At 71.5% G+C, this 113,058-nt stretch carries 101 protein-coding genes and 3 pseudogenes (1 of these 104 only partly in view); 55 read left to right on the top strand and 49 right to left on the bottom strand.

The genetic code is table 11. From position 1 onward, the window contains the following. Positions 1 to 267: 267 nt before the first annotated feature. The 3 genes from ACWCSV_RS19680 to ACWCSV_RS19690 form a co-directional block, all read right to left on the bottom strand. Complete coding sequence (locus ACWCSV_RS19680) at positions 268 to 774, bottom strand: DinB family protein (RefSeq protein WP_451143849.1); 507 nt, start codon at positions 772 to 774, stop codon at positions 268 to 270. A 126-nt stretch (positions 775 to 900) separates the two neighbouring features. Next, on the bottom strand, positions 901 to 1,782 hold the full coding sequence (locus tag ACWCSV_RS19685) for a cation diffusion facilitator family transporter (RefSeq protein WP_451144052.1): 882 nt from the start codon (positions 1,780 to 1,782) through the stop codon (positions 901 to 903). A gap of 103 nt (positions 1,783 to 1,885) precedes the next feature. Then, complete coding sequence (locus ACWCSV_RS19690) at positions 1,886 to 2,215, bottom strand: DUF6479 family protein (RefSeq protein ID WP_327173936.1); 330 nt, start codon at positions 2,213 to 2,215, stop codon at positions 1,886 to 1,888. An 88-nt stretch (positions 2,216 to 2,303) separates the two neighbouring features. Here ACWCSV_RS19690 and ACWCSV_RS19695 point away from each other — a divergent pair, with 88 nt between their 5' ends. The 9 genes from ACWCSV_RS19695 (at position 2,304) to ACWCSV_RS19735 (ending at position 13,464) form a co-directional block, all read left to right on the top strand. Then, positions 2,304 to 3,269, top strand: coding sequence for an LLM class F420-dependent oxidoreductase (locus tag ACWCSV_RS19695; RefSeq protein WP_451143851.1), 966 nt, complete (start codon positions 2,304 to 2,306; stop codon positions 3,267 to 3,269). 164 nt (positions 3,270 to 3,433) lie between these two features. Further along, a complete protein-coding gene (locus ACWCSV_RS19700; RefSeq protein ID WP_451143853.1) occupies positions 3,434 to 3,823 on the top strand; it encodes a hypothetical protein in 390 nt (129 codons plus the stop codon). Positions 3,824 to 3,877: 54 nt separating this feature from the next. Beyond that, complete coding sequence (locus tag ACWCSV_RS19705; protein WP_451143855.1) at positions 3,878 to 4,486, top strand: 2Fe-2S iron-sulfur cluster-binding protein; 609 nt, start codon at positions 3,878 to 3,880, stop codon at positions 4,484 to 4,486. Further along, positions 4,483 to 5,484 carry an FAD binding domain-containing protein gene (locus ACWCSV_RS19710; RefSeq protein WP_451143857.1) on the top strand — a complete coding sequence of 334 codons (1,002 nt, stop codon included), beginning with the start codon at positions 4,483 to 4,485 and terminating at the stop codon, positions 5,482 to 5,484. The genes ACWCSV_RS19705 and ACWCSV_RS19710 overlap by 4 nt, the downstream gene beginning before the upstream one ends. Before the next feature lie 30 nt (positions 5,485 to 5,514). Further along, a complete protein-coding gene (locus ACWCSV_RS19715; RefSeq protein ID WP_451143859.1) occupies positions 5,515 to 7,611 on the top strand; it encodes a xanthine dehydrogenase family protein molybdopterin-binding subunit in 2,097 nt (698 codons plus the stop codon). A 194-nt stretch (positions 7,612 to 7,805) separates the two neighbouring features. Next, positions 7,806 to 8,264 (top strand): ATP-binding protein, encoded by a 459-nt coding sequence (locus ACWCSV_RS19720; RefSeq protein WP_451143861.1) that lies wholly within the window; start codon positions 7,806 to 7,808, stop codon positions 8,262 to 8,264. A 151-nt stretch (positions 8,265 to 8,415) separates the two neighbouring features. After that, positions 8,416 to 9,837, top strand: coding sequence for an NADP-dependent succinic semialdehyde dehydrogenase (locus ACWCSV_RS19725; RefSeq protein ID WP_451143863.1), 1,422 nt, complete (start codon positions 8,416 to 8,418; stop codon positions 9,835 to 9,837). Positions 9,838 to 9,950: 113 nt separating this feature from the next. Beyond that, entirely contained in the window at positions 9,951 to 12,344 is a 2,394-nt protein-coding gene (locus tag ACWCSV_RS19730) for a phosphoketolase family protein (RefSeq protein WP_451143865.1), read from the top strand. Positions 12,345 to 12,501: 157 nt separating this feature from the next. After that, positions 12,502 to 13,464, top strand: coding sequence for a D-2-hydroxyacid dehydrogenase family protein (locus ACWCSV_RS19735; RefSeq protein ID WP_451143867.1), 963 nt, complete (start codon positions 12,502 to 12,504; stop codon positions 13,462 to 13,464). 31 nt (positions 13,465 to 13,495) lie between these two features. On the opposite strand, the gene ACWCSV_RS19740 is transcribed toward ACWCSV_RS19735, so the two are convergent. After that, entirely contained in the window at positions 13,496 to 14,611 is a 1,116-nt protein-coding gene (locus ACWCSV_RS19740; RefSeq protein ID WP_451143869.1) for a baeRF3 domain-containing protein, read from the bottom strand. 172 nt (positions 14,612 to 14,783) lie between these two features. On the opposite strand from ACWCSV_RS19740, the gene ACWCSV_RS19745 reads away from it, so the two are divergent. Beyond that, positions 14,784 to 15,323, top strand: coding sequence for a DUF1269 domain-containing protein (locus ACWCSV_RS19745; protein ID WP_451143871.1), 540 nt, complete (start codon positions 14,784 to 14,786; stop codon positions 15,321 to 15,323). A gap of 32 nt (positions 15,324 to 15,355) precedes the next feature. Continuing rightward, a complete protein-coding gene (glsA, locus tag ACWCSV_RS19750) occupies positions 15,356 to 16,774 on the top strand; it encodes a glutaminase A (protein WP_451144054.1) in 1,419 nt (472 codons plus the stop codon). A gap of 86 nt (positions 16,775 to 16,860) precedes the next feature. On the opposite strand, the gene ACWCSV_RS19755 is transcribed toward glsA, so the two are convergent. Further along, the gene (locus tag ACWCSV_RS19755; protein WP_451143873.1) at positions 16,861 to 17,685 is read right to left on the bottom strand and encodes an endonuclease I family protein; all 825 of its coding nucleotides are present in this window, start codon (positions 17,683 to 17,685) and stop codon (positions 16,861 to 16,863) included. A 291-nt stretch (positions 17,686 to 17,976) separates the two neighbouring features. Here ACWCSV_RS19755 and ACWCSV_RS19760 point away from each other — a divergent pair, with 291 nt between their 5' ends. Both ACWCSV_RS19760 and ACWCSV_RS19765 read left to right on the top strand, forming a co-directional pair. Continuing rightward, positions 17,977 to 18,201: a hypothetical protein gene (locus ACWCSV_RS19760; RefSeq protein WP_327173923.1), complete on the top strand. Its 225-nt coding sequence runs from the start codon at positions 17,977 to 17,979 to the stop codon at positions 18,199 to 18,201. Between the two features lie 71 nt (positions 18,202 to 18,272). Continuing rightward, positions 18,273 to 19,448 carry a methyltransferase gene (locus ACWCSV_RS19765; protein WP_451143876.1) on the top strand — a complete coding sequence of 392 codons (1,176 nt, stop codon included), beginning with the start codon at positions 18,273 to 18,275 and terminating at the stop codon, positions 19,446 to 19,448. A gap of 72 nt (positions 19,449 to 19,520) precedes the next feature. Here the strand turns inward: ACWCSV_RS19765 and ACWCSV_RS19770 are convergent, their stop codons facing one another. From ACWCSV_RS19770 to ACWCSV_RS19790, 5 genes are all read right to left on the bottom strand, one after another. Beyond that, positions 19,521 to 20,189 carry a response regulator gene (locus ACWCSV_RS19770; RefSeq protein ID WP_451143878.1) on the bottom strand — a complete coding sequence of 223 codons (669 nt, stop codon included), beginning with the start codon at positions 20,187 to 20,189 and terminating at the stop codon, positions 19,521 to 19,523. Continuing rightward, positions 20,186 to 21,445, bottom strand: a complete 1,260-nt coding sequence (locus ACWCSV_RS19775) for a sensor histidine kinase (protein WP_451143880.1) — start codon at positions 21,443 to 21,445, stop codon at positions 20,186 to 20,188. The genes ACWCSV_RS19770 and ACWCSV_RS19775 overlap by 4 nt, the downstream gene beginning before the upstream one ends. Before the next feature lie 118 nt (positions 21,446 to 21,563). Continuing rightward, complete coding sequence (locus ACWCSV_RS19780; protein ID WP_451143882.1) at positions 21,564 to 23,891, bottom strand: MMPL family transporter; 2,328 nt, start codon at positions 23,889 to 23,891, stop codon at positions 21,564 to 21,566. A gap of 639 nt (positions 23,892 to 24,530) precedes the next feature. Beyond that, positions 24,531 to 24,857, bottom strand: a complete 327-nt coding sequence (locus ACWCSV_RS19785) for a DUF6221 family protein (RefSeq protein ID WP_451143884.1) — start codon at positions 24,855 to 24,857, stop codon at positions 24,531 to 24,533. Then, entirely contained in the window at positions 24,854 to 24,994 is a 141-nt protein-coding gene (locus ACWCSV_RS19790) for a hypothetical protein (protein WP_451143886.1), read from the bottom strand. The genes ACWCSV_RS19785 and ACWCSV_RS19790 overlap by 4 nt, the downstream gene beginning before the upstream one ends. Before the next feature lie 327 nt (positions 24,995 to 25,321). On the opposite strand from ACWCSV_RS19790, the gene ACWCSV_RS19795 reads away from it, so the two are divergent. The 3 genes from ACWCSV_RS19795 to ACWCSV_RS19805 all read left to right on the top strand — a co-directional run bounded on the left by ACWCSV_RS19795 (position 25,322) and on the right by ACWCSV_RS19805 (position 29,197). Continuing rightward, positions 25,322 to 27,628, top strand: coding sequence for a tetratricopeptide repeat protein (locus tag ACWCSV_RS19795; protein ID WP_451143888.1), 2,307 nt, complete (start codon positions 25,322 to 25,324; stop codon positions 27,626 to 27,628). A gap of 171 nt (positions 27,629 to 27,799) precedes the next feature. Next, positions 27,800 to 28,231 (top strand): DUF6083 domain-containing protein, encoded by a 432-nt coding sequence (locus ACWCSV_RS19800; protein ID WP_451143890.1) that lies wholly within the window; start codon positions 27,800 to 27,802, stop codon positions 28,229 to 28,231. A gap of 345 nt (positions 28,232 to 28,576) precedes the next feature. Beyond that, complete coding sequence (locus tag ACWCSV_RS19805) at positions 28,577 to 29,197, top strand: TetR/AcrR family transcriptional regulator (RefSeq protein WP_451143892.1); 621 nt, start codon at positions 28,577 to 28,579, stop codon at positions 29,195 to 29,197. Here the strand turns inward: ACWCSV_RS19805 and ACWCSV_RS19810 are convergent. Beyond that, on the bottom strand, positions 29,178 to 30,527 hold the full coding sequence (locus tag ACWCSV_RS19810; RefSeq protein WP_451143894.1) for an MATE family efflux transporter: 1,350 nt from the start codon (positions 30,525 to 30,527) through the stop codon (positions 29,178 to 29,180). The two genes, ACWCSV_RS19805 and ACWCSV_RS19810, sit on opposite strands and share 20 nt — an antisense overlap. A gap of 5 nt (positions 30,528 to 30,532) precedes the next feature. Continuing rightward, a complete protein-coding gene (locus ACWCSV_RS19815; protein WP_451143896.1) occupies positions 30,533 to 31,519 on the bottom strand; it encodes a phosphotransferase family protein in 987 nt (328 codons plus the stop codon). 474 nt (positions 31,520 to 31,993) lie between these two features. On the opposite strand from ACWCSV_RS19815, the gene ACWCSV_RS19820 reads away from it, so the two are divergent. After that, positions 31,994 to 33,562 carry a phytoene desaturase family protein gene (locus tag ACWCSV_RS19820; RefSeq protein WP_451143900.1) on the top strand — a complete coding sequence of 523 codons (1,569 nt, stop codon included), beginning with the start codon at positions 31,994 to 31,996 and terminating at the stop codon, positions 33,560 to 33,562. Positions 33,563 to 33,649: 87 nt separating this feature from the next. Here the strand turns inward: ACWCSV_RS19820 and ACWCSV_RS19825 are convergent, their stop codons facing one another. Then, positions 33,650 to 35,515: a serine hydrolase gene (locus tag ACWCSV_RS19825; RefSeq protein WP_451143902.1), complete on the bottom strand. Its 1,866-nt coding sequence runs from the start codon at positions 35,513 to 35,515 to the stop codon at positions 33,650 to 33,652. Between the two features lie 226 nt (positions 35,516 to 35,741). Here ACWCSV_RS19825 and ACWCSV_RS19830 point away from each other — a divergent pair, with 226 nt between their 5' ends. The 4 genes from ACWCSV_RS19830 to ACWCSV_RS19845 all read left to right on the top strand — a co-directional run bounded on the left by ACWCSV_RS19830 (position 35,742) and on the right by ACWCSV_RS19845 (position 38,974). After that, a complete protein-coding gene (locus ACWCSV_RS19830) occupies positions 35,742 to 37,268 on the top strand; it encodes a fatty acyl-CoA synthetase (RefSeq protein ID WP_451143904.1) in 1,527 nt (508 codons plus the stop codon). 228 nt (positions 37,269 to 37,496) lie between these two features. After that, complete coding sequence (locus ACWCSV_RS19835; protein WP_451143906.1) at positions 37,497 to 37,844, top strand: DUF805 domain-containing protein; 348 nt, start codon at positions 37,497 to 37,499, stop codon at positions 37,842 to 37,844. 128 nt (positions 37,845 to 37,972) lie between these two features. Beyond that, complete coding sequence (locus ACWCSV_RS19840) at positions 37,973 to 38,368, top strand: ACT domain-containing protein (RefSeq protein ID WP_451143908.1); 396 nt, start codon at positions 37,973 to 37,975, stop codon at positions 38,366 to 38,368. A 105-nt stretch (positions 38,369 to 38,473) separates the two neighbouring features. After that, positions 38,474 to 38,974, top strand: a complete 501-nt coding sequence (locus tag ACWCSV_RS19845) for a hypothetical protein (protein ID WP_451143910.1) — start codon at positions 38,474 to 38,476, stop codon at positions 38,972 to 38,974. Positions 38,975 to 39,107: 133 nt separating this feature from the next. Here ACWCSV_RS19845 and ACWCSV_RS19850 read toward each other — a convergent pair whose 3' ends face one another. Next, a complete protein-coding gene (locus ACWCSV_RS19850; protein WP_451143912.1) occupies positions 39,108 to 39,758 on the bottom strand; it encodes a TetR/AcrR family transcriptional regulator in 651 nt (216 codons plus the stop codon). Between the two features lie 116 nt (positions 39,759 to 39,874). Here ACWCSV_RS19850 and ACWCSV_RS19855 point away from each other — a divergent pair, with 116 nt between their 5' ends. Beyond that, a complete protein-coding gene (locus ACWCSV_RS19855) occupies positions 39,875 to 40,570 on the top strand; it encodes a hypothetical protein (RefSeq protein ID WP_451143914.1) in 696 nt (231 codons plus the stop codon). A 13-nt stretch (positions 40,571 to 40,583) separates the two neighbouring features. On the opposite strand, the gene ACWCSV_RS19860 is transcribed toward ACWCSV_RS19855, so the two are convergent. From ACWCSV_RS19860 to ACWCSV_RS19870, 3 genes are all read right to left on the bottom strand, one after another. Then, positions 40,584 to 41,663, bottom strand: a complete 1,080-nt coding sequence (locus tag ACWCSV_RS19860; protein ID WP_451143916.1) for a WxL protein peptidoglycan domain-containing protein — start codon at positions 41,661 to 41,663, stop codon at positions 40,584 to 40,586. A 78-nt stretch (positions 41,664 to 41,741) separates the two neighbouring features. Then, positions 41,742 to 43,718 carry a fibronectin type III domain-containing protein gene (locus ACWCSV_RS19865; RefSeq protein WP_451143918.1) on the bottom strand — a complete coding sequence of 659 codons (1,977 nt, stop codon included), beginning with the start codon at positions 43,716 to 43,718 and terminating at the stop codon, positions 41,742 to 41,744. A gap of 127 nt (positions 43,719 to 43,845) precedes the next feature. Then, positions 43,846 to 45,060 (bottom strand): HupE/UreJ family protein, encoded by a 1,215-nt coding sequence (locus ACWCSV_RS19870; protein WP_451143920.1) that lies wholly within the window; start codon positions 45,058 to 45,060, stop codon positions 43,846 to 43,848. 244 nt (positions 45,061 to 45,304) lie between these two features. Here ACWCSV_RS19870 and ACWCSV_RS19875 point away from each other — a divergent pair, with 244 nt between their 5' ends. Both ACWCSV_RS19875 and ACWCSV_RS19880 read left to right on the top strand, forming a co-directional pair. Continuing rightward, entirely contained in the window at positions 45,305 to 45,979 is a 675-nt protein-coding gene (locus ACWCSV_RS19875) for a hypothetical protein (RefSeq protein WP_451143922.1), read from the top strand. Between the two features lie 287 nt (positions 45,980 to 46,266). Next, positions 46,267 to 46,449: pseudogene (locus tag ACWCSV_RS19880) on the top strand (GNAT family N-acetyltransferase); the annotation flags it as partial. 332 nt (positions 46,450 to 46,781) lie between these two features. Here ACWCSV_RS19880 and ACWCSV_RS19885 read toward each other — a convergent pair. The 3 genes from ACWCSV_RS19885 to ACWCSV_RS19895 form a co-directional block, all read right to left on the bottom strand. Continuing rightward, the gene (locus ACWCSV_RS19885) at positions 46,782 to 46,970 is read right to left on the bottom strand and encodes a hypothetical protein (RefSeq protein ID WP_451143924.1); all 189 of its coding nucleotides are present in this window, start codon (positions 46,968 to 46,970) and stop codon (positions 46,782 to 46,784) included. Between the two features lie 50 nt (positions 46,971 to 47,020). Further along, positions 47,021 to 47,209, bottom strand: a complete 189-nt coding sequence (locus ACWCSV_RS19890; RefSeq protein WP_451143926.1) for a hypothetical protein — start codon at positions 47,207 to 47,209, stop codon at positions 47,021 to 47,023. Positions 47,210 to 47,328: 119 nt separating this feature from the next. Further along, positions 47,329 to 47,724 carry a hypothetical protein gene (locus tag ACWCSV_RS19895; RefSeq protein WP_451143928.1) on the bottom strand — a complete coding sequence of 132 codons (396 nt, stop codon included), beginning with the start codon at positions 47,722 to 47,724 and terminating at the stop codon, positions 47,329 to 47,331. Between the two features lie 629 nt (positions 47,725 to 48,353). Between ACWCSV_RS19895 and ACWCSV_RS19900 the strand changes: the two genes are divergently transcribed. From ACWCSV_RS19900 to ACWCSV_RS19915, 4 genes are all read left to right on the top strand, one after another. Beyond that, positions 48,354 to 49,112 (top strand): hypothetical protein, encoded by a 759-nt coding sequence (locus ACWCSV_RS19900; RefSeq protein WP_451143930.1) that lies wholly within the window; start codon positions 48,354 to 48,356, stop codon positions 49,110 to 49,112. A gap of 1,173 nt (positions 49,113 to 50,285) precedes the next feature. Beyond that, the gene (locus ACWCSV_RS19905) at positions 50,286 to 50,750 is read left to right on the top strand and encodes an ISL3 family transposase (protein WP_451143932.1); all 465 of its coding nucleotides are present in this window, start codon (positions 50,286 to 50,288) and stop codon (positions 50,748 to 50,750) included. 59 nt (positions 50,751 to 50,809) lie between these two features. Then, a complete protein-coding gene (locus tag ACWCSV_RS19910) occupies positions 50,810 to 51,139 on the top strand; it encodes a hypothetical protein (protein ID WP_451143934.1) in 330 nt (109 codons plus the stop codon). Positions 51,140 to 51,268: 129 nt separating this feature from the next. Further along, positions 51,269 to 51,511, top strand: a complete 243-nt coding sequence (locus tag ACWCSV_RS19915) for a hypothetical protein (RefSeq protein WP_451143936.1) — start codon at positions 51,269 to 51,271, stop codon at positions 51,509 to 51,511. On the opposite strand, the pseudogene ACWCSV_RS19920 reads toward ACWCSV_RS19915, so the two are convergent. Together ACWCSV_RS19920 and ACWCSV_RS19925 are read right to left on the bottom strand one after the other, a co-directional pair. After that, positions 51,512 to 52,631 (bottom strand): annotated as a pseudogene (locus ACWCSV_RS19920) (IS630 family transposase). It abuts the gene before it with no gap. A gap of 364 nt (positions 52,632 to 52,995) precedes the next feature. Further along, a complete protein-coding gene (locus ACWCSV_RS19925) occupies positions 52,996 to 55,242 on the bottom strand; it encodes a terpene synthase family protein (RefSeq protein WP_451143938.1) in 2,247 nt (748 codons plus the stop codon). 351 nt (positions 55,243 to 55,593) lie between these two features. Between ACWCSV_RS19925 and ACWCSV_RS19930 the strand changes: the two genes are divergently transcribed. Then, entirely contained in the window at positions 55,594 to 56,916 is a 1,323-nt protein-coding gene (locus ACWCSV_RS19930) for an N-acetylmuramoyl-L-alanine amidase (RefSeq protein WP_451143940.1), read from the top strand. Positions 56,917 to 57,066: 150 nt separating this feature from the next. Here ACWCSV_RS19930 and ACWCSV_RS19935 read toward each other — a convergent pair whose 3' ends face one another. After that, entirely contained in the window at positions 57,067 to 58,206 is a 1,140-nt protein-coding gene (locus ACWCSV_RS19935) for an aminoglycoside phosphotransferase family protein (RefSeq protein WP_451143942.1), read from the bottom strand. A 233-nt stretch (positions 58,207 to 58,439) separates the two neighbouring features. On the opposite strand from ACWCSV_RS19935, the gene ACWCSV_RS19940 reads away from it, so the two are divergent. Then, complete coding sequence (locus ACWCSV_RS19940) at positions 58,440 to 59,930, top strand: DNA-binding protein NsdB (protein ID WP_451143944.1); 1,491 nt, start codon at positions 58,440 to 58,442, stop codon at positions 59,928 to 59,930. A gap of 102 nt (positions 59,931 to 60,032) precedes the next feature. On the opposite strand, the gene ACWCSV_RS19945 is transcribed toward ACWCSV_RS19940, so the two are convergent. Beyond that, positions 60,033 to 61,445: a PP2C family protein-serine/threonine phosphatase gene (locus tag ACWCSV_RS19945; RefSeq protein ID WP_451143946.1), complete on the bottom strand. Its 1,413-nt coding sequence runs from the start codon at positions 61,443 to 61,445 to the stop codon at positions 60,033 to 60,035. Positions 61,446 to 61,826: 381 nt separating this feature from the next. Between ACWCSV_RS19945 and rpmG the strand changes: the two genes are divergently transcribed. Further along, a complete protein-coding gene (rpmG, locus tag ACWCSV_RS19950) occupies positions 61,827 to 61,991 on the top strand; it encodes a 50S ribosomal protein L33 (protein WP_266712731.1) in 165 nt (54 codons plus the stop codon). Between the two features lie 107 nt (positions 61,992 to 62,098). Next, on the top strand, positions 62,099 to 62,356 hold the full coding sequence (locus tag ACWCSV_RS19955; protein ID WP_451143948.1) for a type B 50S ribosomal protein L31: 258 nt from the start codon (positions 62,099 to 62,101) through the stop codon (positions 62,354 to 62,356). 325 nt (positions 62,357 to 62,681) lie between these two features. On the opposite strand, the gene ACWCSV_RS19960 is transcribed toward ACWCSV_RS19955, so the two are convergent. The 3 genes from ACWCSV_RS19960 to ACWCSV_RS19970 form a co-directional block, all read right to left on the bottom strand. Beyond that, positions 62,682 to 63,359 carry a YoaK family protein gene (locus ACWCSV_RS19960; RefSeq protein ID WP_451143950.1) on the bottom strand — a complete coding sequence of 226 codons (678 nt, stop codon included), beginning with the start codon at positions 63,357 to 63,359 and terminating at the stop codon, positions 62,682 to 62,684. Positions 63,360 to 63,497: 138 nt separating this feature from the next. Beyond that, positions 63,498 to 64,547 carry a phosphatidylinositol-specific phospholipase C domain-containing protein gene (locus ACWCSV_RS19965; protein ID WP_451143952.1) on the bottom strand — a complete coding sequence of 350 codons (1,050 nt, stop codon included), beginning with the start codon at positions 64,545 to 64,547 and terminating at the stop codon, positions 63,498 to 63,500. Positions 64,548 to 64,738: 191 nt separating this feature from the next. Then, positions 64,739 to 65,239, bottom strand: a complete 501-nt coding sequence (locus ACWCSV_RS19970) for a tetratricopeptide repeat protein (protein ID WP_451143954.1) — start codon at positions 65,237 to 65,239, stop codon at positions 64,739 to 64,741. Between the two features lie 180 nt (positions 65,240 to 65,419). Between ACWCSV_RS19970 and ACWCSV_RS19975 the strand changes: the two genes are divergently transcribed. Beyond that, positions 65,420 to 66,241: a VanZ family protein gene (locus ACWCSV_RS19975; protein ID WP_451143956.1), complete on the top strand. Its 822-nt coding sequence runs from the start codon at positions 65,420 to 65,422 to the stop codon at positions 66,239 to 66,241. 185 nt (positions 66,242 to 66,426) lie between these two features. On the opposite strand, the pseudogene ACWCSV_RS19980 reads toward ACWCSV_RS19975, so the two are convergent. Beyond that, positions 66,427 to 66,839: pseudogene (locus ACWCSV_RS19980) on the bottom strand (glycoside hydrolase family 6 protein); the annotation flags it as partial. A 1,127-nt stretch (positions 66,840 to 67,966) separates the two neighbouring features. On the opposite strand from ACWCSV_RS19980, the gene ACWCSV_RS19985 reads away from it, so the two are divergent. The 6 genes from ACWCSV_RS19985 (at position 67,967) to lepB (ending at position 72,047) form a co-directional block, all read left to right on the top strand. Further along, positions 67,967 to 68,752, top strand: a complete 786-nt coding sequence (locus tag ACWCSV_RS19985) for a DUF4389 domain-containing protein (protein WP_451143958.1) — start codon at positions 67,967 to 67,969, stop codon at positions 68,750 to 68,752. Positions 68,753 to 68,969: 217 nt separating this feature from the next. Beyond that, positions 68,970 to 69,299, top strand: a complete 330-nt coding sequence (locus ACWCSV_RS19990; RefSeq protein WP_451143960.1) for a mycothiol transferase — start codon at positions 68,970 to 68,972, stop codon at positions 69,297 to 69,299. Next, a complete protein-coding gene (locus tag ACWCSV_RS19995) occupies positions 69,296 to 70,012 on the top strand; it encodes a DUF4230 domain-containing protein (protein WP_451143962.1) in 717 nt (238 codons plus the stop codon). The genes ACWCSV_RS19990 and ACWCSV_RS19995 overlap by 4 nt, the downstream gene beginning before the upstream one ends. A 108-nt stretch (positions 70,013 to 70,120) precedes the next feature. Further along, on the top strand, positions 70,121 to 70,639 hold the full coding sequence (locus ACWCSV_RS20000) for a mycothiol transferase (protein ID WP_451143964.1): 519 nt from the start codon (positions 70,121 to 70,123) through the stop codon (positions 70,637 to 70,639). A 139-nt stretch (positions 70,640 to 70,778) separates the two neighbouring features. Beyond that, positions 70,779 to 71,087 carry a hypothetical protein gene (locus ACWCSV_RS20005; RefSeq protein ID WP_451143966.1) on the top strand — a complete coding sequence of 103 codons (309 nt, stop codon included), beginning with the start codon at positions 70,779 to 70,781 and terminating at the stop codon, positions 71,085 to 71,087. A gap of 120 nt (positions 71,088 to 71,207) precedes the next feature. Beyond that, positions 71,208 to 72,047 (top strand): signal peptidase I, encoded by an 840-nt coding sequence (gene lepB, locus ACWCSV_RS20010; protein WP_451143968.1) that lies wholly within the window; start codon positions 71,208 to 71,210, stop codon positions 72,045 to 72,047. Here the strand turns inward: lepB and ACWCSV_RS20015 are convergent. Further along, entirely contained in the window at positions 72,014 to 72,454 is a 441-nt protein-coding gene (locus tag ACWCSV_RS20015; protein ID WP_451143970.1) for a protein-tyrosine phosphatase family protein, read from the bottom strand. The genes lepB and ACWCSV_RS20015 overlap by 34 nt on opposite strands. 21 nt (positions 72,455 to 72,475) lie before the next feature. After that, positions 72,476 to 72,724, bottom strand: coding sequence for a DUF6296 family protein (locus tag ACWCSV_RS20020; RefSeq protein ID WP_386891044.1), 249 nt, complete (start codon positions 72,722 to 72,724; stop codon positions 72,476 to 72,478). 259 nt (positions 72,725 to 72,983) lie between these two features. Here ACWCSV_RS20020 and ACWCSV_RS20025 point away from each other — a divergent pair, with 259 nt between their 5' ends. Further along, positions 72,984 to 73,808 carry a PepSY domain-containing protein gene (locus tag ACWCSV_RS20025; RefSeq protein WP_451143972.1) on the top strand — a complete coding sequence of 275 codons (825 nt, stop codon included), beginning with the start codon at positions 72,984 to 72,986 and terminating at the stop codon, positions 73,806 to 73,808. 109 nt (positions 73,809 to 73,917) lie between these two features. Here the strand turns inward: ACWCSV_RS20025 and ACWCSV_RS20030 are convergent, their stop codons facing one another. From ACWCSV_RS20030 to ACWCSV_RS20040, 3 genes are all read right to left on the bottom strand, one after another. Further along, a complete protein-coding gene (locus ACWCSV_RS20030) occupies positions 73,918 to 75,945 on the bottom strand; it encodes an ATP-binding protein (protein ID WP_451143974.1) in 2,028 nt (675 codons plus the stop codon). A 223-nt stretch (positions 75,946 to 76,168) separates the two neighbouring features. Further along, entirely contained in the window at positions 76,169 to 77,077 is a 909-nt protein-coding gene (locus ACWCSV_RS20035) for a quinone oxidoreductase family protein (RefSeq protein WP_451143976.1), read from the bottom strand. Positions 77,078 to 77,082: 5 nt separating this feature from the next. Next, positions 77,083 to 77,808, bottom strand: a complete 726-nt coding sequence (locus ACWCSV_RS20040) for a ScbR family autoregulator-binding transcription factor (protein ID WP_451143978.1) — start codon at positions 77,806 to 77,808, stop codon at positions 77,083 to 77,085. A 303-nt stretch (positions 77,809 to 78,111) separates the two neighbouring features. Between ACWCSV_RS20040 and ACWCSV_RS20045 the strand changes: the two genes are divergently transcribed. After that, a complete protein-coding gene (locus ACWCSV_RS20045) occupies positions 78,112 to 78,876 on the top strand; it encodes an SDR family oxidoreductase (RefSeq protein WP_451143980.1) in 765 nt (254 codons plus the stop codon). Positions 78,877 to 79,023: 147 nt separating this feature from the next. Here the strand turns inward: ACWCSV_RS20045 and ACWCSV_RS20050 are convergent, their stop codons facing one another. The 3 genes from ACWCSV_RS20050 to ACWCSV_RS20060 all read right to left on the bottom strand — a co-directional run bounded on the left by ACWCSV_RS20050 (position 79,024) and on the right by ACWCSV_RS20060 (position 82,671). Beyond that, on the bottom strand, positions 79,024 to 79,815 hold the full coding sequence (locus tag ACWCSV_RS20050; RefSeq protein ID WP_451143982.1) for a DeoR/GlpR family DNA-binding transcription regulator: 792 nt from the start codon (positions 79,813 to 79,815) through the stop codon (positions 79,024 to 79,026). A gap of 88 nt (positions 79,816 to 79,903) precedes the next feature. Continuing rightward, complete coding sequence (locus ACWCSV_RS20055; protein ID WP_451143984.1) at positions 79,904 to 81,262, bottom strand: GntT/GntP/DsdX family permease; 1,359 nt, start codon at positions 81,260 to 81,262, stop codon at positions 79,904 to 79,906. Further along, positions 81,262 to 82,671, bottom strand: coding sequence for a homoserine dehydrogenase (locus ACWCSV_RS20060; protein ID WP_451143986.1), 1,410 nt, complete (start codon positions 82,669 to 82,671; stop codon positions 81,262 to 81,264). The genes ACWCSV_RS20055 and ACWCSV_RS20060 overlap by 1 nt, the downstream gene beginning before the upstream one ends. 204 nt (positions 82,672 to 82,875) lie before the next feature. Here ACWCSV_RS20060 and otnK point away from each other — a divergent pair, with 204 nt between their 5' ends. Continuing rightward, a complete protein-coding gene (otnK, locus tag ACWCSV_RS20065) occupies positions 82,876 to 84,165 on the top strand; it encodes a 3-oxo-tetronate kinase (RefSeq protein ID WP_451143988.1) in 1,290 nt (429 codons plus the stop codon). Continuing rightward, positions 84,162 to 84,812, top strand: coding sequence for a class II aldolase/adducin family protein (locus ACWCSV_RS20070; protein ID WP_451143990.1), 651 nt, complete (start codon positions 84,162 to 84,164; stop codon positions 84,810 to 84,812). The genes otnK and ACWCSV_RS20070 overlap by 4 nt, the downstream gene beginning before the upstream one ends. A 33-nt stretch (positions 84,813 to 84,845) precedes the next feature. Here the strand turns inward: ACWCSV_RS20070 and ACWCSV_RS20075 are convergent, their stop codons facing one another. Together ACWCSV_RS20075 and ACWCSV_RS20080 are read right to left on the bottom strand one after the other, a co-directional pair. Further along, positions 84,846 to 85,340, bottom strand: coding sequence for a PaaI family thioesterase (locus tag ACWCSV_RS20075; RefSeq protein WP_451143992.1), 495 nt, complete (start codon positions 85,338 to 85,340; stop codon positions 84,846 to 84,848). Positions 85,341 to 86,236: 896 nt separating this feature from the next. After that, entirely contained in the window at positions 86,237 to 86,656 is a 420-nt protein-coding gene (locus tag ACWCSV_RS20080; protein ID WP_451143994.1) for a winged helix-turn-helix transcriptional regulator, read from the bottom strand. A gap of 100 nt (positions 86,657 to 86,756) precedes the next feature. Between ACWCSV_RS20080 and ACWCSV_RS20085 the strand changes: the two genes are divergently transcribed. Continuing rightward, entirely contained in the window at positions 86,757 to 87,614 is an 858-nt protein-coding gene (locus ACWCSV_RS20085; RefSeq protein ID WP_451143996.1) for an alpha/beta fold hydrolase, read from the top strand. A gap of 188 nt (positions 87,615 to 87,802) precedes the next feature. Here the strand turns inward: ACWCSV_RS20085 and ACWCSV_RS20090 are convergent, their stop codons facing one another. Further along, positions 87,803 to 89,026, bottom strand: a complete 1,224-nt coding sequence (locus ACWCSV_RS20090; protein ID WP_451144056.1) for a hypothetical protein — start codon at positions 89,024 to 89,026, stop codon at positions 87,803 to 87,805. Positions 89,027 to 89,708: 682 nt separating this feature from the next. On the opposite strand from ACWCSV_RS20090, the gene ACWCSV_RS20095 reads away from it, so the two are divergent. Then, on the top strand, positions 89,709 to 90,893 hold the full coding sequence (locus ACWCSV_RS20095; RefSeq protein ID WP_451144058.1) for an epoxide hydrolase family protein: 1,185 nt from the start codon (positions 89,709 to 89,711) through the stop codon (positions 90,891 to 90,893). A 73-nt stretch (positions 90,894 to 90,966) separates the two neighbouring features. Here the strand turns inward: ACWCSV_RS20095 and ACWCSV_RS20100 are convergent, their stop codons facing one another. The 5 genes from ACWCSV_RS20100 to ACWCSV_RS20120 form a co-directional block, all read right to left on the bottom strand. Then, positions 90,967 to 91,944: a bile acid:sodium symporter family protein gene (locus ACWCSV_RS20100; RefSeq protein WP_451144060.1), complete on the bottom strand. Its 978-nt coding sequence runs from the start codon at positions 91,942 to 91,944 to the stop codon at positions 90,967 to 90,969. Positions 91,945 to 92,045: 101 nt separating this feature from the next. Next, on the bottom strand, positions 92,046 to 92,390 hold the full coding sequence (locus ACWCSV_RS20105; RefSeq protein WP_451143998.1) for a hypothetical protein: 345 nt from the start codon (positions 92,388 to 92,390) through the stop codon (positions 92,046 to 92,048). After that, positions 92,387 to 93,253: an isocitrate lyase/PEP mutase family protein gene (locus ACWCSV_RS20110; protein WP_451144000.1), complete on the bottom strand. Its 867-nt coding sequence runs from the start codon at positions 93,251 to 93,253 to the stop codon at positions 92,387 to 92,389. Before ACWCSV_RS20110 ends, ACWCSV_RS20105 begins: the two co-directional genes overlap by 4 nt. Positions 93,254 to 93,912: 659 nt before the next feature. After that, on the bottom strand, positions 93,913 to 94,461 hold the full coding sequence (locus ACWCSV_RS20115) for a TetR/AcrR family transcriptional regulator (protein ID WP_451144002.1): 549 nt from the start codon (positions 94,459 to 94,461) through the stop codon (positions 93,913 to 93,915). Further along, entirely contained in the window at positions 94,461 to 95,045 is a 585-nt protein-coding gene (locus ACWCSV_RS20120) for a sugar O-acetyltransferase (RefSeq protein WP_451144004.1), read from the bottom strand. The genes ACWCSV_RS20115 and ACWCSV_RS20120 overlap by 1 nt, the downstream gene beginning before the upstream one ends. Positions 95,046 to 95,169: 124 nt before the next feature. Here ACWCSV_RS20120 and ACWCSV_RS20125 point away from each other — a divergent pair, with 124 nt between their 5' ends. Continuing rightward, positions 95,170 to 96,147, top strand: coding sequence for an MFS transporter (locus tag ACWCSV_RS20125; RefSeq protein ID WP_451144006.1), 978 nt, complete (start codon positions 95,170 to 95,172; stop codon positions 96,145 to 96,147). 29 nt (positions 96,148 to 96,176) lie between these two features. Here ACWCSV_RS20125 and ACWCSV_RS20130 read toward each other — a convergent pair whose 3' ends face one another. From ACWCSV_RS20130 to ACWCSV_RS20145, 4 genes are all read right to left on the bottom strand, one after another. After that, positions 96,177 to 96,302, bottom strand: a complete 126-nt coding sequence (locus tag ACWCSV_RS20130; RefSeq protein ID WP_451144008.1) for a hypothetical protein — start codon at positions 96,300 to 96,302, stop codon at positions 96,177 to 96,179. A gap of 196 nt (positions 96,303 to 96,498) precedes the next feature. Beyond that, the gene (gap, locus tag ACWCSV_RS20135) at positions 96,499 to 97,497 is read right to left on the bottom strand and encodes a type I glyceraldehyde-3-phosphate dehydrogenase (protein WP_451144010.1); all 999 of its coding nucleotides are present in this window, start codon (positions 97,495 to 97,497) and stop codon (positions 96,499 to 96,501) included. 192 nt (positions 97,498 to 97,689) lie between these two features. Then, on the bottom strand, positions 97,690 to 98,646 hold the full coding sequence (locus ACWCSV_RS20140; RefSeq protein ID WP_451144012.1) for a GlxA family transcriptional regulator: 957 nt from the start codon (positions 98,644 to 98,646) through the stop codon (positions 97,690 to 97,692). A 581-nt stretch (positions 98,647 to 99,227) separates the two neighbouring features. Further along, on the bottom strand, positions 99,228 to 100,139 hold the full coding sequence (locus ACWCSV_RS20145) for a LysR substrate-binding domain-containing protein (RefSeq protein WP_451144014.1): 912 nt from the start codon (positions 100,137 to 100,139) through the stop codon (positions 99,228 to 99,230). A 157-nt stretch (positions 100,140 to 100,296) separates the two neighbouring features. Here ACWCSV_RS20145 and ACWCSV_RS20150 point away from each other — a divergent pair, with 157 nt between their 5' ends. Further along, positions 100,297 to 101,307 carry an aldo/keto reductase gene (locus tag ACWCSV_RS20150; protein WP_451144016.1) on the top strand — a complete coding sequence of 337 codons (1,011 nt, stop codon included), beginning with the start codon at positions 100,297 to 100,299 and terminating at the stop codon, positions 101,305 to 101,307. 168 nt (positions 101,308 to 101,475) lie between these two features. Further along, the gene (locus ACWCSV_RS20155) at positions 101,476 to 101,892 is read left to right on the top strand and encodes an SRPBCC family protein (RefSeq protein WP_451144018.1); all 417 of its coding nucleotides are present in this window, start codon (positions 101,476 to 101,478) and stop codon (positions 101,890 to 101,892) included. Between the two features lie 85 nt (positions 101,893 to 101,977). Here ACWCSV_RS20155 and ACWCSV_RS20160 read toward each other — a convergent pair whose 3' ends face one another. Continuing rightward, entirely contained in the window at positions 101,978 to 102,925 is a 948-nt protein-coding gene (locus tag ACWCSV_RS20160; RefSeq protein ID WP_451144020.1) for a methionyl-tRNA formyltransferase, read from the bottom strand. Between the two features lie 232 nt (positions 102,926 to 103,157). On the opposite strand from ACWCSV_RS20160, the gene ACWCSV_RS20165 reads away from it, so the two are divergent. From ACWCSV_RS20165 to ACWCSV_RS20195, 7 genes are all read left to right on the top strand, one after another. Next, the gene (locus ACWCSV_RS20165; RefSeq protein ID WP_451144022.1) at positions 103,158 to 104,507 is read left to right on the top strand and encodes a lysine N(6)-hydroxylase/L-ornithine N(5)-oxygenase family protein; all 1,350 of its coding nucleotides are present in this window, start codon (positions 103,158 to 103,160) and stop codon (positions 104,505 to 104,507) included. Positions 104,508 to 104,677: 170 nt separating this feature from the next. Beyond that, positions 104,678 to 105,736: a FecCD family ABC transporter permease gene (locus tag ACWCSV_RS20170; protein WP_451144024.1), complete on the top strand. Its 1,059-nt coding sequence runs from the start codon at positions 104,678 to 104,680 to the stop codon at positions 105,734 to 105,736. A 115-nt stretch (positions 105,737 to 105,851) separates the two neighbouring features. Then, on the top strand, positions 105,852 to 106,874 hold the full coding sequence (locus ACWCSV_RS20175; RefSeq protein ID WP_451144062.1) for a FecCD family ABC transporter permease: 1,023 nt from the start codon (positions 105,852 to 105,854) through the stop codon (positions 106,872 to 106,874). A gap of 42 nt (positions 106,875 to 106,916) precedes the next feature. Then, positions 106,917 to 107,777: an ABC transporter ATP-binding protein gene (locus ACWCSV_RS20180; RefSeq protein ID WP_451144064.1), complete on the top strand. Its 861-nt coding sequence runs from the start codon at positions 106,917 to 106,919 to the stop codon at positions 107,775 to 107,777. Positions 107,778 to 107,895: 118 nt separating this feature from the next. Then, positions 107,896 to 108,954: an iron-siderophore ABC transporter substrate-binding protein gene (locus ACWCSV_RS20185; RefSeq protein WP_451144026.1), complete on the top strand. Its 1,059-nt coding sequence runs from the start codon at positions 107,896 to 107,898 to the stop codon at positions 108,952 to 108,954. A 46-nt stretch (positions 108,955 to 109,000) separates the two neighbouring features. Further along, entirely contained in the window at positions 109,001 to 110,788 is a 1,788-nt protein-coding gene (locus ACWCSV_RS20190) for an ABC transporter ATP-binding protein (RefSeq protein ID WP_451144028.1), read from the top strand. A gap of 426 nt (positions 110,789 to 111,214) precedes the next feature. Beyond that, positions 111,215 to 113,058 carry the start of an amino acid adenylation domain-containing protein gene (locus ACWCSV_RS20195; protein ID WP_451144030.1) on the top strand. The gene runs 9,118 nt beyond the window's last position, so the window shows 1,844 of its 10,962 coding nt (coding positions 1-1,844); it begins with the start codon at positions 111,215 to 111,217; its stop codon lies beyond the right edge, outside the window.

Raw genomic sequence — 113,058 nt, forward strand, 5'->3', positions numbered from 1 at the left:
TGAAGTTCTGTGTGGATTCCTGGGCCGGGTTCTTCTGGTTGCCCATGGAGGGGGCCGCCGCGCCGGTCAGCGGCGCGGCGGCGGGGGGCGTACGGGGATCGCTTCCGGTCATCTTCACACTGCCTTCGTCCGGTCGGGCGGGCCCGCGTGCCGACTGCCGCCGGGCCAGAACCAGCGTCGGCCGACCGGGGCGGTCCCGCAACACGCGAGCGCGACACCATCCGGCCGACGGGGCCGGCCATGGCCGGCCATTCCCGCTGGCGGCCTTCAGACTCCGGTCGTGCCGTCGAGCATCTCGCGCAGGATGTCCAGGTGGCCGTTGTGCCGGGCCGTCTCCTCGGTGAGGTGGAGAAGGATCCAGCGCAGGTCGACGCGCAGCCCGTCGCGGATCGTTCTCTCGGCCCGCTCGTCCAAATCGTTCCCGGCGACCAGTTCGCGGTAGCGGGCGCTCTGCTCGGCGTACTCGTCGAGCAGTTGTGCGAGCGGGAAGTCGACGGCGATGCGCATCTCGCGGTCGGGGTCCTCGTCCGTCATGGGGGCCAGGTCCTCCTCGCCGAGGAAGACCACCTGGAACCAGTAGTACTCGACCCAGCGGAGGTGGTTGATCAGCCCACTCATGGTCATCAGCGCTGAGCCCGGCAGGAGCGCCTTGCGGGCGTTCTCCTGGGAGACTCCGTCGCACTTGGCGCGGGCGGTCTCCCGCGCGTAGTCGAGGAACGTGGTGAGCTGGGTGCGCTCGTCCCACGCGGGAGGCGTGTCATCGATTCTCGTCATCGCGCGAAGGATTCCCGACCACCGTGCCCGCTGTCGAGGCATTTGCCGGCGGCGCGGCCTGCTCCGACACCCGGCGTCTCCTCCAGCTGCCGCCGCTGGAGGAGACGCGGCACGAATGACCCTGGGCTAGACCCCACCGCGGGGAGGTGCGTTGGTGATGTCGAGGTAGACATGGTCGGCCTGGGGCCAGGTCCGGTTGATCGTCCCCCGGATACGGACGGAGACCCGCTCGACCTCCTCGCTGTCGATGCCCGGCGACAGGTCGACCCGGGCGGCCACCAGGACCGAGTCGAGCCCCAGCCGCATGGTGAGGAGGGACTCGACGTTGTCGATCTCCTCCTGGCTGCCGAGGAAGTCCTCGATGTCCTTCTGCAGCGCGGGGTCGGCGGACTCACCGATCAGCTGGTCGCGGGCGTCCCGGCCGAGCCGGAAGGCCACGTAGACGAGGAGCAGCCCGATGGCCAGCGAGGCGGACCCCTCCCAGACCACGTTCCCGGTGACCAGGTGCAGCGCCATCCCGGCCATGGCCAGGACCACTCCGAGTACGGCGGTGGCGTCCTCCGCGACCACCGTGCGCAGTGCGGGGTCCTTCGCGCCGCCCTCCTCGCCCCGCACCTGGTGCAGGGCCCGGACGAGCGACGTGCCCTCGGCCACCAGCGCCACACCGAGGACGGCCAGGCCGACCGCGTAACCGGACGGGGACTCCTGGTCGTGGCTGCGCAGTGCCTCGAAGCCCTGGAAGAAGGAGAAGCAGCCGCCCATGACGAAGATCCCCACCGCCGCCAGCAGGGACCAGAAGTACCGTTCCTTGCCGTAGCCGAACGGGTGACGCGCGTCGGGCGGGCGGCGGCTGCGCCGCAGCGCGGCGAGGAGGAAGACCTCGTTCATGCTGTCCGCGACCGAGTGCGCCGCCTCCGACAGCAGGGCCGGGGAGCCGGACAGGAGGCCGCCCACGGTCTTGGCGGCGGCGATCACCAGATTCGCCGCGAGGGCGACGAGCACGGTGATCCGGGTCCGCCGGTCGGCGTCCTTCCCGCTCTCCGCGCCCGCCGCCCCCGCGCCGGGTGCGTCCGGGGGAGCACCGGAGGACCGGCGCTCGGTGCGTATCGCCTCAGTCACGGGGCCGGTCGCCCTCCGGCGGAGTGGTTCCGCCGTCGTGCTCCCCGAGCTCGTACGGGGAGAGGGCGTGACCGTCGTCGGGGAAGCGGTCCTCACCGTGCACGTTCTCCTGCTGGATGTGCGAGCGATGGTCCGGCGGGATGGGCTGTTCGTCGGCGCGCGGGGGCGGCAGCTCCTTGTCGCGGCGGCGCATGCCGAACCAGAAGGCGCCGATGAGCAGGGCCACGACAGCGACCGCGGCGATGATGAGGCCGGTCCCCAGCGCTCCGGATACGGCGAGCGTGGAGGATGCGGCGGCCTGGGCTCCGTTCGATACGTCCATGCATGCCGGATACCCCGGATACGAACCGTCAGACAGCCATTCATTTGAATTCATGTTTTGTAGCGATATGACCGGATAAGTGTTTTGTATGGTGAAAATTGGCTACACGATGATGACCGAGCAGACCGGCCCCCGGGAGCTGGTGGCGGACGTCGTCGCCGCCGAGCGTGCGGGATTCGACTTCTCCGTCACCTCCGACCACTACTTCCCCTGGCTGTCCGAGCAGGGGCACGCCCCGTACGCGTGGACCGTGCTCGGCGCCGCCGCGCAGGCCACCACCACCATCCCGCTCATGACGTACGTGACCTGCCCGACCGTGCGCTACCACCCGGCCGTCGTCGCCCAGAAGGCCGCGACCCTCCAGATCCTGTCCGGGGGACGCTTCCGGCTGGGGCTCGGATCGGGCGAGAACCTCAACGAGCACGTCACAGGCGCCGGGTGGCCGCGCGCCAGGGTCCGGCTCGACATGCTGGAGGAAGCGGCTCGCATCATCGGGGCCCTCTTCGACGGAGGCGTGGTGAACCATGCCGGTACCCACTTCCAGGTGGAGAACGCCCGTCTGTGGGATCTTCCGGAAACCCGGGTCCCGATCGGGATCGCCGTCTCCGGACCGAAGTCCTGCGCCATCGCGGGCGAACTGGCGGACCTCGTCGTCGCCACCGAGCCGAAGGCGGAGCTGCTGGACGCCTTCGCCCGCCACGGCGGCGCGGGCAAGCCCTCGGTCGGCCAGCTCCCCGTCTGCTACGACCCCGACCGGAGTGCCGCCGTGGCCCGGGCGCACGAGCAGTTCCGCTGGTCGGTGAACGGCTGGAAGGTCAACTCCGAGCTGCCGGGGCCGGACGGCTTCGACCAGGCGACCGCGTACGTGCGCCCCGAGGACGTCGCCGGGGCGATCCCCTGCGGGAGCGACGTGGACGAGTTCACCGAAGCGGTCCGCGCCTACCGGGACGCGGGCTTCACGGAGATCGCCCTCATCCAGGTCGGCGGGGCGCACCAGCAGTCCTTCATTTCCTGGGCGGAGAAGAAGCTGCTGCCCGCGCTCCGCACCCTGTAGGCCCCGTTCCCGCGTTCGATCTCCACGCGTACGCGGTGTCTTCCCGGGCAGGACCCCGGGACAGGCACTCCGCCGACTGCCGTATCCGTGTCGCCGACTTCCGGCCGCCGGGCGAGCCTGGGAGCGGGCCGGCTCCGCCGCGTCCGGCTCCCGAGAAAGGAACCATGGTGAACACCAGCGACAAGACCGCTTCCGGGCATCAGGAGAACTACGACGTCCTGGTCTCGCTGAGCGAGTGCACGACCGACGACGCGAGCACCGTGTTCGAGGTGCTCCGCCGCTCCTTCACCTCCGACCGGTCGGCCGCCGACTCGCCCTCCGACACGAACGGGCCCCGCCCGACCGTGTGGTCCGCGACCGTCGACGTCTCCACGAAGAAGGAGGCCGCCGGACCCGTCCCGCTCGCCGGGCCGGTCACCCTCGACGCCCAGGGCGGCTACTGGGCGGTGGACCGGCTGCGAGGACATCTCGGGGAGGTCTTCTCGGTGGAGGAGGTCGGTACCGCGGCGGGGGACCAGGAACAGGAACTCAGGCTGCGGCTCTCCAGCCGCTGACCCAACCGCCCCGCACCGCCACCGTCCCGACGGGCAGAACGGAAGGCCCCGCGCATGGAACCCCACCGGCCGGCCGAGGACGCGGAGACCGTCCTCCGGATCACCCCGGGAGAACCCGGGGACGGCGGCCCGCCCGGCGGCCTCCCCGGAAGTTCCGCCGTCACCCTCCACGTCAACGGCGCGGCCAGGACGGTGACGCTCGACCACCGCACCACGCTCCTCGACGCCCTGCGTGAACACCTCGGGCTCACCGGGGCCAAGAAGGGCTGCGACCACGGGCAGTGCGGGGCCTGCACCGTCCTCGTCGACGGCCGCCGCGCCAACAGCTGCCTGCTGCCGGCCGTCGCCCAGGACGGCGCCCACGTCACCACGGTCGAAGGGCTGGCCGAGAACGGGCGGCTCCACCCCGTGCAGGAGGCGTTCGTGGACCGCGACGCCCTCCAGTGCGGCTACTGCACCCCCGGCCAGATCTGCTCCGCCGTCGGCATGCTCGCCGAGGCCGAGGACGGTTTCCCCTCCCACGCGACCGGGCCCGCAGCCCTCGCCGCGGGCGGGCCCGTCGCCCTCGGGCCCGACGAGATCCGGGAGCGGATGAGCGGCAATCTCTGCCGGTGCGGCGCCTATCCGCACATCGTCGAAGCGATCGAGGACGTGGCCCGTTGAGACCTTTCGGCTATCTGCGGCCCACCTCCGTCGCCGAGGCGGTACGAGCGGTGGCGGGGCACCCCGGCGCCCGCTTCCTCGGCGGCGGGACCAACCTCGTCGACCTGATGAAGCTCGGCGTCGAGACGCCGGGCGTCCTCGTCGACGTCACCCGGCTGCCTCTCGACCGCACCGAACCCACCCCCGAGGGCGGGCTGCGCATCGGGGCGACCGTCCGCAACAGCGATCTCGCCGCGCACCCCCTCGTACGCGAGCGGTACCCGGTCCTCGCCCAAGCGGTGCTCGCCGGGGCATCGGGCCAGCTGCGCAACGTCGCCACCACCGGCGGCAACCTCCTCCAGCGCACCCGCTGTCCGTACTTCCAGGACGTGTCCAAACCGTGCAACAAGCGCACCCCCGGCACCGGTTGCCCCGCACGCGAGGGCGCTCACCGCGATCTCGCCGTCCTCGGCCACTCCGAGAGCTGCGTCGCCACCCACCCCTCGGACCTCTCCGCCGCCCTCGCGGCCCTCGACGCCACCGTCGTGCTCCACGGGCCGGAGGGCGAACGGACCGTGCCCGTCACCGGGTTCCACCGGCTGCCGGGGGAGAACCCCGACCAGGACACGGTGATCCGCCCCGGCGAACTCATCACCGAGGTAATCCTGCCCCCGGCCCCCGACGGCTCGGCGCAGCTCTACCGCAAGGTCCGCGACCGGGCCTCGTACGCCTTCGCGCTCGTCTCCGTGGCCGCCGTCCTCACCGTGCGCGAGGGCCGCGTCCAGCACGCCGCCCTCGCCTTCGGCGGTCTCGCCCACCGCCCCTGGCGGGCGACCGCGGCCGAGGCCGTGCTGCTCGGCGCGCCCGCCACCGCCGAGACCTTCGCCCGCGCCGCCGACACCGAACTCGCCGCCGCCCGGCCGCTGCGCGACAACGCCTTCAAGGTGGACCTCGCCCGCAGGCTGACCGTCGACGCGCTCACCGAACTCACCGGACGGACCGACCCCCGTTCCGCCTGAACCGCACCCCACCCCGCCCGAGGACCCGTCATGAGCCACGCCCCCCAGCCGCTCGGTGCCCCCGTCGTCCGCCGCGAGGCCCGGGAGAAGGTCACCGGGGCGGCCCGTTACGCGGCGGAGCACACCCCGCCCGGCTGCCTGTACGCATGGCCCGTCCCGGCCACCGTGCCCAGCGGGCGGGTGACCGCGGTCCGCACCGCCGACGCGCTCGCCCTCCCCGGCGTCCACACCGTGCTCACCCACGTCGACGCGCCCCGTCTGCACACCCCCGACGATCCGATCCTCGCGGTGCTCCAGGACGACCGGGTCCCGCACCGGGGCTGGTACGTCGCGCTGGTGGTGGCCGACAGCCTCGAAGCGGCCCGGGCCGGAGCCGACGCCGTGGTCGCCGAGTACGCGCGCGAACCGCACGACGTCGTCCTCACCGACGACCACCCCGGGCTGTACACCCCCGAGAAGGCCAACGGCGGCTTCCCGGCCGTCCGCGAACGCGGCGACTTCACGCGGGCCTACGAGGACGCGGAGAACCGGATCGACACGACGTACCGGATCAGCCCCCTGCACAACCACCCCATGGAGCCGCACGCCAGCACCGCCCAGTGGGCGGACGGCCGGCTGACCGTCCACGACTCGAGCCAGGGCTCCAGCACGGTCCGCGACACCCTGGCCGCCGTCTTCGGCATCGACCCCGGCCGGGTGACCGCGATCTCCGAACACGTCGGCGGCGGCTTCGGCTCGAAGGGCACCCCGCGCCCCCAGGTGGTGCTCGCCGCCATGGCGGCGCTGCACACCGGCCGGCCCGTGAAACTCGCCCTGCCGAGGAAGCACCTGCCCGCCGTCGTCGGCCACCGCGCACCCACCGTGCACCGCGTCCGGATCGGCGCCGACGACGACGGCGTGATCACCGCCCTCAGCCACGAGGTCGCCACCCACACCTCCACGGTCAAGGAGTTCGTGGAGCAGGCCGCCGTACCGGCCCGGATCATGTACGCCTCCCCGCACAGCCGCACGGTGCACCGGGTGGCCGCCCTCGACGTCCCGAGCCCGTCCTGGATGCGCGCCCCCGGCGAGGCGTCCGGGATGTACGCCCTGGAGTCCGCGATGGACGAACTGGCCTGCGCGCTCGGCATCGACCCCGTCGAGCTGCGGGTACGCAACGATCCCGCCACCGAGCCCGACTCGGGGAAACCGTTCAGCAGCCGCAACCTCGTCGCCTGCCTGCGCGAGGGCGCCGAGCGCTTCGGCTGGCACGACCGCGACCGCCGCCCCGCCACCCGCCAGGACGGGCGCTGGCTGCTCGGTACGGGCGTGGCCTCGGCGACCTACCCCTTTCTCGTCGGGCCCTCCTCGGCCTCCGCGCACGCCGCGGCCGACGGCAGTTTCCTCGTCGAGGTGAACGCCACGGACATCGGCACCGGAGCCCGTACCGTCCTCGCCCAGATCGCGGCCTCGGCGCTCTCCACCGGCGTCGACCGGGTCCGGGTCGCCCTCGGCGACAGTGACCTGCCCACCGCCCCGCTCGCCGGCGGCTCCTCCGGCACCTCCTCCTGGGGGTGGGCGGTGCACAAGGCCGCGGCCGCCCTCGCCGCCCGGCTCGCAGAGCACTCCGGCCCGCTGCCCGCCGAGGGCATCACGGAGCGCGCCGACACCGGGGAGGAGACCGGCGCTGAGTCCCCGTACGCCCGGCACGCCTTCGGCGCCCACTTCGCCGAGACCGCCGTCGACTCGCTCACCGGGGAGATCCGGGTGCGCCGGCTGCTCGGCGTCTACGCCGCCGGACGCATCCTCAACGCCCGTACCGCACGCTCCCAGTTCATCGGCGGCATGGTCATGGGCATCGGAATGGCGCTCACCGAGGGCAGCACCCTGGACCCGGTGTACGGCGACTTCACCGAGAGCGACCTCGCCGCCTACCACGTACCGGCCTGCGCCGACGTGCCGGCCATCGAGGCGCACTGGATCGACGAGGACGACCCCCACCTCAACCCGATGGGCAGCAAGGGGATCGGCGAGATCGGCATCGTCGGCACCGCCGCCGCCATCGGCAACGCCGTGCGCCACGCCACCGGGGCGCGGCTGACCGAACTCCCGCTCACCCCGGACAAGGTCCTGCCGTACCTGCTGTAGGCCTCTCGTCGAGGGCGCTCCGTACCCTGTGGGAGCCGCCTCCACCAGCGGCGACGGGCCAACTGTTGCGCACCCGGCTCAACGGCGTCACCCTGAGGAGTGACACAGAAGTGATGGCCGCTCACGCTTCGTGCTCAGGGGTCGTCGGTTCACGACGGACACGCACGTGGGCCTCGCGGTGAGGAGCCCCGACGATGACCGTTCCACTCGACCGGCACTATCTGGTCGAACTGCAGGTGTCGGCAGAACGCGTATCCCAGCTGCGGCGCATCGTCGCGGCGCACCTGCGCCACTGGAGTCTCGAACTGCACGTCCGCCCGGTCTGCCGGGCGCTGGAGGAACTCCTGACCAACGTCCACCGGCATGTCGGCGGCGACAACGAGTGCGTCATCGAACTCCGCTGGACCGGCCGCCATCTGACGGTGGCCGTGACCGACAACGGCGCGGGGATGCCGAAACTGCTCGCCGTCGGCGGCGGACTGAGCCGGGTCATGGCACTCAGCGACAGCTGGGGCACCTGCCGGACCGATGACGGCAAAGTCGTCTGGTTCACCCGGTACGCCGAGGTGGCGCGCCCGACCGGCCTGCTGCCCCGTACGCCGCTGGATACCGTCCCCGAGTCCCGGCCGCTGCCCTCCGCGGCTCTGGCCTGACCGTTCCCGGCCCCCTGCCCGGCCGGTCCGGATCGCGTGCCCCGGGCGCGCATGATCCGCGTCGGCCGGGTAGGCGCTGCCACGGAGCCCGCGTTGCGCCGGGCGCGAAGGCGCGGGACGGTCGAAGAACCCAGGCAAGGAGGCAACAGCCATGCCCATCGCGACGGTCAACCCCGCGAACGGCGAAACGCTGAAGACGTACGACGCGATCGGCGAGGCGGAGATCGAGCGGCGGATCGCCACCGCGTACGACACCTTCCGCACCTATCGCACCACGGGCTTCGCCGAGCGGGCCGCCCTGCTGGAGAAGGCCGCCGACCTCCTGGACGCCGAGCGCGACGCCATCGCCCGCACGATGACCCTCGAAATGGGCAAACCACTGGCCGCCGCACGTGCCGAGGCCGCCAAGTGCGCCAAGGCCATGCGCTGGTACGCGGCCCACGCCGAACGGCTGCTGGCCGACGAGCATCCCGCGGACGAGGACGTGAAGGACTCCGGGGCCACCCGCGCCCGGGTCCACTACCGGCCGCTCGGCGTCGTCCTCGCCGTGATGCCGTGGAACTTCCCGCTCTGGCAGGTGGTCCGCTTCGCGGCGCCCGCGCTGATGGCGGGCAACACCGGGCTCCTCAAGCACGCGTCGAACGTCCCGCAGACCGCCCTCTACCTGGGCGACCTGTTCCGCCGGGCCGGCTTCCCCGCCGGGGCCTTCCAGACGCTCCTGATCGGCTCCGGCGCCGTCGAGGCGGTCCTGCGCGACGACCGGGTCGCCGCGGCCACCCTCACCGGCAGCGAGCCCGCCGGCCGCTCCGTCGCCGCGACCGCCGGGGACACCGTGAAGAAGACCGTCCTCGAACTCGGCGGCAGCGACCCCTACCTCGTGCTGCCCTCAGCCGACGTCGAACGGGCCGCGAAGACTGCCGTCACCGCCCGGGTCCAGAACAACGGGCAGTCCTGCATCGCCGCCAAACGGTTCATCGTCCACACCGACGTGTACGACGCCTTCGCCGAACGTTTCACCGCCGCCATGGACGCCCTCACGGTCGGCGACCCGCTCCAGGAGTCCACCGACGTCGGCCCCCTCTCCACCGAACAGGGCCGCGCCGACCTGGAGGAACTCGTCGACGATGCCCTCGGCAAGGGGGCGGAGGCCCTCTGCGGCGGGGGACGGCCCCAGGGGCTCGGCGGAGAACTCGAACATGGCTGGTTCTACGCGCCCACCGTCCTCGCGGGGATCACCCCGGAGATGCGGATCCACCGCGAGGAGACCTTCGGCCCGGTGGCGACCCTCTACCGGGTCTCCGGGCTCGACGAGGCCCTGGAGATCGCCAACGACACCCCCTTCGGCCTCAGTTCCAACGTATGGACCCGCGACCCGGACGAGATGGAGGCGTGCGTCCGCGACCTGGAGGCCGGCGGCGTCTTCTTCAACGGCATGACCGCCTCCCACCCCGCGCTGCCCTTCGGCGGGGTGAAGCGCTCCGGCTACGGCAGGGAGCTCGCCGGCCACGGCATCCGGGAGTTCTGCAACGCGACCACCGTCTGGTACGGCCCCACGGAGGACGGCGGGGCATGATCCGGCCGCCGTACCGGTCACCGTCCGGCCGCCGCGGCCGGGCCCGAGCAGCGTCCACTTCCGCCGTGTCCACCCCTGTCGCGTCCACACCCCCCCCAGGAGGAGACTCCCTCGTGACCAGCACCGCCGGGCAGCCGGCACCTTCATCCGCCCCGCTCGACGACGACGAACTCGCCGCCCTCGACGCCCACTGGCGGGCCGCCAACTACCTCGCGGCGGGCCAGATCTACCTCATGGCGAACCCGCTGCTGGAGCAGCCCCTCGCCCGCGAGCACATCAAGCCGAGGCTGCTGGGGCACTGGGGCACCTCACCCGGGCTCAACCTCGTCCACACCCACCTCAACCGGGTGATCAAGGCGCGGAGCCGGCCGACGCTCTGCGTCTGGGGACCCGGACACGGCGGCCCCGCCGTACTCGCCAACTCCTGGCTGGAAGGCAGCTACTCGGAGACGTACCCCGACATCAGCCGGGACGCCGAGGGGATGGGGGCGCTGTTCAAGCAGTTCTCCTTCCCCGGCGGAGTACCGAGCCACGTGGCACCCGAGACCCCCGGCTCCATCCACGAGGGCGGCGAACTGGGGTACGCGCTCACCCACGCCTACGGCGCCGCCTTCGACCACCCCGACCTGCTCGTCGCCTGCGTCATCGGGGACGGGGAGGCCGAGACCGGACCGCTCGCGGCCTCCTGGCACTCCAACAAGTTCCTCGACCCGGTGCACGACGGGGCCGTCCTGCCGATCCTCCACCTCAACGGGTACAAGATCGCCAACCCGACGGTGCTGGCCCGCCTCCCCGAGGACGAACTCGACCAACTGCTCCGCGGATACGGCCACGACCCGATCCACGTCAGCGGCGACGATCCCGCGGAGGTCCACCGCGCACTGGCCGCCGCGCTGGACGTCGCGCTGGACCGGATCGGCGAGCACCAGCGGGCGGCCCGGGGCGGCCGGTCCACCGAACGTCCCCGCTGGCCCATGATCGTCCTGCGTACGCCCAAGGGCTGGACCGGGCCCGAAGAGGTCGACGGACTGCCCGTCGAAGGAACCTGGCGCGCCCACCAGGTCCCGCTCTCCGGAGTCCGCGACAACCGCGACCACCTGCGGCAACTGGAAGCGTGGCTGCGCTCCTACCGGCCCGAAGAACTCTTCGACGACGCCGGCCGCCCCACCGCGCAGGTGCTCTCCATGATCCCCGAGGGCGACCTCCGGCTCGGCGCGACCCCGTACGCCAACGGCGGACTGCTCCTGCGCGACCTGCCGGTGCCGCCGCTGGACGACCACGCCGTCACCGTCGACGAGCCCGGCGCGGCGTCCCACGAACCCACCCGGGTGCTCGGCCAACTCCTCGAAGGCGTCATGGCCGCCACCGCCGGACGCCGGGACTTCCGGCTCGTCGGCCCGGACGAGACCGCGTCCAACCGGCTCGACGCCGTGTACGGGGCGAGCGGCAAGGCATGGCAGGAGAAGATCCTGCCGACCGACGAGAACCTCGCCCGCGACGGCCGGGTCATGGAGATCCTCTCCGAACACCTCTGCCAGGGCTGGCTGGAGGGCTACCTGCTCACCGGTCGCCACGGGCTCTTCTCCAGCTACGAGGCGTTCGCCCACATCGTGGACTCGATGGTCAACCAGCACATCAAGTGGCTGCGCACCTCGCGCCGGCTTCCCTGGCGCCGCCCCATCGCCTCGCTCAACTACCTGCTCAGCTCACACGTCTGGCGCCAGGACCACAATGGCTTCTCGCACCAGGACCCCGGCTTCGTCGACCACATCCTCAACAAGAGCCCCGAAGTCGTCCGCGTGTACCTGCCGCCGGACACCAACACCCTGCTCTCCACCGCCGACCACGTACTGCGCAGCCGCGACTACGTCAACGTGATCGTCTCCGGGAAGCAGCCGACCTTCGACTGGCTGACGATGGACCAGGCCCGCGCCCACTGCGCCCGGGGCGCCGGGGTGTGGGAGTGGGCGGGCACCGAGGACGGCAGCCGCGAACCCGACGTGGTGCTCGCCTGCGCGGGAGACGTCCCCACCCTGGAGACGCTGGCCGCCGCCGACCTGCTCCGCCGCCACCTGCCCGACCTCGCCGTACGCGTGGTGAACGTCGTGGACATGACCCGGCTGCTCCCGCACGGCGAACACCCGCACGGCATGCCCGACTCCGAGTACGACGCCCTCTTCACCCGCGACAAGCCGGTCATCTTCGCCTACCACGGCTACCCGTGGCTGATCCACCGCCTCGCCTACAGCCGGACCGGCCACGCCAACCTCCACGTACGCGGCTACAAGGAGGAGGGAACGACCACCACCCCCTTCGACATGCTGGTCCGCAACGACCTCGACCGGTACCGGCTCGTCATGGACGTGGTCGACCGGGTGCCCGGACTCGGCGTCCGCGCCGTCGCCGTACGCCAGGCCATGGCCGACGCACGGACCCGCCACCACGCCTACATCCGCGAGTTCGGCGAGGACATGCCGGAGGTGGCCGACTGGACCTGGACCGGCTGAGCCGGCGGTTCTTCCGGGACCGCCCCCGCACCGGGACCGCCCCCGCACCGGGGCGGTCCCGGTCCGGAGCGGGGGCGGTCCCGGTCCGGTCTCCGCACGCTCTTCGCGGTGAGCGATCATGGTCGGGTCGAACGCCCGCCCGAGGAGAGCCGAACCGATGACACTGCGCTGCGCCGTACTCGACGACTTCCAGTCCGTCGCGACCACCGCCGCCGACTGGTCCCCGCTCACGGGCCGGGTCGACGTGGTCTGCTTCCCGGAGCACTTCGCCACCGAGGACGAGACCGCCGAGGCGCTCGCGTCCTACGACGTCGTGGTGACCCTGCGCGAGCGGGTCCCCTTCCCCGCCACCCTGCTCGACCGGCTGCCGCGTCTGCGCCTCCTCGTCGCCTCCGGCATGCGGAACTCCGTCATCGACTACGCGGCCGCCGCGCGCAACGGGGTCACCGTGTGCGGGACCGCCAGCGCCGGCACCCCGCCGGTGGAACTCACCTGGGCCCTGCTCCTCGGTCTCGCCCGCAACATCGTCCCGGAGGCCACCGCGCTGCGCGCCGGGGGACCCTGGCAGTCGACGGTCGGCGCCGACCTGCACGGGCGGCGCCTCGGCCTGCTCGGGCTCGGCAGGATCGGCAGCCGGGTCGCCGCGGTCGGCCTCGCCTTCGGCATGGACGTGGTCGCCTGGAGTCCCAACCTCACCGCCGAGCGGGCCGCAGAGGTGGGCACCCGGCTCGCCGCCTCCAAGGAGGAACTCCTCGCCACCAGTGACTTCGTCTCCGTCCACCTGGCTCTCGGCGACCGCAGCCGGGGCCTGATCGGCGCCCCGGAACTGGCGCTGATGGGCCCGGACGCCTACCTCGTCAACACGTCGAGGGCCGCCATCGTCGACCAGGACGCCCTGCTCGCCGCACTCCACGCCGGGACCATCGCGGGCGCGGCCGTCGACGTCTTCGACACCGAGCCCCTTCCGGCGGACCACCCGATGCGCACCGCGCCGCGCCTGCTGGCCACCCCGCACCTCGGGTACGTCTCCCGCGCCAACTACGCGGCCTACTACGGCGACGCGGTCGAGGACATCGAGGCGTACCTCGCGGGCTCACCGGTCCGGCTCCTGGGAGCGTGAGCCGGACCGGGCGGTCTTCGTACGGCACCGCTCAGTAGCGCAGCACCGCCGCGATCCGGTGGTGCTCGTTCAGGGTGTCGTCCGGGAGGAACACGACCTCGGCGCCGCTGTCCAGGGCCGCCTCGACCAGTTCGTCCACCACGTCCTCGCGCACCGTCGCGTCGCCCGGCGCCACCTCCTCGTCGCCCACCGGCACGAGGTGGCCTTCGGCCGTGCGCGCCGTCTCCTGATAGTGCTCCTCCACCACGACCAGCCCGGCACGGCCCTCCCGCACGGCGGTCCACACCTCGTCGAGCCCGCCCGCGAAGGTCTTGGCCCCGCGAGCGCCGTCCAGCCGGCCGCGTACCTCGGCGGCGCGGCGCTCCGCGTGCTCCGCCATCGCCGCACCGAGCTCCGCCAGCAGGGCGGAGGGCGAGATGTCGGCCGGGGCACCCTTGGCGACCCGGCCGACCGCCGCGTGGGCGCCCTCGCCGGCACCGTCCAGCAGTGCGAGCGCGGGCGGCAGCCCCACCAGGTACAGGGGCCGGGGGTCCGCGGCGAGTACGGCCCGCAGCTTCTCGTCGACCGTACGGAGGAACTGGCGGGTCTCCTCGTCGGTGTACGTGCTCGGAGTGTCGCCGATCCGCTCCATCCGCTGCGGATTCGGCGCCTCGCTCGGAGCGGTCAGCGGGAACCCGCCCTTCTCCTCCAGGTGCACGGAGTCCGCGGTGCCGCCCCAGAGGGCCGCGTGGTCGGCGGCGACGGTCAGCGCCCAGTACGGCTGGGACTGCGCCTTGGCCGCCACCAGGTTGCGGGTCAGGTACGTGTCGCTCAGCACCACCCGCTCGGGAGCTGTACGCGGCAACTGCCAGATCTGGTACTCCTCCGTGCTCACGAGGAGCACCAGCGACTCCAGCGCCCCGCGCGCGTCCACCTCGGCGACCGCGCGGTCCAGCTGCGCCCGCAGCGCGGCGGCGGTCTCGCGCGACACCCGCGGATCGGCCTCCAGCCGGTTCGTGGCCTCCGCGACCATATTGCGCAGCCGTACGGCGTCCTGGGCGTTGTCCGGGGCGCGGCGGTGGGTGGGCATCGTCAGGGACAGGACCGGATAGGCGCGGGTCGCCCGCAATTCCTTGAGCACTCCGGTGGTCAGGGCGTCCGTGTCCATCGTTCCCTCCCAGGGGTTCGATTCCGGTGGAGGGCCCGGCGCGGTGTCCCGCGGGGCCCGGGCCGTTCCCCGTACCTGGGGACGGATGGCCCGACGAGTCAATTCATACCTTTTGATCCTAATATGAGCCAATTAGCCGGTGTCGTGCTCGGGGGGTTCGGGAGGTAGCGGTATGTCCACCCTCACCGTGTGGAAGTTCCGGACCGCGGACGCGGCGGAGAACGTCGAGGCGGCGCTCACGTCCCTGCAGAAGGAGGGACTGATCAAAATCATCGACGCGGCGGTGGTCAGCTGGCCCGCCGGACGCACCAAACCCCGCACCCGGCAACTCCGCAGCCTGGTCGGCGCAGGGGCCCTCGGCGGCACGTTCTGGGGACTGCTCTTCGGGCTGCTCTTCCTGATGCCGCTGCTCGGCGCGGCCATCGGTGCCGCCGCCGGTGCGCTCGGCGGAAGACTCGCCGACGTCGGGATCGACGACGACTTCATCAACGAGGTCAAGGAGCAGGTCACGCCGGGGACTTCGGCGCTCTTCCTGCTCACCAGGGACGAGATCACCGACCGCATCGGCGCGGCGCTTCCCGGCGGAGGCGCCGAACTGCTCCACAGCAACCTGGATGCCGCGAGTGAGGAGAGGCTCCGCAGCGTCTTCGCCGAGGACGCCGAGGACGCCGAGGACGCCGAGGGTGACGGTCCCGGTGGCGGCGGCCGGTGAGTCCCGCAGATGCCGGGCCGCCCGGGGTGCCGTTGCCCTCCGACGGTGCCGGAGCGGGGGCGGCCGGAGCGGTCACCGCCGCGCTCGGTGAGCTGCGCGCACGGTTCGCCGGGATCCGGCATGGCGAAGTGGCCTCGTACATACCCGAGTTGACCCGGGCCGACCCGGATGCCTTCGGTCTCGCGCTGGTCAGCATGGACGGGCATCTCTACAGTGCCGGCGAGGCGCGCACGCCGTTCACCGTGCAGTCCGTCTCCAAGCCCTTCGTCTACGCCCTGGCCCTGGCCGAACGGGGACTGGACGAGGTGTCCGCCTGGGTCGGCGCGGAGCCCAGCGGCGAGGCGTTCAACGCCATCAACCTGGAGCACGGGACCGGCCGGCCCGCCAACGCCATGGTCAACGCGGGCGCCCTGGTGACCTCTTCGCTGGTCCCCGACACCCCGGACCGTCCGCGGTTCGAGCGCATCCTGGCGTTCCTGGGCCGGTTCGCCGGACGGGCCCTGGACGTGGACGAAGCGGTGTACCGCTCCGAGTCCGAGACGGGCGACCGCAACCGGGCGCTCGCCTACCTCATCCGCAGCGCCGGCCGGCTCCCCGTCGACCCCGTCACCGCCACCGAGACGTACTTCCGTCAGTGCGCGGTTCGGGTGACCGCCGTGGACCTCGCGGTCATGGCGGCCACCCTGGTCCACGGCGGCGTCAACCCCGTCACCGGCGACCGGGTGGTGACCGATGAGGTCGCGGCCCGGGTGCTGGCCGTCATGGCGACCTGCGGGATGTACGACGCGTCGGGGGAGTGGCTGCTACGGGTGGGGCTGCCGGCCAAGAGCGGGGTGTCGGGCGGCCTGATCGCCGCCGGGCCCGCGCGGTTCGGACTCGCCTCGTACAGCCCGCCGCTCGACGCCGCCGGGACCTCCGTGCGCGGGCGGTCCGCCTTCGCCGCCCTCTCGGAACGCCTCGGGCTCCACCTGATGCTCAACCCCGCGCTGCCCGGCTCCACCGTCACGCTCGTCACCACGGGGGAGGACCCGCCGCCCGGCAGCGGTCCGGGGGAGAGGGGGCGGGTGGCGGTCGTGGCCGCGCAGGGGGCGCTGGACTTCACCGCTGCTGAACGCGTGCTGTACGGACTCGACGAGGCCGCCTCCGGGGGTGCCCCGTCCGTGGTCCTGGACCTGCGTCAGGTGAACGGGATCGAGCCGGTGGCGTACGCGATGCTCCGTCAGGGGCTGGCCCGGCTGGAGCGGGCCGGCCACCACGTGGCCCTCGCCGACCCGGCCGGCAGGCTGGGCGCCCCGCCCGGTGGCGAAGGCGCCCCGGCCGCTGGTGACGGTCCGTCCGGCGGCGACGCCCCGCCGGACGGCGGTCCGCCGCTCGTGGATCCGCCGAGCTTCCCCTCGCGCGCCGAGGCCGTCGCGCGGTGCGCGAGGGAGGGCGACGGGCGGCGGTCCTGAACGACGACGGCCCGCCGCCCGGCCGTGCTCCGGCCATCCGGGATCGACGGATTCACCGGACGGACAGGCCTACCGGACGGACAGGCCTACCAGATCGACTCGACCCACTCCGGGTGATCGATGAACGGGTTCCGGTTGTGCTGGTACTGGGAGTAGATGACCTCGTTGCGGTTCTTCTCGAAGGCGCTCGGGGGGTCCTCCTGGCTCCACGCCTTCAGTACGGAGAGCTTGCCGATGTACGGTGCCGAGCCGTTGTTCACCTTCTCGTTGGGCTCCAGGTCGGCCCACGCGTCGTCGCCCTCGTAGCGCACCGCCATGTAGAGGATCATCCGGGCGACGTCGCCCTTGTCCGCGTCGCGGGGTTCGAAGGAGTCGGTGTCGGTGTAGTTGCCCGGAGCACCCGACACCTGGCCGCCGCCGTTGTCGAAGTCCTTGTTGTCCCGGATGGAGTTGACCTGGACGTCGGCCGGCCGCAGGTGGTGCAGATCGGTGCCGGGTCCTGTCGCCGTGCCGAAGTCGCCGTGGGACTTGGCCCAGACGTGCTCGCGGTTCCACTGGCCGACGTTTCCGCCGTTGTCGTCCTCGGGCCGGGACTCGCCGGTGTACAGCAGGATGACGTTGCCGGGGTTGGCGGGGTCCTCGTCGGTGTCCTTGAGCGCTTCCCAGACCTGGCTGTACGAGACCTTGGTCTGGCTCTTGATGATCGTGTGCAGCGCCGCCTTGAGGGCGGTGCCGGACTTGCCGAGGGCGCTCGCGTAGTAGGTGTCGTCGAGGGTGGCGGACGCGGTGGCCGAGGCGGCGGGCGCCGGGGTGTCCTTGCCGGGGGTGGCCGCGGCGGTGCCGGTGAGAACGGTGACGGCGGCGAGGGCCGCCACGAGTGGACGCGCGTAGATTATGGGGCGACGGGACATGTGGGGTGTCCTCTCCGGGACGCGAAAGGACTGCGGCCACCCTCTGGTTCGTGGGGGAGGGAGGGGGCATGGCAGCCATACGAAGGGCGATCTGCCCGGCAGCCTTCCATACGCGCCGTACCTCATGCATGAACAGAAAGTGATGGCCATGTGCAGGTCAAGTGGGGGTCGGTCCCACCGGTCACTTCCGCATCAGGCGTACCGGCGAATTCCCCAACCCTCCCGGTGAGGGTCTCGGATGCGCGTGCCGCGTCGCGGCGCGAGAATTGCCGGAAAGGACGAGGAGGCGGCATGAGCCAAGATCCCGAATCCATATACCTCACGCGTGACGCGCAGGCGATCACGCCGGAAGAGGTCACGCCGGACCGGCTGCTCCATACCGGAGCGAGCGACCGTCCCAGCGCCGAGGACCTGGTCCTCGCCTCGGGCCGGGACGTGACACCGGAGAGTCTCGAGTGGGCCCGGCGCAAAATCGCCGAGGAAGGGCGATCGGCCATCGACAAGCGACTTCCCTGAGACCACCGGGCTCCGGGGCGGGAAGCGCTCGGCGCGGCGGGTGCTCCCGCCCGGGTTAGCCTGAACGCACAATGAACTGTTTGACGACGTCACAGGGCCCCGTCGACCTGGCCCGTTTTCCTGAGCACCCGCGCGACCCCTTCCGCGCCTGGGACGCGGCCGACGAGTACCTCCTCTCCAGGCTGGAGGGACCGGCGGAGCCCGGTGCCGCCGGACCCGCCGGGCCGGTGGACCTCTCCGGCACCGTCGTGGTGGTGGGCGACCGCTGGGGCGCTCTCTCCACGGTGCTGGCCGGGGACCGGCCCGTACAGATCGCCGACTCCTATCTGGCGCAGTGCGCCACCCGCGCGAACCTCGCCCGCAACGGCATCGACCCCGAAGCGGTGCGCCTGCTGTCGTCGCGCGACACCCCGCCGGACCGGATCGACGTCCTGCTCGTACGCGTACCCAAGAGCCTCGCGTTCCTGGAGGACCAGCTCCACCGCCTCGCGCCCTCCCTCCACGAGGGCACCGTGGTCATCGGCGCGGGCATGGTCAAGGAGATCCACACCTCCACGCTCAAGCTCTTCGAGCGCATCGTCGGCCCGACCCGCACCTCGCTCGCGGTCCGCAAGGCCCGGCTGATCTTCTCGACCCCCGACCCGGCCCTGTCCCGCACGCCCAGCCCCTGGCCGCTGCGGTACGAGCTCCCCACCGACATCGGGACCGCCGCCGGCCGGACGGTCGTCAACCACGCCGGCATCTTCTGCGCCGAACGGCTCGACATCGGCACCCGCTTCTTCCTGAAGCACCTGCCCACGCGCTCCGGCCCCGACCGGGTCGTCGACCTCGGCTGCGGCAACGGAGTCGTCGGCCTCGCAGCGGCACTCGCCAACCCGGACGCCTCCGTCGTCTTCACCGACGAGTCGTACCAGGCCGTCGCCTCCGCCGAGGAGACCTTCCGGGCGGGTACGGAACCGGGCCGCGAGGCCTCGTTCCTCGTCGGAGACACGCTGGCGGACATCGAACCCGGCAGCGTGGACCTGGTCCTCACCAACCCGCCCTTCCACTCCCACCTGGCCACCACCGACGCCACCGCCCGGAACATGTTCCACGGGGCGCGCACCGCACTGCGGCAGGGCGGCGAGCTGTGGGTCGTCGGCAACCGGCACCTCGGGTACCACACGCAGCTGCGCCGGATCTTCGGCAACTGCACCACCGTCGCCGGCGACCCGAAGTTCGTGGTCCTGCGCGCCGTGAAGCGCTGACCCCCGGGCCGTGCCGGACACCGCCCGCCGGCGACGGGCATGGCCGGACACGGCCCGGGGCCCGGCGCCGGGTCACGTGGGCGGCCGGACCAGCCCCGTGCGGTAGGCCAGGGCGACGAGTTGCGCCCGGTCGCGGGAGTGCGTCTTCGCGAGCGTGCGGTGCACGTGGGTGCGTACGGTCAGTGGGCTCAGGACGAGACGGTCGGCGATCTCGTGGTTCGAGAGCCCCTCGGCGACCAGTACCGCCACCTCCCGCTCCCGGGGAGTGAGCCCCGCCAGCGCGTCCGCGTCGGCGGGCGGCGAGGGCGGCGGCGTACCGACGAACGAGGCGATCAGTGAGCGGGTCGCCGTCGGTGACAGGAGTGCCTCCCCCGCGGCCACGGTCCTGATCGCGTCGAGCAGGGTGTCGGGGTCCGCGTCCTTCCCGAGAAACCCGCTCGCCCCGGCGCGCAGTGCCCGGGCCACGTACTCGTCGGTCTCGAAGGTGGTCAGGATCAGGACCCGGGTCGGGGCCAGATCGGGGTCCGAGCAGATGACCTCGGTGGCCGCCAGTCCGTCGGTTCCCGGCATGCGGATGTCCATCAGGACCACGTCGGGGCGGTGGGCGCGCACCGCCGCGGCGGCCGCCGCGCCGTCCGACGCCTCGGCGACGACCACGAGGTCGTCCGTGGAGTCGATGAGCATGCGGAACGTCGCGCGCAGCAGGCCTTGATCGTCCGCCAGCAGTACGGTGCAGGTCACGTGGTGGGTTCCTGTTCGGGAGAAGGGCCGTTCGCGCTCAGCTCGCCCGGCAGCAGCGGGAGTTCCGCCACCACCGAGAAGCCGGTTCCCCGGCGTCCCGCGGTCAGGGTGCCGCCGACGAGCTGGGCGCGCTCGTGCATGCCGAGCAGTCCGAACCCCGAGGGTGCCCCGGCCGGTTCTTCCGGGCCCGCCGCTTCGAAGGCCCCGGCGGGGCCGTCGTCGGTGACGGTCACGACGATGCGGTCGCGGTGGTAGCGCAAGGTCACGGTAGCCGCGTCGGTGTGCGCGTGTTTGGCCGCGTTCGTCAGCGCTTCCTGGACGATCCGGTACGCGGTGAGGCCGACCCCGGACGAGACCGGGAGCGGCTGCCCCTCGGCGCGCAGGGTCACCCGGACCCCCGTGGCCGCGAACGACTCCGCGAGTGCGGGCAGGTCCGCCAGACCCGGGGCCGGTTCGAGGGGTGAATCGGTGTCACCGGCCTCCCTGAGCACCGCCACCGTCGCCTTGAGCTCCCGCAGCGCGGCCGACGTGGTTCCCGCGAGATCTTCGAGAACGCGGGTGACCCGCGGGTCCGGGTTGCGGCGGGCGAGATACGCGGCGGTGCCCGCCTGCGCGTTCGCCAGCGTCATGTGGTGGGCGACGACGTCGTGCAGATCGCGGGCGATGCGGATGCGTTCCTCGTCCACCCGGTGCCTGGCCTCCTCCTCGCGGGTCCGTTCGGCGAACACGGCTCGCGCCTCCACCGCTTCGAGGTACGCCCGGCGCAACTGGACGGCGCCTCCCATGTACGGCATCAGCAGCAGCCATGCGACCGGATTGACGGTCTGGAGCACGAAGGAGTAGTTCGCCGTGTCCTCCAGCAGCGACACGGCCACCAGCAGCACGGTGACTCCGGCCGCCCACCGGAAGGCCTCGTGCCGGTCCCCGTCCCGCGCGAAGAAGTACAGCGACACCATCAGCTGACCGAGGACCAGCGGCGTCAGCAGGAACCCCAGGGACGTGGCCACGGCCGCGGACACGGCGGTGACCACGACCGTGCCGCGCGGGTGCCGGCGGTGGGCCGGCAGGGCCAGACTTCCCACGCCGCCGAGCACCGCGCCCCAGATCCACTGGCTGCCGTCCTCCGGATGCGTGCTGGTGGCGACGCCGGCGGTGACCGTCACCGCGAACAGGCAGAGGGCGAGAACGGCATCGGCTACCGGGGTGCGCCGCCGTACGAACTTCTCCCAGCGCGTGACGAGGGGCCGAGCCTTCATCAGCGGCCTCCTTCAGATGTCCATCTCATGATGATCTCCCTCGTGAGCGGTCGCGAGCGGGCTGCCCGTATCGCGGGGACACGGGCAGCCCGCAGCCGCTACGGCCTTTCCGTCCGCCTCAGACTCCGGCGGGTTCCCGCTCCGAGGACGTTCCGGACCCGGCTTCCGCCGCCTCGGCCGGTCCGGCGAGCTTCTCGCCTTCCACGTCGACCTTCGGCAGGATCCTGGCCAGCGGCTCCGGCAGCCACCAGGCCCAGCGTCCGAGGAGGGCGAGGACCGCGGGTACGAAGGCCATCCGGACGACGAGGGCGTCGAAGAGCACGGCGATCGCCAGTCCGAACCCGATCGTCTTGACCATCGACTCGTCGGCGGTCACGAAGCCCGCGAAGACCGACATCATGATCAGCGCGGCGGCGACGACCACGCGCCCGCTGGTGCGGAAACCACTGACGACGGCCTGCTTCGGGCTCTCGCCGCGTACGTGTGACTCGCGGATACGGGAGACGAGGAAGACCTCGTAGTCCATCGCCAGGCCGAAGACGATGCCCACCAGGAAGATCGGCATCATGCTCATGATCGGTCCGGCCTGCTCCACGCCGAGCAGACCGGCGGCCCAGCCCCACTGGAAGACGGCCACCACGGCACCCAGCGCGGCCAGTACCGAGAGGAGGAAGCCGAGCGTGGCCTTCAGGGGGACGAGCACCGAGCGGAAGACCATCATCAGCAGGAGCAGGGCGAGACCCACGATGAGGATCAGATAGGGAACGAGGGCGTCCTGGATCTTCTGGGCGACGTCGATGTTGAGCGCGGTCGTCCCGGTCACCTCGAAGGTGGCTCCGGTGCCGTCCTCGATCGCGCCCCGGTCGCCGCGGATGGTGTCGACCAGCTCGACGGTGGCCTTGTCGGTGGGGCTGGTGGAGGGCACCGCCGACAGGACGGCGGTGTCACCGGCGGCGTTGAAGCGGGGCGCGGACACCGATTCCACGCCCTGCGTCCCGGCCAGGCGGTCGTGGATGCCCGCCACCGCGTTCCGCGGATCGGACGCGCCCTGGGCGTCCACGACGATGGTGAGCGGACCGTTGAAGCCGGGGCCGAAGCCCTCGGCCAGCGCGTCGTACGCCCGGCGTTCCGTGGTCGCCACGGACTTCGACTCGGCACCCGGCATGCCCAGCTGCAGATCCAGCACGGGCAGGGCGATGACGCCCAGGCCGATCACCGACGCGATCAGGACCGGCAGCGGGCGGCGGGTGACGAAGCGGGCCCAGCGGCTGCCACCGTTCTCCGCCGGCTTCGCGTGGACGGTTTCGGCGGACGCGGCGGCGACGGCGGCATCGGCCGCCCGGGCGGCGGCGCGCCGGCGGGCACGGCGCCCCTCACCCGGCGCGGCGGTACGCAGTGCCGCCTTCCTCGCCCGCCGTGCGGCCTTGCGCAGCCGGCGCGACAGCACGGTGTCCGGCCAGAAACCGAGCAGGGCGGGGACCAGGGTGAGCGCGATCAGGATGCCGACGGCGACCGCTCCCGCCGCGGCGAAGCCCATGGTGGTCAGGGTGGGAATGCCGACGACGAACAGGCCCGCGAGGGCGATGATCACGGTGAGGCCGGCGAAGACGACCGCGGAGCCGGCCGTTCCGACCGCCGTGCCGGTGGCTTCCCGGGCACCGCGGCCCTTGCCGCGCTCCTCGCGGTAGCGGGAGACGACGAACAGGGCGTAGTCGATACCGACCGCGAGGCCGAGCATGGACGCCAGCGAGCTGGTCGACGAGGAGAGGCCGAAGGTACTGGCCAGGGCGCCGATCGCCAGCACGGACACGCCGACGCCGACGACGGCGGTCAGCAGCGGCAGCCCGGCCGCCACCAGCGAACCGAACGTGATCAGCAGGACCACGGCGGCGACCAGAATGCCGATGCCTTCGGCGGGACCACCCGACTCCACCTGGCCGGCCAGTGCGTCGCCGCCCACCTCGACGGTCATCCCGCTCGCGCGGGCATCGTCGATCGCGTCCTGGACGGGGGCCTTCTCCGCGTCGGTGAGCTCGTTCGCGGTCTCCTTGAACGTCACCGTCGCGTAGGCGGTGGAGCCGTCCTCGCTGACCGCGTCCGCGGCGAACGGGCCCACGGCCGAGGCGACCGCCTCGGCACCGGCGGCTTCGGCCACCGTGTCGTCGACGACCGCCCGGTTCTCGGCGGTGGTGACGCGTTCCCCGTCCGGTGCGACGAACACGATGCGCGCGGTGGCCCCGTCCGAGGCCGCGCCGGGGAAGCGCTTCGCCATCAGGTCGTAGGCCTGCTGGGACTCGATCCCCGGCATGGTGGTGGCGGAGTCCTTGGCCTCCGGCGCGACGGCGGAACCGACGGCGGCGCCGACCAGGACCAGCCCCCACAGGGCGATCACGAGCAGCCGCCTGTGGAAGGCTCCGAGGCCAAGGCGGTGAAGGAAGCGAGCCACGGTTGCGGGCCTTCCGGTCGATGAGGTGCGGACTCCTCCACTCTCTCCGGGCTGCCGCCGACGGGCGTCGTGCGCCTGCCGTCATCCGCCCTACTGCGCTGGTGGTACGTGCCGGCCCGGTGTCGTACGGATGTACGGGCCCAGGCGTGTGATGCCGGGCCCCCGGAACCGCTCCCGGTCTCGACCAGCTCCCCGCCGTGCCCGAGGCTCACCGCGGCTGAGGCGCGGGCGGAGAGACCCCGCAGGAGTGGTTCGTCACCGTGGCGGGCCGCGGCGGCGCTTGGTGGCACTACGCAGGCGGGGCGGTGCGGTTCCTGGCGGAACTGTGCGACGGCACGGTCGAACCCTGGGGCCTGCGCACATTCGACACGGAGGTGACTCCCTGCTGAGCCACCTGCTGGGAACGTCATCACCAGGGCCCGGACGACCGCGCCTTTCGCGCCGGCCGGAGCGTGGAGCCGGGTGAGGATCCCCAGGCGGGTACCGTTCCGTTGCCACCGTTGGAACAGGCCGTGGGCGCGGCCCCACGGGCCCTCACCCGACGGCCCACGGGCCCTCACCCGACGCGTGCGTCCCACCACGGAACACCGGTCCGACCCCGGAACCGTAAGCCTGGAAGAGGGGCCAGCAGCCCCTCGGTCATGCGGAGCTCTCGGGCCGGCCGGCGGGTTCCTGGTCGTGCGGGTAGTCGCGGTGCTCGATGTAGGGCGCGGCGAGGAGCCGGAGCTGGTACTCGGCATTCCGGCCGGCCGGCCCAGCGGTCCCCAGGTACGGCACCACGGTGTCCTCCAGCAGCGCGAGACGGACCTCGGCCGTGGCGGCGGTGAAGCGAGCGTGCTTCGCGGCGTCCTCGGGTTCGACGCCGAAGCGATCGGGCTGCTTGGTCACCACATCGCCGGCGTAGCGGGCTTTCTCCAGCTCCTCGGCGAAGCGGGCGCGGACGAAGGCCGTCAGGGCGTCGGTCATGAGATGCCTCCGGCCGCGTTCTCGACGCTCACGACGGTTCCTTCGTGCAGCGGCGGGATGCCGGCCGCCTCGTGGACGGCTCCGAGCTCGGCGAGTTCCGCGCGCGCCGCTTGGCACTTCTTCTCGGTCGTGGCCATGCTCCGATGATGTCACGACCAGCCGCGTCCCTCGCGAGTGGCCGTGGGATGCGTCCCTGGGACGCCGCATCATGATGCACCCCGGTCATACGATTTCGTGGTTGCCGCCGAAGAGCCCGGCAGAGGAGACCCGTGAACGCCGTGAGCCCGTGCCCCACCGCCCACGCTGCGGGCCGGCAACCGCCGCATTGCCGCACCGTGACGGCGATCTCCAGACTCGACCCCGGGAGCGGCCCCGACCCGCACCCTCTTCCGTGACGGGCCGCCATACTGGAACGGCCGGGGGAGGGCGCGGATGCAGCGGAGCGACGGGGGCGACGGCGGACCATGGCGGAGACCAGGCTGATCCAGGGCCGGTACCAGCTGCTCGACTTGATCGGGCGCGGCGGAATGGGCGAGGTGTGGCGGGCCCGCGACGAGTCGTTGGGCCGCCAGGTCGCCGTCAAGTGCCTCAAGCCCTCCGGCCCTCCCCACGACCGCTCCTTCGCCCGTGTCCTGCGGGAGCGGTTCCGCCGCGAAGCCCGGGTGGCCGCCGCCCTCCAGCACCGGGGCGTCACCGTCGTCCACGACTTCGGTGAACACGAGGGCGTCCTCTACCTGGTGATGGAGCTCCTCGAAGGGCGCAACCTCGGTCAGCTCCTGGAGGACAACGGCCGGCGGGCCCTGCCCGTCGACGACGTGATCGACATCGCCGAACAGATGGCCGACGCCCTCGGCTACACCCACCGGCAGGGCATCGTGCACCGCGACCTCAAACCCGCCAACATCATGCGGCTCACCGACGGCACGGTGAAGATCTGCGACTTCGGCATCGCGCGCCTCGCCCAGGACACCGCCTTCACCTCCAAGCTGACCGGTACCGGCATCTCCATGGGCACCCCCCACTACATGTCGCCCGAGCAGATCGGCGGAGTCGGCGTCGACCACCGCAGCGACCTCTACTCGCTCGGCTGCGTGCTCTACGAAATCGCCACCGGAGTACCGCCGTTCGACCTGGACGACGCCTGGGGCATCCTCGTCGCCCACCGCGACACACCACCCCGTCCCCTGCGCGCCCACCGCGCCGAACTCCCCGAGTCGTTCGAGCGGACGGTGCTCGACCTGCTCGCCAAATCCCCCGAACAGCGCCCGGAGGACGCCGGCTCGCTGCGGCGGCGGATCGCCCTCGCGCGGACCGGGAACGTACGGGAGACCGGGCCCGCCGGACACCCGTACCCCGACCCGGCCCCACGCCCTGAGCTGCCACCCGCCCGCCGTGAGCCGCACCCGTCCGCCGGCTACGTACTGCCCCCGCCCGCCCTGCCCACGCCACCCCCGGACGCCGGTACGCGCCAACTGCCCGACTGGACACGCTCGATGACCACCGGCCGCAGCGCCACCGGCACGCAGCGCCGGGCCGCCGGACCGGGCGACCACGCCGCAGCCCTCACCGGCGCGTGGACGACCGGCTTCCGCCCCGCAACCCACCAGCCCGCCCCCGGAGTTCCGGCCGCCGACGCGCTGCGGTCCCTGACCGGACGCCACGAGTCCGGTCTCGCCCTCTCGCGCCTCGGACGCTGGGCCGAGGCGGAGGAGATCCACCGCGCGGTCGCGGCCGAGCGCGCCCGGCTGCTCGGGGCCGCCCACCCGGAGGTGCTCGCCAGCCGGTACGAGCGAGGCGTCTGCCTCAGCCGCACCGGGTACGACACCGAGGCGCTGGCGGAGTTCGGCCACGTCTCCGAGGGCCGGTCCAGGGCCTTCGGTCCCGACCACCCGGAGACCCTGGCGGCCCGCCAGGGGACGGCGTACGTACTGGGACGGCTCGGGCGGCACGCCGAAGCGCACCGGGCGTACGCGGCTGTGCTCGCCGCGCGCGAGCGCACGGTCGGCCCCGACCACCCGGACACCCTGAGCTGCCGCCACGACATGGCCTTCAACCTCGGCCGGCTGGGCCGCGCGGAGGAGTCGTACCGGATGTCCCGCGAGGTCGCCGACGCACGCGCCCGGGTGCTCGGCGCCGACCACCCGGACACCCTGGTGTCCCTCTTCGAAGTGGGACACGCCCTCGGCCGGACGGGGCGGTGGCAGGAGGCGCTGGACACCTGCACGCGGGTCGCCCGGGGCCGGGTCCTCGCACTGGGGGCCACCCATCCGGACACCCTCTCCACCCGCCACGAGATCGGCATCTGCCTCGGGCGCCTCGGACGGGGCGCGGAAGCGGCGGAGCTCTACCGCGCCCTCGTCCACGACCGGACGGGCGTGAGCGGGCCCGACGATCCGGAGACGCTGCGGGCCCGGCACGGGCTGGGCGTCAACCTCGGCCGTCTCGGCCACTGGGAAGAGGCGCTCGCCGAGGCGCGCACGGTGTGCGCCGCGCGGGAACGCACCCTGGGGCCCGACCACCCCGACACCCTCGTCAGCTGCCGCGAGATCGCGGTCTCGCTCGGATGGCTCGGCCGCTGGGCGGAGGCGCTCGTCCTCTACCGGAGGGTCGCCGAGGCCAGGACCCGGGTGCTCGGACCCGTCCACCCCGACGCGGTGGCAAGCCGCGACGACGAGGCCCGCTGCCGCCAGCAGCTGGACGCCGGAGCCCAGCTAGCCGAGCCCCACCGGCCCCCTGCCCCTCCCGCGACACCCCACCCCGGAGCGCCGTAGCCCCGGTGAGGGGGTGCCTCCGGGGGTACGGGTTCGGCCCGTGCCGGTGAAACGGGTGAGCAGCGGTGCGACCCGTGGGGCGATTCGCGTCCCACCCGTGCCCTCCTTGCCCCTCCGGCACGGCCGGATCGCGTCCTACCGCAGCCGACGGCGCGTCCGGACCCTGGATACATGGGGGATACCGGAAATACCGCGCCAGGACCGGACAGTGCCGACCACATCTACCAGGCCCTCCTCGAAGGTGCCACCGCCCCGCGCCCGCCCTACCCGCCCGACTGTCCCTTCTGCGACCTCCCTCAGGACCGCTACCCCACGCACTACGACGGCCACTGGGTTCTCCTCGAACCGCGCGTGATCGTCCCCGCCCACACGGTCCCTCCGCACGACCGCTGGACCATCACGCCGGGCGGCGTCGCCATGAACCTCTGGGACGCCGAGCCCCTCCCGGGCGCCCAGTGCCACATCCCGCACCGCCTCGTCTGCCCCTGCCTCCGGCCGGGGGACTTCGGGCCCTGGATCACCCTGCACCGGCAGAGGAACAGGGACAGGACGGGCCGGCTCTTCGACCTCCCGGAGGACGGGCCCGCGGCGGCCGGTCACTGACGAAGCGTCATGACGGCCCGGGCGTGGCGACCGGGTCCCGGCAGGCGGTGGTTCCCGTCGGGGCCGTGCTGTTCGGGTCCGCGCGGCCAGGGCGCGCCGCACGGCCTCCGCCGGGTGCGGTGCGCGGCGCGGACGGTGTGGCCTCGTCCGTGAAGCTGTCCCTGGTGGTCGTCTGCCGCTCCCTCGTCCTCACCGGCCCGAGCACCTTCGTCTCCCTCCAAGACCAGCGGCGCGGCCGCGGAGGCGCTGGTGGATGCGCCGAGGACGGCGGCTCGCATCGCCCTGTAGCTCGCCGGGGCACCCTGTGCACGGCCTTTCGATCACTGCCGCTGCGATGATGGGGGTATGTCTGATGCGGAAGTCGAGGTGCCCGCGTCTTCGCGTGGGTATGCAAAAGGGCGGGCACGCCGTGAGCAGATCGTGACGACGGCTGCCGAGGTGTACGCGGACGTGGGCTACCACGGTGCTTCGCTGCGGGAGATCGCCAAGCGCGCGGGCATCAGCCACGTCGGTCTCCACTACTACTTTCCCAGCCGTGAAGCGCTCCTGGCGGCGGTGCTGGAGCGTCGGGACGACGAGGACACCGCCCGGCTCGGACCGAAGGAGTACTCTCCCACGGCGGCGGTGCGGCACTTGGTCGACCTGGCCGATCACAACGCCCGGCATCCGGGCATCGTGGAGTTGTACACGCGTGTCGCGGCGGAGGCGTTCTCCGAGGATCATCCCGCCCACCAGTACTTCACGGATCACTACCGGACGACGCGGGAGTATGTGCACCGTGCGTTGCGGGAGCTGGCGGAGCAGGGGGCGTTGCGGGAGGGGGTCGACCCCCGGGTGGCGGCGGCCGGTTTCGTGGCGCTGATGGACGGGTTGCAGGTGCAGTGGCTGACCAGTCCGGATGAGGTGGACATGGCGGGGGTGCTGCGTTCCCACGTTGAGCTGCTCCTCAAGGAGCCTTCGGCGTAGGGGTGCGCAGGCGCCACAGCAGCAGGAGGGCTACAGCGGCGGTGGCCACTTCGCCGGCTGCCAGAGCGGCCCAGACGCCTGTGGTGCCCAGTCGGCCCAGGGCGGCGATCAGAGGAACCTTGATCAGGAGCAGGCTGCCGATGGAGATGAGGTACGCGGGTGCCGGGCGGCCCAGTGACTGGGCGTAGGCCACTACCAGCGGGCCGATTCCGGCGACGGTGAGCCCGATCGCGATCACCGGCAGCGCCTGTCCGGCGGCGGTGGTGGTGTCGGCATCACTGAGGAACAGGCCGGCCAGGGGCCTGGCCAGCGCCGCGAGGGCGGCGGCGGTGATCAGCCCGTACAGCACGGAGGCGATCAGCGAGTAGTCGCGGGCCTTGAGCGCGCGGCCGGGGAGGCCGCGTCCGGTGTTGTAGCCGACGATGGGCTGCAGCCCCTGGCTGATGCCGGTGTGCGGCATCATGACGAAGGTCTGCAGGCGGGCGCAGACGGCGTAGGCGGCGAGCGCGGTGGCCGACCCGGTGGCCGCGAGGGTGGCGTTGACGAGAACGGCCAGGAGTGTGACACCCGTGCCGGCCAGGAACGAGGGCAGGCCGACGCCCAGCAGGGCGCGCAGCGTCGAGCCGTGGGGCAGCAGGTCCCGCAGGCCGATGCGGTAGGGGCGGCCTTTCTGTACGGAGAAGAACCACAGGCTCATCGCCGCGGACACGGCCTGGCCGCCGACGGTGCCGAGCGCGGCGCCCCGTACACCCATGTCGAAGCCGAAGATGAGCAGCGGGTCCAGGGTGATCTGTACGGCGACGGGCACGAGCCACAGCAGGGTGGAGAACCCCATGCGGCCTTCGGCTCGCACGAGGCTGGAGAAGCCGGTGGACACCAGGGCCCCGCACAGCAGCACCACGGCATAGGGGCGGGCGGTCGCACCCAGTTCGCCAGTGGCGCCGAGCAGGGTGAGCAGCGGGCTCAGGAACGCCAGGCCGAGCAGGGTGGTGGCCGCGGCGCAGGCCCAGAAGAGGGCGAAGGAGTTGCCCGCCGCGCGGGCGGCGGCCCGGTGGTCTCCCGCGCCCAGGGCCCGGGAGACCAGGGAGGCGCCGCCCGCGCCGACGGTGGTGGACACCGCGCCCAGGAGCAGCAGCAGGGGGGCGACCAGGTTGACCGCGGCCATGGCGGTGTCCCCCGCGCCGCGGCCGACGAACCAGGCGTTGGTGAGGGCGTAGATGCCGTACACGCCCACAGCGGCGGTCGTCTGGGTGCAGGAGCGCCACAACAGCCGGGCTATCGGATCGGTGCCGAGCCGGGTCGTGTGGTCGGTGGCGGGAACCGCCTGCACGGAAGTCACTGGCGGGTGCGGCCGAGCAGAGCCATGGCCTCGTCGACGCGAGGGCGTGCCCAGTCGTACTGGTGGGTGTCGGTGTGCCCGCGGTACACGGTTTCGATGACCATGATCAGTGCCAGGTAGAGGCAGTACAGGCGGCGGCGGGTCCGCTCGGTTCCGGTCAGCTCGCCACGACCGTAGCCGCGCATGAAGGGGCCCGAGTCGCCGAAGGCGGCCATCTGGTCGCCGGTGAAGCCGGCCTCGATCAAGGGGTCGCCGTAGAAGGCGCGTTCGTGGTCGATGACGCAGACGATCCTGTCGTCGCGGACCATGACGTTGCTCGCCCACAGATCCCACTCCACCAGGCGGGCTTCGGTGACCTCGTCGAGGCTGCCGGCCTGTTCGGCCACGACCGCACGCACGGTGTCGTACTCCCAGCCGATGTCGACGCCCCGGCGCTCGCCGTCGACGAGCACGTTCTCGATCATCGTGGTGAACGCCTGCCGCCAGGTGGCATGTCCCGGCCCGGCCAGCGGGCCGAAGTGCTGACCTCGGACGGAGTTGATCTCCCGGTTGAACGCGCCGAGCTGCTCCATCAAGGCGTCCCGCTCGGCCGTGGGAAGCGACTCGGCGATGATGCCGAGGTTGTCGGCGTCGACGTACGGCATGAAGAAGTAGTCGGCGTCGCACAGCTCGCGGCTCTGGTCGGCGAAGTCGACGGCGGGCACGGGGACGGTGGTCCGGGTGCGCAGCAGGTCCAGCGTGGTCAGTTCGATCGACATGGCGCCGTGCTCGTAGGTCATCACCTCCACACCGGAGGGCGGGGCGATCTTCAGCACGACCTCGGCGCCATCGCGCAGACGGATGCGGTAGGCGACGTTGAACCAGCCGTGCCCCAGCTCGCTCGCCCATCCGTCCCCGGCCGGGACCTGCCCGGCCCCGTAGGCGCGCTCGATCATGGCGCACAGCACCTCGGGAGACTGCCTGTTCTTGGTAATGCTCTCCACAATCGTTCCTTCGTCATCGGCGTGTCGGTGGTGTCTCCGCAGGGGAAGGGGCGAGGCCCCCATGCGCGGCCGGCCGCAGCGTCCTCGGCAGGCGTCCCAAATACTTACCACGTGTTAGAAATTCTCCACCAGGGGGTGAGGGCGGATTTCTGGGCACCCGGATCCGCGAGCCGAACGACGGGTCACGGTCGGACCCATGGCCGCTGCCGTCCCGGTGCGCCGAGACGGCAGCGGGACCGCCCAGTGACCGGGCGGGGCGGACGGGATGGCGCGGGGTCGAGCAGGCCGCGGGGTGCGGGCGCGGGCCGCCCCGCCGCCTTGCGGGGGAGCCGGACGCTCCCGCGGATCACCTCGGTCACGGCGGGTGTGCGGTGAGGGGCGTGCTGCCGGAGCCGGCCCGCCCGGGGAGCCCGCGAGCCGCGCCCGCCTCGCGCACATCTGGCCGGGCGCGGCCGTCCCGTGCTACCAAGACGGATGACCGCACCCCGGAACCCGACGCAGAAGAGTTACGACGCCGTGATCGTGGGCGGCGGCCACAACGGCCTGGTGGCCGCGGCGTATCTCGCCGGGGCAGGGCAGTCCGTCCTCGTGCTGGAGCGGCTGGGGACGACCGGCGGCGCGGCCGTCTCCACCCGCCCGTTCGCCGGGGTCGACGCCCGGCTCTCCCGGTACTCCTACCTGGTGTCCCTGCTGCCGGACAAGGTCGTCCGCGACCTCGGGCTCCGCTTCACCACCCGGCGGCGCACCGTCTCCTCGTACACCCCCACCGTGCGCGGCGGGGCGGCCACCGGGCTGCTCGTCGGCGACGGCCGCACCAGGGAGAGCTTCGCCGCGCTCACCGGCGGCGACCGCGAGTACGACGCCTGGCGGCGGTTCTACGGCATGACGCGGCGGGTGGCCGAACGCGTCTTCCCCACCCTCACCGAACCCCTGCCCGAACGGGCCGGGTTGCGGAAGCGGGTGGGGGACGACGAAGCCTGGCGGGCGCTGTTCGAGGAACCGCTCGGCATCGCCGTGGAGGAGCGGTTCGCCGACGACCTGGTGCGCGGAGTCGTGCTGACCGACGCGCTGATCGGGACGTTCGCCGACGCCCACGACCCGGAGCTGCGCCAGAATCGCTGCTTCCTCTACCACGTCATCGGCAACGGTACGGGCGACTGGGACGTCCCCGTCGGCGGCATGGGCGCCCTCACCGACGCACTCGCCGACGCGGCGCGGTCGGCCGGTGCCGAGATCCGCACCCGGCACGAGGCGGTGCGGATCGAGACGGACGGCACGGCCGCCGAGGTCACCGTCCGCGACGACCGGGGCGAGTACACCGTCGCCGCCCGCCGGGTCCTCGTCAACGCCTCGCCCCAGGCGCTCGCCGCCCTCACCGGGGAACCCGGCGACGGCCCGCCCGCCCCGGCCGAGGGCGCCCAGCTCAAGGTGAACATGCTGCTCACCCGGCTGCCCCGGCTGCGCGACCGGTCCGTCGACCCCCGTGCGGCCTTCGGCGGCACCTTCCACATCGCCGAGGGATACGACGCGTTGGCCCTCGCCCACCGCGAGGCGGCGGAAGGACGGCTGCCGAGCGCGCCGCCGTCCGAGATCTACTGCCACTCCCTGACCGATCCGTCGATCCTGGGCCCCGGACTCGCGGAGCGCGGCTTCCACACCCTCACCCTCTTCGGGCTGCACACCCCCGCCCGGCTGTTCGCCGCCGACAACGCGGGTGCCCGCGAGGCCCTCCTCGCCGCCACCCTGGCGCAGCTGGACGCCCACCTGGAGGAGCCGATCGCGGACTGCCTCGCCCGCGACGGGAACGGCGCCCCCTGCATCGAGGCGAAGACCCCGCTCGACCTGGAGCGCGAACTGGGCCTGCCCGGCGGCCACATCTTCCACCGGGACCTCTCGTTCCCGTACGCCACCGGGCGGACCGGCCGCTGGGGCGTCGAGACGGCGCACGCCAACGTCCTGCTGTGCGGCGCGGGTGCGGTGCGCGGCGGCGGGGTCTCCGGGGTCCCCGGCCACAACGCGGCGATGGCCGCGCTGGGGCGCTGACGGGGGACCACCGGGAGCGCCGGTCACCGCGCACGCGCACCATGGCGCCGCTCGGTGAGCTGCTCGGTGCGTTGCGCGGTCCGCTGCTCAGCCGGCCGAGGGGGCCCAGCCGATCGCCGCGATGCGGGCCGCGTCGGCCGGGCGGGTCTCGTCGAAGAGCACCCGGCCCGTATCGGTCACCCGGATCGCGTCGGCGTACACCCCGCGCCCCACGTAGAGCTTGTCCGTCGCGTACCGCCAGCGCAGCAGGATCTCCTGACCGCGCCAGGCACCGAGACCGGCGGTCAGGGTGTGCCAGACCCGCCCGGACCAGCCCGTCACCGTCCCCGTTGGGTGTGTGGCCGGTGTCCCGTGCGCCCCGGGGGAGGCGGGCACGGTGGAGAACGGAAGCGGCTGCCATCCGGCGCCCGCGTCGGCCGACACCTCCAGGTACAGCGCGTCCGAGTCCGGCTCGGTGTCCCACCAGAGCGAGCACTCCAGCCGGGCCCGGCCGGAGACGGGGCGCAGGGCGGGAAGCGTCAGCAGGGCGCTGGAGGAACTCGCCATCCCGGAGAACCACGCGGTGCGCCCGTGCGCCGGGCGGACCGCGACGGCCCGCGCCATCCGGTCGGCGGTGGCGACGCGCGGAGCGCTGCCCGAACGCCAACTGCGCACAGGATGGACGGAGTTGCCGAGCACGATCAGGAAGGAGTCGGTCGTCGGGTCGATCACCAGGCTGGTTCCGGTGAACCCGGTGTGCCCCGCCGTGCGGGGAGTGGCCATGGCGCCCATGTACCAGTGCTGGTGGAGTTCGAACCCCAGCCCGTGCGCGTCCCCGGGGAACGCGGTGTTGAAGTCGGTGAACATCAGCTCGACCGACTCCTCGGACAGGATGCGGGCCCGCCCGTAGATTCCGCCGTTGAGCAGCGTACGGGCGAGAATCGCCAGGTCCCAGGCGCGGGAGAAGACCCCCGCGTGCCCGGCGACCCCGCCCAGGGAGTACGCGTTCTCGTCGTGCACCTCTCCCCGGACGAGTCCCCGGTCCAGCCCGGACCACGGCAGCCGGGCGTCCTCCGTGGCCGCGATGTCCGGGAGCCAGGACGCGGGCGGGTTGTAGCGGGTGCGGCGCATCCCGAGGGGTCCGGTGATCTCGTCCCGGAGCAGGACGTCGAGCGTGCGGCCGGTGACCTTCTCCAGGATCAGCTGGAGCGAGATCAGGTTGAGGTCGGAGTAGAGGTACGCCGTGCCCGGGGCGTCGAGGAGCGTCTCGTCCCAGAGGAGCTGGAGCTTCCCCTCCCGGGTCGGCGCCTTGTAGAGCGGGATCCAGGACCGGAAACCCGAGGTGTGGGTGAGTAGTTGACGAACCGTCACCTCACTCTTGCCGCCGCCGGCGAACTCGGGCAGGTACGAGGCGACCGTGGCCTCCAGCGTGAGCCGGCCGCGCTCGATCTGCTGCACCGCGAGGATCGAGGTGAAGAGCTTGGACACGGAGGCCAGGTCGAAGACGGTGTCCTCGGTCATCGGCACCTGCTGGTCGGCGGGGAACTCCACGCCGGAGTCGGTCTTCTCGTCGTACGACGCGTACCGGACCGCCATCCCGATCGGCGTGTGCAGGGCGACCGTACCGCCGCGCGCCGCGAGCAGAACCGCCCCGGCGTACCACGGGTGGCTGGGGGAGTCCTCCAGAAAGGTTCTGGCCACGTCGACGAGCGCGTCCAGCTGCTCCTCGATCAGCCCGGCCCGCCCGGCCGAGCCCCGGCGCAGGGTGTGCCGCTCCGTCGCTGCCGCCATACCGGCTCCCGTTCCCGCCCGTGGGTCCTGGGCCTCCGCCCCGGAGGCCCCCGTGGCGGGCTCGGCGCCCGCCGCCACGCCCGCGAGGGGGAGCGGCGCCAGGGCGAGCGCCCCGCCGAGTGCGAGTATCCCGCCGCCCAGCCTCCGCCGGCCGATCCCGAAACCCTTCGTGTCCCCGGTCATCCATGACCCCTCTCGGTCCGTGTCCGACACTCGCGTGAAAGTAACTTTCGAAAGCCCGTCCGATGGTGAAACTTGTTGCCGAGGGAGAGGGTACTGTCGCCGCCGTTCCGTACGGGGTTGCGCAAGGCCATAGTTGACGCGTCGTCAGCAAAAGGTCCGCGAAAGTCCTGTCCCGGTATCCGCGCCGCCCTTGACCGGCGGCCCCCGCACGCACAGGATTCCGGCCATGACAGGTGTTCGCAGCAGTACGGTCGACGGCGTCCTGGCCCGCAGCGCCCGGCGCACCCCCGGTCGCACCGCGCTCCGGTACGCGGACCGGTCATGGACCTACGCCGAACTGGACGCGGCCGTCAGTACCGCCGCCGCGGTCCTGACCGGCGAGCACGGACTGCGGCACGGCGACCGGGTCGCCACCTACGCGCACAACTCCGACGTCTACCCGATCGCCTACCTCGCCTGCGCCCGCGCCGGTCTCGTCCACGTACCGGTCAACCAGAACCTCAAGGGCGACGACCTGGGCCACCTGCTCGGCGACTGCGCCAGCTCCCTCGTCCTCACCGACCCGGACCTCGCGGACCGCGTACCCGCCGGACACGAGGTGCGAGCGCTGCGCGACGCCCCGGGGTCCCTGCTCGAAGCGCTCGCCGTGCCCCGCCCGTTCACGCCCGAGCGCGCCGTGGGCGCCGACGACCTCGTGCAGCTGCTCTACACCTCGGGGACCACCGCCCTGCCGAAGGGCGCGATGATGACGCACGGGGCCCTCGTGCACGAGTACGTCAGCGCCGTCACCGCACTCGGCCTCGGAGCGGCCGACCGGCCCGTGCACTCGCTGCCGCTCTACCACTCGGCGCAGATGCACGTCTTCCTGCTGCCCTACCTCGCGGTCGGAGCGGAGAACACCGTCCTGGACGCTCCCGACCCGGGCCGGATCTTCGACCTCGTGGAGGCGGGCCGGGCCGACAGCCTCTTCGCCCCGCCCACCGTGTGGATCTCCCTCGCCAACCACCCGGAGTTCGCCACCCGCGACCTAGGTGCCCTGCGCAAGGCGTTCTACGGGGCGTCGATCATGCCGGTGCCCGTACTGGAGCGGCTGCGCGCCCGGCTGCCCGGCCTCGCCTTCCACAACTGCTTCGGCCAGAGCGAGATCGGGCCGCTCGCCCTCGTCCTCGGTCCCGACGAGCACGAGGGCCGGATGGACTCCTGCGGCCGGCCCGTCCTCTTCGTCGAGGCGCGGGTGGTGGACGAGGACGATGCGGAGGTCCCGGACGGCACGGCCGGTGAAGTCGTCTACCGCTCGCCACAGTTGTGCCAGGGCTACTGGGGGCGGCCCGAGGAGACCGAAGAGGCGTTCCGGGGCGGCTGGTTCCACTCCGGCGACCTCGCGGTGCGCGACACGGACGGCTACTTCACCGTCGTCGACCGGGTGAAGGACGTCATCAACTCCGGCGGAGTCCTCATCGCCTCCCGTCAGGTGGAGGACGCCCTCTACACCCACCCCGAGGTGGCCGAGACCGCCGTCGTCGGACTGCCCGACGAACGCTGGATCGAGGCCGTCACCGCCGTGGTCGTGCTGCACGACGGGGCCGCCGCCTCCGACGCGACCGCCGCCGGACTGATCGCCCACGTCCGCGAAAAGCTCGCTTCCTTCAAGGCCCCGAAGAGAATCGTCTTCGTGAAGGACCTGCCGCGCAACGCCAGTGGCAAGATCCTCAAGCGGGAGCTCCGCGAGCGGTACGCGCATGGGGCGGAATGAGCCTTTCGGTAGGGCCTGCCTGGTTCGCTCGGGAACAGGTCATCTGACACCAAATATCGCTTGTACGGGGCCGGTTAGGCCTCGAACGGGCCACGGTCCGGCGTCAGGTGTGTGTACCTTTTGGCTGAGCCCCGAACTGCCTTGACCCGCACCTCGCCCGTCGCCTACTTTTCGGCCTGCTCGGCTGAAAAGTAGGGGCCTCCACGGGGGGCCAGGGGAGGGATCGTTGTGAACTGGTACCTGGACGTACTCAAGAACTACGTGGGCTTCAGCGGACGTGCGCGCCGCAAGGAGTTCTGGATGTTCGCGCTCTTCAACTTCATCGTCGCCATCGTGCTGTTCGCCATCGGCGCGGCCATCGGCTCGCAGTTCCTGTACTACATCTACGCGCTCGCGGTGCTCCTGCCGGGCCTGGCGGCCACCGTGCGCCGCCTGCACGACACCGGCCGCTCGGGCTGGTGGATCCTCATATCCTTCGTCCCGTTCGTCGGCGGGATCATCCTGCTCGTCTTCCTCGCGTCCGAGGGCAAGGCCGAGGCGAACGAGCACGGTCCGAACCCGAAGTACGCGGCCTGACCGCGCGCTCCGCACGCCGGAGCGGCACCCACATCCCGGAGGCCGGGACGGCATGCGCTGCCGTCCCGGCCTCCGGCCGTGTCCCGTGCGGACCGGCAGCCCCGCGGCCACCGACCTACCATGACCCCATGACCGGCGAGCGAGACCTCCGTACCCTCCTGCGATCCCTGCGGCCCGAGCTGAACGAAGGCCGGTACGTCTTCACCAGTGTGCGCGGGGACGCCGTGCCGGAGGGCGTCTCGCCCGTCGTCACGGTCACCGAGCGCGAGGGCCTGACCCTCGTCCTCTCCGAGTACGAGGCGAAGGAGGCCGGTCTCAGCCACGCCTTCGTCGCCGGCTGGATCACCCTGCGGGTGCACTCCGCCCTGGACGCGGTGGGGCTCACCGCCGCCGTCTCCCTGGCGCTGACCGACGCGGGCATCAGCTGCAACGTGATCGCCGGATACCACCACGATCACCTCTTCGTCCCGTATGAGCGGGCCGCCGAAGCCGTCGCCGTACTGGAGTCGCTCACGGCCGAGTAGCCGTCCAGGGCCCTTCGGGGCCCGGCCGGCGGCGCCCCGGTCGCGGTGCCCGCGCCCGCCCGGGCCCGGCTCCGCGACGTGAGCCGGGCCACGTAACATGGCCGCATGTCCTTCCTCCGCCGTCGCAGCGCCGCCACTCCCGCCGGCCCGGACTTCGATGTCCTCGCCATGGACCCGGGGGACTGGCCCGGGAACCTCGGAGCCGGTCTGCTGCCCGCGCCCGACGGCACCTGCCAGGGCGTCTTCCTCCGGTACGACCTCTACGGTGGCCGCGGTCCGGCCATGATCATCGGGAATCTCCCGGAGGGCTCACCCGCCCGCGAGACCGAGGAGGGCCAGGTCCCCTTCGAGGTCGCGCAGCTGCTCGTCGCCCTGGAGAACGACGAGCCGGTGGAGGTCACCTCCACCGAGGACGTCCCCGTGATGCAGGGTGACAACCTGCTGATCGTGCGCCGCGTCAAGCTCTCCGAGACCCGCATCGCCTGCGTGCAGTTCGACCGCAGCGACGGCGTCCTCGTCACGATCGCCAGCTGGGACCGCCCGATCACCGACGACCTCTACGCGCTGCTCAAGCCGCTGCCCGCAGAGCTCTTCCAGCAGGGCTGACCGCATTTTCCGAAGCAGGGCTGAAACGTCCCTGCGGCCCACGGAGGATTCCGTGGGCCGCAGGGACGTTTCGGTGTTTTCCGGAGGGTTCCGCCGCGGGACGGCGTGAGAGCCGTGCGGCGGCGCGTCGGGCTCAGGCCTCGGCGTCGCGGTGCCGGCCGGGAGTGAGGAGGTAGGCCACCGCCATGTCGCCGAGTTCGTCGGCGTACCGGCGTGTGGCCGCTTCGCCGGTGGCGGCATCGGGGCGCACGGAGTTGTGGAAGCAGGCGCCGAGGACGGCGCGGGCCGCGGTGTCGAGTGCCTGCCGGGGCCGAGCGCGGCGGATCTGACCGGTGTAGGGGTCTGCCGCTTCGAGCAGGAGGCGGTGGAGTTCGGTGATGGTGCGGGCCCCGCGCTCCAGTGATCCGGTGCCACGCCTGCGCAGCAGCTCGGGGAAGAGGCTGCTGTTGTCGGCGAACGACTGCAGCAAGGCGTGCGCGTAGGCGTTCATGACACCGGAGAGGGAGGGTTCCGCCGCGCGCAGCCGCTCTGCCACGTACTCCTCGCGGCGTTCCAGCATCCGCTCGGTCAGGGCGGTGATCAGCTGCTCCTTGTCCTCGAAGCGCCGGTAGATCGTCCCGACGGCGACGCCGGCGCGTTGCGCGACACCGGCGATCGTCATCTCCTCGAGGCCGGAGGCGGAGGCGAGCTCCTCGGCAGCCCGCAGCACACGGGTCAGGGTCGCGGCGCTACGGGCCTGCTGGGGCTCCCGGTAGGACGCTGGGCGCTCCGGCTCTTCGGTCATGTCCCGCATGGTATCGGCACCGCTCTCAGCAGGACCTTTTGACAACTGGCGCGCTTCCCGGCGTACTCTGATGATGCGAACGCGAATTCACATTCACATTTTTCGGAGGCCAGGCCATGACTGACAACCAGACTCCCCGGCCCGTCACCGTGACGGTCGAAGCCGGACCCGCCGGCGCCGCGAGCATCGACGACTTCGAGCTCTTCTACGCCCGCCGCGCCGTGGACCGCTTCCGCACGCTGCTGGGCCGCCAGGGGCTCCTCGACCTCCTGGCCGAGGAGATCGAGGAGGGCAACGCCGCCCTGCGCGAGTGCGCCCGCGCCTCCGGCGGCGCCTTCAAGGGGGGCACCACCGTGCTCGCGGCGAAGGGACTGACCTCGGCCGCGTTCCTGGCCTGGATGGACAAGGCGTTCGCGGGGGACGAGCGTGCGCTCCTCGCGGCGCACCCCGAGCACTACGTGATGGGCACCGACGAGGCCGGCGCGCGCGTGGTGGAGAACATCGGGCCCCACGTCGCCGACTTCTCCATGGGCGGCTGGGGCACCGACGCGCTGGCCTGGGCCAAGGACGCGGACGAGCTCCTCCCGGAGTCGGAGTTTCCGCGCAAGATGTCCTCGAACCTCTTCCTGGCCGACGGCACGGTTGTCGGGAGGGCGCTGATCCAGTTCGGCGACACGGCCGACGGCTTCACCGCGAACCTGACGGTCTACTTCCCCGTCACGTGCCCCGACGAGCTCCTCGACCACCACCTGCGGCACTACGCCGTCGAGTTCCGGAACTGGATCGTCGCCGCCGCGGCCGCGCGCGCCTGACACGCCGGGCCGGTCAGGCCCGATGTCCGGCCTTCTCGTGCAGGGCGCGGTCCACCGCCTCGCGCACCCGCTCGTCCTCCAGTCGCTTGCGCCGGGCCCGCCCGCGCCGGGTCAGGACCACCGCCGCGACGATTCCGGCCACGACCAGGACCACGAGCAGGGTCAGCGTCCACGGGACCGCGAGGCCATGGGCCGTGGCCCGGACCGGCTTGAGGGCGGTCTTCGAGCCGGCCGCGTCGGTGAGGACCGGGGTGACGGTGACGGTGGCGGCGATCCGGTACGCCGGAGTGACACCGTGGACCGGGACCGTCACCTTCCAGCGCTCGCCCGGCAGCAGCTCCGGCGGCGCGGCGACGGAGCCGGCGTCAGTGCTGAACATGCCGAACGGACCCGTGACGGCGACTTTCTGGGTCCCGGAGAGTACCGCGTTGCCCGTGTTGTGGAGGCTGTAGGTCACCGTCGCGTCGCCCTGGGCGAACCCGGCGGAGCCGTCGTACGACACGTGCACGTCCTCGACGGCGAGGGCCGGCCGCAGAGCCCCGCTGACCCGCAGCTTGATACGGATGCCCAGACGCCGGTCGACCGCGATGCCCTCAGCCCCGTCGGGCTGCTTCAGCGAGGTGAGGATGCCGCCCACGTAGTCGCCCGGGGTGGCGCCGGCCGGGACCGCGACCGTGAACGGGACCTCGGCGCTCCTGCCCGGAGCCACCGTGACGGTCTCGTGCGCGGCCCGCACCCAGGCGCCGACCGAGCGGGACTTCTTGTCCCGGGTCAGCAGGTCCAGCTGCCCTTTTCCGGTGGTGAAGCCGTCGGCGGTGTACACCGCGAGCGTCAGCGCGGTGGTGCCGTGGTTGGCGACGACCATCGCGTCCTTCGTCTTCCCGCCCGGGTTCACGCTGTAGCCGAAGCTCGACCGGTCGGCCCCGAAGTCGTTGGCGGCCGTCCGGACCGTCCAGGTGACGTCGCCGTCGCCGGCCGCCCGGGCCGGAGCGGTGCAGACACCCGCCAGAGCCAGCACCGTGAACAGGACGAGGGCGCCGGCACGGACGAGGCCGGCGGGGAGGGTACGGCGGGATGGTGCCACTGCGTGCATCTCGGGGTCTCTCTCGGATGAGGAGGTGGGGCAGGATCCGGCGGACCGGAGCCTGCCCCACCGGTGGAGCGGGATCGGTCAGCTGCTCAGCGCGGTGATCGTGAGGGTCGCGCGGTAGCCGCCCTTCTGCACGCTGTCCGGGATCTTGAGATCCAGGTCGGCGCCCAGCTTGGAGGTGCCACGCGCGTGACCCTGCTCCGCGGAGCCGAGACCGCGGGAGACGGCCAGACCGTCACCCCGGTCGTCGTACCCGGAGGCGACCGGCGAGCCGGCCTGGGCGCCCGCGCCCTGGTCGAGCACGTACGGCGTCCAGCCGAGGTAGGAGCCGGCGAACGTCTTGTCGGCGTCCTTGAACGCGCTCACGTTGGCCGAGACGGACCACGGCGAGAGCGAACGGCGGGTGTCCGACACGAGGATCGGGTTGATCCTGCCGGAGGCGGTGAAGTGGTCACCGTTCTCCTCCTTGGCCGTACCCAGGTCCACCAGGCCGTTGTAGCCGTCGATGGTCCAGCCGAACTCGCCCGGAGCCGCGTTGGGCACGTTGACCTGGAGCGACTGGCCGTCACCGTTGTACGGGTGGACACTCACCTTGTCGACGACCGAGCCGACCGGCTGCGCGGCGTCGGTGTTGTTGCACCAGTCGCCGTGCGAGACCTCGGAGTTGGGAGCGGCGCAGGTGCTGCTGCGGATGTTCTCCACCACGAGCTTCTCGTCCCGCACCTGGACCTTGACGTAGCTGCGGACGTGCTCCTGGTTCTGCACCGAGTTGTACCAGTAGTTGTCCGGGTTCAGCGGGTCGGCGCCGTTGCCCGCGCCGCTGGTGCCGCTGTTGTCGGGCGCCGTGATGTCGTAGTACTTCGACCCCGAGGCGGAGTTGGCGGTGACATACAGGACGCCGCCGGGACCCGGGTAGACGTCGGCCGCACCCGGCTGCTCCTCCGGATCGGCCTTCTGGCCGTTCTTGATGAGGTAGCTGCGGGAGTAGCTGTGGTCGTGGCCCTGGAGGACCAGGTCGACGCCGAGCTTGGAGAAGGTGGTCGGGAAGTCGACCCGACGCGCCTTGTTGTCCCCGTCCTTGGCGTGCGAGGCCGGCGAGTAGATCGAGTGGTGGTAGACGAGCACCTTCCACTTGGCCTCGGAGCCGTGCTGGTTGATGACGTCGGTGACGTACTTGGTGTGCGCCTCGTCGCCGCCGCCCCCCTGCGAGGTGGCGTAGCTGTTGCTGTTCAGGTCGATGAACAGCACGTCCTTGTAGACGTACCAGTAGTCACCGCCCGAGGTGTTGGACGCCGGGTTGCCGTTGGCGTACTTCGAAGCCGAGTTGTCCGTGTTGGGCGTCGAGAAGTGCTGCTCGTACGCCTTGCCGCCGACGTCGTGGTTGCCGATGGTGGCGGCGTACGGGACCTGGCGCAGCTGGTCGGGGGCGAGGAAGGACTTCCACTGGTCCTCGTTGTTGGCGCTCTCGATCTGGTCGCCGCCGGAGACGAGGAGTTCGGCGTTCGGGTTGGCCTTGGTGGCCACGTCCAGCGTGTCCGCCCATCCGGCCTGGTCCTGCGCCAGGTCGCCGGAGGAGCCGATCTGCGGGTCGCCGAGGAAGAGGAAGTCGTACGCGCCCTCGAAGTCCTGCGTCCTGAAGGAGTACGCCGTCGACCAGTTGCCCTCGCTGCCGACCCGGTAGGAGTAAGTGGTGTTCTCCTTCAGGCCGGTGATGGTGGCGTGGCGGTTGTAGCCGCCGCTGGTGGCGATGTTCGCCGCGCCCAGCGCGTCGAAGGTGACCGCACCGTCGGGGAACTCGCCACCGGTGAGCTGCGCCGTGGGGGCGAGCTGCACCTTCTGGGCGGTATCGCCGGAGGAGTACCAGCTGACCGTGCGCTGGGTCTCGTTGGCGCCGACACCCAGCACGATGCCGGTGAGGGTGGAGGCGCCGGCCGCGGAGGCGGGCGAGCCCACCCCGCCCGCGAGGGCCACGGTCAGGCCGAGGAAGGCAGCGGTGGCGCCGGTGGCCACACGGGTCCGCACGGGCCCCCGGGCCTGGTGGGAAGCGTTCGATCTCATGAAGTGTCGTTTCTTCTGTGTGCATACGGTGCGTATGCAAGGGCGATCGACAAGTTGTCCGTGCGAGATGAACGAGATCTGAATGCGATCTTGGCGAGGGTTGAACATCGCCACTGACGTGCGGTTTTCACCCACCGGCCACACGCTGGACGAACCAGATGAGCCCCATGGCCGCCACGCACGCGGAGAGCGCGCCGGTGGTCCACACGGCGGCCCGCGGCGAGCGGCGCACGAGCAGCAGGAGCAGCGGGAACACCACGGCGATGATGCCGAGTTGCACTGCCTCGATGCCGACGTTGAACACCAGCAGCGACCACAGCAGGGTCCACGACCAGGCGGCTTCGATACCGAGCGCGCCCGCGAACCCCAGGCCGTGCACCAGGCCGAAACAGAACACGACACCGAGACGGGTCCACCCCGCCCGGTCCAAGGCGAACCTGCCCCCGGCGGGCGCCCGGAGCTCCGCCGCATGGGTGCCGCGCCCCCTGATCCGCCACAGGTGCCACCCGGCGACCACCGCGATGGAGAGCGCGATGACGGGCTCCACCAGACCGGCCGGCACGTCGACCAGCCCCAGTGCGGCCAGCAGGAACGTCACCGAGTGCGCCAGCGTGAAACTGGTGGCGGCCAGGACGACTTCGCGCGGACGCCGGGACCCGGCGATGAGCGCCAGCAGGAACAGGATGTGGTCGGTACCGGTCAGCAGGTGCTCGGCGCCGAGCCGGAAGAACTCCCAGAAGCGCTGCGTCCAGGACTGGCCGATGGAGAAGGACGGGTGCCCGTCGTCGAGCGCGGCGCTCCCGGAACGGCCGCCGACGTCGTAGGTGACGATCGTCTTGGTGCCCTTGACGTACCCCTCGGAGTCGGGGAAGAGCGTGCCGCGCACCACGTGGTCGCCGCCCGCGCCGTGTCCGGCGCAGCTCCAGTCGAGATCCAGCAGGGCGTACGGCACGCCCTCCTCGGTGCCCATCCGGAACGCCCCGTCCGGCGTGGGCGTACAGGCCTTCCCTCCGGCGCTGACGGAGAGGTGCCGGGCGACGTAGCCGAGCACGGTTTTGCGGTGGGCTTCCAGTGCGGCGGCCTCGGCTACGGGGTCTCCCGCCTCGAACGCGTCGGTGCCCGCCCGGAAGAGGGGGTCGTCGTGACCGGTGTCGGCGGCCGAGACGACGAGCAGGTCGTACTCCAGTTTCAGGTCGGTGCGCAGCGGTCCGTCGCCGTCGGCGGTGACATGCGCGTACACGGTCGACGAGAAGCCGTGGGCGGCTGCGGGCCGGGCCAGGCAGAGCAGGAAGAGAACCGCCGCGGCGAGAGCGAGCAGCGGGCGGCGTACACGGTGAGGCATGGGGCTCCTTGAGGTTGCCCGTGCACCGTGCAGGCCGTGCATGAACCGAAAGCGGCTGGTCGGCGAAGCATGAGAAAACAAACGTTCGACGACGGTCGGTTTTATGGAGATCGGGTGCGCCGGCGGCGCAGGATGTGGGAAAGCCGCCCCGAACCGGCCTGCCCCGCACTCGCGGGGCCGCGCGGGCACGCCGTCGTGTCTCCGTCGCGTCGCCGGGGGAGGCCCCTACCGGAGGACGATCGTCTTGCACCGCCCGCTCCAGGCCGCCGCTGTCACCACCGCGGCCGCCCTCGCCCTGCTCGCCGGATGCGCCTCGGAAGCCGACTGGTCGCAGCCGCACCCGCGCCCCTCCGCGGTCGGCGCGCTCGGCGCGGGATTCATCGGCCCGGACGAGTCGCCCGCCCCGGAATCCACCGTCACGCCCGATCCCGGCTCGTGGTCCGGGGTGCGCCCGTCGGACGGCGCCCGGGTCGTCCTGCTCACCGCGGGCCACGACCGCCCCACCAAGACCCTGGTGGCCGCCGTGAAGAAGTGGGCGAAGGACGAGGACGTCGACCTGCGGACCGTGACCGCGGCCGGCACCGCCGACCTCCTCCCCGCCGTCCTCAGGGCGATGGACCTCCACCCCGACCTCGTCATCAGCGCGGGCAACAGCCTCGTCGACCCGCTCGCCACGGTCACCCCGAGCCACCTCGATCAGGAGTTCCTGGTCGTGGGCGCCGAACTCGCCGAACCCACCCACAACGTGACGGCGGTCGACTGGACGGGCGCGTCCTTCCGGGGCGAGGGCCTCGGCATGTCCTCGGAGTACGACGCCACTTCCTTCACCGCCGCCCGGTGCGCGGCGGCCGTCCGCGCGGGAACGGCGGCGGTGCTCTCGGGGCACACCGGCATCGTGGTGTGGCTCGACAGGTTCTGAGCGAACGCCCGCCGCCCCGCAGTGCATGTGGCACCAGCCGGGCCCACCCTTCGCGGGCTTCTCGCGGCCGTCCACCGAGCACTTCGGCTCGGAGACCTTGGAGCGCTCCAGGAGGTCCGTACTGCCGCACTTCTTCCCTGGCTGCCAGTGCATCGAGCACAGATCTCGGCCTGCTACCGGCCGTTCGCACGAGCAACGCTCGTGACCTGTGGATCGGCCTCGGGACGGACACGAAGGGCGTACTTTCCCGAGTGATCGACTTCTGGTCATCGAGCAGGCCGACGTTGCACCGCCGGTCGGGAAGGCACGGATCAGCCATGCTGCGCTGGGCCGAAGAGCGGATCCCCCGACTCGTCGAAAAACATGGCACGGCGCGGACTGCAGTGATCGGTGCGAACGCCATGATCTCCGAGCCGGACGCCACGGTGCTCCTGCTCGCGGCCGGCTACCGACGTGTCTTCAGTCTGGTCCACAGATCTGACAGTTCCTCACGGCCGTTTCAGGGCTCCTGATGACGGGCATCGGCTGTTCCACCGCAGGGCGGACACGGCGCTGAAGCACATGGAGTCGCCGACCCGGTCTCTCCGCCAGGACATGAAGGTCGAGAGGATGTCAGCCAGGCGATTCGGCTGCTGGAGAAGGTTGACGAGCCGGTCCTCAAGGCTCAGCTGCAAGCCGCACCGCTCCGGAAGTTCTCCGCCGTGAGGCTTCTCGAGTTGGACGGAGAGCTCAAGCCGGCCGTCCCCCGGCAGAGCCCCGGGCCGATGGAGCACTGCCCCATCAGCAGGCGGAGGATCCCGCGTCATGAGCTCCGAGGGCGGTTCTTCAGGTACCAGTTGAGGAAGCGTTCGCTGATGCCCTTGTCGCCACCGAAGTCCTCTTTCAGGACCCGCCACATGTACGTGCTGTCGTGTCCGGTCGCGAACGTGCTGCCATCGCCGATCTCGGTGTCGCAACCGCAGAGGCAAAGGGTGGGACCAGCGGAACTCATCATGTGCTCCTGGGCTCTTACGACGGGACCGGAACCGCATTCTCCCGTCATCAGGCGACGATCCGGAAGCCCCACCGGGGCTGGCGTGCCAGGGTGGCCCTCTCGGTCCTCGCCACGTCCATGTGCCGGAAGAGCTTCTGGCCTCGGTGATCGAGGCCCTCGACTTTCAGGTGACCACGACGGACCCACGAGTAGACCGTCACGATGCTGACGCCCGTCAGCTCAGAAGTGGCGGACACTGGCAGCCCTGAAGTTCCGCCGACGGGACCAACCCCAGTGAGGTTGGTCCCGTCATTCTCTCGGGGGCGGCCCGCCGTTACGCCCGCTGAGGGTCTCAGCAAGCCGGATACTCCGCGTGTCATCCGAACGGGTTGCCGCTCCGACCTTGGACCCCAGCCGTAACCGCTGCCAGACAGGCGGAGTAGGTCTTCCGCTGGTTCCACGTGAAGAGGACGGTGTGGGAGTTGTTCGCGATGGCCTTCTGCGCCTCGGCGGCCGCCAGCCGGAGCTGCCCCCGATCATCTTCGGTGGCGAGCTGTACGTATCCGTTCACCAGCCGGGTCGGCTCCTTGGACTGCACCTTGATGACGTCGCTGAAGTGGATGACGCAGTCCTTGGCGCCGGTCATCTTCCCCATGAGCTTGCGCTTGATCTCAGCGTGGCCCGCGTAGAGCGTCACGGTCGCGACGTAGCCCTTGAAGCTCTGCGTTTCGAACTCGGGCGCAGATACACCCTTCGAGAGGTCATATGCCATCGGATCAGTGTGCCGCTCCGTCAGCCGTGTTGTGGACGATATGCCAAGAGGCAGTGCGCTTACCGGTCGCTCGTCCCGCTCTGGTAAGGACGGCCGCTGACCCACCATCCGTGGGCGGCGCAGTAGGTGTTGGCGATCTGGAGGACCCTTCTCAGCGTGGCCATGCTCTCGGACAGGGACTGTCGGTACCTCGGGACGTTGCTCACCGGATCCCCTTGGCGATCTCGACGTGAGTCGCGCGGAGTTCTGGAGGTCCGGCGTGAACAGCGTGGAGGCCCCCTCCCTCAGGTCGCGGCGGTAGGGGGACGTAACCGTGGCTTCCCTGACCTGCGGAGCTACGGGGCCGGGAGAGGGGGCCGAAGTGGCGGGGAGAGGGCCCTGATGATGTCCCGCCGGTGGACTCCCACGGCCACTCCCCGGCCGGCACACGGACGCTGTGGCGGCTAGTGCTGTGACCCCTATGGTTCGCAGGGTTGACTACGAAGGTCTCTTCGGAGAGCGTTTATCGCTCGCATTGGAGAGTGCAGGCTGCCCCGTGGCGGACCAAATGTTCGTCAGAAGCAGCAGCATCTGTAGGGGTGCAGGGGGCCTGGTGTAGGGCTCTCGGAGGTAGCTGGCAACCTGGGGTGGTGCTGATCGACGGATATGAGGACGCCCCGCTCGTTGCCGGGGAAGAGCTGCTATCCCTCACGGGGTTCTGGGCCGCCTACCTGATGTGGCTATGTGAAACGGAGGAGGGCGAGCCTGCCCCAGCATGGTTCGGTGCGGACGAGGCTGACGCCGATGCGGCGTATGAGGCCCTGGCCGACGCGGAGCGATGGCCGGTCTTCCGGATTCCGTTCGGCGAAGGTCACACCGCCGTCGTGCTGGCGCGTAATCTCGCCGACGACGCGGGGACCGAGTACCTGGTGACGCATCCCTCTTGGAGCCGTCTGGGACACCTGGCCACGCTTGACGGACACCAAGCCGGCCCCGGCCTGTCGTGGCGCGAGCTGATCCACATTGCCAGTACGCCCGATCGAACTGCCGCAGGAGTCCACGACCCGAACGCTCGCCTGCTCCTCCTCCTGCCTGCCCTGGGTGACCGCGATCTCCCCACCGACGCACCCGATGTCCTCCGCAGTGCCCTCGTGTGGGCGGGAGTACCAGTGGCAGAAACCCACCGAGTGACCGAATCCCTGCTTCTGGACCATCCATACTGGGAGCCTGCCGGATGGTCACTGCCGTCCGTGTCGCCGCTCTCCGGCAGCAGCAAGGAATCGTTCATCGGCATCCTCTACTGCGACGATCCCGGAAGCCCTCGGTGCGGAATACGCATAGCTCAGGGCATCACTCGGGAGCAGAGCGACCGGCTGGCCCATGCGCTCGGCACCTGGGCAGCCCCCTGAATCCAGCCCGATCGCGTGCGAGGCGGCCAAGTGCAAGTACCGAGGTGCTTCCGGAACTCGGGCTCTGGCTCAAATTCCGTGACCTGCGCACGCTGAGTGACGGTTCGCGGCTGTGTCAGTCTCCGAAAGGTTGCCTGAAATTGATCAGTGGCGATCTTAGGTGGCTGACAGTTCGGGGCTGCGGGAGAGCTGGTCCTCCGACTGGAGGAGGTGCTGTTCCCGTCGATCGCGGATGCGGCGGTGGTGTCGGTGGACGTGGACAACCAGACGGTGCGGGTCCAGGCCCGCAGTAGAGCGCCCGGTTCGGCGTGTCCGGGGTGCGGGAGCTGGTGACTCGGGTTCATAGCTCTTACCTGCGGTTTCCGGCGGATGTGCCCAGTGGAGGGCTGCGGGTGGTGCTTAGTCTGCGGGTCTGCCGCTTCGCCTGCCGGCTCGCTTCGTGCCTGCGGCGGACGTTCGTTGGGCAGGTGCCGGGACTGACACGGAGGTACGGCCGGTGGACGGAGCGTCTGCGCTCGACACTGGCGGCGGTCGGACTCGCCCTGGCTGGTCGGGCAGGCGCTCGGATGGCCAGTGTTTTCGGGGTGTCCGTCAGCCGCAGCACGGTGCTGCGGCTGGTCGAGGCGCTGCCCGAACTACGCGGGTCGTCGGCGTCGACGAGTACGCCACGCGCAAGGGCAGCCACCTACGGCACGGTGCTGGTCGACATCGAGACGCGACGGCCGGTTGACCTGCTGCCGGACCGGGAGGCATCGAGCCTGGCTGGCCGAGAGGCCAGGTATCGAGATTGTCTGCCGGGACCGAGCCCCGTTCTTTGCCGAAGGCGCCACTGTTGGCGCACCTCAAGCGGTGCAGGTCGCAGACCGATGGCACCTCTGGCACAACCTCAGCGAAGCCGCCGAACGGTGTGTCGCTGACATCGGAGCTGCCTGCGTGGCACCGCGCCTCACCCGCTCAACAGGTCAAGGAACCAGAAGAACTGGCTGACCCTACTGGCTCGCCGTGGCCGGCAGGCCACCGGTTCGCCGACCGAACCCGCGTCAACCATGCCGCCGTTCACGCACTGCTGGCCGCTGGCCACAGCCGCCGCGCGATCCAACGCCAGCTCAGCATGACCTACCGCACGGTCAAATTCCTCGCCGCCACCACCCCGGAGGACCTCTTCCACGGCCAATGGCAGGGTCGCCCATCCGTCCCTACTTCCGCACCAAACGCCTCGCGGCCGACCCGGCCACCGCACCTCCGCCCTCGCCCCGCACTGTCGTCGGCTGGATCCTCCGCCACCCCGACTCCCTCTCCGAGGGGGAACAGCTTCGCCCAAAGGCCGTCCTGGCCGACTGTCCCGAACTGGAAGCCCTCACCGGACATGTCCGGTCCTTCGCTCAGATCTTCACCGAGCGACAGGGCCAACGGCTGCCCGAGTGGTTCGACGCAGTCCGCAGAGACGACCTGCCGGACCTCCACACCCTCGCCGCCGGCATCGACCGCGACCGGGCCGCGGTCATCGCCGGGCTCACCCTGCCCTGGGACTCGGGCGTCGTGGAAGGACACGTCAACGGCATCAAGATGCTCAAACGCCAGATGTTCGGCCGAGCCGGCTTCGCACTCCTGAGGAAACGAGTCCTCCTCGCTCCATGACCGGTGCCAACACGTTGAACGCGAGTGACACAAGGAAACCTTGGTGGAAGGCTGGGCGGATGGAGTCCTTCCCCGCCAACCCTGACAGCCTGCACGACCCTGTGACGCTCCTCGACGAGCAGGGCACCGCTTGGGTGCTCCACCGTAGGCGTGCGGACCTCCGCATCGTGCGCCGACTCATCAAGGACGCAGCCACATCAGTGGTCTGGGCGGACATGGGCGGTATCAGACCACGTCCCACGACCGGAACCGAACGCTCCGTGCTCTGGGAACGGATCAAGAACGACTACAGGGGACCAGGTGGAAGCGGATCGACCGGGCGCTGCCTGGCTCACGAATTCCGCACCGAATCGGGGCGCCGCATGCTCTACGTGGCGGAGGACTGCTGACGCCACAGAAATTGCGCCAGAGCCGGAACTCGGCGACATCCCTTTCGCTGGACGCAGACCGCTCTCTGCACTGACCAGCAATCGCTGCTGGATCCCGGGGACAAAGCCACCGGGTTGAGACGGAGGACCGTGGTGTTTGTGGAGATCGTCTTTGTGGGGCTGCCGATCGACCGTGATGAGGTCGAGGAGGCGTTGGCAGTGGCGTTCGAGCTCGACGGTGAGATCACGGGCGCGGGCAGCGGCATGGGTCGTTGCCATCTTGACCTTGAGATCGCGGAGGGCTCTCACGCGACCGCGGTCCTGGAGCGGCTCCGGGCTGTGCTGTCCGAACTGGGCGTCGCGGACCACGCGACCTTGAATGTCAGCGAGTGATCAGGCTGCCATCCGTGCTCGTCCGCCCCAGCGGACGCCCTTCCCGCTGCGGACACGGGCGCGTTCGCGGCGTTCGGCCGCCAGGATATCTAGATGGCGGGCTTTGGCGTTGCGCCAGCGAACGTAGGCGTGCAGAGCCCGGTTCTGGACCGCGTGGTTGGGGTGGTGCGAGTTGGCGATGGTGGACCGCCGCAGCGGCCCGAAGTGCGCCTCGATCGGATTCGCCCAGGACGCGTACGTCGGTGTGAAGCACATTTCGACCCGGCGCCATTCGGCCCAGGCGCGGATCTTCTCACCCTTGTGCGCGGACAGGTTGTCCAAGATCACGTAGACCAGGGTGCCATCCGGGCGGGCCGCCCGGATCGACCTGAGGGCGGCCAGCGTGTTACCGGCGCCCTTCTTTCGCCGGTTGACGCCCCAGAGCGTGTCGTCACCGACCGAGTAGCAGTCAAGTACCGGACCCCGTGGGTGCGGTGATAGATCGCGGGGTGCCGTTCCGGGTGACCAGCAGCGGCCCACCCCGAGCCGCCGGTCGGCCGGATTCCCAGCGGACCGAACTCGTCGAACGCGAAAACGCGGTCGGGGAAGCGGTCCAGGACGGGACGTGCTCGATCCGGTCGAGCTTGGCGTAACGGTCTGGGTCGGGCGACTCTTTCCAGGTCTTCGTGCGCTGGAAGGTGACGCCACGGCGGGCCAGCAGGCACCGCAACGCCTCGGCGCCGATCCGGATGACGCGGCCGTGGACCCGGCGCAGGTAGATGACGAGCTTGCGGATGGACCAGCGGGTGAAGGGCTGGCCGAGCTTGGTCGGGCGGGTGGGGGCCATCGCGACGACGAAGTCCTCGTCGTCGGGAGTGAGCTGGCGGGGACGGCCTCCCGCCCATCAAGGGTCCAGACAGGCCAGGCCGATCTCGCTGAACCGGTGGAACACATCGCGGACGGTGTCCTCGTCGGCCTGCACCAACTGGGCGATGACCGGGACCCGGTTCCCGCCGGCCGAGGCCAGCAGCATCATCGCCCGCCGGTAGCGCACCGAACTGGTGCTACCGCGACGCACGATCTGCTGCAACTTCTGCCCTTCCTGGCCGGTCAGTCTGCGCACACGGACAGGCTCGGTCACCACACCTCGACGGGTCGGATCGGACGTCACCGCACATCCAACCGCCCCGACCACCAACCCGGCGAACCAATCCGGTCACAGCACTAAGGATGCCCGCGGCTTCCAGGAGGGCCTTGACGTCCTTGGTTGGGCTGTTCGGCGCGTGGGCGCTGCTCTTGGGAGCGTTCTGCGTCACCCAGCCGCGACGGGCTGACGCGCTCCGCCGCGGCCGGCGCCCGTGGCCTGCTGCTCGTCTCCGCGGCGGCGCTCCCGCTCGGGCTCCGGAGAGCCTCGGGCCGGTAGCGAAAGGCGGACATCGGATCGGGGTGCCCCCTCCGGACGGAGGGAGCACCCCGCCGCGTTCCAAGTGCGGTCCGGGCAGCCGCTATCCTCGCGCGCCCACCGCCCCCGCCATCAGCGAGGCCAGCCGCGCCGCCGAGGTGCCGAAACCGGTCGGACCCGTGAGCCGGCCCCGCGGCGGGCGGGCGGCGCTCTCCCGGCGCAGGTCCTCCTCGCGGTAGCGGCGGCAGCCCCGGTGCCAGATCAGGATGCCCGCCAGCCAGTGCCGCAGCTCCCGCACGTAGCCGGCGAGCACCTCACGGGACTCGGCGTCCAGCCCGAAGTCGTCGTACAGGAGCGGCAGTTCCACCTCGGCGACATGCTCGAACTGCCGCAGACGCCCGTTCATCAGGTCGTGGACGACCGCCACCCCGGTCGGGTAGTCGACGCCGAAGAAGTTCTGCACGACCAGGACGCCGTTGTGCACCTCGCCCTCGTACTCGATCTCCTTCTGGTACGAGAACAGGTCGTTGAGAAGGGCCGCGTAGTCAGCCGCCGCGTTCTCCAGCGACCGCATCGGACCGCTCCGGTAGATCTCCGGCGGCACCTTCTTCCCGTGCGCCAGCCGGCACAGGGCCATCGTGAGGTCCGACCCGAAGGTCATGCGACGCATCTCGATGTAGTCCACCGGATCGGGGATACGGTTCTGCGCCTGGTTCGCCAGCTCCCACAGCCAGCTCTCCGTCATCGACTCGATCGCGTACCGGAAGCCCCGCCGCCCCTCCTCGTCCATCGGACCCGCGGTCCGCTCCCACAGGTCCCCGAGCCCGCGCTCCAGCGCGTTCACCGGTTCCGGCACACCCGCGCCGGAACCGTCCAGCGGCATGAAGAGCGACAGCCGCTCGTTGGCCAGCCGCGCCCCGGCCAGGTCGCGGGTGCGCCCGTGCACCACCGGGAACCAGTCGTCGCCGTACGTGCCCCAGGCCAGCCACGCCGAGGAGAGGTCCAACTCCTCGGGTGACGCGTCCGGATGGATGCCGGCCGCGCAGAGCGGGAGATCGACCGCCGTGATCCGGTCCTCGTCCCAGATGTGCGAGCCGGGCACCCCCGGTTGCTCCTCCAGGATCCCCATGCGGCGCGCCCAGTCGACGATCCGCACCCGCGCCCCGTCCAGATGGGGGCTGAGCGTCGTCCCGAACGGCAGTCGGATGTCGGGCAGCAGGGAGGGGCCCACCCGCTGGTGCGGTACATGGCTGTGCCCCCGCAGCCTGGCGGCCTCCGAGCGGGGGGTGAAGCGGATCGACGCGGCCGCCATGCCGAACGTGTCCGCCATCCCCAGACGGCCCGAAGCCGCTTCCGCGCCACCGTCGTTCATATAGCGGCTGGAGCGCAGATGCCACTCGTGGCCGCCGGACTGCCAGTCCTGGAGCCCCTTCACGTACGCGAGGACGGCGGCGGTCTCCGCCGGACCCAGTCCCTCGCTCGCACAGAGCGGGCCGAGTTCGGTCAGGACCGTGTTCTCGAACTGCTGGAGCCGGGAGGTGAGCAGGTCGTTGACGGCCTCGGCCGCCTCCTGCGTCGAGCAGCCGAGGAACTTCTCCAGTACCAGCACGCCGTTGCTGTTCTCGCCCTCGTCCTCCACCTCGCGCTGGTAGGAGAAGAGGTCGTTGCGCAGGTGGACGCCGTCGGAGAAGGCGTCGCGCAGGACCCGCAGGGCCCGGGCGCCGGCCACCGCCTCGGGGACCTCGGCGTTCGCCGCGTACTCCACCAGCCCGGCCGACCAGGGCGCTCCTCCGACCTTGCGGCGCATCTCGATGTACTCGACCGGGTTGGCGATCCGGCCCTCGTTGATGTTCGCGAGCTCCCACAGTGACTCGTTGAGCAGGTTCTCCGTCGCCTCGGCGAACCGTGCCCGCCACGCGTCCGACATGCTCGGCACCGTCCGCGCCCAGAGATCCGCGAGCCCCGCCTCGACCGGGTTGACCGGCTCCGGAGTCGGGGCGCCCCGCTCCATCGGCATGAAGGCGGGCAGCCGTTCGAGGTAACGTTTCGCGCCCTCCCGGTCCGGGGTGCGCTTGAACAGCTCCAGGAAGTGGTCGTCGAAGAAGAAGACCCACACGTACCAGTCGGTGACCAGCGACAGAGCCTCGGACGAGCAGTCGGGGTGGGTGTACGCGCACAGCAGCGCGTAGTCGTGCGCGTCGAGGTCCTTCTCGTCCCAGATGCCCGATCCCTCCAGCATCCCCATGCCGCGCGCCCACTCCCTGGTGTGGCGCCGCGCCTCCTCCAGGTGTGGGCTGAGCCGTGCCGGATACGGGACGTAGAAGTCCGGCAACGAGAAGGGCTGTGCCATGTGCGTCGGGCCTTTCCAGGAGACTCCGCGCGCCGTTCGCGCGGACCCGTCTTGCGCGCCAGCACTACCCCTCGGCCATCCGGGTTACGCAGAGCGGTAATAAGTCGCATAATCACCACGGACTTTCCCCGGTGGAGTAAAACTCCGGTAACGGAACCCGTCACCCGCCCCGGACGTTCCTGCCCGCCGCAGGTCACACCGGCTGCCAGTGGTCTGCACCACTGGCTCATCTGCCTTTCCCAACAACGCTCTTGACGTGCCGTCATCCCGGGTCGGAGAGTGTGCCGCCACGACGGTACGAGAGATCGACTCGCCCCCGGCACAGGAAGTCCCGCTCCCAGAAGGGTTGTCATGACGTCGAAGAAGAGGTCCAGGCTCGCGCTCGCGCTGGTCGCGGCCGGTGCGCTGTGCACCGCCCTGCTCACCCCGGCCGCCCACGCCGACGGCGTGCGCCCCGAGTGCCCCCGCAGCCTCGCCTGCGACTGGGTCCCGGCGGCCTACCAGCAGACCGGCGACCCGGCCGACAAGGCCAGTTACGGCAACTACGACACCGCGGACCGGCCGAAGAGCAACGCGATCAAGTTCATCGTGCTGCACGACACCGAGGTCGACTTCGACGGCACCCTCAGGACCTTCCAGAACCCGCTCAACAAGACCTCCGCCCACTATGTCGTCCGCTCCTCGGACGGGCACGTCACCCAGATGGTCAAGACCAAGGACATCGCCTGGCAGGCCGGAAACTGGTACGTCAACACCCACTCCATCGGTATCGAACAGGAGGGCTTCGCCGCCGACGGGGCCGCCTGGTACACCGACGCGATGTACCGCTCCACCGCCAAGCTGGTCGCCCACCTCGCCAAGCAGTACGACATCCCGCTCGACCGGCAGCACATCCTCGGCCACGACGGCGTCCCGCCCACCAGCGCCGCCGGAACCAAGAGCATGCACTGGGACCCGGGCCCCTACTGGGACTGGAACCGCTTCATGGCCCTCCTCGGCAAGGGCAGCCGGCCCTCCGGCCCGAAGAAGAGCGAACTCGTCACCGTCGCCCCGGACTTCGCGCAGAACAAGCAGGAGTTCCGGGACTGCGAGAAGGGCGTGGACCTGCCGCTCCAGGGCAGCAGCGCCGTGCCTCTGCGCACCGCGCCCTCCGCCGACGCACCGCTCTTCTCCGACCCCGGACTGCACCCGGACGGGTCGGCGGGCACCGACTGCGCCGCCGACTGGGGCAGCAAGATCAGCGCCAGCCAGCAGGCCGTCGTCGCCGAGCGGGTACCCGGCTGGACGGCGATCTGGTGGTACGGCCAGAAGGCCTGGCTCAGCACTCCCGCCGGTACACGTGTCACCGTCCCCACGAAGGGCACCGTGGTCCGGCCGAAGGCGGGCCGGACCGAGGTCCCCGTGTACGGCGTCGCCTACCCGGACGCAGCCGAATACCCGGCCGGCTTCACGCCCCGCACCGGCTCCCCGCTCGTCTACACCATCAAGGCGGGGCAGGCGTTCCCCGGCGGCGGCGAGGCTCCGACGGGCTACTACTACGCGCCGACCATCGACGCGTCGACCCCGTACGACCACACGTACTTCGCCGGCGGACAGAAGTACCTGACCGTCCAGATCGGGCACCGGGTCGGGTTCGTGAAGGCGACCGACGTGGACGTGGTCCGCGCCGGCTGACGGCGCGCTCCGGTCCGGGCGGGCGGACCTCCCGCGCCCGCCCGGACATGACCGCGCGCCCGCGGGCCGGTGTGTCGGCACCTCCCGCGAGCGCGCTCCCCCCGAGGGCGGGGCGGGCGCCGGGCGTTTGCCCCTGGCCCGCCCGCGGTCTCAGCGTGTGCCGACGGCCGCTCGTACGGCCCGGCGGGCCATGGCGCAGTCGTCGTGCAACCGGCGCAGCAGCAGCCGCTGTTCCTCGCCGGACGACAGGGCGCCCGGCCGGTCGTGCGACGCCCCCGCCGGGCCGGGCTCCCGCATGGTCCGCTGGATGGCGGTCTCGTAGGTACGGATCTCTCGTGTCAGCACCAGCATCAGGTTGACGAGGAACGCGTCCCTGGCATCCGCGCCGCGCGCCTGCGCCAGTTTGCTGATCTCACGGCGCGCCACCACCGCGTCCTGGCCCAGGACCGTCCAGAGCGTCGCCAGGTCGTACCCCGGCAGGTACCAGCCCGCGTGCTCCCAGTCCAGGAGGACCGGACCGGTGGGCGACAGCAGGATGTTGGAGAGCAGCGCGTCTCCGTGGCAGAACTGGCCCATGCCCTGCCGGCCGCCCGCGACCGCGAGCCCGTGCAACAGCTTCTGCAGGTCACCCAGGTCGCGATCGGTGAACAGCCCCAGCTCGTGGTAGCGGGAGATCCGCGAGGCGTAGTCCAGCGGGGCGTCGAAGAGGCCGGCCGGAGGCCGCCATTCGTTGACCCGGCGGATCGCACCGAGCACCTGGCGCACATCCGTGCGGGGGGGTGCCTCCAGGGGGTGGCGCGTCAGCGCCGCCACCCGTCCGGGCATCCGCTCGATCACCAGCGTGCAGTTCTCCGGGTCGGCCGCGATCAGCCGGGGCACCCTGACGGGAGGGCGGTGCCGGACGAACGAGCGGTACGTCGCTATCTCGTGGCGGAATCGTTCGGTCCAGGCCGGCGAGTGGTCGAGTAAACACTTCGCCACCGCGGTCGTCCGTCCGGTCATGCCCACGATCAGGACGGAGCGGCCGCTGCGGCGGAGGACCTGGACCGGGTTGAACTCGGGGCAGATGCGCTGCACGGAGGCGATGGCCATACGCACCTGTGCACCCTGGGGACCCGACAAGTCGATTCTCCCGCTGAGCGGTTGGGTGCCGGGGCCCGCCGTCCGCCGAGCCCGGCCCAGACCCGGTGCCGGGGTGCCGGAGAGGGGGGCGAGGTACGGTCCGCCTCCGGATCCCCTCGGACGGAGCGGCCGGGGCGGAGCGGACACGGAGGACGATGCTGTGTACATGGGCGAGACAGATCCCTTCGTGCGCCGACAAGTTGCGTGCGCCACCCCGGCCGGCGGCCGTCCGGCACCCTGGGGAGTACCGAGGGCTGCCGGGCGGGGTGGCGCACTCCTACCTGACACCGTGGGGCCGGTGGCAGTGCAGATAGCGTGCCCTGGCGAACGGGTGGCGAATATGCGCGACGCATCTGACTCGGGGTTAGTGTGCAACTCAGCCGAGAACCTGGGGGCTTGACGTGACCGGAGAACCCAACACCCGTCTTTCCGATCTGTTCGGCATGGCCGGATGGTCGAAGGGCGAGCTCGCGAGGATGGTGAACCGGAAGGCAGCGGCCATGGGCCACTCCCAACTGGCGACCGACACCTCGCGCGTCAGGCGCTGGATCGACATGGGGGAGTCCCCGCGCGATCCCGTGCCGGAGGTGCTGGCGGCTCTGTTCACCGAGCGGCTCGGCCGTGTCGTGACCATCGAGGACCTCGGGTTCGGCCGACGCGGGCGCACGGGAAAACGGCGGGTCGCCGGGAAGGACGAGCATCCCGACGACGTTCCGTGGGCGCCCGAACGGACGGCGGCGGTCCTCACCGAATTCACGGGAATGGACCTCATGCTCAACCGACGCGGCCTGGTGAGCGCGGGCGTCGCGCTCGCCGCCGGCCCCAGCCTCACCAGCGCCCTCAGCGACTGGCTGCACTCCGATCCGACTCCGGCGGCCGACGCGCCCCGGACCGACACCCCCCTCCACGCGGACCCCGCGGGGTTCGACCGGTACGACACCGCCCCCATCGGCTCCGCCGAGGTCACCGCCCTGGAGAACGCGGTCGACATCTTCCGCAAGTGGGACGCCCAGCGTGGTGGCGGACTCCAGCGCAAGGCGGTGGTGGGCCAACTCAACGAGGTGGGGGGCCTGCTGGCGTACCGCCACCCCGCCGACCTCCAGCAGCGCCTGTGGGGCGTCGCGGCCAACCTCGCCGTACTCGCCGGCTGGATGTCCCACGACGTCGGCCTCGAACCCACCGCCCAGAAGTACTTCGTCATCGCCGCGCACGCGGCGCGCGAGGGCGGCGACCGGCCGCGCGCCGGGGAGGCCCTGTCGCGTGCGGCACGCCAGATGGTCCACCTGGGACGTCCGGACGAGGCACTCGATCTGATGAAGCTCGCCCACTCCGGGGCGGGCGAGGAGGCGCTGCCGCGCACCCGCGCCATGCTCCACACCATCGACGCCTGGGCGTACGCGTCGATGGGCCGCGGGCAGGCGATGCGCCGCTCCCTCGGCGAGGCGGAGGAGCTGTTCGTCTCCGACCGGAACGACGAGGAGGCGCCGGGCTGGATGCAGATGTTCGACGAGGCCGATCTCTACGGCATGCAGGCGCTCGCGTTCCGTACGCTGGCCGACCACGACCCCTCGGCGGCCGCGCTCGCGCAGCAGCACGCCAAGAAGGCCCTCGGGATGCGGAACGACGGGCGTCAGCGTTCCAGGCTCTTCGACTACATCTCGCTCGCTTCGGCGTGCTTCATCGCCGGTGACCCGGAGCAGGGGAACACCTACGCCCGGCGGGCCATGGTGTCGATGGGGGAGACCTCCTCGCACCGCACCTGGGACCGGCTGCAGCAGATGTACCAGCTCACCGCGGTGTACGCCGACGACCCCGCGATCCGCGAACTCCGCAAGGAACTCGAACTCGTGATGCCCCGCCCGCCCAAGGAGGAGAAGGGGGCCGAGGCCTGAAGTCGCGCCGACCGGACCGAACGCTTCGAAACGCGTCGTCCCGTGCGTCGTGACGGTGTCCCGCCGGCCGCCGGGTGTCAGGTGCGTGCCGGGTGTCCGGTGTCAGCCGGCGATCCGGGCGACCAGCACGCATCCCTCGACCGGGCGATCGTCCCCACCGAACTCCTCGGCGACGGCCGTCACGCATTCGGCTGCCGTACGGGACCGGGAGAAGCGCGGCGCCAGCCCGAGCAGCTTCTCCGGCGCGGCGCCACGGTCAGCGGCAGGGGCCAGTCCGCCGGTGCGCAGCAGGAGCACGTCGCCGGGAAGCAACCGCGCGGTTTCCTGCCCGTAGGCGATTCCCGGCGCGGCGCCCAGGAGCACCCCGTCGGGAGGAGGCAGCGGGGCACCGGAGCTCCCACGGAACAGCAGGGGGGCGGGGTGTCCCGCCTGCGCCCAGGTCAGGAGGCCGGCGGAGGGATCGAAGAGCCCGCACAGGGCGCTGCCCAGGGCCGGCTGGACCGATGCCTGGAGCAGCTGGTTCAGATGGGTCAGCAGCGCCCGGGGCTCGATGCCCGCCACCGCCATGCCCCGCAGCGCACCCAGCACCATTGCCATGGAGGAAGCCGCCGGAATGCCGCGCCCGGTGAGGCTGCCGATGGTGAGCAGGGTCCTGCCGTCCGGCAGGGCCATGGCGTCGTACCAGTCCGTGCCGGTCGGGCCGTGCGCCCGTGACGGCAGGAGACGGGCGGCGATGTCCATGACGGCGCCGGATCCGCCGCACACCGGCCCCAGCGAGCCGTGCGGGGAGGGCAGTACGGCCTGGTGCAGCTCGACCTCGATGCGGCGCTCGGTCCTCGCGATGTCGTCCTGCCGGTGCAGGGAGTCGCGGGTGCGGACTTCGAGCTGCCGGCGGTCGCTCAGCGCGCTGACGTCGCGCAGGACCGCCCACAGGGAGACAGTGCGGCCCTCGGGGTCCAGCACCGGCTCACCCATGGCGTGGAGGGTCCGCGTCCTGCCGTCCGGACGGCGGATGCGGAACTCGCCGTCCATCGGCTTTCCATCGATCAGGCAGTTGGTCACCATGGAGGTGAGCAGGGGCTGGTCCTCGGGGACGAGGACGGTGGGCAGCTCGTCCAGGGAGAGCGGACCCGCGTCGACGTCCCGGCCGAAGATCTCGTAGAGCTCGGCGGACCATACGACGCCGTCGTCGAGGAGGTTCCACTCGGCACTGCCCGCCCTGCCCGACAGCGGGCCCAGCTCCTCGTCGGCGGGAACGGTGTCCGGAGCCGGCGCGGGCGGTCCCTCCCTGAGCTGTCCGAGGCGGGCGCCGAGGTCGTCGAGGTGGTGGGCGGCGAGCTCGCAGAGTGCGCGCTGCCAGCGCTGGTGAGGGTCGTCCTCGTCGATGACCGCGGCGGCCCGGCACACCGAGTCCAGGTCTCCGCGCAGTCGGCGTGCGCGGTTGATCATCGCGTCGACGGCGTCCCGCTCGGACGGTCGTACCGCCGGGCGGTCCGCGAAGAGGGGGGACGGCATCTCGAACTCCGATACGGACGCTGCTGCCGGTTCTCGGGGAGGAACGGGAGAGGAACCGAGGATGACTGTGACACAGGGGAGTGGAGCTCGTAAGAGGTTTGGCAACACTCGTGGCGTTCTTGCGTGCGGCATATGTCAGCGGCTGACGCGAAGGAGTGTGACTCGAACGTCCTTTCGTGGATGGGGAGTTGGTCTGGGATGAAATGGTCCGTCGGGAGGCATCGGGGAGGATGTGGGCCCGAGGGCGGCGGGATGTGTGCGCTCCGGGGCGTGTCCGGAGAGTGGGAATGTCTCCCGGGTCGCTCGTGTTACGTGACCAGAATGAAAACGACACCCATTCCGGAGAAGGGGAGAAGGTGTCGTCCAGCGGAGGAGGTATTCATGGCACGCAGTGAACTCAGGCCGGTCGTCACCCTCCGGTCCACGGCGGGGACCGGACAGAGCTACGTCACGCGGAAGAACCGCCGCAACGACCCGGACCGGCTGGAGCTGCGCAAGTTCGACCCGGTGGCCGGTCACCACGTGGTCTTCCGGGAAGCCCGCTGAGCCGCGGGGTCCGCTGGATCCCGCACCACCTCGAACGGCATGGCCCGCCGAACAGCGGGGCCCGCGAACCGCACTCTCCGCCCTACCGCACGGGAAGGAACACCTCCATGCAGCAGCACATCCACCCCACCACCCGTTCTGTCGTCTTCCGTGACCGCGCGGCAGGGGTCGCCTTTCTGACCCGCTCGACCGCCGACGCGACCGAGCGCGTGGAGTGGGAGGACGGCCGGAGCTATCCGGTGATCGACGTCGAGACCTCGTCGGCGAGTCACCCGTTCTACACGGGCACGCGGCGGGTGCTGGACACGGCGGGGCGGATCGACCGCTTCCGTCGCCGCTACGGTGACGTCGCGGCGGGACGCTGACGAGCCGGCCGGGACTGCCGGTTCCGGCCGCTCCGGGCCTGTCGCGGCCGGCTGTCCGCCCGTCCCGTGCCCCGGATCACACCGGGGAGGCCGGAGTCCGGGAACACCCGCGAGTGGTTTATCGTTCATCTATACGTGGTGCGAGGGGGACAGTGTCCCCGGGCCTCACCTTTCGCCCATGGGGAAGATCGTTCGGCTGAAGCCCCATGGAGCAACCCGCCGAGAGGCGACCGCCCCTCGTACCCCATGAACGGCCCCGGCCGGATTCCCCCGATCCGGCCGGGGCTTTTCCCTGTCCGGAGGAGCCCGAGTCGGCGCGAGGCGCTCAGCCGCGCGAGGGGACGGGCCGCCCGGCCGCCTCCAGGACCAGTGCCCCCAGGGCCGGGAACACCGCCACCGAGGCGGCACCCGGCGGCCACCACCGTGTCGCCGCGGCGGCCAGCGCGGCACCGGCCACCACGGCGGCCAGCCGCCCGAACACCCGGACGTCGTCCCGGGCCGGCCGGCCGAGCACCAGCCGTCCTGCCAGCGAGGTCAGCGTGCCGGTGAAGTAGTTGGTCGGGGTCACCCGGACCGTCCCCTGGATTCCCATGGCCACCGCGACGGCGGCGAGCAGCCCCGTCCGGTCCGTCCCCGACGTGACGAGCCCCAGCCCCCACGCCGTCGCCGCAGCGCCCAGCAGGATCACCTCGACCAGCAGCAGGGCCGCCACCGGCCACCCCCACCGCCGCCCCATCAGCGCGCCGCACCCGGCCCCGGCCACGTACGACACCAGCGCGGCGCCCACGTGCGCCGCTGAGCCCTCCTCGCCCGCTCCCGTCGCCGAAGCGCCCAGCAGTACGAGATTTCCGGTCATCACGCCCGCGAAGACCTGCCCCGCGCAGAGGAAGACGAACGCGTCGGCCGCCCCGGAGGCTCCCGAGAGCAGCCACAGGGCCCAGGCGACACGACCGGCCGGGGCGTCCCCGGCCGGAGGGGGTGGGGGAGGGGAGGAAGAGGACACCCGGGCATTCTCGGCGCGCCGGCGGCCGGAGACCGCGCACCCCCGCACCCCGGCGTGCCGGGACGCCGTACGGCACACGGCCGTACGCGCCCTCCGGCGAGCTGCCGGGGTGCGTACGGCCGTGTGCCAGGGGGCCGGTCAGCCTCCCGCGCGCGGGACCACCGTGGACAGCACGCCGGTCAGCGCGTGCCAGTCCGCCGAGATGATGCTGGCGTGCCGCCCCGCGAGGAGGGTGAGCCGGTCCAGGGCCTCGGCCGGCGTCGGACTGGTGCCGTCGATGGCGGGCGCCACGTTGTTCGCGTCCGTCATCAGTACCAGGTACTGGCTGCGGGCGTACCAGGCGGTGTCGATGGAGCCGCCCGCGTATGCGGAGGCGTCCCCGTCGAAGATCACGAACCAGGGCCGGAGGGAGGCGTCGGTGTACCGCGTGCGGGGGTCACCGGCCTGCGCGGTGTGCACGGCGGGGAAGGCCGAGGCCTCGCGCAGCCGGCCCGCGGCGGCGAGGTCGCGCAGCCGCGTGGCGTACTCGCGGTCCGTCCACAGGGTGTCGAGCGGATTGCCTTCCTCGACCGTGCCCGGGATCAGCTCCACCAGGAAACGGCCCGCCAGCGCGTCGCGCGTGGGCCAGCCTCCGGCGGTGACGGCCTCGTCGAGCGTGGCGTGGGAGCCCGTGAGATCGGCGGGGCGGTAGAGCGCGTCGCCGAGCTTCGCCGTGAGCAGCGCGTCCAGTTCGGCCGGACCGCGGCCGCTCGTACCGAGGAACCCGTCCTTCAGCTCGACCTTCAGCACGATGGGCCGGTGCCCCGGGTGGGCGTCGTGCCAGGCACGGATGTCGGAGAGGCAGCCGGCCAGATTCTGGTTGCGCGGCTTGCTGCGCAGTTCTCCGGCGCTGGCCGCGTTCTCGCAGTTGTTGTCGTTGCCGAGCGGGTTGCTGTGGGAGACCCGCCACGAACTGCCGAACGCGTTGGTCCACACGTCGAGTTCGAGCATCGCGGCCCCGGAGTCGAGTGCGTCGGCGAAGTAGGTGAACGTCGACTTCTCGTACGCGTTGTGCACCCCGACGCCCGTCGTCGCGCCGTACGAGCTGCCGCCCTGGCCGGTCGCCGACTGTGCGCTGCCGGCCGAGACCGCCACGCAGAACAACCCGGCCGCGGCGGCCGTCACCCACCGGCGCCATCCCTGCTTCATGGACCCTCACCCTCACCCACGCCGTCGAAGTTGATGCGAACGCGTCAACGAGGATTCACGATAGGAGGCGCGGATGACCTTCAGGAGTACGCGAACCGGCCGTTCGGGGAGCACCGGTTGTCCGCGCGGCAGCCACGGCTACGGACCGGCGGAAACGGCGTCCCTGAGGGGCACGGAAGCGGCGGGCCGGGTCACACCGTCCCGTCGAGGCCGGTCGCGTAGTGCTCGATGGCGGTGCGGTACCGCCTCACGTACGGGTCCTCGCTGGTCGACGCGACGAGTCGCAGCAGCAGGCCCATCGCCTCGTGGTGTTCGCCCGTGTTGTACAGCGCCATCGCCAGGAACGTGTGCAGCGCCCCGTCGTCCGGGAACTCCGCAACCCCCTGACGGAGCGTCTCGACGGCCTGCCCGTACCTGCCGAGCACCCGGTACGTGCTGCCGAGGCCGACGAGCGCGCCCCGCCGGTCCTCCTCGCCGAGCCGGCCGCCCGACAGACAGCGCTCGTAGTACGCCACCGCCTCGGCCTCCAGGCCGAGGGCGTCGTGCGCCCACGCCGTCTGATAGGCGACCTCCGCGTCCTGCGGGAACCGCGCCGTCAGGGCGAGCAGTCGCTCCCTGGCCTCCTCCGTACGGCCCTCGGTACGCAGCCGTACGGCGTCGGCGAGCAGTTCGTCCCTCTTCGGTGAGCTCATGGACGCCATCGTCGCAGGCGCCGCCCAGCCGCGATCGGGCGCCCCGCCGCGGGCCTCCCGGGCGGCCGTGCGCCCTCGGCCTTCAGGCGGACGGGGCCGGTACGCGGTGCTTGGCGAACCCCGTCGGGCGGGGTGGCCGGATCGGGGTGTGACCGGGCGGGACGGGGGCATTCGAGGGCCATGACCGCTGACGCGAACCGCACAGTGCGGAAAAGAAGTTGGGCGCACACGCTGCTGCGCGCCGGCATCCTGGTGGTGGCCTTCGTGGGCCTGGTCGCCTTCTCCGTCGTGCTGGCAAAGGTGACGCTCACCCCGTCACCCGCGTCGGCCGGGATCGCCCATTCGAACATGACCCCCGGGCGCTCGCTCCGGCAGTACGCCGAGGACTACACCTTCCTCGCGGCCTGCAAGCAGGCGGGCGGAAACATCCTGCTCGGCGCGCCCTTCGGGGTGCTGCTGCCGGTCCTCGTGCCGCGCCGGCTGCGGATGCTCCGCATGATCCTGCTGACCGTCGTGGTCATGGTGGTCGTGGAACTGGCCCAGGGGGCGGTCGTCGAGGGCCGCGCCTTCGACATCGACGACGTCATTCTCAACACCACCGGTGCGCTGCTCGGTTACCTGTTCGTGGGGCGCCGGATCAGCCATCACTACCACTCCTTCGCGACGGTCCGGACCGAGCCTGTTCCGGCGGCGGCCGCCCCGGTCGCCGAGGACGCGTCGGGCCGGTCCACCGGTCGGGCCGGCGAGGCCAGGGGGTTCAGGGCGCGGGTGGCGGCGGTATCGACGCGGGCCGGTATGTCCCGTACCACCGCGAAGGCGCGGGCCACCGACGGGAGCGCGCGCCCGGTGAAGGCTCCGGCCACCGCCGGGGGCCCGCGCTCCGCGAAGGCGGCGACCGTCGCGGGCAGGAGCCGCGGGAAGGCGCCGGCCGAGGCCGGAAACGAGGGAGCGGCGCGGCCCGGGGGCGGGCGCACGCTGCTGGAGCGGCTCCGCAACCGCTGACCGGGACGGCAGGGCGTCCCCCGGCCGGCGGAGACCGCGGCCCGTCAGGTGCCTCGGAGCCGGTGTGCCGTGGTCGCCGACCGGGCCGGGCCTGTCGCCCGGCGCGGTCCGCGCCGTGACTCTCCGCCGCACTGCTGCGCCGCAACTGTCGTGCTCCGTAACGCGGTCGGGACGCCGGGGGCGGATCAGAGCGCCGGGTAGGCGTTCTTCATGAGCTCCTGGAACCGGGCGGAGGACCACTGCCCGGAAAGCGGGGCGTCAGGCAGCACGCCGGAGAGGCTGTTGCCGTTGCGGGCGTTGCCCGTGCGGGTCGGGCCGCACATCCGGTCGAAGCCCCTGCCCTCGTCGTTCACGATGGCAGAGCCTGCGCCGTCCGACTCCTTCGGGTGCTTCATCCAGACGTACGCGTCGATGCCCGGCTCCGAGAGGCCTTCGGCCGCTCCCCGAGACCGGCACCGGCCTGGTTGCACCAGTTGCCCATGTGGAGGCGGCGGCCGACGCGTCCACCGTCGACGTAGGTCTCCACGCTCGTGGCCGGGCTCGCGGCGGTCGGACACACCGTGCCGCCCCAGCCGTTGCGGGAGGTGTCGACCAGCATGTTCTTCTTTCCGGCTGGTGGCGTGCGCAGAGGCACGGGCGCCCGCATCGAAGGAATGCCGACCTCGGTTCCGGAGCAATTCCACCGGAGGGTTCATGCCGTGTCTCTCGTCCCGCCGGACGAGAACTCCTACGGCGCCGGCGCAATGGTTTTCCGCGATTCGCGGTTCTCACTGGTGGCGGTGGCGGTGGCGGCGATGGCGGCCCGGCCGGACCGCCATCGCCGGGCGTCCGCCCGGCGCCGCCCACGCTCCCGGGAGATCGAACGCGAGGTCCCAACAGGCAGCTGACAGGACCGAGTTGTCCTCCCCGGCGTTTGCCCCCGGAATCCTCCTTCCGCGGGCCGGTGACGGAATGGACCACCGTGCGGAGGAGAGGCGCCCCTGTAGGGCCGGGCCACGGGGGCGCCGGCGAGGGCCTGTCGAGGCGGGAACTGCTCCGAGGTGCAGACGGAACACGTACCGCGTGGGAACGGAAAGCGGAGGGAGACGCATGAGCGACCCCGTCAGCCGGGCGTGCCCCTACGGCACGCCCGATGATGGAATCGCTCCCGCTGGTCGGCCATGACGTTAGGGCGCCAACTGGTTTCGGTCAACAGGCCAGTTCTCCACTCAGGCAATCGAAATTATTCGACTCTTCAAGTCTCTTGACTCCGATTTTCCGTCTCTCCATGCTGGGAGCGCTCCCACTGATTCAAGCCTTGTGCTCAATTTCCGCACACCCACCGCAACCACCCCATGATCGTCGGAGTCGAGAGGAGGAAACCGTGCATGCCATCGGGAGGCTCGCGAAGCACGCGGGCATCGACGAGAGCCGGGAAACCACTGAGAAGCGGAGCGCGATCACGTCGGCCGTGGACCGCGCTCGCAACAGCTCTCCTTCTCCCCATGCGAACCAACGACCCGGTCACTCCGACCTCCTGGAGTGAGCGATCCGAGCAGGCGGAGGTGCGGGTTGAACGGGACGCCCCGCACCTCCGCCGTTCCACCCCCCGGCGGGCCCGCCCCTGGCCCGCCGGGGACACCCGTTCGGACCCCGGCGGATTGCCCCGACGGGTGCGCCGCGCCAGGTTGGCGGTGACGTCTACCGAGCCGGAGGCGCACCGCGTACCCGCCGAGGAGGAGCCGCATGGCCGACGGCCAGTGGAGCCCGGGCCACGTCTCACCCGAGGTACCGGAGTTCCAGCCGGTCCTGGACGTCGTGGAGCCCACGCGGCAGCGCCGGCTCACCGTACTGCTCCGCTCCCTGCTGCTCCTGCCGCACTTCGTCGTCCTCTTCTTCCTCTCGATCGCGGCGGCCGTCATGGTCGTCGTCGGCTGGTTCGCGGCGCTCGTCCTCGGCCGCCTGCCCGAACCCGTCTTCCGCTTCCTCGCCGGACGGCTCGGCTATCAGACGCGCGTGCTCGCCAACGAGATGCTGCTGGTGGACCGTTACCCGCCCTTCTCCTTCAGCCCGCCGGGGGACTACCCCGTACGCGTCGAGGTGCGCCCCACCGAACTCAACCGGCTCGCCGTCCTCTTCCGGCTGCTCCTGATGATTCCCGCGCTGGTCGTCCAGTCCCTCGCCGTCACCGGCTGGTTCGCCCTCTCCTTCGTCTGGTGGCTGGTCACCCTGATCCTCGGCCGCATGCCGAAGCCCCTGTTCGAAGCCACCGCCGCCACCCTGCGCTACCAGATGCGGTTCGAGGCCTACGCGTCGATGCTCACCCCCGCCTACCCCAAGGGCCTCTTCGGCGACGACGGACTGCTGGTCGTCCCGTACGGCACCGGTTCCGCGACCCGCCCCCTGATCATGAGCCGGGCGGGCGCGATGTTCGTCGTCCTCTTCCTCGCGCTCGGTCTCGCGAGCAGCGTCACCTGGTCCACCGCCCCGTACGGCGACGAGCCCTCGGGCACCTACCGGCTGCACCGGTGACCGCCGGAAGAGGGGACCGCCATCCGGTCCACCGCCGGGCATCATCGCCCGATGACATGGACAGCACCTGACGCGGTACCCACCCCCGATGCCCTGAACGTCCCGGAGCGCGAGACCCCGACCGCGTTCCTCCACCCCGGCCGTGCCGGCCTGCTGCGCAAGTGCGCCGGGCCGACCGGCGAGCTCTCGCGCGGCAGACCACCGGACCCTCCAATCCATGGACGCGGACTTCGAGGACCTCGTCCCCGAGCGCGCCCAGGAGGACTACGCGCGGCCGCTGGAGGACATCCGGCTGGCGGACGAGACGGTCACCGACGCTTCGCTCGACGACACGTCCGTCCATCGGGGCGAGACGTACTCCCTTCGGCTGATCCGCGTCCACCTCATCGCCGAGTACACCCGCCACGCAGGCCACGCCGACCTGCTGCGGGAGCGGCTGGGCGGTGTGGCAGGCGACCGACTCCCGTACGACTCTCCTCGGAACAGCCGGAGTTGGGGGCGCGCAGGCGGACTGAACCGGCGCGTACGGGTCAGACGAACGGTATGACGTCCACCGGTACCGAACCAGACAGCTCCGAGCGGCACGGCGACGGGCCCGCCGCCCGCCCGGCCGCGAAGAAGCGGGGATGGGCCAAGCCGCTCGGCATCTGCGCCGTGGTGCTGGCCCTCCTCTTCGCCGGCACCCGGCTCAGCCTCGTGCCGGGACTGGGCGACCTCTTCGGCGAGAAGACCAACGACCGGTCCGGGCCGGCCGTGCTCAAGTCGATCCAGGACATGAGCGCGTACGAAGCGGCCTCCGGTAACTTCCAGGTCGTCGTCGACCTGGAGAAGGACGCCAAGTTCCTCCCCGACGCGATCCGGGGTACACGCACCCTCTACGTGGGTGCCGGCACTGTCGGCGCCTCCGTGAATCTCGGCAAGGTCGCCGAGAACGGGGTCGTCGTCAACGACGACCGCACGGAGGCCACGCTCACCCTGCCGCACGCTGTCCTCGGCAAGCCCGCCCTCGACCCCGACCGCTCCTACTCGGTCTCCAAGCAGCGCGGCCTGCTGGACCGCCTCGGCGACTTCTTCTCCGACAACCCGGGCAGCGAGCAGGCGGTCAACAAGCTCGCGGCCCAGCACATCGCGGAGGCGGCGAAGGAGAGCGGCCTGACCGCGCGGGCCGAGAAGAACACCGCCAACATGCTCAAGGGCCTGCTCACCTCCCTCGGGTTCACGAAGGTCACCGTCACCTACGGAACCCCCGCGGGCTCCTGAGAGCCGTACGCCTCCTCGGCCGCCGATCGGTGCGCCCGTCTTTCTTCCATGCGACGAGAGGGGCCGGGTCGTGGTGCGGCCGGGCGGCCCGCTTGCCAGAGTGGACGGATGAACACAACAGATCTGCTCACCGATGCCTTCGGCCGGGTGCGGGACGCGGTGCACGCTGCCGCCGAAGGGCTCTCCGCCGACGATCTCAACGCCCGGACCGATGCGGGAGCGAACTCCATCGCTTGGCTCGTTTGGCACTTGACCCGGGTCCAGGACGACCACGTCGCGGACGCCTCCGGCGGTGAACAGGTCTGGTTCACCGACGGCTGGGCCGACCGGTTCGACCTCCCGTTCGACCCGGCCGCGACCGGATACGGACACACCGGCAAGGAAGCCGGCGCCGTGCGGGTCTCCTCGGCCGACCTGCTGCTCGGCTACCACGACGCCGTCCACGAACGCACCCTGGCCTTCGTCGGCGTACTCACCGGCAAGGCGCTGGACCGGATCGTCGACGAGGCGTGGTCCCCGCCGGTGACCCTCGGCGTCCGGCTCGTCAGTGTGGTGGCCGACGACCTCCAGCACGCGGGCCAGGCCGCCTTCGTGCGCGGAGCGCTCGGGCGTGCACACCGCGGATGATCGATCGCTGGTCGGCATAAAGGCCAGGTCAGAGGTGTGCCCAGTCCGGGCGTCGCACACCGGTGCGAGCTCCGGGCCGCGGTGCCATACTCGAAAGCAGCCAGTAGGCAGGCTTGGCATTGTCGAAAGGCGAGACGTCATGAACTGGGCATCGTGGACAACCAGTGGCGTCTTCGCGGGAGCCGGCGGAGTGAGCACCGCCGAGGTGGGCATCGTGACCGGGGATCTGACCGTGCACACGACGTGGTCGGACGAGCAGGCGGCCGTGGCCGTGCAGTTCAGCGGATCCTCCGATTGGTTCACCATGGCGGGCAGCCCCGTTCCGTGCTTCTCCGAAGAGGAGAGCCGCACCTTCCATCAGAGCGTGGTCGAGGCCGTGCGCGCGGGCGCGGGCGCGATGGTCCCCTCGCCACAGGGCGCCGCCCCCGCGCCACCCTCCATCGCGTAGGAGCCCCGGACACCGCCAGCGCCGCGAACGGCAAGGCTTACGCCCTCGCGGCACTAGAGTTGCTCACGCAACCGTACCGAGCGGGTGCGGAGAGTCAGCATGGTGTCGAGGAGCAGTGCGATGACAGGGACGGACGTCTTGCGGAGGAAACCGAGAGGGCAGGCCGGGCCGGAGAAGCAGCGTCCCCTCTGGGTGGAGATTCCCCTGCTCGTGGTCGTCGCGCTCTGCCTCGCTCTGCTCATCAAGACCTTCCTGGTGCAGGCGTTCTCCATCCCCTCCGAGTCCATGCAGAACACCCTGCAGGAAGGGGACAGGGTCCTCGTGGACAAGCTGACCCCCTGGTTCGGCTCGGAGCCCGAGCGGGGCGAGGTCGTCGTCTTCCACGACCCCGACGGCTGGCTGACCGGTGTGGAGGCCCAGCGGCCCAACGCGGTGCAGCAGGTGCTGACCTTCGTCGGGCTGATGCCGTCGGCGGAGGAGAAGGACCTGATCAAGCGGGTGATCGGAGTCGGCGGAGACACCGTCGAGTGCTCCGGCACCGGCCCGCTCCGGCTCAACGGGAAGGCGCTGGACGAGCCCTACGTCTACCCCGGCAACACCGCGTGCAGCCCGGGCGGGGACGGCGAGTTCAAGGTGAAGGTCCCCGACGGAAAGATCTGGGTGATGGGCGACCACCGGCAGGCATCCGCAGACTCCCGCTACCACCAGCACGACAAGAACGACGGCATGGTCCCCGAGGACGAGGTGATCGGACGGGCCGTCGTGGTCGCCTGGCCGGTCGGCCGCTGGGCGACACTGCCGATCCCGGCGACCTTCAGCCGGCCGGGCATCGAGTCGGCGGCCGTCCCCGGCGGCCTCGCCCTCGCCGGCGCGCTGCCACTCCTGGTGGTGCGACGGCGGCGAAGGGCACCCGGACCCCACGGCTCTCAGGCTGAGCGGTCCCCGAAGCGCAGGACGTAACGCCGCTGCCACGGGGTCTCCACCGCGCTCGGGTGGTAGTGCTCCCGTACGTAAGCGACCGCCTCGTCCGGACGGACCCCGTCCAGCACCGCCAGGCACGCCAGGGCCGTGCCCGTACGCCCCCGGCCGCCCGCGCACGCGACCTCCACGCGCTCGTCGGCGGCCCGGGCCCACACCTCGTCCAGCAGGGACCGGGCCGCCTCGTGGTCGGCCGGGAGGCGGAAGTCGGGCCAGCGCAGCCAGCGCGACTCCCACGCCACCGGTTCCGGCTCACGGCCCAGCAGGCGTACGGAGAAGTCCGGTACAGGGCCCTCGGGCAGCGGACGGCGGAGCCCCCGCCCGCGCACAAGACGCCCCGACGGCAGACGCAGAATTCCTGGGGCCGCAAGGTCCCATGCTTCGCTCATGCCTCCATTTTCACTGCTCTTTCACTCCTCGGGAGGCACCTCGGAACTCAGGGGGCGCGCCAGCAGAGGCGCGCCGGGTACCTGGTGGCCGCCGCTGGCCAGCATCCGTACCTCGCCCCTGGCGCTGATCTCGGCGCGGACGATGCCGGTCTCGTCCTCGTACACGGGATGTCCTCCCGCCCCCGCACGCTCGGTCATCCGGACGACGACGACATCGTCCTCCGCGCCGAGTGTCTGGAAGATCAGCTCGAAACGTTCCGGATAGTCCATGTGGGCCTCCCGATCGGGCACGACGGACGCCGGACCCCTTGGATTCCATTGTTTCCCAGCGTCGCCCTCCTCGCCCGGTCAAGGGAAGAGCAGGTTCGGCCGCTCAGGGGTCTCCGGCCGGGACGGCCGGGGCAGCGACGTCATTGTCCGGGACGGAGGGACGGCGGACGAGCCCAACGGACGGAGCGGTCCGGTCGATCGGGTGACTCGGTGGCGGGGCACCACATGAGTGATCGCCGCCCGGGCTAGGCATGCCCACATGAGACTTGATCCCCCACAGACGAACCGTGTCTCCTCGCGTACCCGCACCCTCCGCGCGGCCGGCGCCGTCGTGTGCGCCGTCCTCGCCTCGGCGATGGTCACGGGCTGCGGATCGGACGGTGACTCCGTGTCGGCATCGGCGACTTCGGAGGCCGCGAAGGTCGTACCGCACCAGGCGACCACCACTCCGGCTTCTCCCAGCCCGTCCGCGACCAAGCTGACGCAGGAGCAGCAGAAGCGCAAGGAGGTGCTCGACGCCACGAAGATCACCTTCGACAAGGCGGCCAAGACCGCGGTGGACGCGGTCTCCGGCAGCAAGCTGGTCGACCTGGAGCTCGGTGGACTCGACGACGACGAGGACGCCAGCCCGAGCCCGACCGGGAGCCCGAGCCCGACGAGCAGCCCGAGCCCGACCGGCAGCCCCAGCCCCACGGGCAGCGCCAGCCCCAGCGCAAGCCCCGCCGACCCCGAGTGGGTCGCGGAGGTGGCGGAGAAGGACGGTACGGCGCACACCGTCCGGATCGACGCGGTCACCGGCAAGGTCCTCGACACCACCGAGGACGACAACCAGTCCGCCGACGACAAGAGCAGGCTGGCCGGGATGATCGGCAAGGCCACCCAGACACCGCAGCAGGCCGCGAAGGTGGCCACCGACAAGCAGAAGGGCTGGGTGACCTCGCTCGGGCTGGAGGAGAACGACGACGACGTACTCGTCTGGCAGGTCGACGTCGTCGACTCCGACTGGAACCAGACCGACTTCGAGATCGACGCCGCCAAGGGAACGATCGTCGGTGAAGTGACCGAGGAGACCGAAGAGAACTGACTCCCCGACCGTTACCTCCGATTCGGTGGTGCGCCGCCCGAGCGCACCACCGAATCGCTGTTTCTCCGCACGGTCCACGACCGTGCGACGCCCGAGGTCGTCGAGCGGGTCAGGCCTGACGCCGCTCGGGGCGCAACGCGTGGGCCAAGCCGTGCTCCGCGGTGTCCTTGAGCGCCCGGTCGTAAGCCGTCTCGTACGCCGAATGACCCGCGGCCTCGCGCGCGAGGCGCTCCCAACGGTCGCGGATCGCGCCCAGCTCCGGAGTGCCGCGGTGCGGGTGACCGACCATCCGCCAGAACGTCTGCCCCGTCCCCAGGGTGCGCGCCGCGGCCACGCCGTCGCCCTGGGCGGCGATGGCACCGGCGAGCAGGTCCAGGGCGAGAGCGATCCCGAGGCTGTCCTGGAGCTGGTGCTTGCTGGTGAGCATGGCGCGGGCATGGACCTCCGCGTCCCGCGGTCGGCCGTGCATCATGTGTATGAGCGCCAGTTGGTGGTCCGCGTAGCCGCGCGCCCAGCGGTCCCCGTACTCCAGACTGATCCGCTGGAGCCCGACGGCGTCCCCGTACGCCTCCTCCAGCCGGCCCTGGGCCGTCAGCGCGAACAGGCGTATCACCCGGCAGCGCAGGACGGACGGCGCGACGGCGGGTTCCACCGGCAGTTCGCGCAACGCGCCGTCGCTCACCGCCAGCGCCGCCTGCGGCCGGCCCGCCATGAGGTGGTTGAAGCTCACCGTGTGAGCGGCGGAGAGGATCGATTCGGCATCCGCGTCCTCCCGTGCGCTGCGGGCGCACTCCTCGCCGACCTCCGACGCCGCCCCGTGGTCCCCCTGGAGGGTGAGCGTGACACCGAGGGCCCACAGGGCCCGGGTACGGTCCCTGCCACCGCCCGGGTGCAGGGCGAGGACCCGTTCCAGATAGGAGCGCGCCTGGTGGAGATGGCCGCAGCAGCTCCAGAACAGCCCGGCCTGCCCCGCCATGCGCAGGGCCAGCGCGGGGGAGGCCACCAGGAGGTGGTCCAGAGCGGCCGACAGATCCGTGTGGCTCTCGTCCATGCGCCGGTAGTGCGCGAGCTGGCGGGGGCCCAGCCACCCCCGGTGCGACTCGTCCGTGACCTCGGCGAAGTGCGCGGCGTGCCGGTCGGCGAGCACCCCGTCCTCCGCGAGTTCCCGCAGCCACATGGCACCGTACTCGCGCAGCGTGTCGAGCATGCGGTAGCCGGCGCCGTCCCGCTGCAGCACCGACTGCGCCGCGAGCCGCTCCAGACCGCGCGCCACCTCGTCCGGCGTGAGCGGCCCCCCGGAGCAGACCGCCTGCGCGTCCGCCGGCCGGATCCCTCCGTGGAAGACGGAGAGCCGGGCCCACAGCAGCCGTTCGAGTGGCGCGCACAGTTCGTGGCTCCAGCCGATCGTGGTCCGCAGCGCCCGGTGCCGCCGGGGCCAGGTCGTGTCGTCCACGAGCGTGTCGAGCCGGGAGGCGAGCAGGTCGAGGAGCTCCTCCACCTCCGACTCCCGCAACCGGGCACAGGCGAGCTCGACGGCGAGCGGAATGCCGTCCAGCCGTCGGCAGATCTCTCCCACGGCCGCCGCCGCCCGCGGCGCGTCGAGCCGCCGGGCCGGGGCGGTGAGCGCGGCCCGCTCACGGAAGAGGCGCTGGGCGTCACCCCCGGGGGCCAGCGGCGGCACGTCCACGGCGTACTCTCCCGCCACGTCCAGCGGCTCCCGGCTGGTCGCGAGCACGGTGAGCCCCGGCGCCGCCGCGAGCAGCCGCTCCACCAGATCCCGGCAGGCCGTCAGGACCCGCTCGCAGCAGTCCAGGACGAGCAGCAGCCGCTGATCCGCCAGCCATTCGCTCAGCGCCTCCACCGGACGGCGCCGGCTGTGGTCCAGCAGACCGACCGCGTCGCAGACGGCGGTCGTCAGCGACACGTCACCGTGCAGGTGCGAGAGATCGGCCCAGCAGACCCCACCGGCGAAACGACCCGCTATTCGGTCCGCGACATGGAGCGCGAGCCGGCTCTTCCCTATGCCGCCGGGGCCCGTGAGGGTGACCAGCCGGTGTTCGTCCAGTGCCCGCTCGGTCCGGGCCAGCTCACCGCTTCTGCCGATGAAACTGGTCGTGACGGCGGGTGGGTTGCCCATCACGGGGCCATCCTGCCTCTCCCCGGGGCGCGCCTCCTCCCCTTGTGCGGAAGCAATCAAAAACGGCCGACATGTGATGCTCGGGTAGCCAGGAATTGGCGTGAATATCCGTGGCGCCGGCGGGCCGGAGGACCCTCGCGCGGAGCCGGTACGGCACGGGGTCCCGGGTCGTACACGTCCCGTACGCCCGGTCGCGCCTGCCGGAGGCTGCGTGCGCTCCGGCTCAGGGCCGCAGCACCAGCTTTCCCACGGTGCGGCGCGCGAGCAGTTCCTCGTGCGCGCGCCGGGCCTCGGCCAGCGGATGGACGCCACCGGTGAGGGGGGTCAGCCGGCCCCGCAGCGTCAGGTCGAGAAGCTCGCCGAGCGCCGTCGAGAAGGCGCCCGGACGGGAGAGCGACCTGCCCAGCTGGAATCCGGTGACCGACGCGTTCAGCATCAGGAGCCGGCCCGTGTCCAGTGGCGCCGGCGCGGACCGGGAGGCGTTGCCGTAGGTGACGATCCTGCCGTGTTCGGCGAGCGAGGCCAGCCCCTGGTCGAAGAGCGTGCCCCCGGAGGCGTCCAGCACGATGTCCGCCTTCCCGGCGAGCGGGTACTCCACCGCCTCGTCCGCACCCGCCTTCAGGGCGGCGGCACGCTTCTCGGGCGTCGAGGCCACCGCCACCACACGGCCGGCGCCGAACTCCCGGGCCAGCTGCACCGCCAGATTGCCCACGCCGCCTGCGGCCGCGTGCACGACCACGCTCTCCCCCGGCACCAGCCGGGCTGCCGACTTCAGCAGGTGCCAGGCGGTGAGACCCTGTGTCAGCAGGGCCAGCGCCTGCCCTGCGTCGAGTTCCTCGGGAAGACCGACCATGGTGGCCGGATCCGCACTCACCCGCTCCGCGTACCCGGACCGCACCCTCGCCAGGACGCGCCGGCCGTCCTCGGTGCGTCCGACGACCTCCGTACCGGGAACGAACGGGTGGCCGCCCGGGGTCGGGTACGTACCGTCGGTGACCATGGTGTCCACGAAGTTCACGCCGGCCGCCTCGACGTCGAGCAGCGACCGTCCCTCCGCGGCGACGGGGTCGGGCACCTCCGCGTACTCCAGCACCTCGGGGCCACCGGATCTGCGGACTTGGATCGCGTGCATGCGTGTCACCGTTTCGACGGGGGAACAGAAGCGTCCACCTGCCCGGTCAGCGCCGGGAACGAGGCACCGGGCACGTTATCGAACGTCACCGAGAGGTCCCAGCTGGGCCGCCCCAGGACGTCGAACACATGGTGGGCCCGGTCCGGATCGGTGGAGAGCACCCGCAGCACTCCCGGTACGGCTATGCCGGGCAGGACCAGCCGGTAGAGGTCGGAGGCGAGGAGGAGCAGGCTGTCCGGCCTGTCCACGGTGGTGGAGACGAGCTGTAATCCGGTGAACGCGCCCACCAGCACGTTCGCGGTCTCCAGCGGGTCGATGTGCTCGAACACCTCGCCCTGGGAGCGTCCTTCGGTCAGCAGCGCCGCGATGACGTCCCGCCACTGCGGCCACGGTCCGCCGAAGAACGGCCGCGCGTTCTGGTCGGCGGCCAGCCGTGCCGCCCCCTGGAGTAACGGCTCCCGGGGCAGCCGGTACGCGAGGAGCAGGCCCAGGTCCACGATGGCCTGCATCTTCACCGGGTTGTCCGGCTTGATGATCACGGCGTGCTGGAGCACCGCGTGCGCCAGCGCCTCCTTGCCGGAGAAGTGGAAGTACAGGGCTCCCTTGGTGACCCCGGCCAGGGACATGATCTCGCTGATGGTGGACGCCTCGTACCCGTTCGAAGCGAACACCACGGCCGCGGCCTCCAGTACGGTGTAGCGCGTTCTGATGGCCCGCTCCTGCTGCGCCATGTCCGACTCCTTCGGTCCGTCCGCCCGGTCCCCCCTGCCGCGCGCGGCGCGTCTCAGGAGGAGGGCGGGCGCGAAACAGGCGCGCCGGTATGTTACCCCTGCTCGCGGGCCCTGACTCCCGTGACGGGTACGGCATGTGACGGACCGGAACCCCCCGGTCGGAGGCCGGTCCGGTGTTCGCCGCCGTGGGTCCGCGCACCCCTTTCCACCGGCCGTCCCGCCTCTGCGATCACCCGTCCGACGGCTGCCTGTACGGTTCAGGAACCGGCGGACCGGCCGCCGGACGAACGGAGCTGGGCACGCATGGGATCCCTCAAGGGCAGGACGGCGCTGGTGACCGGGGCGAGCCGCGGCATCGGACGCGGGATCGCCGGGCGCCTCGCCGCGGACGGCGCACTCGTCGCCGTCCACTACGCGAGCAACGAGGAGGCCGCCGCGCGGACCGTCGCCGGCATCCGCGCCGACGGCGGGCGCTGCTTCCTGGTACGGGCCGAGCTCGGCGCCGACGGAGATGTCCGGACCCTGTTCGACGCCTTCGACGCCGGCGCCCGCGAGCAGGGGGCGGGACCGGGGCTCGACATCCTGGTCAACAACGCCGCCGTCAGCATCTCCGCGCGCATCGAGGATCTGCGGGCCGAGGACTTCGACCGGCTGATCGCGGTCAACACCCGGGCCCCGCTCTTCGTCATCCAGGAGGCCCTGAAACGGATGGGGGAGGGCGGCCGCATCGTCAACATCTCCTCCGCCGCCAGCAGGAAGGCGCTGCCGCGCACCCTCGCGTACTCGATGAGCAAGGGCGCGGTCGACTCCCTGACCCGCACCCTGGCGGAGGAACTGGGCCCCCGCGGCATCACGGTGAACGCCGTGGCACCGGGTTTCGTCGAGACGGAGATGAACGCCTCCCGGCGCGCCACCGAGGAGGCGCGCAGGGCCATCGCCGCGCTCTCCGCCTTCGACCGGATCGGCCGCCCCGACGACGTCGCCGACATCGTCGCGTTCCTGGCGTCCCACGACTCCCGGTGGATCACCGGGCAGTACATCGACGCCACCGGCGGCAGCACGCTCTGACGGCCCGGGCCGCGTCGGCCGTTCCCGTCGCTCGTCCGACGCCCGTGGCCGGACACGGTCTCGACGCCGAGTGCCCTTCCCCTCTCCGGGCCGCGGACGAACCGGCCGGAGAGGTGAAGGGCACCGTGGAGGTGTCGGAGGGACCGCTCAGACACGCGCCAGACGCAACTCCACACCGCCTGCGCGAATCCCCTCGGCCGCGGCCTCGGCCAGCGCGTCGTCCGTGACGACGGTGTCGAACGCGCCGAGCGGGGCCACCCGGAACTTGCCGAAGGTGCCGAACTTCGAGGAGCCCGCGACGAGCACGGAACTCCCCGTGCACTCCATCGCGGCCTGCTTGACCTCCACCTTGGCGGCCGACGGTGTGGTCACCCCGCGCAGCAGGTCCCAGGAGCTGGTGCTGATGAAGGCGATGTCCAGGGCGAGCTGCCGCAGCGTGGTGGCGGCCAGGCGGCCGACGCTCGACCGGTTCGACGGGTCCACCTGTCCGCCGATGTGTATGACGTCGAGGTGGGTGAAGGACATCAGCCGGTCCACGGTCGTGAAGTCGTTGGTGACGACCGTCAGCGACTCGTGACGCGCCAGCAGCGGAACCATCGCCAGCAGGGTCGTGCCGGCGTCCAGGTAGACCGTCATGCCCTCCCGTACGAGCTCCGCCGCGTTCGCCGCCATGGCCTTCTTCTCCGGCTGTTCCACGAGCGACTTCGCCTGGAAGCTGGGCTCGCTCTGGAGATGGCTGGCGATCCGGACACCGCCGGGCACGGAGAACACGAGGCCCTGCCGCTCCAGTTCGGCGATGTCGCGGCGGACCGTCATGTGCGAGACCCCGAAGATCTGCGTGATCTGCTGCACGCTGAGCACTCCGTCACGGCGCAAGTGCTTCACCAGCAGTTCGCGCCGCTGATCGGGGATCAGGGGCAGGGGCTCTTCGTCGGCCATCTACGGGATACCTTTCTTCGCACGACCACCACCGGTCGCTGCTCGATTGTGCCGTTCCTCGTGCTGCGGGCCCAAAAGGGCTCGGCGTTCAGGAACCGACGAACGTGCTGAGCAGCAGGACTCCGCCGAGGCTGAGCAGCGACTGCAGCGACAGCATGAGCGTCCAGGTACGGAACGTCTGCGCCACCGACAGCTGGTAGTACTCCTTGAAGAGCCAGAAGCCGGAGTCGTTGACGTGCGAGAGCATCACCGCGCCGGAGGCCGTCGCAAGGACCAGCAGTTCCGGCGAGAGGCCGGGGTACGCGCCGATGAGAGGTGCCACGATCCCGGTGGCCGCGGCGGTGGCGACCGTCGCCGATCCCAGGCAGATCCGCAGCAGGGCCGCGACCAGCCAGGCGAGCAGCAGCGGCGGGATCGACCAGTGGACGGCGTAGTCCGAGATCAGCTTGTCGATGCCGGTCGCGGTGAGCATCGCCTTGAGGCCGCCCCCGGCGCCGAGGATCAGCACGATCCCGCCGACCGGGCCGAGGCCCTTGCCCGCCATCTTCTGGAGCTGGCCGAGACCGAAGCCGGAGCGCAGGCCCAGGGCGAAGAACGCGAAGACCACGGCGGCGAGCAGCGAGATCACCGAGGAGTCGCACGCTTCGAAGAACGCGTACGGAACGGAGCCTTCGGCCGTGTTGGAGGTGCCCACGGTGCCGATCAGCATGAGCACCGGCGGCAGCAGCACGGTGATCAGCGCCAGTGTGAAGGACGCGGGGCGACGCTGGTTCTCGGGCGCGGGGCCCGGCTCGGGGACCGGCCCGTTGTCCAGGTCGGGCGCGGGGCCGAACCACCGGGAGGCGAACCTGGTGAGCAGCGGTCCGCTGATCACGGCGATCGGGATGCCGATGATCAGGCCGTACATGATGGTGAGGCCGGTGTTCGCGCCGTACGCGGAGACCGCCAGCGTGGGGGAGGGGTGCGGGGGCAGCAGCCCGTGCGAGATGTACAGCCCCGCCGCCATCGGAAGCCCTACGTACAGCAGGTGCGTCCCGGTGCGCTTGGCCACCGCGTAGACGAGCGGCACCAGCATCACGAAGCTGACGTCGAACAGGTGGGGCATGCCGATCAGGAGCGCCGCGGCGGTGATCGCCGTGGGAATCCACTTCACCGGACGGGCGCCGATGAAGACGGTGGCTATGCGGTCGGCGCCGCCCGAGCCCAGCAGGATGCCGCCGAGGATGGTGCCCAGGCCGATGGTGGGGCCGGTGCTCTTCAGCGCGTCGCCGAAGCCGTCCTGGAAGTGCGCGACGGTGTCGCCGGGACCGATGCCCGCCGCGAGCCCGAGGCCGAGTGCGGACAGGGCGAGTGCCAGGAACGGGTGGAGCTTGGCCTTCGTGATCAGAAGGATGAGTACGACGACGGCGGCGATGCCCAGCAGAAGGTGCTGGAGATCGGTGCTCATCAACGGCTCGCGGGGGCGGGGGAGGAGCCGGTGGCGCGGGAGGCGCGTCCGGCGGTCCAGGCGTGCAGCAGGCCGGCGTCCGCGTCGGCGAGATCCGCGAGCGTGATGAGCTCACCGGCACCGACGTCACGGCTCAGGGTGGCGTGGGCCGCCAGGTAGAGCGGGGCGGTGTCCGCGGGGGTGTCCTCGTCGCGCAGCAGTACGGCCCGCACGCCGGTGACGTCGTGGTGGTGGCCGCCCATTTCCAGCACGGTGCCGGCCGGCAGGTCGTGCCGGGCGCGCCCGGCGAGTACGGCGTGTCCGCGCGGGTCGGTGCCGCCCGAGGGCCGGCCGTGCAGCACCGCGGAGAGCAGCGAGACGGGGGTCTCGACCCCCATGAGGTGGTACGGGAGGTAGATCGCGGCGTACCGGCCGTCGCGGCTGACGACGTGCCCCTTGCCCCGCAGCGTCTCCCAGGTCACCGGGTCGCCGGTCCGTACGACGACGAACACGCCGCCCGCGAACGACGCCTCGTCCGGCAGTCGCAGCGCGCTGAAGACGTCGACGGCGCCGGGGCGGCGCAGCACACCGCCGTCCTCGCGCAGGGCGTAGACGTCGGCGAGTTCGGCGATCCGGGCGACCGGGTAGTGGAGTCGCTCGGTGTCGGGCCGGAAGCCGGTGTTGGTGGCGACGACGGCCATCTCGCAGTAGTCGGCGGTGGCGCCGACCGGCAGCGCGGACACCGCTGCGGCGCGTGCGGCCAGAGTGGAACGCGGGTCGTCGCCGAGGGAGAGCAGTCCGGCCAGCTCCGGTGCGGGGACGGTGGTGTCGAGCTGGGTGACCGTACCGGCGTCCGGGTCGAGGACGAGGTCGTACTCACTGGACTTGCCGATGGCCACGATGTCGAGGCCCAGCAGCTCGGCCCAGGTCACCAGCGCGATGAGGTTGGCAGGCTGGTCGCCGTCGGCCGTGGTGTAGACGACGCCGTTGTTCCGGGCGAGGTCGGCGAGGTGCAGACCCGCGACGGAGTCGACCTCCTTGCTCACCATGGCGACGTGACGCCCGGCGGTCAGCGCGGCGCGCGCCATGGCGAAGCCGTCGGCGGGGCTGCCGGTCGCCTCCACCAGGATGTCCCAGGCACCGGCCGGCAGCAGGGAGCCCTCGCGCACCAGGGCGATCCGGCCTTCTTCGCCGGCCCGGGCAACCTCGCCCGCGTCCGCACAGACGCAGAGGGCGTCCGGGGCGTACCCGAGTTCGAGAAGCATCTCCGCCAGGCGCTCCACGTCCCGGTCGCACAGGACGGAAGGCGCCAGCCGGTCGATCCGCAGGGTCTGGGCGAGCAGGGTCCGGGCGAAGCCGCCGCCGGCTCCGGACAGCGCGTACCGCACGGTCCGGTCGCCGGTGCCGGCGAAAAGGTGGTGCACGTTCATGGGTGGCTCTCCTAGACGGGCGCAGGACGCGGTGAAACGGCTCCGCACGGGGGCGGTCTCGGTCTGCGACGCGAGGGCACCGGGGAGCTTGTTAACAAGATGTATCAGCAGATCCCGTATGCGTAAAGTCTGTTAACATAATTTCACACGCCGGACCATGGATCACCCTCCCGGCACCGCACCCAACGCAAGGGGGTCCGTCCGATGCCGACGCTCGGGGCCATCGCCGACGACTTCACCGGAGCAACCGATCTCGCCACCATGCTCGTCGCGCGCGGCTACCGGACGGTGGTGACCGTCGGACCCGACGGCATCACGGACAGCCGGAGCGGAGCCGCGGTCCGCGACGCGGATGCGCTGGTCGTCGCTCTCAAATCACGTACCGCTCCCGTCGGCGAGGCGGTCGCCGACTCCCTCGCGTCCCTCCGCGCGCTGCGCGACGCGGGCTGCCGGCGGTTCTACTTCAAGTACTGCTCGACCTTCGACTCCACCCCGCACGGCAACATCGGCCCGGTCGCCGACGCGCTCCTGGCCGAACTCGGTGAGCGGCGCAGCGTCGTCGTCCCCTCCTTCCCCGCCACCGGACGCACGGTCCGGGACGCGCTGCTCTCCGTCCACGGCGCGCTGCTGGAGGACAGCCCGATGCGCCACCATCCGCTCACCCCGATGCGGGACTCGCACGTCGGGCGGCTCCTCGCCCCGCAGACCGGCCACCCGGTACGGCTCGTCGGTCTCGACACCGTGCGGGCCGGCGCCACCGCCCTGAAGGCGGCGCTGGACGATCCGGGTTCCGCCGACGCGCTCGTCGTCGTCGACGCGGTCACCGACGATGATCTGCGCACCGTCTCCGCAGCGGCGGAGGACCTCACCCTGGTCACCGGTGCCGCCGGGCTGGCCCTGGGCCTCACCGGCCCGCGCCCGGACGCCGACGCCGCACGCGCCACACCCGCCTCCGTGCCCGGCGCCCCCGGCATCGTCCTGTCCGGCAGCGCCTCCTCCGCCACCCGCGCCCAGGTCGCCCACGCGCGGACCCGCCTCCCGCACCGCAAGCTCGACCTCGCCGGACTGCGGGCGGACTTCACCGGCACCGTCGACACCCTCGTCGCCTTCGCACGGGCCTGCTGGCAGGACGACCCGCGGCAGCCACCGCTCATCTACGCGGTCGACGACCTGAGAGACCTCCAGCAGCCCGCGCCTCCCGGTGCCGAACCCGCCGCCGAGCTCGTCGAACGCACTCTCGCGGCCTGCGCCGCCCGGCTCGTCGACGCCGGGGCCCGCCGGCTCCTGGTCGCCGGCGGGGAGACCTCCGGCGCCGTGGTCACCGCCCTCGGCGTACGCACCCTGAGCATCGGAGCGCCGATCGCCCCGGGCGTCGCCTGGGCCCGGGCCGAAGGCCGGGTCCACGAACGCGACCACACCGTCGATCTCGCCCTCAAGTCCGGCAACTTCGGCGACACGACCATCTTCACCGAAGCATGGAGCGCCCTGGTATGAGTAACCCCCGAGCCGACCTCGCGGCCGCCGGAGCACACCTCGCGGCCCTCGGCCTCAGCCCCGGCTCCTCCGGCAACCTCAGCGTCCGCGACGGTGAGCACATCCTCATCACCCCGACCGGCGCCGACCTTGCCCGTATCGACCCCGGAGCGCTGAGCGTCCTCGACCCCGACGGACAGCACGTCGGCGGTCCCCGCCCCTCCAAGGAATTCCCGCTCCACACGGCCTTCTACCGCAGGAACCCCGAGACCGGCGCCGTGGTGCACCTGCACTCCCGCCACGCCACCGCGGTCTCCTGCCTCCCGCCCTGGTCGCCGCGGAGCGCCGTCCCCCCGCTGACGCCGTACTTCGTCATGCGGGTCGGCCAGACACCCCTCCTCCCGTACGCACCGCCGGGCGACGCCGCGCAGGCGGAGCATCTCGCCGGCCTCGGCTTCCCGCTGCGGGCGGCACTCCTGCAGAACCACGGGCCGGTGGTCGCGGGCACCGACATGGGGGCAGCGGTCGAGTCGGCGGTCGAACTGGAGGAGGTCTGCGCCCTCCTCCTGGCCCTGGGTGACCGGCCCGCCCGCCTCCTCGACCCCGAGGAATCGGCGCTGCTCGCCGCCAAGTACGCGTCACCCTGGGGCGCCGGCTCCCTGGCCTGAGACGGCATCGCCCCGGGCGGCGCGCGTGCCGGACTACCGCGGCCTCAGCGGGACGATCAGGCAAGTGCTGGTCGCGTGGGCGAGGAGGCGGTCCTCCTCGTCGAGGAGCTCCGCCTGCGCCAGGCAGGTGGTGCGGCCGTTCTTGAGGACCGTGCCCACCGCCCGTACGGTGCCGGTTTCCGCCGTGATCGTCCGGAGGAACTTCACGTTGAGGTCGAGGGAGGTGTACCCCACCCCGGCGGGCAGCACCGAGTGGACGGCGCAGCCGGCCGCCGAGTCGAGCAGCGTCGCGTACACACCGCCGTGGACGCTGCCGATCGGGTTGTAGTGCTCCTCGCCCGGTTCCATGGTGAACACCGCCCGCCCGGCATCCACTTCGGTGATCCGGAAGCCCATCATCCGGCTGATCGGCGGGCTGGGGAGACGGCCGGCCACGAGGTCGCGCAGCATCTCCAGCCCGGTCGCCGTGCCCACGGCACCGGCAGAGACCGAAGGGTCTTCCCAGTCGTACGTGCGTGTCCGGTCCATCCGCTGCGCTCCCGCCGTTCGTGTTCGTCCGAGGCTGCTCGTACCCGGCGGGCGTGCGGCGGCAGTTGCGGCACTTCGCCGCTTTGCCGGAGCGTCCGCATACATCCAGTGCGCGGACGCTCCTCCGCCCTGCGATGCGGCGCATCCGGCGCCGCGCACCTGTCCACCGCGGTCAGGGGGACAGCCCTTCGCCGCGATGCACCGTACCCGACGCCGCGTACCGGTCCGTCAGAACCACGGGACAGCCCCCGGCCCCACTCCGCATGATCCGCGCCAGGACGTCCCCGAGCAGCTGAATGGCGATCGCGATCACCGCCAGACCGACGCGCGCCGGCTCCCGGTGCGCTGGTTCGCGTCGTGGTCGTCCGTGTGAGGCCGGTCTGCCGCAGCGTAACGCTGCCCACCGGCCAGCGGCCCGCGAGGATGGCGGAGCCTGCCGCTGTGCCTGCCGGGTCCACCGTCATGGTCCACCTCCTCGAAGCCGGTCCTGTGCCGTGGCGAGCGCATCTGTCTGATCCGCTGCCGCTCGGCGATCACGGGGTGGCAGACGGAATATGCAATCCCCTTCCGGTGCCGGTGTGTTGACAGCTGCCGACTCTCTGGTGGTGGCGTGGTGCTTCTGATACGGATTGGATGATGGATCAAAACCATCGCTCAAATGGCCTGATGGAAAGCCCACTTCGCGAGTCGGTTTGGTGGACGTCCGGGCGCCTGAGCGGCTCAAGTCCGTTTCGCTGGGTTGTGGTTGCTCGCCATCCGGGTCACCAGTGTCGAAAGGGGCGGGAGCCCAGCTGGCGATGCCACCCCTTTGCGCGGGGCTGCGGGGGCGCCGGTCCGCTGCGCTCTCGCTCGCCGGCTCGGTGATTCGCTGCTGGATGGACGGATCACCGGAAGGGTCAGCCGTCCTGCGCCTCCTCGGCCGCCTGGTCGGCGGCTTCGTTGGCACGGTCGATCTCGGCCATGTGCTCCTCCGCCCAGGTCCGAAGCCCCGCAAGCGCGGCTTCCAGGGACAGCCCGAGTCCGGTGAGCCGGTAGAAGACCCTCGGTGGCACGGTCGGTTCGACCCGGCGCGCGACCAGCCCGTCGCGGGTCAGGCTTCGCAGCGTCACGGACAGCATCTTCTGCGAGACGCCGGGCATCCGGCGTCTCAGCTCCGCGAAACGCACCTCGTCCGGTGCGGCGTCGGCGAGCGTCCTGACGGCCATGGACGTCCACTTCGTACCGATGCGGTCCAGCAACTGCCGTGTCGGGCAGAGGGGATCGAACAGATCGCCGCGAACCCCGCGCCCGGCGGACCGGGCTCCTCGGGTGGTCACCTGCGGCTCACCACCTTCCCTGAAAGTGCCGTCTGGCAAGCGGTCGGACGGTTACCTATCGTTCTGTGGTCACCTATGGTAACCAGGCGGAGGAGCCGTCATGCCCGTCACCACCGCACCCCGGCTACGCCGCATCACGACCAACGGCGTCCAGCTCAATGTCGCAGTCGCCGGGGACGGGCCTGCGGTCCTCCTCCTGCACGGCTTCCCGCACACGTGGCGACTCTGGAGCGGCATCATGGGCCGAATGGCCGGGCATTACCGGGTCATCGCTCCTGACCTCCGCGGCCTCGGCGCCAGTGAACGTGCCATCGACGGGTACGACGCAGGCACACTCGCCGCCGACGCCGAAGGGCTGCTCGACGCACTCGGCGAGCCCTCGGCAGCGGTGGTCGGCATCGACGCGGGCACCGCCCCCGCCGTTCTGCTCGCGCTGCGCCGGCCCGGCCTCGTCCGGCGCCTGGTCGTGATGGAAGCACTGCTCGGCGGCCTGCCCGGAGCAGAGCGCGGCCTCGCGGGTGGCACCCCGTGGTGGTTCGGCTTCCACGCGGTCCCCGGCCTCGCCGAGACCGTCCTGGCCGGCAACGAGGCCCCGTACATCGACTGGTTCCTCGACTCGGGGACACTCGGGCGAGGAGTCCCCGACGACATCCGGGCGGCCTTCGTCCACGCATACACCGGGAGTGAAGCGCTGCGCTGTGCATTCTCCTACTACCGGGCCCTGCCCACCGGCGCACAGCAGATCCAGGACGCCGTCGCGACGACCCGGCTGACCATGCCCACCCTGGCCATCGGCTCGCACCCGGTCGGCACCGGGCTCGAAGACCAACTCCGTCCCATCGCCGACGACCTGACCGGACACCATCTCCAGGACTGCGGCCACATCATCCCCCTCGACCGGACCGACGCGCTGTTCGCGCTCCTCGCACCCTTCCTCTCCGTTGATCTGCCGAAGTGACCGGAGCGGGGCCGGAACATCACGGTCGGCGCTTCGGGCGCGCGCTTCGAGGGCCGGCTCCGGGCAGCTCCAGCGGGAAAGCGGCACGCCGGCTTCCGGGGGCGACTGGCACAGGTGCCTCCCGACCGGTGGGTGCGGTACCACGCAACGGCTCCACACCTCGGTGCAGCGCGCTGCAAGGGAGCGGTTCATGCCCTGGTGCTTGCGACACCGACAGCGCGGGCGCGGACCACGAACGGCCGGGAGACGACGGTGAGGGCGAGGGAGACCGCGGCTGTCGTGGTGATCGCGGTGCCCGGAGCGACGTGCTGGGCGACCCCGCCGGCGATCACGGCGCCGATGCCCTGCCACGTCATCCGGCCTGCGGACTCCACACCCTGGATCTGGCCGCGAACAGCATCGGGGGTCAGCGCGAGAAGCTGCTCCTGCAGGGGCAGGGTGGCGGCGAACCCCACGCCGGCAATGAACACCGCGGCTGTCGCTACCGGCAGGGGTGGGTGGATCGCGAACAACAGGTAAGGGGCTGCGAGCAGCAGCCGGAGGGCAAACGCATGGCGGCGTCGCTGGTCTGCGGTGAGCAGTCGCCCGACGGTCAGGTCTCCCAGGAGCATGCCTGCCGATCCGGCGGCCAGGAGAGCTCCGGCGTGGTGGATGTCGTAGGAGATGAACAGAGCCTCGCAGCCGACGATCAGGCCGTTGGGAACCCACAGGTTCAGCAGCAGTGCCCGCCGGCCGGAGTGGGAGAAGAGCGCGACGTTCGTGGTCCAGGTCTGACGCAGTCCGGGGCGACGGGTCGGACGGATTGAGTGTTCCCGGACGGTCGCGGCCACCACGATCAACCCGATCCCTGTCAGGGCCGAGGCGACGACGAAGATCGCTTGCGGGCCCAGATACCGAAACAGCACGGCGCCGACGGCATGGCCGAGGATCGCCATGCCACCCGAGGTGATGTTCATCAGCGAGCGCGACAACGCGTATCCGGAGGCCGGTACAACCTCGGCGAGCAGCCCCATTCGAGTGCCGGTTCCCAGGGACTGGAAGAATCCCGGCACCAGCAGTAGAGCGAACCGGGCGGCCAGCGAAAGCCCCGGAATCGCCTGCGCGGCGACACCCGCGAGCGAGACGCAGTGGAGCGCGACGAGGGTCCGGCGAGGATGGCGTCCGTCCGCGACCGACATCAGCGTCAACGCACCGAACACGGTGGCGAATGTGGCGCCGTACATGCTCACGGCAGTCAGCAACGGGGAGCCGGTCAGCTGGTTGACCGAGGCGCCGAGCGCGAAGCCCGACACGGGGCTCGCGGCGGCCGTGAGCGTGAAGCCGGCGTACAGGCCGGCGAACTCGCGATTGCGGAGCAGGGCGCGGTAGCCGGCAGGGGCAGGCGTGACGGGTGTTGCGATGTCAGAAGGCATGAAAAAAGCCTCCGGAAGCGCGTATTGGGGCGCCGCCGAAAGCCAACCCGAGTATTTTAGCACTCTCCCAGAGCTGCCCTCGACCCGCCGGCTCACTTCGACCACGTCGCGGCCGCGGCCGCTCGACGAAGCGACGTGCATGGCCCCGACTGCTGAGTCGGCCCCCGAAGCCCTTCCGGAGCGGACCACTTGGCGGCCGGCTGGGAGCGTCATCAGCAAGTCGGACGGAGGTGGCAGATACGGGCTGCGGCAATACCGACGACGGCGAGGAGGCGTTCCGCCTTCGACGGCACCGAGTACGCCGCCCGCGAGGAGCAGACCGGCATGATCCGCCGCTCCATCGCCTGGCGCAACGGCGATGTCGACGATCAGTACCCAAGCGCCGTCACCCGACAGGGCGCACACTGCTTCATCCGGTCGTGGTACTGAACGAGATCCAGGTATCAGGTGCCGAGTCCGGCCGATTCGGCACCGGCCTGCGCTCCTCGGCCCAGGCGTCGCCGGTGATCTCTGTGGCTGGGTGTGAAATACACCAGCTGGTCGTCCCCGTGCGGAGCGAACATGCCGAGGAACTGGTGTTTCTGACGAGACGTCTCCTGATCCGCGGAGAGGCGCGCCCCGTCCCCCGCGAGGCACCTGTGGCCCCTTTGTCCCGCTGCCTAGGATGCCGTCCATGTCGCCCATGTCACCCGTGCCCGAGGGACCGCACCGACCCGAACCGTTCACCCCACGGACCGATCCCGGGGCACTCGAAGACCTCCGTGCACGGCTGCGCGCGACCCGATGGCCACGGATGCCCGAGGACGCGGGGTGGGCGACCGGGACGGACCTCGGCTACCTCCGGGAACTCGTCGCCCACTGGGCGGACGGGTTCGACTGGCCGGCCCAGGAGGCCGAACTCGCCCGGCATCCGCACTTCCGCGTCACCCTCGGCGGGCTGGGCATCCACTTCGTGCACGCGCGGGCCGTGGCCCCGACCGGTCCGGTGCTGCCGCTGGTCCTCAGCCACGGCTGGCCGGACTCCTTCTGGCGGTACACGAAGGTCATCGGGCTCCTCACCGACCCCGGTGCCCACGGAGCCGATCCGGCCGACGCGTTCGACGTGGTCGTGCCCGACATGCCGGGCTACGGGTACTCGGACAGTCCGGTCGGGCAGCCCCTCGACGCGATCGCGGTGGCCGGCCTGTGGGCGGGGCTGATGGACGTACTCGGCTACCGGCGGTTCGGCGCGGCGGGTGGGGACATGGGCAGCCATGTGAGCCGCTACCTCGCGCTCGACCACTCCGACCGGGTCGTGGCCGTCCACCGGACCGATGCGGGCCTGCCCCGTCATGCGGGCGATCCGGCGGAACTGGCACCGGAGGAGCGCGCCTGGCTCCGGGACGCCGCTTCCTGGGGCGCGTCCGAAGGGGCCTACGCCCTGATGCAGAGTACGAAACCCCGTACCGCGGCCGTGGGACTCAACGACTCACCGGCCGGACTCGCCGCGTGGATCGTCGAGAAGCTGAGGGGCTGGAGCGACTGCGGCGGAGACGTCGAACGGAGCTTCACCAAGGACGAGATCCTGACCAACGTCACGCTCTACTGGCTCACGGGGACGATCGGCTCGTCCATGCGGATGTACGGTGCGAACGCCGCGATTCCGCCCGCGCAGCACGCCCGCCGGGTGGAAGTGCCGTCCGGTTTCTCACTCTTCTCGGGTGACGTCGTCCGACCGCCCCGCGCCTGGCTCGAACGTACGGCGAATGTCGTGCGCGTGACCGAGCCGGCGCGCGGCGGACACTTCGCCGCGTTCGAGGAGCCCGAACTGTACGCGGAGGAACTGCGTGCCTTCTTCCGCCCGTACAGGCCCCTCGCGGCGGACTGACCGCGAGCCGCGTGCCACAACCCTCACGGGTGTGGCACGCGGCTCCAGCCCGACACGGGTGATCGGGCACGGCCTACCCGTCGACGGCCACCGGGGACGCGGACGGGCCGACCGTCGCGGGCCGCTCCACCGGTGCCGACCGTGACCAGCGGCCGGCGAGCCCCGCACAGACCATCAACTGCATCTGGTGGTAGAGCATCAGGGGGAGTACGGCCAGCGCGGCTCTGCCGCCGAACAGCACGGCGGCCATGGGCAGCCCGTTCGCCAGGCTTTTTTGCGAGCCGCACATCACCATCGCGATCCGCGACGGGCGGTCCAGCCCGGCGAACCGGGCCGCGGCCTGTGTGAAGGCCAGGGCCACCGCGAGCAGCACCGCGAGGACCGCCAGCAGCCCCAGCAGCCGGACCGGGGTGACACGGCTCCAGACGCCCTGGTTCATCCCCGCGCTGAACGCCACGTAGACGACCAGCAGGATGGAGGTCCGGTCCACGGGACCGAGGACACGCTTGTTCCTGGTGACGAATCCTCCGATCCGCCGGCGGAGCAGTTGCCCGGCGACGAACGGGGCGAACAACTGGCCGCCGATGCGGAGCAGTCCGTCCGCCGAGAGACCGGCCTCCGAGCCGATCAGCCAGGCGGCGAGCAGCGGGGTGGCCGCGAGCCCGATCAGGCTGGAGTAGGTGCCGGCGCAGATGGCCGCCGCGATGTCGCCCCCGGCGGTCGAGGTCAGTGCCACCGACGACTGGACGGTGGACGGCACGACGCTCAGGAACACTAGCCCGGCGCCGAGTTGACCGGGCAGCAGATCGGGCGCGAGCCGGAGTGCCACCAGCCCGAGCAGGGGGAACAGGACGAAGGTGGAGAGCAGGATCAGCGTGTGGAGGCGGATGCGGCGCAGGCCCGCCAGCGTCTCGCGGGTGGAGAGCCGCACGCCGTAGAGGAAGAAGAGAAGAACGATCGCGGCCTCTGACGCGGTCCGTGTGGCGGCCTCGGCCCCGCCGGACGCCGGCAGCAGCGCCGCCAGAGCCACGGTGGCGACGAGCGCCGTCACGTAGGGATCGAGGAACTTCGGCCACTTCCGGACCGCGCCCGGCGGCCCCGGGGGAGAGGCGCCCGGTGAGCGGTCGACGGTGCTCTGCCGCCCGGCGCCGGTCACCCGCCGTCCTCGGAGTCGTCGTCCGTGCTGTCGGGGTTGATCAGGGTGTCCATGAGGTCCACCGCGCTGCCGTCGTGGTCGCTGCCCGACGTGCCGCTGCCGTGATTGGTGTTCGCGGTGCGATCGACCTCCAGCCAGGAGTCCGCGTTCGAGTTGTCGATCAGCTTCAGCCCGCCGATCAGCGTCAGGTCCCCGGCAATGGCAGGCGAGCCGACGGCGGTGAGAACCGCAGCGACCAGCGTCACCGCGGCGGCGGAGCCCCGGCCGGAGTGCGGACGCCGATGCGGCCCCCGGCCGGGGCGGGAGGGAGCCGCCCCGGCCGGAAGTGCGCGTGCGGTCATGCGGAGACGGCCTCTCGCGCGTCGTCGTGGTGGCGGCTGATGTTCTGCGCCAGCAGCTCGGTCGACTCCCGGACACCGACCTCACCGGTGTCGCCGGCCTCCGGCAGTCGCCCGTCCGCGAACTGCAGCTCCGCCAGCGCCGTGTCCATCGCGCGGTGCGCGGCGAACAGGCAGGGGGTGCTGTAGATCGCCACGTCCACGCCGAGTTCCGTCAGCTCCGTGAGCGAGAGGCGCGGGGACTTGCCGCCCGCGATCTGGTTGAACAACAGCGGTTTGTCGCCGACGACCCGGCGGATCCGCTTGATCCATTCGACGCTGCGTACCCCGTCCACGAGGACCACGTCCGCGTCGGTCGCGGCGAGGGCCTCCGCCCGGAGCAGGATGTCGGCCTCCTCCGTGGCGTCCGTACGCGCGACCACGACCAGGTCCTTACGGGTGGCCAGTACCAGCTCCAGCTTCTCCAGGTACTCGTCGAGGGGGAGTACCTGCTTCCCGTCCGCGTGGCCGCACCTGCGGGGCCGCTTCTGGTCCTCCAGGATCACCCCGGAAGCGCCGATGCGTTCCAGCCGCTGCACCACGTGGCAGGCCACCTCGGGGTCGACGTAACCGTCGTCGATGTCCACGAGAAGGTGCTGACGCGGAAACGCGCCGCGCAGCCGCTCGACGAATGCCACCATGTCGGGCCAGGCGATGAATCCGATGTCGGGGAGGCCGTAGTAGGAAGCCGCGAAGCCGAATCCGGAGACGAAGAATCCGTTGTAGTGCTGGGCCGCCACCGACGCGGAGTACATGTCGTAGATTCCGATGAGCGGTGTTGTGCTGGATCCCTTGATTTCTTGGCGCAGAAGATTTCCGTACGTCATTACTATTTCTCCGTGAGTCTTGATGGCCCTGAGGTCGCTGGTCAGGGCGGTGCTCTTGTCGAGGAAGAGTCCTCGGCGATGTGTTGACGTCGCATAGTCGGATGATTGGTCAAATGGCGATTGACTTTTCCGACGAACGGAGAAGGGGTGATCCCTGAGGGATTCGTCCGCCCTTCTGGGAAAACCATAGCTTTGCCCTCTGTTTGCCTGCAAGGTGCGATTTCGGCTCTGGCGAAAAAGTGCCGTCCGTAATCTCGATTAAACAATTGAATGTCGGTGGCGGGCGTAATCGGCGATTCAACTGTTGCCGCGCGAACTTTCTGGTGGTCCGGTGATCCGGTGGCCCGGGAGGGCGTGGGGCGTCATGGGCCGGGCCGCGTGGTGTCGGGCGAGCACCGGGCTGGGGCGCCAAGGGGAATGCGGGCTGCCGGTCTGCTCCCCGGCCGATGCGTTCCGGTTCCTCGTCGAGCGCGAGGTGCTCCTACCGGCGCGGCCTGTCCGTCGCTCGGGCGAGCCGCGCGGCGACGCGACCTTCCAGCTCCGGGTGCCGCTAGTACCTCCGGATACCGAAAAGCCCGTGAGGCGCGCGTCAGGTCGCGCCCCACGGGCGGTCGAGGGGGCCCGTCCTCGGCCCGGAGTCCGGGCGAACGGGACGAGCGCTAACGGCAGTCGGCGGTGAGCCGGGCGACGGCCTCACGCGTCAGCGCGCGGGTGTGGGGCTCGCGGTCCAGGGCGCGGTGCAGGGTCATGCCTTCGATCAGCGCGTCCACCTGGCGGGCGGTGTCCGGGTCGAAGCACCGCTCCAGGAGTGCGCGGCTGCGGAGCATCCAGGCGTGGGTCAGTTCGCGGTACTCGGGCCTGCGGGCGGCGAGGGTGTAGAGCTCCTGGCCGAGAACCAGGTCGCGACGGGGGCCCTCGGACAGCGTGTGGATGAGGTCGGTGACCGCTTCCCGGGCCTGCTCGACGGTCTCCACGCCGGTGAGATGGCGCTCGAAGACGGCCACGATATGGCTCGCGAAGAGGGTGAACGCCTCACGCAACAGCCCGTCCATGCCGTCGAAGTGATACGTCATCGAACCGAGCGGGACCTCCGCACGCACCGCGATCTTGCGATGCGAGACGCCCGGTACGCCGTCGTCCGCGATCAGATCGAGGGTCGCGGTGAGGATGCGCTCGCGCCGCTGCGGATCCGCCTGCCCGGTCGCCATCAGACGCCGCGCACGGGGCGGGCCGGGTTGCCGACCGCGACGACATTGGCGGGGATGTCCTTGGTGACCACGGCACCGGCGCCGATGACGGAGTTGTCGCCGATGGAGACGCCCGGGCAGACGACGACACCGCCGCCGAGCCAGACGTTGTCGCCGATGGTGATGGGGAGTGCCGCTTCCAGCTTGTCCCGGCGGGGCTGCGGTTCCACGGGGTGGGTGGGGGTGAGGAGCTGGACGTTCGGACCGATCTGGCAGTCCTCGCCGATGGTGATCCGCGCGACGTCCAGTGCGGTCAGATGGTAGTTGACGAAGGTGCGGGCCCCGATGGAGATGTTGCTGCCGTAGTCGACGAAGAGCGGTGGCCGCAGATCGACGCCTTCGCCCACGGAGCCGAGCAGTTCGGCCAGGACGGCACCTGACCGGCCGTCGTCCGCGAGGTAGGCCTCCTGGTAGGCGGCCGTCAGCCGCATCGCGTTCTTCTGGCGCTGCCAGATCTCGGGGTCGTCGGCGATGTAGAGGTCCCCGGCGAGCATGCGCTCCAGCTGGGTGCGCGGGTCGTCGGCGAAGTAGTCCGTCGTCGTCATGCGTACGATCGTACGCCTCGATGGTGCGGACGTGCATCGGATCCGGCGGTCTCCGGACGGAGAGCGGCCCGATGTCCCCTCCGGTTCACCCTTGACGGGACGCGGCGGACGAACGGGAGCGCCGGTGGGCGGCGACCCGCTCGCGGGTCGCGCACCGGCGGGAGCAGTAGCGGTGATCCTGCTGGGGCTGGCCCGGTTGCCGTTCCCGGTCACCCTCCTGATCGCGGTGTCGGCGGGGTCGGCGGCGCCCGCCCTCTCGGGCGGCTGGACGGCTCAACTGCCCGGGGTGGTACCACTCGACCGCTTGCCCCGGGCCGGAGCCTTCGACGCGATGACGTTCAACGCCGCGAGTCTGGCCGGCCCGGTGCTCGCCGGAGTCGCGGCCGAGGTGCTGGGCGCGCCTGCCGCGCTCGTCGTCTCCGCGGTACTCGTCGGTGCGGCGATTCCCGCCGCGTGGACGCTGCCCGCCCCGTCCGGCCCGCACACCCGCGTACGGGCGGCTCCGCTCCGGGCCGACCTCGCCGCCGGGGCCCGGACCGTCGGCAGACCCGCGCCGGCCCGTGCGACGCTCACCTCGGCCCTGTCCTGTACGGCGCAGGGCGCGCTGGCGGCCTGCGCCGTGCCCCTGGGCGAACGTGTCCTGGACGGAGCCGGCCGGGGAGCCGCGCTGCTCGCCTGCGCGTCGGTCGCCGCCCCGACGGTCAACGCCGTCCTCGCGAGATTCCCGCCTCCCCTCGCCCCCGACACGATCGTCTGGGCCGGAGCCCTCGTCCAGGCCGCTGCCCTGGCCCTCGCCGCCCGGGCAGGTCCCACCTTGCTCATCGGAGCCGTACTCTTGGCAGGAGCGGGCGAAGGCCCCCAGCTCACGGCCGTGTTCGCGATCCGGCGCCGCGAATCCCCGCCCCGCCTGCGCGGCCAGATCTTCACCACTGGCGCCGGAGTGAAGCTGACCGGATACGCCCTGGGCGCGGCCGCCGCCGGACCGGCGACGGTCTGGTCCCTGCCCGGCACGCTGATCCTCGCGGCGAGCGTGTCGGCCCTGGCGGTACCTGCGTTCTTCGCGATCCCGTCGGAGGCCCGCCTCGCGCCGGAGGACCGGTAGTGCGCCTCGCACGGCCGGAGGCGGCGGTCCTACGGGCGCCTCGCGACGAAGACGCACTCCTTCCCCGGGCGGTCGGGTGCGTCACCGACGGCCTCCGCCTTGAAGGCGACCCCGGTCAGTTCCTCCTCCGCCTCCTCGCGCGGCCGCCCTGACATGGCGGCCGTCGATACGCGTCAGGGCCGAGTCGAAGCACGAGCCGGATCGAGGCCGGCCACTTCGGCGCCACCCGCGTGGGGCGTCGGTCGGGCGAACGCCCCAGCCGGCCCCGTCGGGCCGACTGGAGCTATCACAAACGGAGTTCGGAGTTCGGAGCTCGGGGCTCGGAGCGCGGAGTCGAGGCCCGGCTCCCGCTCAGCCCGCCGCGAGGAGTTCGAGGGTGTCGATCACACGGTTGGAGAAGCCCCACTCGTTGTCGTACCAGGCGACCACCTTGACGTGGCGGCCGTCGACACGCGTCAGGGCCGAGTCGAAGATCGACGAGGCCGGATTGCCGGTGATGTCGGACGACACCAGCGCGTCCTCCGAGTACTCGAGCACCCCGGCGAGCGGACCCGCCGCCGCGGCGCGGTACGCCTCCAGCACGTCCTCACGGGTCACGTCACGGGCGACGGTCGTGTTGAGTTCGACGATCGAGCCCACCGGCACCGGCACCCGGATGGAGTCGCCCGACAGCTTGCCCTCCAGGTTCGGCAGCACCAGGCCGATCGCCTTGGCTGCGCCCGTGGTGGTCGGCACGATGTTGACGGCCGCCGCGCGGGCACGACGGGCGTCGCGGTGGGGCCCGTCCTGCAGGTTCTGCTCCTGCGTGTAGGCGTGCACCGTCGTCATGAAGCCGTGCTCGATACCGGCGAGTTCGTCGAGCACGGCGGCGAGCGGCGCGAGCGCGTTGGTCGTGCAGGAGGCGTTCGACACGATGGTGTGCGTCGCGGGGTCGTACGCGTCGTTGTTGACGCCGTACGCGAGGGTGACGTCGGCACCGTCCGCCGGGGCGCTGACGAGAACCTTCTTCGCCCCCGCGTCGAGGTGGGCGCGGGCGCCCGCGGCCGAGGTGAAGCGACCGGTCGCCTCGAGCACGATGTCGACGCCGAGTCCGGCCCACGGCAGCTTCGCCGGCTCGCGCTCGGCGAGCACGGTGATGCGGCGGCCGTCCACGACGAGGGAGTCGCCTTCGACGGAGACCGGGCGGCCCAGCCGCCCCGAGGTGGAGTCGAAGGCGAGCAGCCGTGCCAGGGCGGCGGGTTCGGTGAGGTCGTTGACCGCGACGATCTCCAGCTTGCTGTCGCGCTCGAGGAGCGCGCGCAGCACGTTGCGTCCGATGCGGCCGAATCCGTTGATGGCGATGCGAGTCATGAGCGGTGTCCCTTGTCCCTCGGTGCTGTCCGTCGTGCGGTTCACCCCCAGGTTCGCGCGCCGCACGGGCCGGTGACAGCGGCTCGATCGCCACGGTCCGCAAGGATCGTGCCAGCGTGCCGGAGCCCCGGACCGTGCGCTTCCCGATCCGGCCCGATCCGGCCCGATCCGGCCCGATCAGGACGAAGGCCCCTACTCGCCCCGCGCGAACGTCTGCCGGTACTCGCTCGGGGTGGTACCGAGGATGCGCTGGAAGTGCAGCCGCAGATTCGCACCCGTACCGAGCCCGACGTCGGCGGCGATCTGCTCGACGCCCCGCTGCGAACGCTCCAGCAGCTCCCGGGCCATGTCGACACGGGCCCTCATCACCCACTGCATCGGCGTGTACCCGGTGTCCTCTACGAAGCGCCGGGAGAAGGTGCGTGAGGAGACGGCGGCGTGCCGGGCGAGCGCGTCGAGGGTGAGCGGGTCACCGAGCCTGCGCAGCGCCCACTCGCGGGTGGAGGCGAACCGTTCGCCGAGGGATTCGGGCACACTGCGCGGCACGTACTGGGCCTGGCCGCCACTGCGGTACGGGGCCGCGACCAGCCGCCGGGCCGCGTGGTTCGAGGCCGCCACCCCGAGGTCCCCGCGCAGGATGTGCAGGCACAGGTCGATGCCCGAGGCGGCCCCGGCCGACGTCAGCACGCCGCCGTCGTCGACGAAGAGGACGTTCTCGTCGACGTGGACGAGCGGATGCTTCGACGCGAGCGCCCGGGTGTAGTGCCAGTGGGTCGTGGCCCGCTTGCCGTCGAGCAGGCCCGTGGCCGCGAGGGCGAAGGCGCCGGTCGAGATGGCGGCGAGCCGGGCACCCCGGTCGTGCGCGGCGATCAGTGCGTCGATGACGGTACGGGGCGGCTCGTCGCGGTCCGGGAAGCGGTAGCCGGGGACGAAGACGATGTCGGCCCACGCGAGCGCGTCGAGGCCGTGGGCGACATGGTACGACAGTCCGTCGCCCCCGGTCACCAGCCCCGGCGCCGCGCCGCATACCCGCACCTCGTACGGCATGCTCGCTCGGGTCGTGAACACCTGTGCGGGAATGCCGACATCGAGCGGCTTCGCGCCCTCGAGCACGAGTACGGCGACGTGATGCAGGGGCGAGGCGGACACCCGGACAGGGTACGCGGGGCGTCGGCCGCCATCCCGGACCCCGGGCGCCGGCCGTTCCTGACCGTGAGGGCCGGCTGTTCCTGACCGTGATCGCCGGCCGTCCGCCCCGCGCTTCCCGCCGTCGCGAAAACCCTTTCGGGGTTTGCGGGGAGCGTCCTTCCCAGGGGTGGAGTACGGGGTGCGGGGGTCTGCATCCGCCGGGCGGGGGCAGGAGTAGGTCAAGGTCCCGCGGGCTCGCGGGACATGAACCGGTATTCCTCCCTCGGCACGGGGGAGTGGGATGGAGTGGTGATGTCCTCGTTGACGAACGCCGCCGATGTGTCGGCCGCCCCCGCGTGGTTACACGTCGCTGTGATGGTGATCGCTGTCCTGGTGCTGCTGTACAGCCTTTCCAAGCGCAGGAGTTGACTCTCCCGGTGGTCGCCCGCGGACCCGCACGGGAGTACGCGAGAAGAAGGCCGCGCGAGAATGCGAAGAAGGCCGCGCGAAAAGGGCCGCGCGAAGAATTCGGGCGGAGGCAAGAGGTGAAGGCGGGCGGTGAAGTCACAGTGAAGGCGGGAACACCCGCTCGTCCGACAGGGTCACCCGGCCGGTGACGTCGGGCCGCGGCCGTCCAGGACGGTCGTACGGAAGGATGCCACCACCGGCCGCAGATCGACCCGGTGCCACGCGGCCCACAGATGCACCGATCCCCGGTGCCAGGGCAGTTCACGGACCGTGACCCCCTCGGTGGCACCGCGGACCATGCTCCGCTGGACCAGCGCCATACCCAGACCGGAGGCGACCAGCCCCAGGGCGGTCAGCGGTTCCGGAGCGCTGAGGCGGATGTCCGGGGTGAAGCCCGACGCCACGCAGTCGGCGACGAACCCGTCCCTGTTGGCCGGTTCACCGGAACCCTCGACGGCGATCCAGGGCTGACCGTCCAGATCCCGCGCCGTGACCTCCTCCCGGTCCGCCAGCGGGTGGCCCGCGGGCAGCGCGAGCAGCAGCGGGTCCTCCAGCAGCGGGGCGGCCGTCAGGTCGGGATCGTCCTCGGCCGGCGGGCGCGGGACGAGAGCGATGTCGAGGCTGCGCTGCCGCAGCCCCACGAACTGCTCCTCCGGATCGAGGCTGTAGAGCGCCACGTGGATGCCGGGCCGCTCTCCTTGGAGGGTGCGCAGCGCCGCCGGGAGGACGCCGGTGTGCATGGCGTCGGAGACGTACCCGATGCACAGCCCGCCCTCCTCGCCGCGCCCCAGGCGGCGTCCCAGGTTCTCCAGGCGGTCGGCGTGCCGCAGCAGCGCGCGCGTCTCACCGAGGAAGACCTTCCCGTCGGCGGTCAGGCGGATGCGCTGCTGGCTGCGCTCGAACAGGGTGAGACCCAGGCTCTTTTCCAGCTGGGCGATCTGCCGGCTGAGGGGCGACTGTGAGATGTGCAGTTCCTCCGCGGCGCGTCCGACGTGTTCGGCCTCGGCCACGGCCACGAAGTAGCGAAGTTGTCGCAGGTCAAGCATGTAAGACCTCGGGGGACTCAAGTAAGTCCAAGCGTGTCTTGGACAGTCTCAAGTATCGCTCCTAATGTCGGAGAAGTCAGACCGGCGGCCCGCCGCGGCTCTCACCGAGAGCCGTACGGAACGGCGCCGCCCCGCACTCTCCGTAAGGAAATCCCCCATGGGTATCGCCCCTCTCCTGTCCGGTCCGCTCGGCTTCGGAACCGCCCCGCTCGGCAACATGTTCCGCGCCATCCCCGACGAGGAGGCGGCCGCCACCGTCCAGGCCGCCTGGGACCACGGCATCCGCTACTTCGACACCGCCCCCTTCTACGGAGCCGGTCTCGCCGAGCTCCGCCTGGGCGAGGTACTCGCCGCCCAGCCGCGTGACGACTACGTCCTCAGCACCAAGGTCGGACGGGTGATCCTGGACGAGGCCGAGGACCCGGCCGCCCGCGAGCTCGGCGAGAAGGGCGGGCTCTTCGAGCACGGCCGCCCCAACAAGATCGTCAACGACTACTCGGCCGACGCCACGCTGCGCTCCATCGAGGACAGCCTCACCCGGCTGAAGACCGACCGCCTCGACATCGTCTGGGTGCACGACATCGCCCAGGACTTCTACGGCGACGAGTGGCTCGCCCAGTACGAGAGCGCCCGGACCGGCGCCTTCCGCACCCTGGACAAGCTCCGCGCCGAGGGCGTCATCAAGGCCTGGGGCGTGGGCGTGAACAAGGTCGAGCCGCTGGAGCTCACCCTCGACCTGGACGAGCCGAAGCCCGACGCCTTCCTGCTGGCCGGCCGCTACACCCTCCTCGACCACGACCGTGCCCTGCAGCGCCTGCTGCCCGCCGCCGCCGAACAGGACGTCGACATCGTCGTCGGCGGCCCCTACAGCTCGGGCATCCTGGCCGGCGGTACCCACTTCGAGTACCAGCAGGCCCCCGCGGAGATCATCGCCAAGGTGGAGCGGATCAAGGCGCTCGCACAGCGCCACGGGGTCGGCATCAAGGCCGCCGCCCTCCAGTTCTCCCTGGCCCACCGGGCCACCGCCGCGGCCATACCCGGAGCCACCCGGCCCAGCCGCATCGCCGAGGACGTCGCCGCGCTCGGCGAGCGGATCCCGGCCGGCTTCTGGGCCGAGCTGCGCGAGGAGCACCTGATCGCGGCTGACGCCCCGGTGCCGACCGTCTGACCGTCCCCGACGCCCCGGTGCCGACCGTCTGACCGTCCCCGACGCCCCGTACCACCGGCCGACCGCGCCCGACCGTCCCGGCGTGTCGGCCGACCGCGCCCGACCGTCCTCTCGGCACGGCAGGACTCCGCCTGCCGCCCCCCAGCCGTATCCAAGGAGAACACCCTCATGGCCACGACCACCGCATCGGTCCGCATACCCGCGTCGCCCGACCACGTCTGGCAGCTCATCGGCGGGTTCGACACCCTGCCCGACTGGCTGCCCTACATCCCGACGAGCGAACTCGGCGAAGGCGGCCGGGTGCGCACCCTCACCAACGAGGACGGCGGCGTGATCGTCGAGCGCCTCGAAGCCTTCGACGAGAAGGCCCGCACCTACAGCTACTCGATCCTCCGCGCGCCGTTCCCGGTGACCGGCTACCTCTCCACCCTGACGGTCCACCCGGAACCGGACACGGACTCCGCCCGGGTGGAGTGGAGCGGCAGCTTCACCCCGGACGGGATCGGCGACGAGGAGGCAATCGCCCTCTTCCACGGCATCTACGCCGACGGACTCGCCGCGCTCGCGGCGACGCTCGCCGCCTGAGCGACGCCAGCCCGGGCGACGCCAGCCCGGGCGACGCCAGCCCGGGCGACCCCAGCCCGGGCGACCCCCGGGGTGCGCGGTGACCTCAGGGACGGCCGGTGAGATACCCGCCCATGGAGGTGAAGTACTCCGTCGCGGGCAACTCCCGGCCGTCCTCGGTGCGTACCCGGGTGATGGCCAGGCCGTGGTTGCGTCCGGTACGCGCGTCGGCCCCGGCGACGATCACCACGCCCTCGCCCTCCCGGTAGAAGATGCGGCCCGGCGTGCCGCCGTACCGCGCTTCGGAGACCACGGCGGCGAGGACCTCCAGCCGCTTGCCCCGGTGGTGGGTGAAGGCGCTGGGGTACGGGTCGGACTGGGCACGGACCAGGCGCTCGAGGTCCTCGGCAGGCCAGGTCCAGTCGATCCGGATGTCCTCGGCGGACCGCTTGTGGAAGAAGCTCGCCTGCGAGCGGTCCTGCCGGGTGAACTCCGTCTGCCCGGAGGCGATGAGAGCGAGCGCACCCGTGGTGACCGGGGCGATGAGGTCGACGGTCTTGTGGAAGAGGTCGGTCGCGGTGTCCGTCGGACCGACCGGGACCGCCTCCTGCCGGACGATGTCACCGGCGTCGAGCTCGTCGTTCATCATGTGCGCGGTGACGCCCACTTCGGACTCGCCGTTGATCAGCGCCCAGATCAGCGGCGAGAAGCCCGCGTACTTCGGCAGCAGCGAGTCGTGGATGTTCAGCGTGCCGTGGCGCGGGAGCGCGAAGATGCGCGGCGGAATCCAGGTCCGCCAGTTGTTCGCCACGATGATGTCCGGCTCCGCCGCTTCGAGGCGCTCGAACAGCTCCTCGTCGTCGGGGCGGTTGCGGATCAGTACGGGGACACCGTGCGCCTCGGCGAGATCGGCGACGGAGTCGCTCCAGATCTTCTCGTACGCGTGCTCGCTCTTGGGATGGGTCACGACCAGCACCACGTCGTGCTCGGAGTCCAGGAGGGCTTGCAGGGTGCGGTGACCCCAGGTCTGGTAACCGAACATGACGACCCGCATGGGGGTTCCTCCTCTGTGCCGGAATGGACCGTGGGCCAGTAAAGCAAGGCTTACCTTGGTTTGCAACGGGCGCGTGATGCGGCCCATTTGACGGGTCGTGCGCCCCGGCACCCCCTCGACAGCCTCGCAGGATTAGCTTAGGCTCACCTAAATTCGAGCCGCGCCGTCGGTGTGCCCGACGCTCGCACCTTCCCCATGCCATGAGCGGCTTCCCCGCACGAATGGGAGTGACATGTCACCGGTTCTTCCTGGCGACGCACCGCAGGTCCACGACCTCATCGGAATCGGCTTCGGGCCGTCCAACGTGGCCATGGCCATCGCGATCGCCGAGCACAACGCCGGCGAACCGCAGCCGGTCAGTGCCCGCTTCTTCGAGCAGCAGCCCCGCTTCGGCTGGCACCGCGGCATGCTGATCGACGACGCGACCATGCAGGTGTCCTTCCTCAAGGACCTGGTGACGCTCCGGAACCCCACCAGCGAGTTCAGCTTCCTCTGCTACCTCAAGAGCAAGGGGCGGCTGATCGACTTCATCAACCACAAGAACCTCTTCCCGCTGCGGGTCGAGTTCCACGACTACTTCGAGTGGGCCGCCGCCCAGGTCGAGGGCATGGTGTCCTACGGCCACGAGGTCGTCTCCGTCAGGCCCACCGTCCAGGACGGAATCGTGGAGTACCTGGACGTGACGGTCCGGTCGGGGGAGGGGCTCTCCGTCCACCGGGCCCGCAACCTCGTCATCGGTACCGGGCTGCGCCCCCTGCTGCCCGAGGGCGTCGAGCGCGGCGACCGGGTGTGGCACAACTCCGAACTGCTGGCGAAGGTCGGTGAACTGGAGGGGACTTCGCCCTCCCGGTTCGTCGTCGTGGGCGCCGGACAGAGCGCCGCCGAGAACGTCGCCTACCTGCACCGCGCCTTCCCCGAAGCCGAGATCTGCGCGGTCTTCTCCCGGTACGGCTACAGCCCCGCCGACGACAGCGCCTTCGCCAACCGGATCTTCGACCCCGGTGCCGTCGACGAGTACTTCGCCGCGCCCGACGAGATCAAACAGCGGCTGATGGGCTATCACGGGAACACCAACTACTCCGTGGTCGACATCGACTTGATCGACGACCTCTACCGCCAGAGCTACCAGGAGAAGGTGCTCGGCACCGAACGGCTGCGCTTCCTCAACGTGTCCCGCCTCGTGGGCGTCAAGGAGACCGAGGAGAAGGTCCGCGCCACCGTGACGTCCCTGGTCACGGGTGAGGAGACCGACCTGGACGCCGACGTCGTGGTGCTCGCCACCGGCTACAGCCCCGTCGACCCCCTCGGCCTCCTCGGTGAGGCGGCGGACCTCTGCCGCACCGACGACCGGGGCCGCGTCCGCGTCGAGCGCGACTACCGCATCGCGACCGACCCCGGGCTGCGGTGCGGCATCTACCTGCAGGGCGGTACGGAGCACACCCACGGCATCACCTCGTCGCTGCTCTCCAACACCGCGATCCGGGTCGGCGAGATCCTGGACTCGCTGCTCGGCCGCAGGGCCGGGCTCTCCTCGGAGCGCGCGGAGGCGGTCGCCGAGGGAGCCGTCGGCGCCTCCCGCTGAACCCGGCTGCGGCAGGCCGTTCCCGCCGGGCGGGCCGGCCGGGGAGCCGGGTGCCTGCTCACGGGTACCCTCGGCAGGGCGTGAGCGAGCCCCCAACCGGCCTTGCAGCCAGATGGATTGGCCAACCTCCCCTGTGGACGCCGAAGATCAAAGGGATAGCGTACGACGACATGACCACGACTACGGTGGAGCTCTCCGCGCCCCGGGGAGCAACGAAGGCTCGTCGCAGGCGAGTTGTGGGCCTCGGTGTGCTCGCGCTGATCGTCGTGCTCGCGGGGGCCGCGTCGCTGGCGGTCGGCGCCCGCGCGCTGAGCCCCGCCGACGTGTGGCACGGCCTCTTCGCCGAACCGGACGCCGACCGGCGGCTCACCGAGATCAGGCTCATCGTGCGGACCGTCCGGGTGCCCCGTACCGTGCTCGCGATCGTGGCGGGCATCGCCCTGGGCGTCGGCGGGGCCCTGATCCAGGGGTACACGCGCAACCCGATCGCCGACACCGGACTGCTGGGCGTGAACTCCGGCGCCTCCTTCTCGGTGGTGGCCGCGATCGGGCTGCTCGGTTTCACCGACCCCTTCCAGTACGTCTGGTTCGGCTTCCTCGGGGCGGCGGCCGCCGGAGTCGTCGTGTTCGGCCTGTCCAGCGTGGGCCGGGGCGCCGGCAACCCGCTGACACTCGCTCTCGCCGGCCAGGGCGTCACGGTGTTCCTCGCGGCGATGACCACAGCCGTCGCGCTCTCCGACCAGAAGTCGCTGAACGCCCTGCGGTTCTGGAACGCGGGCTCCGTCGCCGGGGTCGGGTTCCGCGTCATCTGGCCGCTGACCGGTTTCATCGCCGTCGGGCTGATCCTGGCACTGACCACCCTGCCCGCCCTCAACCTGCTCACCCTGGGCGAGGACGTGGCGCGCGGGCTCGGCGTGAACATCGCGCTGAGCCGGACCGTCGGCATCCTCGCCATCACCCTGCTCGCGGGCGCGGCCACCGCCGCGTGCGGACCCGTCGCGTTCCTCGGGCTCATGGTGGCCCACATCGCCCGCTACCTGGCCGGACCGGACTACCGCTGGCTGGTGCCGTACGCGGGCCTCCTCGGAGCCGTCGTCCTGCTCCTCTGCGACATCGTGGGACGCCTCGTGGTGCGGCCCGGAGAACTGGCCGCCGGCGTCGTCGTCGCCCTGCTCGGCGCGCCGTTCTTCGCGGTCCTGGTCTGGCGCGGAAAGTTCAAGAACGCGTGAAGGGACAGAAGTGACACCATCGCCCTCCCCGGAGCCGCTGTCCTCCCCCGCACCGGCGCGCCGCCCGCAGCCGAAGCCGCAGCCCTCCGCGGCACCCGCGGTACGGCTCGGGCGCGTGTCGTTCGTCTGGCGGCCCTGGATCGTCACGGTCACGCTCGTGCTGGCCGTAGCGGTCTTCCTGGTGTTCTGCCTCTCCATCGCGGTCGGGGACTTCCCCCTCGCACTGTCCAGGGTCATCGCCACGGTCTTCGGCCGGGGCGAGCGGGTGGACGAGTTCGTCGTCATGGAACTGCGGATGCCGAGGGCCCTGGCCGGACTGGTGGTGGGGATCGCGCTCGGGGTCTCCGGGGCCCTCACCCAGTCCGTCGCGCGCAACCCGCTGGCCAGCCCGGACGTGCTGGGCATCACCGGGGGAGCCGGCACCGTCGCGGTGTTCCTGGTGACGGTCTCGGGCGGGGCCGCCACCGCGGTCGTCAGCTCCGTGGGCCTCTCCGCCGCCGCGCTCGCCGGCGGCCTCGGCACCGGCCTGCTCGTCTACTTCCTGGCGTGGCGCCGGGGGGTCGACGGATTCCGGCTCATCCTCATCGGCATCTCGGTGAGTGCCGTGACGGAGGCGCTCACCACCTGGCTGCTCGTCACCGCCGACATCAGGGACGTGGCGCGGGCCCAGGCATGGCTGGTCGGCTCGCTCGACAACCGCTCCTGGGGCGAGGTCCGGACGGCGACCTGGTGCACCCTCGCGCTCCTCGCCGTGGTGGCCACCGCCGCCTTCCAGTTCAAGCCGATGCACCTCGGCGACGAGGTGGCCGCCGGACTGGGCGTCCGCTACACGCGGGTGCGGGCGGTCCTGCTGCTCTGCGCGGTGCTGCTGGCCGCCGCGGCGGTGAGCGCGGCCGGTCCGGTGCCCTTCGTCGCGCTCGTGGCGCCGCAGGTGGCGATGCGGCTGGCGAAGTGCCCGACACCACCGCTGGTGGCCTCCGGCCTCGTGGGCGCGCTGCTGCTGACCGGCGCGGACCTGGTCGCCCGCACGGCACTGCCCATGGCGCTGCCCGTCGGGGTGGTCACCGCCGCGATCGGCGGACCCTTCCTCGTGTACCTGCTGGTACGGGCGAACCTCGCCGGACAGCGCGCGGGCTGACGACACATGAGGGCCGACATGACGACGACCGACGGAGGAGAGATGACCACCCACCGCACCACGGGGACCGGAAGCGGATCCGGAACGGCGACCGGCACAGGAACCGAGGACGCCCGCCTGGCGGCGAGGGGGGTGACGGTCGGGTACGGCGGACGCGTGGTCATCGACGACCTCGACGTGGCGATCCCCTCCGGGGTGATCACCACGATCATCGGCCCCAACGGCTGCGGGAAGTCGACCCTGTTGCGCACCCTGACCCGGCTGCTCAGGCCGACGGGCGGAACGGTCGTGCTGGACGGCGAGGACATCGCCCGGCTCCGCACCCGGGACGTGGCGAAGAAACTGGGACTACTGCCGCAGACGCCCGTCGCCCCCGAGGGCTTGACGGTGGCCGACCTGGTCGCCCGGGGCCGTCACCCGCACCAGAGCTGGCTGCGGCAGTGGTCCTCCGACGACGCCGACGTGGTGGAGCGCGCGCTGGCGATGACCGGGGTGTCCGAACTCGCCGCCCGGCCGGTCGACTCGCTCTCCGGCGGGCAGCGCCAGCGCGTCTGGATATCGATGACCCTCGCCCAGGGCACCGATCTGCTGCTGCTGGACGAACCGACCACCTACCTGGACCTGGCACACGCGATCGACGTGCTCGACCTCGTGGACGACCTGCACGAATCGGGCCGCACGGTCGTCATGGTGCTCCACGACCTCAATCTGGCGACGCGTTACAGCGACAACCTCGTCGTGATGCGGGAGGGGGCGATCCTGGCCCAGGGGCACCCCCGGGACGTCATCACCGCCGACCTGCTGCGCGAGGCGTTCGGCCTGCGCGCCGAGGTGATCGAGGACCCGGTGGGCGACCGTCCCCTCATCGTGCCGATCGGGCGCACCCACGTCCGTTCCAACTAGGCATCGGGGCACAGGAAATGCCTTGGTTAGGCTAGGCTGGCCTCACCTCTTCAGGATACGGTTTGGCTGCCCCGGGGACCGGGGCGCAGGTGGCCGGCGCGAGAACAAGGGATTCGGGATGCTCCTCCAGAGAACGACGGGTACGAAGTCCTGGCGGCGGGTGGCGGCGATCCTGTCCGCCGCGGCCCTGGGTGTGGGCCTCCTCGCCGGATGCGGCGGCTCCGACGAGCCCGACGCGAAGGCCGGCGACAACGCACCGGCAGCCGCCACCGGCGCGTTCCCGGTCACCGTGGAGCACGCCTTCGGCACCACCGAGATCACCAAGGCCCCCCAGCGGGTCGTCTCCGTGGGCTACACGGACGACCAGGCCATCCTCGCGCTCGGCATCAAGCCGGTCGGCATGGTCGACCAGTACCCGAACCCCGCGGGCACGTCCCCCGACATCAACACCCAGTGGCCCTGGGTGAAGGACAAGTGGGGCGACACCCGCCCCGAGGTCATCATGAGCAACGGTGACGCGGGCCCCAACTACGAGAAGATCGCGGCCCTGCGCCCGGACCTCATCATCGCGGTCTACTCCGAGATCGACCAGGCCGCCTACGACAAGCTCTCCAGGATCGCGCCGACGGTGGGCCGCACCAAGGCCGAGAAGGAGCCGTTCAGCGCCTCCTGGCAGGACAACGCCGTGCACATCGCCAAGGCGCTCGGCAAGGAGACCGAGGGCAAGGCGCTCGTGGAGGGCATCCAGGCCAAGCTCGATTCCGCGGCGGCGGCGCACCCCGAGTTCGCCGGCCAGACCGCCGTCGCGCTCTCCTGGTACGAGGGCTCCGTCGCCCCGTTCGCCACCACCGACGTGCGCGGACGGCTCATCACCGGCATCGGCTACAAGGGTGCCACGGAGGTCGACAAGGCCGCCGGCGGCAAGTTCTACACCGTGCTCTCGCCCGAGCGCATCGACCTCGTCGACGTCGACCGCATCTTCGTCATCAACGACAAGGCGGACCAGGACGCGCTGAAGAAGTTCGACCTCTTCGACAACCTCTCCGCGGTGAAGGACGGGAAGGTCTCGTACCTCCTGGACAGCGAGGGCCCGGCGGTCGGTGCGGCCATGTCCCAGGGCACCCTGCTCTCCCTGCCCTACGCCATCGACGAACTCGTCAAGTCGGTCGACCAGTGACGCCGTCCACCCCGTCCCGTACCGCACGGCCCGTCAGGGGCTCCGCGTGAGCGCCGTGGACACCCGCACCGCCCCCGCGACCCTGCGCACGGCGGGCGGGGGAGAAGCCACCCGGTGGCTCGTGGCGCACTGCCGGCAGGTACCTCTGCTGACGGCCGCCACCGTGCTCACCACGGTGGCCGGAGCGGTCCTCCAGGTGCTTCCGGTGCTCCTCCTCGGCCGGGTGGTCGACGGGGTGGTCGACGGCGAGTCGCGTTCGGTCCTGGTCACCGTCGGGGCCCTGATGGGAGCCGCCGCGCTGCTCGGCGCGGCGGCCACCGCCGGATCGACGTACCTCATCGGACGGCTCGGCGCGGACCTGCTCGCACGACTGCGCGAAGGCGCCGTCCGCGCGGTGCTGGGTATGCCGAGCGCCCGGATCGAACAAGTCGGCCGCGGAGACGTGCTCTCCCGGGTCGGCGACGACGTCGCCGTGCTCTCCAAGGGCATCCGGTCGGCCGTCCCGACCGTGTTCACCGCCGGGGTCCTCGTCGCCATCGCGACGGCCGCCATGTTCGGCCTGGACTGGCGGCTCGGCCTCGCGGGAGCCGGCGCCCTGCCCGCCTACGCCTTCGCGCTGCGCTGGTACCTTCCCCGCTCCGCGCCGCTCTACCAGAAGCAGCGGGCCGCCCAGGCCGACCGCGCCCAGGCGCTGATCAGCGGCCTCGACGGGATCGACACCGTCCGTGCGTACCGCCTGGAGGGCGCCGTACGAGAGAAGGTCACCGGCGAGTCGTGGCGGGTACGCGAACTCGGCGTCGAGGTGTTCCGGTTCTTCGGCCGCTTCGTCGGCCGGGAGAACCGCGCCGAATTCATCGGCCTTGTCCTGATCCTCCTCGTCGGGTACGCCCTGCTGGAGAACGACGCCGCGAGCCTCGGCGAGGTGGCCTCCGCCCCGCTGATGTTCCACCGGCTCTTCACCCCGCTCGGCTCCATCATGTTCACCTTCGACGAGGCACAGAAGTCCGGCGCCAGCCTGACCCGCCTGGTCGGAGTCCTGGGGGAACAGGCGGAGGACCGTCTGGTGGGCGACGCCTCGGTCGCCCCGGCGGACGTCATTCCGTACCCGGTGACGGTGGAGGGGCTCACCTTCGGCTATCCCGGCACCGAGGAACCGGTCCTGCGGGACGTCGCTCTGACCATCCCGGCCGGCGGCTCGCTCGCCCTGGTGGGGGCGACGGGCGCGGGCAAGTCGACGCTCGCCGCCCTGATCGCGGGCATCGGCACCCCGCACACCGGGTCCGTACGCATCGGCCCGACCGACCTCGCCGACCTCGACGAGGCCGGGGCCCGGGCCCTGGTGAGCATCCTGACGCAGGAGACACACGTCTTCTCCGGTCCGCTCGCCGACGACCTGCGCCTGGCCGCACCGCGGGCCACCGACACCGAACTGACCGACGCGCTGCGCACGGTCGGCGCCGGAACCTGGCTCGACGCACTGCCGGACGGGCTGTACACCCCGGTCGGCGAGGGCGGCGAGCGCCTGGACGGCACCAAGGTCGCCCAGATCGCCCTGGCCCGGCTGATGCTGGGACGCGCCCCCGTGGTGGTGCTCGACGAATCGACCGCCGAGGCCGGCAGCGAGGGCGCCGCCGAGCTGGAACGGGCGGTGCTGGCCGCGTGCGCGGGCCGGACCACGCTGTTCGTGGCCCACCGGCTCACCCAGGCGATGGCGGCGGACCGGATCGCGGTGCTGGACGCCGGGCGCGTGGTGGAGCAGGGCACCCACCGGGAACTGGTCGCCCTGGACGGCCGGTACGCACGCCTGTGGCGGGCATGGCGCGAAGGAAGCTAGGACGTGTCTTCGAACTGCCGTCTGCTGGGTGACGCCTGGCACGCCCGCTTGCCGCGTTGTCGGGATCATCCCGGTACATCCAGTAGCGAGGCGATCCTCCGCCTTGCGATCGCACGCACCGGACGCCGCCCGGCCCGGCCTCCGGCCGAACGACGGCAGTCCGAAGACGCGCCCTAGGACCCGCTCGCCCCCCCCCGCAACCCGTACAACCGCACCGTCGCGACGGCACCCGCACGCCCGCCCGCCTCCTCGGCGGGCTGACGACGACCGCCTTCGGACGACGACCGCCCCTCGACCCTTCCGCGACGCCGCGGACCACCGACGCCACCGCGCCCAGGCGCGCGCCCGCCACAAGCCGACGAACCCTGCCCGGACCGTGCCCGTTCCGAGCCAACTCTCCAACCCGGAAGGGACGATGAGTCTTCGATGATGGATCCCCGTGCCCGCCTCGTGCCGCTGTCTCCCGCGAGCCTGGCCGCCGTGCGCCGGCGAACCGGTGACTACTCGGACACCACCATCACCGAGGCCTGCGCCATCGGCCTGTCGTACTGGGCCACCGGCCGCGGCCCCGAAGGCATGGACCTCGGCCCCGCCACGCTCTTCCCCGACGTCCTCGGCTGGGTGCACAACGGCGGTGCGGGGAGCGCCGGCTGGACGGTGGGCGAGGACGGCCGGAGCATCACCGTCCCCGAGGGCGTCGAGCCGGCCGACGTGCGCAGCGCGCTGGACGATCTCGTCGACTTCCCCGACCGGCCCCTCGGCACGATCACCGCCGCCGGCGCCACGGCCCGGGCCGGACTGCTGGCCCGGTGGAACGACACCGACGCCGAACGGGACCGCCCGACCCTCGTGGAGATGTTCCGCGAGCAGGTGCGCGCCCGGCCGGACGCCATCGCCGTCGTCGACGGGCAGCGATCCCTGACCTACCGTCAAGCAGACAAGCTCAGCTGCCAGTTGGCGCACCACCTGATCGGTCGCGGACTCGGACCCGAAGAGGTCGTCGGCATCTCGCTCGGCCGCTCCGCCGACATGGTGATCGGGCTGCTCGCGGTGCTCCGGGCCGGAGGCGCCTTCGTACCGCTCGACCCGCAGTGGCCGGCCGCCCGACGGAGCGTCGTCATCGAGGACGCCCGGGCCGTCCTCCAGCTCAACGACTCGGGGGTACGGCCCGAGGGCGAACCGGAGGCCGTCGCCGTCGACCTCGGCGACTGGGACTACGGCTCCGAGCCCGCCGACGGGTCCTTCGCCGCCGTGTCCGGAGCGGCCCTCGCCTACGTGATCTTCACCTCCGGATCGACCGGACGCCCGAAGGGCGCGATGATCCGGCACGAGGCGATCAGCGAACGCCTGCTCTGGCAGAGCCGCGAGATCCTCGGCTTCGGCCACGACGACGCCTCCCTCTTCAAGGCACCCCTCTCCTTCGACATCTCGATCAACGAGATCTTCCTGCCCCTGGTGACCGGCGGCCGGCTCGTCGTCCTGCGGCCCGGCGGCGAACGCGACCCGCACCACCTGCTGAGCGTGATCTCCGAGCAGCGTGTGACCTTCACCTACCTGGTCTCCTCCATGCTGGACGTCCTGCTGGAGATGGCCGGCGACTCCGGCCGCCTGGACAGCCTGCGGCACGTCTGGTGCGGCGGCGAGGTGCTCACCCCGGAGCTGTACGAACGCTTCCGCACCAAGCTCGACATCCCGCTCTACCACGGCTACGGCCCCGCCGAGACGACCATCGGCGTATCGCACGTCATCTACCGCGGCGCCGCCGAACGCCTCTCCACCTCGATCGGCAGGGCCAACCCCAACACCCGGCTCTACGTCCTCGACGACGAGCTGCGCCCGGTCCCCGTCGGCGTCGGCGGCGAGCTCTACGTCGGCGGCTTCCTCCTGGGCCGCGGCTACGTCAACGCCCCCGGCCTCACGGCGTCCCGGTTCGTGGCCAACCCCTTCGCCGACGACGGCTCCCGGCTCTACCGCACCGGCGACCTCGCCCGCTACGCCCCCGACGGCTCCCTGGACTTCCTCGGCCGCGCCGACAACCAGATCAAGATCCGCGGCATGCGGCTGGAGATCGAGGACGTGGAGGCCGGCCTCGCGGAGCACCCCTCAGTACGCCACACCTGCGTCGTCGCGAAGAAGAACGCGGCGGGCGGCACCTACCTGGTGGGATACGTCATCCCCGCCTCCGGCTCCGGGCACCTGCGGGGCGAGGAGGTCCGGGCCTGGGCCGAGGAGCACATGGTGGAGTACATGGTGCCCACCCACATGGTCGT

The organism is Streptomyces sp. NPDC001770 (genome assembly GCF_053596135.1).

Bases quoted from the DNA above. Each gene is read 5' to 3' on its own strand.
- ACWCSV_RS19910 (WP_451143934.1), top strand. From the start codon at position 50,810: ATGGAGTCCTTCCCCGCCAACCCTGACAGCCTGCACGACCCTGTGACG.
- ACWCSV_RS20075 (WP_451143992.1), bottom strand. From the start codon at position 85,340: ATGGACCGGACACGCACGTACGACTGGGAAGACCCTTCGGTCTCTGCC.
- ACWCSV_RS19995 (WP_451143962.1), top strand. From the start codon at position 69,296: ATGACGTCCACCGGTACCGAACCAGACAGCTCCGAGCGGCACGGCGAC.
- ACWCSV_RS19865 (WP_451143918.1), bottom strand. From the start codon at position 43,718: ATGAGATCGAACGCTTCCCACCAGGCCCGGGGGCCCGTGCGGACCCGT.
- ACWCSV_RS20170 (WP_451144024.1), top strand. From the start codon at position 104,678: ATGACCACGACTACGGTGGAGCTCTCCGCGCCCCGGGGAGCAACGAAG.
- ACWCSV_RS20105 (WP_451143998.1), bottom strand. From the start codon at position 92,390: ATGACCGCACGCGCACTTCCGGCCGGGGCGGCTCCCTCCCGCCCCGGC.
- ACWCSV_RS19695 (WP_451143851.1), top strand. From the start codon at position 2,304: ATGGTGAAAATTGGCTACACGATGATGACCGAGCAGACCGGCCCCCGG.
- ACWCSV_RS19820 (WP_451143900.1), top strand. From the start codon at position 31,994: ATGACCGCACCCCGGAACCCGACGCAGAAGAGTTACGACGCCGTGATC.
- ACWCSV_RS20060 (WP_451143986.1), bottom strand. From the start codon at position 82,671: ATGAACGTGCACCACCTTTTCGCCGGCACCGGCGACCGGACCGTGCGG.
- ACWCSV_RS19765 (WP_451143876.1), top strand. From the start codon at position 18,273: ATGAACTGTTTGACGACGTCACAGGGCCCCGTCGACCTGGCCCGTTTT.
- ACWCSV_RS20120 (WP_451144004.1), bottom strand. From the start codon at position 95,045: ATGACGACGACGGACTACTTCGCCGACGACCCGCGCACCCAGCTGGAG.
- ACWCSV_RS19985 (WP_451143958.1), top strand. From the start codon at position 67,967: ATGGCCGACGGCCAGTGGAGCCCGGGCCACGTCTCACCCGAGGTACCG.
- ACWCSV_RS19870 (WP_451143920.1), bottom strand. From the start codon at position 45,060: ATGCCTCACCGTGTACGCCGCCCGCTGCTCGCTCTCGCCGCGGCGGTT.
- ACWCSV_RS20155 (WP_451144018.1), top strand. From the start codon at position 101,476: ATGGCCACGACCACCGCATCGGTCCGCATACCCGCGTCGCCCGACCAC.
- ACWCSV_RS19850 (WP_451143912.1), bottom strand. From the start codon at position 39,758: ATGACCGAAGAGCCGGAGCGCCCAGCGTCCTACCGGGAGCCCCAGCAG.
- ACWCSV_RS19840 (WP_451143908.1), top strand. From the start codon at position 37,973: ATGACCGGCGAGCGAGACCTCCGTACCCTCCTGCGATCCCTGCGGCCC.
- ACWCSV_RS20025 (WP_451143972.1), top strand. From the start codon at position 72,984: ATGAGACTTGATCCCCCACAGACGAACCGTGTCTCCTCGCGTACCCGC.
- ACWCSV_RS20145 (WP_451144014.1), bottom strand. From the start codon at position 100,139: ATGCTTGACCTGCGACAACTTCGCTACTTCGTGGCCGTGGCCGAGGCC.
- ACWCSV_RS20070 (WP_451143990.1), top strand. From the start codon at position 84,162: ATGAGTAACCCCCGAGCCGACCTCGCGGCCGCCGGAGCACACCTCGCG.
- ACWCSV_RS19930 (WP_451143940.1), top strand. From the start codon at position 55,594: ATGACGTCGAAGAAGAGGTCCAGGCTCGCGCTCGCGCTGGTCGCGGCC.
- lepB (WP_451143968.1), top strand. From the start codon at position 71,208: ATGACAGGGACGGACGTCTTGCGGAGGAAACCGAGAGGGCAGGCCGGG.
- ACWCSV_RS20110 (WP_451144000.1), bottom strand. From the start codon at position 93,253: ATGACGTACGGAAATCTTCTGCGCCAAGAAATCAAGGGATCCAGCACA.
- ACWCSV_RS19785 (WP_451143884.1), bottom strand. From the start codon at position 24,857: ATGACCGACGCCCTGACGGCCTTCGTCCGCGCCCGCTTCGCCGAGGAG.
- ACWCSV_RS20085 (WP_451143996.1), top strand. From the start codon at position 86,757: ATGCCCGTCACCACCGCACCCCGGCTACGCCGCATCACGACCAACGGC.
- ACWCSV_RS19790 (WP_451143886.1), bottom strand. From the start codon at position 24,994: ATGGCCACGACCGAGAAGAAGTGCCAAGCGGCGCGCGCGGAACTCGCC.
- ACWCSV_RS20180 (WP_451144064.1), top strand. From the start codon at position 106,917: ATGACCACCCACCGCACCACGGGGACCGGAAGCGGATCCGGAACGGCG.
- ACWCSV_RS20045 (WP_451143980.1), top strand. From the start codon at position 78,112: ATGGGATCCCTCAAGGGCAGGACGGCGCTGGTGACCGGGGCGAGCCGC.
- ACWCSV_RS20090 (WP_451144056.1), bottom strand. From the start codon at position 89,026: ATGCCTTCTGACATCGCAACACCCGTCACGCCTGCCCCTGCCGGCTAC.
- ACWCSV_RS20005 (WP_451143966.1), top strand. From the start codon at position 70,779: ATGAACTGGGCATCGTGGACAACCAGTGGCGTCTTCGCGGGAGCCGGC.
- ACWCSV_RS19860 (WP_451143916.1), bottom strand. From the start codon at position 41,663: ATGCACGCAGTGGCACCATCCCGCCGTACCCTCCCCGCCGGCCTCGTC.
- ACWCSV_RS20040 (WP_451143978.1), bottom strand. From the start codon at position 77,808: ATGGCGCAGCAGGAGCGGGCCATCAGAACGCGCTACACCGTACTGGAG.
- ACWCSV_RS19830 (WP_451143904.1), top strand. From the start codon at position 35,742: ATGACAGGTGTTCGCAGCAGTACGGTCGACGGCGTCCTGGCCCGCAGC.
- ACWCSV_RS19855 (WP_451143914.1), top strand. From the start codon at position 39,875: ATGACTGACAACCAGACTCCCCGGCCCGTCACCGTGACGGTCGAAGCC.
- ACWCSV_RS19775 (WP_451143880.1), bottom strand. From the start codon at position 21,445: ATGAAGGCTCGGCCCCTCGTCACGCGCTGGGAGAAGTTCGTACGGCGG.
- ACWCSV_RS20050 (WP_451143982.1), bottom strand. From the start codon at position 79,815: ATGGCCGACGAAGAGCCCCTGCCCCTGATCCCCGATCAGCGGCGCGAA.
- ACWCSV_RS20035 (WP_451143976.1), bottom strand. From the start codon at position 77,077: ATGCACGCGATCCAAGTCCGCAGATCCGGTGGCCCCGAGGTGCTGGAG.
- ACWCSV_RS19885 (WP_451143924.1), bottom strand. From the start codon at position 46,970: ATGAGTTCCGCTGGTCCCACCCTTTGCCTCTGCGGTTGCGACACCGAG.
- ACWCSV_RS19905 (WP_451143932.1), top strand. From the start codon at position 50,286: ATGGCAGGGTCGCCCATCCGTCCCTACTTCCGCACCAAACGCCTCGCG.
- ACWCSV_RS19700 (WP_451143853.1), top strand. From the start codon at position 3,434: ATGGTGAACACCAGCGACAAGACCGCTTCCGGGCATCAGGAGAACTAC.
- ACWCSV_RS19825 (WP_451143902.1), bottom strand. From the start codon at position 35,515: ATGACCGGGGACACGAAGGGTTTCGGGATCGGCCGGCGGAGGCTGGGC.
- ACWCSV_RS19795 (WP_451143888.1), top strand. From the start codon at position 25,322: ATGGCGGAGACCAGGCTGATCCAGGGCCGGTACCAGCTGCTCGACTTG.
- ACWCSV_RS19935 (WP_451143942.1), bottom strand. From the start codon at position 58,206: ATGTACACAGCATCGTCCTCCGTGTCCGCTCCGCCCCGGCCGCTCCGT.
- ACWCSV_RS19715 (WP_451143859.1), top strand. From the start codon at position 5,515: ATGAGCCACGCCCCCCAGCCGCTCGGTGCCCCCGTCGTCCGCCGCGAG.
- ACWCSV_RS20115 (WP_451144002.1), bottom strand. From the start codon at position 94,461: ATGGCGACCGGGCAGGCGGATCCGCAGCGGCGCGAGCGCATCCTCACC.
- ACWCSV_RS20020 (WP_386891044.1), bottom strand. From the start codon at position 72,724: ATGGACTATCCGGAACGTTTCGAGCTGATCTTCCAGACACTCGGCGCG.
- ACWCSV_RS19965 (WP_451143952.1), bottom strand. From the start codon at position 64,547: ATGAAGCAGGGATGGCGCCGGTGGGTGACGGCCGCCGCGGCCGGGTTG.
- ACWCSV_RS20160 (WP_451144020.1), bottom strand. From the start codon at position 102,925: ATGCGGGTCGTCATGTTCGGTTACCAGACCTGGGGTCACCGCACCCTG.
- ACWCSV_RS19680 (WP_451143849.1), bottom strand. From the start codon at position 774: ATGACGAGAATCGATGACACGCCTCCCGCGTGGGACGAGCGCACCCAG.
- ACWCSV_RS20150 (WP_451144016.1), top strand. From the start codon at position 100,297: ATGGGTATCGCCCCTCTCCTGTCCGGTCCGCTCGGCTTCGGAACCGCC.
- ACWCSV_RS19690 (WP_327173936.1), bottom strand. From the start codon at position 2,215: ATGGACGTATCGAACGGAGCCCAGGCCGCCGCATCCTCCACGCTCGCC.
- rpmG (WP_266712731.1), top strand. From the start codon at position 61,827: ATGGCACGCAGTGAACTCAGGCCGGTCGTCACCCTCCGGTCCACGGCG.
- ACWCSV_RS19725 (WP_451143863.1), top strand. From the start codon at position 8,416: ATGCCCATCGCGACGGTCAACCCCGCGAACGGCGAAACGCTGAAGACG.
- ACWCSV_RS20185 (WP_451144026.1), top strand. From the start codon at position 107,896: ATGCTCCTCCAGAGAACGACGGGTACGAAGTCCTGGCGGCGGGTGGCG.
- ACWCSV_RS19760 (WP_327173923.1), top strand. From the start codon at position 17,977: ATGAGCCAAGATCCCGAATCCATATACCTCACGCGTGACGCGCAGGCG.
- ACWCSV_RS19925 (WP_451143938.1), bottom strand. From the start codon at position 55,242: ATGGCACAGCCCTTCTCGTTGCCGGACTTCTACGTCCCGTATCCGGCA.
- otnK (WP_451143988.1), top strand. From the start codon at position 82,876: ATGCCGACGCTCGGGGCCATCGCCGACGACTTCACCGGAGCAACCGAT.
- ACWCSV_RS19955 (WP_451143948.1), top strand. From the start codon at position 62,099: ATGCAGCAGCACATCCACCCCACCACCCGTTCTGTCGTCTTCCGTGAC.
- ACWCSV_RS20055 (WP_451143984.1), bottom strand. From the start codon at position 81,262: ATGAGCACCGATCTCCAGCACCTTCTGCTGGGCATCGCCGCCGTCGTC.
- ACWCSV_RS20165 (WP_451144022.1), top strand. From the start codon at position 103,158: ATGTCACCGGTTCTTCCTGGCGACGCACCGCAGGTCCACGACCTCATC.
- ACWCSV_RS19895 (WP_451143928.1), bottom strand. From the start codon at position 47,724: ATGGCATATGACCTCTCGAAGGGTGTATCTGCGCCCGAGTTCGAAACG.
- ACWCSV_RS19755 (WP_451143873.1), bottom strand. From the start codon at position 17,685: ATGTCCCGTCGCCCCATAATCTACGCGCGTCCACTCGTGGCGGCCCTC.
- ACWCSV_RS19740 (WP_451143869.1), bottom strand. From the start codon at position 14,611: ATGGACACGGACGCCCTGACCACCGGAGTGCTCAAGGAATTGCGGGCG.
- ACWCSV_RS20095 (WP_451144058.1), top strand. From the start codon at position 89,709: ATGTCACCCGTGCCCGAGGGACCGCACCGACCCGAACCGTTCACCCCA.
- ACWCSV_RS20015 (WP_451143970.1), bottom strand. From the start codon at position 72,454: ATGAGCGAAGCATGGGACCTTGCGGCCCCAGGAATTCTGCGTCTGCCG.
- ACWCSV_RS19970 (WP_451143954.1), bottom strand. From the start codon at position 65,239: ATGAGCTCACCGAAGAGGGACGAACTGCTCGCCGACGCCGTACGGCTG.
- ACWCSV_RS19745 (WP_451143871.1), top strand. From the start codon at position 14,784: ATGTCCACCCTCACCGTGTGGAAGTTCCGGACCGCGGACGCGGCGGAG.
- ACWCSV_RS19705 (WP_451143855.1), top strand. From the start codon at position 3,878: ATGGAACCCCACCGGCCGGCCGAGGACGCGGAGACCGTCCTCCGGATC.
- ACWCSV_RS19990 (WP_451143960.1), top strand. From the start codon at position 68,970: ATGGACGCGGACTTCGAGGACCTCGTCCCCGAGCGCGCCCAGGAGGAC.
- ACWCSV_RS20030 (WP_451143974.1), bottom strand. From the start codon at position 75,945: ATGGGCAACCCACCCGCCGTCACGACCAGTTTCATCGGCAGAAGCGGT.
- ACWCSV_RS19975 (WP_451143956.1), top strand. From the start codon at position 65,420: ATGACCGCTGACGCGAACCGCACAGTGCGGAAAAGAAGTTGGGCGCAC.
- ACWCSV_RS19945 (WP_451143946.1), bottom strand. From the start codon at position 61,445: ATGCCGTCCCCCCTCTTCGCGGACCGCCCGGCGGTACGACCGTCCGAG.
- ACWCSV_RS19800 (WP_451143890.1), top strand. From the start codon at position 27,800: ATGGGGGATACCGGAAATACCGCGCCAGGACCGGACAGTGCCGACCAC.
- ACWCSV_RS20130 (WP_451144008.1), bottom strand. From the start codon at position 96,302: ATGTCAGGGCGGCCGCGCGAGGAGGCGGAGGAGGAACTGACCGGGGTC.
- ACWCSV_RS19735 (WP_451143867.1), top strand. From the start codon at position 12,502: ATGACACTGCGCTGCGCCGTACTCGACGACTTCCAGTCCGTCGCGACC.
- gap (WP_451144010.1), bottom strand. From the start codon at position 97,497: ATGACTCGCATCGCCATCAACGGATTCGGCCGCATCGGACGCAACGTG.
- ACWCSV_RS20000 (WP_451143964.1), top strand. From the start codon at position 70,121: ATGAACACAACAGATCTGCTCACCGATGCCTTCGGCCGGGTGCGGGAC.
- ACWCSV_RS19720 (WP_451143861.1), top strand. From the start codon at position 7,806: ATGACCGTTCCACTCGACCGGCACTATCTGGTCGAACTGCAGGTGTCG.
- ACWCSV_RS19845 (WP_451143910.1), top strand. From the start codon at position 38,474: ATGTCCTTCCTCCGCCGTCGCAGCGCCGCCACTCCCGCCGGCCCGGAC.
- ACWCSV_RS19805 (WP_451143892.1), top strand. From the start codon at position 28,577: ATGTCTGATGCGGAAGTCGAGGTGCCCGCGTCTTCGCGTGGGTATGCA.